Source organism: Planococcus ruber, from assembly GCF_022819085.1.
Classification (GTDB): domain Bacteria; phylum Bacillota; class Bacilli; order Bacillales_A; family Planococcaceae; genus Planococcus; species Planococcus ruber.
On sequence record NZ_JALHAG010000009.1, the window covers coordinates 56,944 to 172,286 of the forward strand.

115 protein-coding genes, 1 tRNA gene, 1 other RNA gene and 1 pseudogene (2 of these 118 only partly in view) are annotated in these 115,343 nt (G+C 46.1%); 26 read left to right on the forward strand and 92 right to left on the reverse strand.

Translation table 11 applies throughout. From position 1 onward, the window contains the following. Positions 1-384, reverse strand: the start of a protein-coding gene (locus MTR82_RS11475; protein WP_246809155.1) for an acetyl-CoA C-acetyltransferase. It extends 789 nt beyond the left edge of the window; the window shows 384 of its 1,173 coding nt (coding positions 1-384); it begins with the start codon at positions 382-384; its stop codon lies beyond the left edge, outside the window. Between the two features lie 27 nt (positions 385-411). Further along, a complete protein-coding gene (locus MTR82_RS11480) occupies positions 412-2,796 on the reverse strand; it encodes a 3-hydroxyacyl-CoA dehydrogenase/enoyl-CoA hydratase family protein (RefSeq protein ID WP_052652192.1) in 2,385 nt (794 codons plus the stop codon). Positions 2,797-3,007: 211 nt separating this feature from the next. Between MTR82_RS11480 and MTR82_RS11485 the strand changes: the two genes are divergently transcribed. From MTR82_RS11485 to MTR82_RS11495, 3 genes are all read left to right on the forward strand, one after another. Beyond that, positions 3,008-3,328 (forward strand): thioredoxin family protein, encoded by a 321-nt coding sequence (locus MTR82_RS11485; RefSeq protein ID WP_052652193.1) that lies wholly within the window; start codon positions 3,008-3,010, stop codon positions 3,326-3,328. 497 nt (positions 3,329-3,825) lie between these two features. Beyond that, a complete protein-coding gene (locus MTR82_RS11490; RefSeq protein ID WP_246809156.1) occupies positions 3,826-4,290 on the forward strand; it encodes an STAS domain-containing protein in 465 nt (154 codons plus the stop codon). A gap of 33 nt (positions 4,291-4,323) precedes the next feature. Beyond that, positions 4,324-4,839: a C39 family peptidase gene (locus MTR82_RS11495; RefSeq protein WP_246809157.1), complete on the forward strand. Its 516-nt coding sequence runs from the start codon at positions 4,324-4,326 to the stop codon at positions 4,837-4,839. Here the strand turns inward: MTR82_RS11495 and MTR82_RS11500 are convergent. The 25 genes and pseudogenes from MTR82_RS11500 to MTR82_RS11620 all read right to left on the reverse strand — a co-directional run bounded on the left by MTR82_RS11500 (position 4,823) and on the right by MTR82_RS11620 (position 26,210). Further along, positions 4,823-5,722 carry a 5'-3' exonuclease gene (locus MTR82_RS11500; protein WP_246809158.1) on the reverse strand — a complete coding sequence of 300 codons (900 nt, stop codon included), beginning with the start codon at positions 5,720-5,722 and terminating at the stop codon, positions 4,823-4,825. The two genes, MTR82_RS11495 and MTR82_RS11500, sit on opposite strands and share 17 nt — an antisense overlap. Positions 5,723-5,798: 76 nt before the next feature. Continuing rightward, positions 5,799-7,295 carry a glycine betaine uptake BCCT transporter gene (locus tag MTR82_RS11505; RefSeq protein ID WP_246809159.1) on the reverse strand — a complete coding sequence of 499 codons (1,497 nt, stop codon included), beginning with the start codon at positions 7,293-7,295 and terminating at the stop codon, positions 5,799-5,801. A gap of 223 nt (positions 7,296-7,518) precedes the next feature. Then, positions 7,519-8,211, reverse strand: a pseudogene (locus MTR82_RS11510) (HAD family hydrolase); the annotation flags it as partial. A gap of 13 nt (positions 8,212-8,224) precedes the next feature. Then, entirely contained in the window at positions 8,225-9,043 is an 819-nt protein-coding gene (locus tag MTR82_RS11515) for an aminoglycoside adenylyltransferase domain-containing protein (RefSeq protein ID WP_246809161.1), read from the reverse strand. Positions 9,044-9,046: 3 nt separating this feature from the next. Beyond that, the gene (locus MTR82_RS11520) at positions 9,047-10,051 is read right to left on the reverse strand and encodes an anti-sigma factor (protein WP_246809163.1); all 1,005 of its coding nucleotides are present in this window, start codon (positions 10,049-10,051) and stop codon (positions 9,047-9,049) included. Continuing rightward, positions 10,035-10,565 (reverse strand): sigma-70 family RNA polymerase sigma factor, encoded by a 531-nt coding sequence (locus tag MTR82_RS11525; protein WP_052652202.1) that lies wholly within the window; start codon positions 10,563-10,565, stop codon positions 10,035-10,037. The genes MTR82_RS11520 and MTR82_RS11525 overlap by 17 nt, the downstream gene beginning before the upstream one ends. Positions 10,566-10,657: 92 nt before the next feature. Then, positions 10,658-11,059, reverse strand: a complete 402-nt coding sequence (locus MTR82_RS11530) for an NUDIX hydrolase (RefSeq protein WP_246809175.1) — start codon at positions 11,057-11,059, stop codon at positions 10,658-10,660. After that, the gene (locus MTR82_RS11535; RefSeq protein ID WP_246809176.1) at positions 11,060-11,473 is read right to left on the reverse strand and encodes an NUDIX hydrolase; all 414 of its coding nucleotides are present in this window, start codon (positions 11,471-11,473) and stop codon (positions 11,060-11,062) included. A 14-nt stretch (positions 11,474-11,487) separates the two neighbouring features. Further along, positions 11,488-12,048, reverse strand: coding sequence for an AAA family ATPase (locus MTR82_RS11540; RefSeq protein WP_246809177.1), 561 nt, complete (start codon positions 12,046-12,048; stop codon positions 11,488-11,490). An 18-nt stretch (positions 12,049-12,066) separates the two neighbouring features. Beyond that, positions 12,067-12,702: a hydrolase gene (locus MTR82_RS11545; RefSeq protein ID WP_246809179.1), complete on the reverse strand. Its 636-nt coding sequence runs from the start codon at positions 12,700-12,702 to the stop codon at positions 12,067-12,069. Between the two features lie 21 nt (positions 12,703-12,723). Then, positions 12,724-13,263, reverse strand: coding sequence for an AAA family ATPase (locus MTR82_RS11550; RefSeq protein ID WP_246809180.1), 540 nt, complete (start codon positions 13,261-13,263; stop codon positions 12,724-12,726). A 37-nt stretch (positions 13,264-13,300) separates the two neighbouring features. Beyond that, positions 13,301-14,368: a hypothetical protein gene (locus MTR82_RS11555; RefSeq protein WP_246809182.1), complete on the reverse strand. Its 1,068-nt coding sequence runs from the start codon at positions 14,366-14,368 to the stop codon at positions 13,301-13,303. Between the two features lie 21 nt (positions 14,369-14,389). Next, the gene (locus MTR82_RS11560) at positions 14,390-15,130 is read right to left on the reverse strand and encodes a hypothetical protein (RefSeq protein WP_246809188.1); all 741 of its coding nucleotides are present in this window, start codon (positions 15,128-15,130) and stop codon (positions 14,390-14,392) included. A 44-nt stretch (positions 15,131-15,174) separates the two neighbouring features. Then, positions 15,175-15,900: a metallophosphoesterase family protein gene (locus tag MTR82_RS11565; RefSeq protein WP_246809189.1), complete on the reverse strand. Its 726-nt coding sequence runs from the start codon at positions 15,898-15,900 to the stop codon at positions 15,175-15,177. Positions 15,901-15,946: 46 nt separating this feature from the next. Then, a complete protein-coding gene (locus MTR82_RS11570; protein ID WP_246809190.1) occupies positions 15,947-16,345 on the reverse strand; it encodes a hypothetical protein in 399 nt (132 codons plus the stop codon). Between the two features lie 23 nt (positions 16,346-16,368). Next, positions 16,369-16,854: a hypothetical protein gene (locus MTR82_RS11575; protein WP_246809191.1), complete on the reverse strand. Its 486-nt coding sequence runs from the start codon at positions 16,852-16,854 to the stop codon at positions 16,369-16,371. Between the two features lie 33 nt (positions 16,855-16,887). After that, positions 16,888-17,208: a hypothetical protein gene (locus tag MTR82_RS11580; protein WP_246809192.1), complete on the reverse strand. Its 321-nt coding sequence runs from the start codon at positions 17,206-17,208 to the stop codon at positions 16,888-16,890. Next, the gene (locus MTR82_RS11585) at positions 17,195-18,151 is read right to left on the reverse strand and encodes a DUF2268 domain-containing putative Zn-dependent protease (RefSeq protein ID WP_246809193.1); all 957 of its coding nucleotides are present in this window, start codon (positions 18,149-18,151) and stop codon (positions 17,195-17,197) included. Before MTR82_RS11585 ends, MTR82_RS11580 begins: the two co-directional genes overlap by 14 nt. 33 nt (positions 18,152-18,184) lie before the next feature. After that, a complete protein-coding gene (locus MTR82_RS11590; RefSeq protein ID WP_246809194.1) occupies positions 18,185-18,511 on the reverse strand; it encodes a hypothetical protein in 327 nt (108 codons plus the stop codon). Between the two features lie 227 nt (positions 18,512-18,738). Beyond that, positions 18,739-20,223, reverse strand: coding sequence for a UDP-N-acetylmuramoyl-L-alanyl-D-glutamate--2,6-diaminopimelate ligase (locus tag MTR82_RS11595; protein ID WP_246809195.1), 1,485 nt, complete (start codon positions 20,221-20,223; stop codon positions 18,739-18,741). Between the two features lie 144 nt (positions 20,224-20,367). After that, positions 20,368-21,438 (reverse strand): aldo/keto reductase, encoded by a 1,071-nt coding sequence (locus MTR82_RS11600; RefSeq protein ID WP_246809196.1) that lies wholly within the window; start codon positions 21,436-21,438, stop codon positions 20,368-20,370. Between the two features lie 153 nt (positions 21,439-21,591). Next, on the reverse strand, positions 21,592-23,268 hold the full coding sequence (locus tag MTR82_RS11605; protein ID WP_246809198.1) for an S-layer homology domain-containing protein: 1,677 nt from the start codon (positions 23,266-23,268) through the stop codon (positions 21,592-21,594). Positions 23,269-23,400: 132 nt separating this feature from the next. Then, positions 23,401-23,847, reverse strand: a complete 447-nt coding sequence (locus MTR82_RS11610; RefSeq protein ID WP_246809199.1) for a hypothetical protein — start codon at positions 23,845-23,847, stop codon at positions 23,401-23,403. A gap of 21 nt (positions 23,848-23,868) precedes the next feature. Continuing rightward, a complete protein-coding gene (locus tag MTR82_RS11615) occupies positions 23,869-24,747 on the reverse strand; it encodes a helix-turn-helix transcriptional regulator (RefSeq protein WP_246809201.1) in 879 nt (292 codons plus the stop codon). Positions 24,748-25,043: 296 nt separating this feature from the next. After that, positions 25,044-26,210 carry an RNA-directed DNA polymerase gene (locus tag MTR82_RS11620; RefSeq protein ID WP_246809203.1) on the reverse strand — a complete coding sequence of 389 codons (1,167 nt, stop codon included), beginning with the start codon at positions 26,208-26,210 and terminating at the stop codon, positions 25,044-25,046. Between the two features lie 274 nt (positions 26,211-26,484). Between MTR82_RS11620 and MTR82_RS11625 the strand changes: the two genes are divergently transcribed. Further along, complete coding sequence (locus tag MTR82_RS11625) at positions 26,485-28,428, forward strand: RNA-directed DNA polymerase (protein ID WP_246809205.1); 1,944 nt, start codon at positions 26,485-26,487, stop codon at positions 28,426-28,428. A 110-nt stretch (positions 28,429-28,538) separates the two neighbouring features. On the opposite strand, the gene ssrA is transcribed toward MTR82_RS11625, so the two are convergent. From ssrA to MTR82_RS11690, 13 genes are all read right to left on the reverse strand, one after another. After that, positions 28,539-28,892: a transfer-messenger RNA gene (ssrA, locus tag MTR82_RS11630) on the reverse strand. Positions 28,893-28,978: 86 nt separating this feature from the next. Beyond that, positions 28,979-29,446, reverse strand: coding sequence for an SsrA-binding protein SmpB (smpB, locus tag MTR82_RS11635; RefSeq protein ID WP_052652223.1), 468 nt, complete (start codon positions 29,444-29,446; stop codon positions 28,979-28,981). Between the two features lie 111 nt (positions 29,447-29,557). Further along, the gene (gene rnr, locus MTR82_RS11640; protein ID WP_246809210.1) at positions 29,558-31,903 is read right to left on the reverse strand and encodes a ribonuclease R; all 2,346 of its coding nucleotides are present in this window, start codon (positions 31,901-31,903) and stop codon (positions 29,558-29,560) included. A 23-nt stretch (positions 31,904-31,926) separates the two neighbouring features. After that, complete coding sequence (locus MTR82_RS11645; protein ID WP_246809211.1) at positions 31,927-32,673, reverse strand: alpha/beta hydrolase; 747 nt, start codon at positions 32,671-32,673, stop codon at positions 31,927-31,929. Positions 32,674-33,010: 337 nt separating this feature from the next. Further along, entirely contained in the window at positions 33,011-33,238 is a 228-nt protein-coding gene (secG, locus tag MTR82_RS11650; protein WP_008429540.1) for a preprotein translocase subunit SecG, read from the reverse strand. A 98-nt stretch (positions 33,239-33,336) separates the two neighbouring features. Next, positions 33,337-34,632, reverse strand: coding sequence for a phosphopyruvate hydratase (eno, locus tag MTR82_RS11655; RefSeq protein WP_246809212.1), 1,296 nt, complete (start codon positions 34,630-34,632; stop codon positions 33,337-33,339). A 20-nt stretch (positions 34,633-34,652) separates the two neighbouring features. Next, positions 34,653-36,185, reverse strand: a complete 1,533-nt coding sequence (gpmI, locus tag MTR82_RS11660; protein WP_052652228.1) for a 2,3-bisphosphoglycerate-independent phosphoglycerate mutase — start codon at positions 36,183-36,185, stop codon at positions 34,653-34,655. Next, positions 36,178-36,939: a triose-phosphate isomerase gene (gene tpiA, locus MTR82_RS11665; RefSeq protein WP_246809213.1), complete on the reverse strand. Its 762-nt coding sequence runs from the start codon at positions 36,937-36,939 to the stop codon at positions 36,178-36,180. Before tpiA ends, gpmI begins: the two co-directional genes overlap by 8 nt. Before the next feature lie 50 nt (positions 36,940-36,989). Then, positions 36,990-38,171: a phosphoglycerate kinase gene (locus MTR82_RS11670; protein WP_199876663.1), complete on the reverse strand. Its 1,182-nt coding sequence runs from the start codon at positions 38,169-38,171 to the stop codon at positions 36,990-36,992. A gap of 113 nt (positions 38,172-38,284) precedes the next feature. Further along, a complete protein-coding gene (gap, locus tag MTR82_RS11675; protein ID WP_052652231.1) occupies positions 38,285-39,289 on the reverse strand; it encodes a type I glyceraldehyde-3-phosphate dehydrogenase in 1,005 nt (334 codons plus the stop codon). After that, the gene (locus tag MTR82_RS11680) at positions 39,290-40,333 is read right to left on the reverse strand and encodes a sugar-binding transcriptional regulator (protein ID WP_052652232.1); all 1,044 of its coding nucleotides are present in this window, start codon (positions 40,331-40,333) and stop codon (positions 39,290-39,292) included. A 108-nt stretch (positions 40,334-40,441) separates the two neighbouring features. After that, positions 40,442-40,672: a glutaredoxin family protein gene (locus MTR82_RS11685; protein WP_052652233.1), complete on the reverse strand. Its 231-nt coding sequence runs from the start codon at positions 40,670-40,672 to the stop codon at positions 40,442-40,444. A 173-nt stretch (positions 40,673-40,845) separates the two neighbouring features. Further along, positions 40,846-40,917: transfer RNA gene (locus MTR82_RS11690), tRNA-Arg, on the reverse strand. A gap of 173 nt (positions 40,918-41,090) precedes the next feature. On the opposite strand from MTR82_RS11690, the gene clpP reads away from it, so the two are divergent. Then, positions 41,091-41,690 carry an ATP-dependent Clp endopeptidase proteolytic subunit ClpP gene (gene clpP, locus MTR82_RS11695; RefSeq protein ID WP_052652234.1) on the forward strand — a complete coding sequence of 200 codons (600 nt, stop codon included), beginning with the start codon at positions 41,091-41,093 and terminating at the stop codon, positions 41,688-41,690. 48 nt (positions 41,691-41,738) lie between these two features. Here the strand turns inward: clpP and MTR82_RS11700 are convergent, their stop codons facing one another. From MTR82_RS11700 to hprK, 20 genes are all read right to left on the reverse strand, one after another. Next, positions 41,739-41,996 carry an HPr family phosphocarrier protein gene (locus MTR82_RS11700; RefSeq protein WP_052652235.1) on the reverse strand — a complete coding sequence of 86 codons (258 nt, stop codon included), beginning with the start codon at positions 41,994-41,996 and terminating at the stop codon, positions 41,739-41,741. A 59-nt stretch (positions 41,997-42,055) separates the two neighbouring features. Continuing rightward, positions 42,056-43,006 carry a DNA-binding protein WhiA gene (gene whiA / locus MTR82_RS11705; RefSeq protein WP_052652236.1) on the reverse strand — a complete coding sequence of 317 codons (951 nt, stop codon included), beginning with the start codon at positions 43,004-43,006 and terminating at the stop codon, positions 42,056-42,058. Positions 43,007-43,030: 24 nt separating this feature from the next. After that, positions 43,031-44,026 (reverse strand): gluconeogenesis factor YvcK family protein, encoded by a 996-nt coding sequence (locus MTR82_RS11710; protein ID WP_246809214.1) that lies wholly within the window; start codon positions 44,024-44,026, stop codon positions 43,031-43,033. A gap of 4 nt (positions 44,027-44,030) precedes the next feature. Beyond that, on the reverse strand, positions 44,031-44,912 hold the full coding sequence (gene rapZ / locus MTR82_RS11715; protein WP_246809215.1) for an RNase adapter RapZ: 882 nt from the start codon (positions 44,910-44,912) through the stop codon (positions 44,031-44,033). Continuing rightward, complete coding sequence (locus MTR82_RS11720) at positions 44,905-45,390, reverse strand: NUDIX hydrolase (RefSeq protein WP_246809336.1); 486 nt, start codon at positions 45,388-45,390, stop codon at positions 44,905-44,907. Before MTR82_RS11720 ends, rapZ begins: the two co-directional genes overlap by 8 nt. Positions 45,391-45,679: 289 nt before the next feature. Continuing rightward, positions 45,680-46,633, reverse strand: coding sequence for a thioredoxin-disulfide reductase (trxB, locus tag MTR82_RS11725; protein ID WP_052652240.1), 954 nt, complete (start codon positions 46,631-46,633; stop codon positions 45,680-45,682). Positions 46,634-46,700: 67 nt separating this feature from the next. After that, entirely contained in the window at positions 46,701-48,227 is a 1,527-nt protein-coding gene (locus MTR82_RS11730) for a tetratricopeptide repeat protein (RefSeq protein ID WP_246809216.1), read from the reverse strand. Between the two features lie 81 nt (positions 48,228-48,308). Continuing rightward, the gene (gene hisIE / locus MTR82_RS11735; protein ID WP_246809218.1) at positions 48,309-48,935 is read right to left on the reverse strand and encodes a bifunctional phosphoribosyl-AMP cyclohydrolase/phosphoribosyl-ATP diphosphatase HisIE; all 627 of its coding nucleotides are present in this window, start codon (positions 48,933-48,935) and stop codon (positions 48,309-48,311) included. After that, positions 48,932-49,684: an imidazole glycerol phosphate synthase subunit HisF gene (gene hisF, locus MTR82_RS11740; protein WP_246809220.1), complete on the reverse strand. Its 753-nt coding sequence runs from the start codon at positions 49,682-49,684 to the stop codon at positions 48,932-48,934. The genes hisIE and hisF overlap by 4 nt, the downstream gene beginning before the upstream one ends. Beyond that, positions 49,678-50,406, reverse strand: coding sequence for a 1-(5-phosphoribosyl)-5-[(5-phosphoribosylamino)methylideneamino]imidazole-4-carboxamide isomerase (hisA, locus tag MTR82_RS11745; RefSeq protein WP_246809221.1), 729 nt, complete (start codon positions 50,404-50,406; stop codon positions 49,678-49,680). The genes hisF and hisA overlap by 7 nt, the downstream gene beginning before the upstream one ends. Further along, positions 50,375-51,028: an imidazole glycerol phosphate synthase subunit HisH gene (hisH, locus tag MTR82_RS11750; RefSeq protein ID WP_246809222.1), complete on the reverse strand. Its 654-nt coding sequence runs from the start codon at positions 51,026-51,028 to the stop codon at positions 50,375-50,377. Before hisH ends, hisA begins: the two co-directional genes overlap by 32 nt. Further along, the gene (gene hisB / locus MTR82_RS11755) at positions 51,025-51,612 is read right to left on the reverse strand and encodes an imidazoleglycerol-phosphate dehydratase HisB (RefSeq protein WP_407674782.1); all 588 of its coding nucleotides are present in this window, start codon (positions 51,610-51,612) and stop codon (positions 51,025-51,027) included. The genes hisH and hisB overlap by 4 nt, the downstream gene beginning before the upstream one ends. 2 nt (positions 51,613-51,614) lie before the next feature. Next, the gene (hisD, locus tag MTR82_RS11760; protein ID WP_246809224.1) at positions 51,615-52,892 is read right to left on the reverse strand and encodes a histidinol dehydrogenase; all 1,278 of its coding nucleotides are present in this window, start codon (positions 52,890-52,892) and stop codon (positions 51,615-51,617) included. Beyond that, positions 52,889-53,515, reverse strand: coding sequence for an ATP phosphoribosyltransferase (gene hisG / locus MTR82_RS11765; protein ID WP_246809337.1), 627 nt, complete (start codon positions 53,513-53,515; stop codon positions 52,889-52,891). The genes hisD and hisG overlap by 4 nt, the downstream gene beginning before the upstream one ends. Then, on the reverse strand, positions 53,508-54,671 hold the full coding sequence (gene hisZ, locus MTR82_RS11770) for an ATP phosphoribosyltransferase regulatory subunit (RefSeq protein ID WP_246809225.1): 1,164 nt from the start codon (positions 54,669-54,671) through the stop codon (positions 53,508-53,510). Before hisZ ends, hisG begins: the two co-directional genes overlap by 8 nt. 135 nt (positions 54,672-54,806) lie before the next feature. Further along, the gene (locus MTR82_RS11775) at positions 54,807-55,349 is read right to left on the reverse strand and encodes an acyltransferase (protein WP_246809226.1); all 543 of its coding nucleotides are present in this window, start codon (positions 55,347-55,349) and stop codon (positions 54,807-54,809) included. Continuing rightward, complete coding sequence (ppaX, locus tag MTR82_RS11780) at positions 55,346-55,999, reverse strand: pyrophosphatase PpaX (RefSeq protein WP_246809227.1); 654 nt, start codon at positions 55,997-55,999, stop codon at positions 55,346-55,348. The genes MTR82_RS11775 and ppaX overlap by 4 nt, the downstream gene beginning before the upstream one ends. Then, positions 55,996-56,931: a nucleoside recognition domain-containing protein gene (locus tag MTR82_RS11785; protein ID WP_246809228.1), complete on the reverse strand. Its 936-nt coding sequence runs from the start codon at positions 56,929-56,931 to the stop codon at positions 55,996-55,998. The genes ppaX and MTR82_RS11785 overlap by 4 nt, the downstream gene beginning before the upstream one ends. Before the next feature lie 19 nt (positions 56,932-56,950). Further along, complete coding sequence (gene lgt, locus MTR82_RS11790; protein WP_246809230.1) at positions 56,951-57,763, reverse strand: prolipoprotein diacylglyceryl transferase; 813 nt, start codon at positions 57,761-57,763, stop codon at positions 56,951-56,953. A 21-nt stretch (positions 57,764-57,784) separates the two neighbouring features. Next, positions 57,785-58,711: an HPr(Ser) kinase/phosphatase gene (gene hprK, locus MTR82_RS11795; RefSeq protein ID WP_052652253.1), complete on the reverse strand. Its 927-nt coding sequence runs from the start codon at positions 58,709-58,711 to the stop codon at positions 57,785-57,787. Positions 58,712-58,875: 164 nt separating this feature from the next. Here hprK and MTR82_RS11800 point away from each other — a divergent pair, with 164 nt between their 5' ends. The 3 genes from MTR82_RS11800 (at position 58,876) to MTR82_RS11810 (ending at position 61,924) form a co-directional block, all read left to right on the forward strand. Further along, positions 58,876-59,442, forward strand: a complete 567-nt coding sequence (locus MTR82_RS11800) for an N-acetylmuramoyl-L-alanine amidase (RefSeq protein ID WP_246809231.1) — start codon at positions 58,876-58,878, stop codon at positions 59,440-59,442. A gap of 77 nt (positions 59,443-59,519) precedes the next feature. Then, positions 59,520-61,472, forward strand: a complete 1,953-nt coding sequence (locus MTR82_RS11805) for a GTP-binding protein (protein WP_246809232.1) — start codon at positions 59,520-59,522, stop codon at positions 61,470-61,472. Between the two features lie 26 nt (positions 61,473-61,498). Next, positions 61,499-61,924, forward strand: a complete 426-nt coding sequence (locus tag MTR82_RS11810) for a DUF1801 domain-containing protein (RefSeq protein WP_246809233.1) — start codon at positions 61,499-61,501, stop codon at positions 61,922-61,924. A gap of 36 nt (positions 61,925-61,960) precedes the next feature. Here MTR82_RS11810 and MTR82_RS11815 read toward each other — a convergent pair whose 3' ends face one another. The 4 genes from MTR82_RS11815 to MTR82_RS11830 form a co-directional block, all read right to left on the reverse strand. Beyond that, positions 61,961-63,139, reverse strand: a complete 1,179-nt coding sequence (locus tag MTR82_RS11815) for a DUF4097 family beta strand repeat-containing protein (protein ID WP_246809234.1) — start codon at positions 63,137-63,139, stop codon at positions 61,961-61,963. Between the two features lie 116 nt (positions 63,140-63,255). Continuing rightward, the gene (gene uvrA / locus MTR82_RS11820) at positions 63,256-66,138 is read right to left on the reverse strand and encodes an excinuclease ABC subunit UvrA (RefSeq protein WP_246809235.1); all 2,883 of its coding nucleotides are present in this window, start codon (positions 66,136-66,138) and stop codon (positions 63,256-63,258) included. 6 nt (positions 66,139-66,144) lie between these two features. Beyond that, the gene (gene uvrB, locus MTR82_RS11825; RefSeq protein ID WP_052652259.1) at positions 66,145-68,127 is read right to left on the reverse strand and encodes an excinuclease ABC subunit UvrB; all 1,983 of its coding nucleotides are present in this window, start codon (positions 68,125-68,127) and stop codon (positions 66,145-66,147) included. 143 nt (positions 68,128-68,270) lie between these two features. Then, on the reverse strand, positions 68,271-68,510 hold the full coding sequence (locus MTR82_RS11830; protein WP_052652260.1) for an IDEAL domain-containing protein: 240 nt from the start codon (positions 68,508-68,510) through the stop codon (positions 68,271-68,273). A gap of 177 nt (positions 68,511-68,687) precedes the next feature. On the opposite strand from MTR82_RS11830, the gene MTR82_RS11835 reads away from it, so the two are divergent. Further along, positions 68,688-69,242 carry a competence protein ComK gene (locus MTR82_RS11835; RefSeq protein ID WP_246809236.1) on the forward strand — a complete coding sequence of 185 codons (555 nt, stop codon included), beginning with the start codon at positions 68,688-68,690 and terminating at the stop codon, positions 69,240-69,242. A gap of 97 nt (positions 69,243-69,339) precedes the next feature. Here MTR82_RS11835 and MTR82_RS11840 read toward each other — a convergent pair whose 3' ends face one another. Continuing rightward, on the reverse strand, positions 69,340-69,705 hold the full coding sequence (locus MTR82_RS11840) for a YhjD family protein (RefSeq protein ID WP_052652262.1): 366 nt from the start codon (positions 69,703-69,705) through the stop codon (positions 69,340-69,342). A gap of 121 nt (positions 69,706-69,826) precedes the next feature. Continuing rightward, positions 69,827-71,443 carry an ABC1 kinase family protein gene (locus MTR82_RS11845; RefSeq protein ID WP_246809238.1) on the reverse strand — a complete coding sequence of 539 codons (1,617 nt, stop codon included), beginning with the start codon at positions 71,441-71,443 and terminating at the stop codon, positions 69,827-69,829. A 103-nt stretch (positions 71,444-71,546) separates the two neighbouring features. Between MTR82_RS11845 and MTR82_RS11850 the strand changes: the two genes are divergently transcribed. Next, complete coding sequence (locus MTR82_RS11850) at positions 71,547-72,323, forward strand: enoyl-CoA hydratase-related protein (protein ID WP_052652264.1); 777 nt, start codon at positions 71,547-71,549, stop codon at positions 72,321-72,323. 211 nt (positions 72,324-72,534) lie between these two features. Here the strand turns inward: MTR82_RS11850 and MTR82_RS11855 are convergent, their stop codons facing one another. The 7 genes from MTR82_RS11855 to lplA all read right to left on the reverse strand — a co-directional run bounded on the left by MTR82_RS11855 (position 72,535) and on the right by lplA (position 81,753). Continuing rightward, a complete protein-coding gene (locus MTR82_RS11855; protein ID WP_246809240.1) occupies positions 72,535-74,511 on the reverse strand; it encodes a S9 family peptidase in 1,977 nt (658 codons plus the stop codon). Between the two features lie 131 nt (positions 74,512-74,642). Then, complete coding sequence (gene menE, locus MTR82_RS11860) at positions 74,643-76,199, reverse strand: o-succinylbenzoate--CoA ligase (RefSeq protein WP_246809242.1); 1,557 nt, start codon at positions 76,197-76,199, stop codon at positions 74,643-74,645. 95 nt (positions 76,200-76,294) lie between these two features. Next, positions 76,295-78,232, reverse strand: a complete 1,938-nt coding sequence (locus tag MTR82_RS11865) for an FtsX-like permease family protein (RefSeq protein ID WP_246809243.1) — start codon at positions 78,230-78,232, stop codon at positions 76,295-76,297. Continuing rightward, the gene (locus MTR82_RS11870) at positions 78,204-78,977 is read right to left on the reverse strand and encodes an ABC transporter ATP-binding protein (RefSeq protein ID WP_246809244.1); all 774 of its coding nucleotides are present in this window, start codon (positions 78,975-78,977) and stop codon (positions 78,204-78,206) included. The genes MTR82_RS11865 and MTR82_RS11870 overlap by 29 nt, the downstream gene beginning before the upstream one ends. Next, positions 78,937-79,983, reverse strand: coding sequence for a sensor histidine kinase (locus MTR82_RS11875; protein ID WP_246809246.1), 1,047 nt, complete (start codon positions 79,981-79,983; stop codon positions 78,937-78,939). The genes MTR82_RS11870 and MTR82_RS11875 overlap by 41 nt, the downstream gene beginning before the upstream one ends. After that, entirely contained in the window at positions 79,983-80,687 is a 705-nt protein-coding gene (locus tag MTR82_RS11880) for a response regulator transcription factor (RefSeq protein ID WP_246809248.1), read from the reverse strand. Before MTR82_RS11880 ends, MTR82_RS11875 begins: the two co-directional genes overlap by 1 nt. A 73-nt stretch (positions 80,688-80,760) precedes the next feature. Then, complete coding sequence (gene lplA, locus MTR82_RS11885) at positions 80,761-81,753, reverse strand: lipoate--protein ligase (protein WP_246809250.1); 993 nt, start codon at positions 81,751-81,753, stop codon at positions 80,761-80,763. Between the two features lie 141 nt (positions 81,754-81,894). Between lplA and yhfH the strand changes: the two genes are divergently transcribed. After that, entirely contained in the window at positions 81,895-82,020 is a 126-nt protein-coding gene (gene yhfH / locus MTR82_RS11890) for a protein YhfH (protein WP_110925633.1), read from the forward strand. Between the two features lie 165 nt (positions 82,021-82,185). Here yhfH and MTR82_RS11895 read toward each other — a convergent pair whose 3' ends face one another. Genes MTR82_RS11895 through hemE form a run of 4 tightly spaced genes read right to left on the reverse strand, consistent with a single transcriptional unit; the run spans position 82,186 to position 86,127 of the window. Further along, entirely contained in the window at positions 82,186-82,659 is a 474-nt protein-coding gene (locus MTR82_RS11895; protein ID WP_246809255.1) for a FixH family protein, read from the reverse strand. A 16-nt stretch (positions 82,660-82,675) separates the two neighbouring features. After that, positions 82,676-84,094, reverse strand: coding sequence for a protoporphyrinogen oxidase (hemY, locus tag MTR82_RS11900; protein WP_246809256.1), 1,419 nt, complete (start codon positions 84,092-84,094; stop codon positions 82,676-82,678). Positions 84,095-84,121: 27 nt separating this feature from the next. After that, complete coding sequence (gene hemH, locus MTR82_RS11905; protein ID WP_052652274.1) at positions 84,122-85,054, reverse strand: ferrochelatase; 933 nt, start codon at positions 85,052-85,054, stop codon at positions 84,122-84,124. A gap of 26 nt (positions 85,055-85,080) precedes the next feature. Continuing rightward, on the reverse strand, positions 85,081-86,127 hold the full coding sequence (gene hemE, locus MTR82_RS11910) for a uroporphyrinogen decarboxylase (protein WP_246809257.1): 1,047 nt from the start codon (positions 86,125-86,127) through the stop codon (positions 85,081-85,083). 209 nt (positions 86,128-86,336) lie between these two features. Here hemE and MTR82_RS11915 point away from each other — a divergent pair, with 209 nt between their 5' ends. The 3 genes from MTR82_RS11915 (at position 86,337) to MTR82_RS11925 (ending at position 89,201) form a co-directional block, all read left to right on the forward strand. Continuing rightward, on the forward strand, positions 86,337-86,846 hold the full coding sequence (locus MTR82_RS11915; RefSeq protein ID WP_052652275.1) for an antibiotic biosynthesis monooxygenase family protein: 510 nt from the start codon (positions 86,337-86,339) through the stop codon (positions 86,844-86,846). 57 nt (positions 86,847-86,903) lie between these two features. Further along, positions 86,904-87,899: a sodium:calcium antiporter gene (locus MTR82_RS11920; protein WP_246809258.1), complete on the forward strand. Its 996-nt coding sequence runs from the start codon at positions 86,904-86,906 to the stop codon at positions 87,897-87,899. 132 nt (positions 87,900-88,031) lie between these two features. Next, positions 88,032-89,201, forward strand: a complete 1,170-nt coding sequence (locus MTR82_RS11925) for a M20 family metallopeptidase (protein ID WP_246809263.1) — start codon at positions 88,032-88,034, stop codon at positions 89,199-89,201. A gap of 42 nt (positions 89,202-89,243) precedes the next feature. Here the strand turns inward: MTR82_RS11925 and MTR82_RS11930 are convergent, their stop codons facing one another. Together MTR82_RS11930 and MTR82_RS11935 are read right to left on the reverse strand one after the other, a co-directional pair. After that, on the reverse strand, positions 89,244-90,443 hold the full coding sequence (locus tag MTR82_RS11930; protein ID WP_246809264.1) for an ABC transporter permease: 1,200 nt from the start codon (positions 90,441-90,443) through the stop codon (positions 89,244-89,246). Beyond that, positions 90,427-91,176, reverse strand: coding sequence for an ABC transporter ATP-binding protein (locus MTR82_RS11935; protein ID WP_246809266.1), 750 nt, complete (start codon positions 91,174-91,176; stop codon positions 90,427-90,429). Before MTR82_RS11935 ends, MTR82_RS11930 begins: the two co-directional genes overlap by 17 nt. Before the next feature lie 104 nt (positions 91,177-91,280). On the opposite strand from MTR82_RS11935, the gene MTR82_RS11940 reads away from it, so the two are divergent. The 7 genes from MTR82_RS11940 to MTR82_RS11970 all read left to right on the forward strand — a co-directional run bounded on the left by MTR82_RS11940 (position 91,281) and on the right by MTR82_RS11970 (position 95,659). Next, the gene (locus MTR82_RS11940) at positions 91,281-91,703 is read left to right on the forward strand and encodes an HIT family protein (RefSeq protein WP_246809268.1); all 423 of its coding nucleotides are present in this window, start codon (positions 91,281-91,283) and stop codon (positions 91,701-91,703) included. A gap of 113 nt (positions 91,704-91,816) precedes the next feature. Beyond that, positions 91,817-92,347: a tryptophan transporter gene (locus MTR82_RS11945; protein ID WP_246809269.1), complete on the forward strand. Its 531-nt coding sequence runs from the start codon at positions 91,817-91,819 to the stop codon at positions 92,345-92,347. A 123-nt stretch (positions 92,348-92,470) separates the two neighbouring features. Continuing rightward, a complete protein-coding gene (locus MTR82_RS11950) occupies positions 92,471-92,869 on the forward strand; it encodes a YtxH domain-containing protein (RefSeq protein WP_246809271.1) in 399 nt (132 codons plus the stop codon). 314 nt (positions 92,870-93,183) lie between these two features. Beyond that, entirely contained in the window at positions 93,184-93,744 is a 561-nt protein-coding gene (locus MTR82_RS11955; protein ID WP_246809273.1) for an HTH-type transcriptional regulator Hpr, read from the forward strand. A gap of 106 nt (positions 93,745-93,850) precedes the next feature. Then, on the forward strand, positions 93,851-94,396 hold the full coding sequence (locus tag MTR82_RS11960; RefSeq protein WP_246809275.1) for a DUF3267 domain-containing protein: 546 nt from the start codon (positions 93,851-93,853) through the stop codon (positions 94,394-94,396). A 60-nt stretch (positions 94,397-94,456) separates the two neighbouring features. Further along, positions 94,457-94,642: a hypothetical protein gene (locus MTR82_RS11965; protein WP_052652286.1), complete on the forward strand. Its 186-nt coding sequence runs from the start codon at positions 94,457-94,459 to the stop codon at positions 94,640-94,642. A gap of 117 nt (positions 94,643-94,759) precedes the next feature. Further along, a complete protein-coding gene (locus tag MTR82_RS11970; protein WP_052652288.1) occupies positions 94,760-95,659 on the forward strand; it encodes a peptidylprolyl isomerase in 900 nt (299 codons plus the stop codon). Between the two features lie 98 nt (positions 95,660-95,757). On the opposite strand, the gene yhaM is transcribed toward MTR82_RS11970, so the two are convergent. From yhaM to MTR82_RS11995, 5 genes are all read right to left on the reverse strand, one after another. Next, positions 95,758-96,699, reverse strand: a complete 942-nt coding sequence (yhaM, locus tag MTR82_RS11975) for a 3'-5' exoribonuclease YhaM (RefSeq protein WP_052652289.1) — start codon at positions 96,697-96,699, stop codon at positions 95,758-95,760. Continuing rightward, positions 96,696-99,527: an ATP-binding protein gene (locus tag MTR82_RS11980; protein ID WP_246809276.1), complete on the reverse strand. Its 2,832-nt coding sequence runs from the start codon at positions 99,525-99,527 to the stop codon at positions 96,696-96,698. Before MTR82_RS11980 ends, yhaM begins: the two co-directional genes overlap by 4 nt. 3 nt (positions 99,528-99,530) lie before the next feature. Beyond that, the gene (locus tag MTR82_RS11985; protein WP_246809277.1) at positions 99,531-100,748 is read right to left on the reverse strand and encodes a metallophosphoesterase family protein; all 1,218 of its coding nucleotides are present in this window, start codon (positions 100,746-100,748) and stop codon (positions 99,531-99,533) included. Between the two features lie 101 nt (positions 100,749-100,849). Further along, a complete protein-coding gene (locus MTR82_RS11990) occupies positions 100,850-102,100 on the reverse strand; it encodes an ABC transporter permease (protein ID WP_246809279.1) in 1,251 nt (416 codons plus the stop codon). Further along, a complete protein-coding gene (locus tag MTR82_RS11995) occupies positions 102,093-102,992 on the reverse strand; it encodes an ABC transporter ATP-binding protein (RefSeq protein WP_246809280.1) in 900 nt (299 codons plus the stop codon). Before MTR82_RS11995 ends, MTR82_RS11990 begins: the two co-directional genes overlap by 8 nt. A gap of 120 nt (positions 102,993-103,112) precedes the next feature. On the opposite strand from MTR82_RS11995, the gene MTR82_RS12000 reads away from it, so the two are divergent. Further along, a complete protein-coding gene (locus MTR82_RS12000) occupies positions 103,113-103,298 on the forward strand; it encodes a YhzD family protein (RefSeq protein WP_246809283.1) in 186 nt (61 codons plus the stop codon). 224 nt (positions 103,299-103,522) lie between these two features. On the opposite strand, the gene MTR82_RS12005 is transcribed toward MTR82_RS12000, so the two are convergent. The 3 genes from MTR82_RS12005 to MTR82_RS12015 form a co-directional block, all read right to left on the reverse strand. Continuing rightward, complete coding sequence (locus tag MTR82_RS12005) at positions 103,523-104,302, reverse strand: enoyl-CoA hydratase (RefSeq protein ID WP_246809285.1); 780 nt, start codon at positions 104,300-104,302, stop codon at positions 103,523-103,525. Between the two features lie 86 nt (positions 104,303-104,388). Next, positions 104,389-104,736 (reverse strand): YlbF family regulator, encoded by a 348-nt coding sequence (locus tag MTR82_RS12010; protein ID WP_052652301.1) that lies wholly within the window; start codon positions 104,734-104,736, stop codon positions 104,389-104,391. Between the two features lie 12 nt (positions 104,737-104,748). After that, positions 104,749-105,906 (reverse strand): DUF445 domain-containing protein, encoded by a 1,158-nt coding sequence (locus tag MTR82_RS12015; RefSeq protein WP_324607158.1) that lies wholly within the window; start codon positions 105,904-105,906, stop codon positions 104,749-104,751. 72 nt (positions 105,907-105,978) lie between these two features. On the opposite strand from MTR82_RS12015, the gene MTR82_RS12020 reads away from it, so the two are divergent. Then, positions 105,979-106,182 (forward strand): YheE family protein, encoded by a 204-nt coding sequence (locus tag MTR82_RS12020; RefSeq protein ID WP_052652303.1) that lies wholly within the window; start codon positions 105,979-105,981, stop codon positions 106,180-106,182. Positions 106,183-106,290: 108 nt separating this feature from the next. Here MTR82_RS12020 and MTR82_RS12025 read toward each other — a convergent pair whose 3' ends face one another. Together MTR82_RS12025 and MTR82_RS12030 are read right to left on the reverse strand one after the other, a co-directional pair. Beyond that, the gene (locus MTR82_RS12025) at positions 106,291-108,045 is read right to left on the reverse strand and encodes an ABC transporter ATP-binding protein (RefSeq protein WP_246809286.1); all 1,755 of its coding nucleotides are present in this window, start codon (positions 108,043-108,045) and stop codon (positions 106,291-106,293) included. Between the two features lie 2 nt (positions 108,046-108,047). Next, positions 108,048-109,784: an ABC transporter ATP-binding protein gene (locus MTR82_RS12030; RefSeq protein ID WP_246809287.1), complete on the reverse strand. Its 1,737-nt coding sequence runs from the start codon at positions 109,782-109,784 to the stop codon at positions 108,048-108,050. A gap of 475 nt (positions 109,785-110,259) precedes the next feature. On the opposite strand from MTR82_RS12030, the gene MTR82_RS12035 reads away from it, so the two are divergent. Then, positions 110,260-110,778 carry a universal stress protein gene (locus tag MTR82_RS12035; protein WP_246809291.1) on the forward strand — a complete coding sequence of 173 codons (519 nt, stop codon included), beginning with the start codon at positions 110,260-110,262 and terminating at the stop codon, positions 110,776-110,778. A gap of 169 nt (positions 110,779-110,947) precedes the next feature. Continuing rightward, positions 110,948-111,382 carry a low molecular weight phosphatase family protein gene (locus tag MTR82_RS12040; RefSeq protein WP_246809292.1) on the forward strand — a complete coding sequence of 145 codons (435 nt, stop codon included), beginning with the start codon at positions 110,948-110,950 and terminating at the stop codon, positions 111,380-111,382. Between the two features lie 54 nt (positions 111,383-111,436). Here the strand turns inward: MTR82_RS12040 and MTR82_RS12045 are convergent, their stop codons facing one another. Genes MTR82_RS12045 through chrA form a run of 3 tightly spaced genes read right to left on the reverse strand, consistent with a single transcriptional unit; the run spans position 111,437 to position 114,493 of the window. After that, positions 111,437-112,060, reverse strand: coding sequence for a cyclase family protein (locus MTR82_RS12045; protein ID WP_341801986.1), 624 nt, complete (start codon positions 112,058-112,060; stop codon positions 111,437-111,439). Further along, a complete protein-coding gene (gene kynU / locus MTR82_RS12050; RefSeq protein WP_246809293.1) occupies positions 112,061-113,308 on the reverse strand; it encodes a kynureninase in 1,248 nt (415 codons plus the stop codon). It abuts the gene before it with no gap. Positions 113,309-113,323: 15 nt separating this feature from the next. Further along, a complete protein-coding gene (gene chrA, locus MTR82_RS12055) occupies positions 113,324-114,493 on the reverse strand; it encodes a chromate efflux transporter (protein ID WP_246809299.1) in 1,170 nt (389 codons plus the stop codon). A 195-nt stretch (positions 114,494-114,688) separates the two neighbouring features. Between chrA and MTR82_RS12060 the strand changes: the two genes are divergently transcribed. Then, positions 114,689-115,343 carry the 5' portion of a hemolysin family protein gene (locus tag MTR82_RS12060; protein WP_246809300.1) on the forward strand. It continues 650 nt past the right edge of the window, so only the first 655 of its 1,305 coding nucleotides appear in the window; the start codon lies at positions 114,689-114,691; its stop codon lies off the right edge, out of view.

The following is a 115,343-nucleotide window of genomic DNA, read 5'->3' on the forward strand; positions in this document are numbered from 1 at the left end:
GACATTGCCCATCATCGGCACCATGCTCATCGATTCGACGCCGCCTGCAATGATCGCTTCAGCAGATCCAACCATAATCCGTTCCGCTGCATAGGCAATTGACTGCAGCCCCGAAGAACAAAAACGGTTGATCGTTACTGCAGGAGTCGTATCCGGCAGTCCGGCAAGTGCTCCGATATTGCGCGCAATGTTCATGCCTTGTTCCGCTTCCGGCATCGCACAGCCCATAATCAAATCATCTATTGGGCCATCATATCCAGCCCGGTTTAATGCTTCTCTGACAACAAGTGCCCCGAAATCATCCGGGCGCACTGTGGCGAGAGAGCCTTTTTTCGCTTTACCGACCGGCGTGCGTGCTCCGGCCACGATTACTGCTTCGCGCATGTTGTTTCCTCCTTTAATATCGAACTCTTAGTTGCGGAGCGGTTTGCCTTTAACGAGCATATGCTGCATCCGCTGCTGGGTTTTCGGTTCTGCGACAAGGCTTAGGAACGCTTCCCGCTCCAAATCCAATAGATACTGTTCGTCCACTTTCGTGCCGTAAGGAAGCTTGCCTCCTGATAGCACATATGCCAGTTTTTTCGCTATTTTCAAATCGTATTCGCTGATATAGCCGGAACTGAGCATGCCTTGCGCTCCCAATAGAAGCGTTGCGTAGCCCGGTTCGCCGGTAACGGGAATCTTTTCGCGAAGCGGCGCTTGGTAGCCGTTTTCATATAAAGCTAACGCTGCTTGCTTCGCATCGTAGATCAAGTGGTCGCTGTTCACTGAAATTCCGTCAACGAAGTTCAGGAAGTTGTTTTCGCGCGCTTCTTCGGCAGAAGTCGATACTTTCGCCATCGCAATCGATTCAAAAACATTGCTCGCGATATTCTGCAGATCCACATTCACGCCGTTCGGCAGGCCTTTCAAATGTTTGATGTAGAGTTCTTTGTTTCCGCCGCCGCCTGGAATCAGTCCGACACCTGCTTCAACAAGGCCCATATACGTTTCCATCGATGCCTGGATGTGGGCTGCCGGCAACGCGACTTCCGCTCCGCCGCCAAGCGACATGCCGAATGGTGCTGCTACGACCGGTTTTGGACTGTATTTAATCTTCATCATGGCGTTTTGGAACGTTTTGATCGTGAAATCGAGTTCAAAGATGTTGTCGTCTTGAGCTTCCATCAAAATCATGCCCAGATTCGCACCGACACAGAAGTTCTTTCCTTGGTTCCCGATGACTAAGCCTTTAAAATTCTTTTCTACTTCATCTACAGCGAAATTAATCATTTGCATGATATCCAGGCCGATTGCATTCGAGCGGGAATGGAATTCCAGCAACGCGATGCCGTCGCCAAGATCGATCAGGCTAGCTCCTGAATTTGATTTGATGACGCCGTGCTTTTTCTTATATCTCTTAAGATCAATGACTTTTTCATTGACCGGCACCGGCTTGTAATCCGTTCCGTCAAAGAAGTATAGATCTCCGTTTTCTTCTTTATAGAAGCTTTCGTTGCCTGAATCGAGTAACTGCTGCACGAAGACGGGCGTCTCATGGCCTTCCTGCTTCATTTTTTCAACGGATTTTTGGACGCCGATTGCATCCCACGTTTCAAATGGACCTTGCTGCCAACCGAAGCCCCATTTCATCGCATTATCGATGGCGACGATATCATCAGCGATTTCACCGTTCAATTCTGCCGAATAGCGTAGCGTCGGCGAAAGAATGCTCCATAGCAATTCACCTGTACGGTCTTCAGCGTAAACAAGCGTTTTCATTTTCGCGGATAAGCCTTTTTGCTGCTTCGCCATTTCTTGTGAAGGCGTTTTCAATTTTCCGGCTGGGCGGTATTCCAGGGTTTCCGGATCCAGTTCATGGATTTCCTTGTCTTTTTTCACGAAGAACCCTTGGCCCGATTTTGCGCCAAGCCAGCCGTTTTCCACCATTTTCTTCATAAATTCAGGGGCTTCAAACACTTTTTGCTCGTCTCCAGAAGTTTGGTCATAGACGTTTTTGGCAACATGCATGAACGTATCAAGTCCGACAACATCCAAGGTCCGGAACGTCGCTGATTTCGGCCGGCCGATCAACGGGCCAGTGACTGAATCCACTTCACCGATAGAGTAGCCGCGGCTCTGCATTTCACGGAGCGTCACCAATAAGCCGTATGTACCGATGCGGTTCGCAATAAAGTTTGGTGTATCTTTTGCGATAACGACGCCTTTCCCAAGGCGGTCTTCACCGAATTTCACCATGAACTCAACCACTTCCGGCGCTGTCGTATTCGCAGGAATCACTTCAAGCAATTTCAAGTAGCGCGGGGGATTGAAGAAATGCGTTCCAAGGAAATGCTTGCCGAAATCTTCTGAGCGCCCTTCTGCCATGGCGTTGATGCTGATGCCTGATGTATTGGACGTAATAATCGTGCCTGGTTTTCTCACCGCGTCGATTTTTTCATATAAAGATTTTTTCACATCCAAGTTTTCAACAATCACTTCAATGATCCAATCAACATCTTTTAGTTTTTCCAAATCGTCTTCTAAGTTTCCTGGAGTAATCAATTGAAGATTTTTCTTTGCAGTCAGTGGAGCCGGTTTTTGTTTCAACAGCTTCTGAATTGAAGTGGAAGCAATTCGATTGCGCACGGCTTTGTCTTCGAGAGACAAACCTTTCCCCTGCTCTGCTTCTGTCAATTCACGCGGTACAATGTCCAGCAATAGTACGGGAATTCCTATGTTTGCAAGGTGTGCTGCAATTCCTGAACCCATAACGCCTGAACCGAGCACCGCCGCTTTTTTGATTTGGTATGCCACGAGCAAACCCTCCTTGAGTTTTTTGAATGAATCCTCATTCATTTTTATCGTAAAAAAAAATAGAACGTTCTCTATGACCTTAGTGTAAATTATTTTTCCTTTTTTCGCAATATTTAATCCTTAAAAATATCCATTCCTTTCAAGTTTGTTTTCTTTTCGAAAAGCGGCAGACAAGGTAAACTGAAGAAGAACCAGTTAAGGAGGAGAAATGATGAAACCAATTACATCAACTGAACAATTCAACACTGTAATAGGAGGAACTGATCCTGTCATTGTTAAATTCCAAGCAGGATGGTGCCCGGATTGCACACGCATGGATATGTTCATCGACCCGATCGTCGAAGAATACAACCAATACACTTGGTATGACGTAAACCGTGATGAGCTGCCTGAACTGGCAGAAAAATATGAAGTAATGGGCATTCCAAGCTTGCTGATTTTCAAAAACGGTGAAAAAACAGCGCACTTGCACAGCGCAAACGCAAAATCGCCTGAATCAGTCACAGACTTTTTAGCTTCTCAGGAGAAATAGACATTCGTCTATTTTCAGGTTGTAGGGGAACTAGTTGTATGGGAACGTCTACTTCTGAAATCCGCACGACGGCGCTATGGACAAGGTTCCCACAATAAGCCGAGAAACCCACTCGTCTTATTGCTCCACCCTGTCCGGAACCGCGCCGGTGCTGGAACACTCTCCAAAGATATGGAGCAAAATAGCGGAGACGATTTTCTTATAAAATCATCGTTTTAAAACACTTGCTCCTGCGCAAGCTCGTCGCAAAGCAATTGACCTCGCAAGCCACGGTCAACCGCTTCGAAGCTGTTTTGAGGAATATCGAGTTTCTAATCGAAACTTTTTCCATTTCTATCTTTTCAACACACTGAGAAATAGACATTCGTCTATTTCTTTTTTTTGCGCTATAATAGATGTCATTGTAAAGATTCTCCATTCCTTGACACTTTCATCGCTTCGCTGCATCGGAAGTTTGGTAAAATGGCTGGGGAAACAAATTAAATTGAGGTGTACTTATGGATTCAACCAATGAAATTCAAGAACTAAAAGAATTGATCAAGCATTACGAAAAAGTGATCCGCAATATGTCAGCGCCCATCATCCCTTCTATCGTGCCGAATACGATTTTAGTGCCGATTGCCGGATATATTTTCAGCGAACGGTTTGAAACCATCCGTACGAAAGTGCTCCAGCATGCAGCCGATAACCGGGAAATCTATTGTGTCGTCTTTGATTTTACCGGTGTCCGCATGGAAGATGTGGAATCATTCGACTACAACGAATTGGCTAACGAGCTTTCGCAATTGAACAGCGCTTTGAAATTGATGGGCCTTCGCCCGATCTACGTAGGATTCAACCCCCGTTTTGTGCGTGAAATCGTTCATGCCGGAATCCAAGTGGAACTTGAAGTCTTCAACACATTTCGTGCCGCTTTGAAGAGTTTGCTGAACGAACGCGACCAATCGCTTTACTCGATCTGATACTAATCCATGAATCTTCAGGAGGTGTCCCTGATGAAAGTGCTCATTCCATTTCAAGGCATGTCCCAATACCATCAGTCGATTGCCGCCGAGCTGCAGGGTTCTGCTTGCGGGCCGACAACCGCCGCTGCGATTTTAAAGCATCATGAAAAGCAGGAATATGATGTCAATGAACTTTACCGGGCACTTGGTACGACGCGCATCGGGCTCTTCACCTGGAGATTCAAAAGAAAACTGAACCGCTTTGGCCAAAAAAGATACCGAGTGATAAAAACCCGCTCCATTGATCAAGTAAAAGAAGAATTGATGCAAGGCCGGCCGATGGCCATGAAGTTCGACCGGTATTTTTCATTCCGCTGGCGCCTCCCTTCTTCCTATAAGTATCACTGGGTTCCGCTGATCGGCTTTGAAGAACGTCCGGATGATTTGATCCTGTTTATCCACGACAACGGAAAAAGAAACCGCCCGAGTAAAGTCCAGGCGGTTTCTTATGAGCAGAACCGAAAAGTTCTGACGTTCTTAAAAATCATTCCTACTCAAACGGATTGACCGGAGCCAAACTTTTCTCCAATTGCCGAGCCAGCAATTTCAATTCCTGGTCATCGAATAATTGGACCATATCGTTTGTGTAATTCGGCACCAAAATTTCATCCAGCGAAACTTGGAGCGGAATGTCGCATTTGATGACCGCAAGTTCTTTAGATAGAAGCAGCATATCTTTATGCTCTTCTATCTTTTTCTTTTGCGCCGGTTTTAACTCGTCGATTGCGGCAAGCACGCCATCTATTGAACCGTAATTTTGGATCAGCTCCAAAGCGGTCTTCGGCCCGATTCCTTTAACTCCCGGATAGCCGTCGCTCGGGTCGCCCATAAACGCTTTCACATCTGCAAACTGCACAGGTGAAATGCCGTATTCTTCTTTAAAGCGGTCTTCATTGTACACATCGTAAATATGGAAGCCTTTTTTCATGAACGCAATTTTTACGGAAGGGTTCAGCAATTGAAGCATGTCTTTATCCCCTGTGATAATCGTGAAATTCGCTTCGCCTTCCCATTGCTTAGTGAAAGAGCCGATAAAATCATCCGCTTCGATTCCAACTTCACCGTAGTTTTTCCAGCCCAATTGCTCCGATACCTTTTTCGCCAGATCGAATTGGTGCAGCATATCTTCCGGCGGTGCAGGCCGGTTTGCTTTATAGCCGTCGAACATTTCCGTGCGGAATGTCGTCGCCCCCATATCCCAACAGACAGCCAAATGCGTCGGTTTCATCATGGTTTTTGCTGCCAGCACGTGGCGCGCAAATCCTTGGACTCCGTTTGTCGCAAGCCCTTCAGTTGTCCGGAAATACTGGCCCACAGCAGAAGTCGCAAAGAACGAACGGAACAGTAGCGCCATTCCGTCTACTAATAAAACATGCGGTTTCTCATTCATCTTTATTCCTCACCTTCGTCAAACACTCTCTCCATTATACCGCTTCTCATGCAAAAAAACCGCCGAAGCGGCGGTTTTATCGTTTGCGTTTAATGGCTTTGTATTCCAGATTGATTGACTTGTAGAAGGATCCCATCATCATCAGCATAATGAAGGAGAATGGGAATGCTGAAATGATCAGCGCCGTTTGAAGCGCATCCAGCCCCCCTGCCGATAACAGGATAACCGCAATCAATGATTGCGCAACTCCCCAAGTCAGTTTAACCGCATTTGCCGGATGCAATGACCCATTTGTCGATTGCATGCCGAGAACGAAAGTTGCTGAATCGGCGGATGTGATAAAGAATGTCGTGACCAAAAGAATGGCGATAATGGATAAAATCACACCTAATGGCACTTCATTGAATACCCCAAACAGCGTTTCAGAAGTCAGCAATCCGGTTAAGTCGACACCGCTGTTTTGAACATCAATTGCTGTTGAACCGAAAGCCGCAAACCAGATGAAACTTAGGAAAGTTGGAATCATCAAGACCCCAAATAGGAATTGGCGGATCGTCCGCCCTTTTGAAACGCGGGCGATAAAGATGCCGACAAATGGCGCCCACGAAATCCACCAAGCCCAATAGAAAATCGTCCAGCCGTCAATCCAAGCCCGGTTCTCTCCGTTTACCGGAGCCGAACGGAAACTCATTTGGATTAAGTTTTGGAAATAACCCCCAACACTTTCTGTGAACATATTGAGGATCAATAAGGTCGGGCCTAGGATAAGGACCAAGACCAATAATGCGATTGCCAATACCATATTGGTATTCGACAAATACTTTATTCCCTTGCTTAATCCGCTCCAAGCTGAAATCATGAATAAGACCGTTACTACTGCAATGATGATCAATTGAACCGTGAAATTGTCTCCCGGAATGCCATCAAACAAAAAAGCCAATCCTTCATTGATTTGAATGGTTCCGAACCCGAGAGTGGTTGCTACACCTACAGCTGTAGCAAATACCGCGACGACATCAACCAAAATCCCCCATGGTCCATTCATCTTCTCGCCAAAAATCGGCTTTAACGTAGCTGAAATCAGACCTGGCTCTCCTTTACGGAATTGGAAATAAGCGAGCGGCAATGCCACTACTGCATAAATGGCCCAGGCATGAATGCCCCAGTGGAAGAACGTGAAGCGCATCGATTCTTTGAACGCTTCCGCTGTTCCTGGCTCAGCGGTGGCCGGGTCGATTGCAAAGTGGGACAGCGGCTCAGCCGCTCCCCAGAATACAAGCCCAATGCCCATCCCAGCTGAGAATAACATCGCAATCCATGTGCCGAAAGAAAATTCCGGCTTGTCATTGTCTTTCCCCAATCGAATTTGCCCCATCGGACTGATGAGGAAAAATAGGCAGAACAGAACCATGACCGATACGATCAATAAATAATACCACCCGAACGAAGTTGTCAGGAATCCTTCTATATTGCCTGTAACTTCTGCAAAATTATCTGGTGCAAAAGCGCCGTATCCGACTGCCAACAACACAAGGACAATCGAAATCCAGAAAACATTGGTTACTTTCTTCATATAGTACCTCCCTGTTTTTTTATCACAATTGTTCATGTTACGGAAGTTCAAAGCCTATGTCAAATGACGTGCTATGTATAATAAAATCCGTCCATGAAGAACTATGTAATCCATACCCTGTTTTAAATTAAAATAAGCTAGCGGAAAATGGAAATAGAAAAACACCGTTTTTCTTGAGAAAGACGGTGTTTTAGCAATTAGTTGTTCCAGGAGAGAACAACTGTTAGACTTTGATATTCATAGCATGATTTCTTCCAATTGCCGGAAGAAGCCCTTTGATTTCCTGAAGGTCTTCAATGATAAAATCCGCTTCTCTCAGTTCCGATTCCTGTGCAAAATCAAAACGGCAGCCGATAGCTGTTAATCCATTTGCTTTTGCGGCTTGGATGTCAGAAAGCCGGTCGCCGATAACTGTACCTTCCAAAAGAGAATATTTTTCAACAATCGATTTTACGAGATCCCTTTTATCCAAGGTCGGGATTTGTTCAATGCTGAAGGTTTCAGTCACCCATTGATCCAATCCATAAAAATCCACGATCGCTTTGAGATATTCGGTCTGCCCGTTGCTCGCAATAAAAATTGGATTGCCCCCATCCTTCAAGTAGCCGAATAATTTCTCGGCATTCGGATAAAGAGCGCCTTTGCCGTTTTGGATATTCCAAATCAAGCGTGCGTGGAAATACGCATTCGTTTCCTCACGGACCATTTGGGTATGTTCCGGCAATAAGGTTTCCCACACTTTCGGCAGCGGCACCCCCATGATGGCCCGGTACTGTCCGATCGGCGTTGCTGCATCCCATAACCCTTTGCTTCTCAAATGCGAAAACGCATCTTCGAGCGCCGCTTCCAAAATTCGGTCCGTTTGAAAAAGAGTTCCGTCCATATCAAAAATACATGCGTGTTTCATCCAATTCTCCTTTAGTCCCCGTTTAATTAGAAAGACGCGCTTTCGCCTCTAAAAGTTCTTCGATCTGCTGTTTTAAGTACCGCTTAAATTCATTTAAATTTTTTTCATTAAATGTCCCATTTGCTTCTGCATTTTCATACACATGAATGGCTTGAGAAATCATAGGCCGGTAAATTTCTGGGAAAAGACGATTCCCCTCAAGTCCCGCTTCTTTCTTTGAAGCAATCTTTTCTTCTTTCAAATACCAATAAACCCGGATCATGTTTAAAATGCAATACACCGGATCTTCCTGGATGCGCTGCAAGCATTCTTCAAAATCGCCTAATAACGAAGCCAGATAATCTTCTTTTGGCACTTCCGGAAACACAAGCTCAATTCTTTTTCCGGACAGGCAAATTCCGCAATGGCGCATAATCATAACGTGTGCGGCTAGATCCGGATCTGTTCTTGCTTCTGAATTTAGATAGAGCTCTGAGTGCTCTGCCAGTTCTTGACCATACCGATCCCGCCAATATTCACTGAAATGAAATTCATACGGCGTTGGAAATTGCCAAGGTTTAAGCTGCTGAGCTGACAAGACACTGATTTCCACTGGATAAGGTTGCTTAGAGATGTCCAGGAAGTATCGTGCCAATTCCTTTTTGGAGCAGGCAGATAGGGATTTTGGGACCACTACAATTAAATCGATATCGCTTCTCTTCGGGTTAAATCCGCCGAGAGCAAGAGATCCATGAACATAGATTCCGGTAATTTCATCTTTTAACATCGACTCTAATCCGGTTTTCACTCGCTTTAAATAGCACTTCATTTCTGGTGATAAACGTCCAGGGTTCCCATTCATAAACTATTCCTCACTCCAGTTCCATAATTCGACTTCGCCTAATTGTTCACCCCGAACCCATTCCTCATCCTGCAGCTTCAATAATTCTTTCACAGGTCCAGTTACAACAGCACCATAGACGGTAAATCCGTTTACTTTTATATAGTCATAGCGAGTTTTAAAATGGCTAAGCCCAAGATAAAACTCAAGATAATTGGTGGATTTGTCCGAAATCAGTTTTTCCATATTATCGAGCATCGCAACTTTACTTTCTTCGATTGATGATGCGTCCAGTTCAAACGCCATCGTACTCGACAAATAATCTTCGGCCATCGTCCGGGCAGGCGGCAGTCCGATACCATCATATACAGTTACTTCTGTCGCACTGCCACCGGAACTTCCCGGACTGAAATCCGTGTATTCTCCGGTATGCAGCTGCATCCAGAGAATGTCCAAATCGTAAGGTTCCAGGCTTTCAATCAATTCTTCTGGCTCCATGAAGCGATCCGTCGAGAATGCCAATTCTCCGACAATCCCTTCATGCAGCATGTCTAAAGTCTTCCATACGTCTGGCTCAGGATTCGCCTCTAGTTTGTCTCCAGTTCTTGGGTCTTCCGGATAAAAGAAAGGGAAAAAGTTAAGCTGATCCTTTCCAGGGGTTTGGTACTCAATATACGAGTTGGTGTCGCTTAAACGCTTGACGGCTTTTGCTTCCCCGATAACCAGGTCTTCTTTCCCCACTTTTTTGACAATCGGGTACGTGACTTCTGTTGTTCCGAAAAAAGAAATTCCATCTGCTTTGTAGTCAAATGTTCCTCTAACATTCGGTGTCTTCCATTCCAAAGCCAGCTTCGTGTTAAAATCATTTTCTTCGGCAAAGTGAAAACGATCCGAAAACACATTCAACAAAATCGTATAAATCCCATACACCAGCATGCACAAGACAAAAATCCGCAAAATCCGGATCGTCAATGTGAAGCGCGATTTTTTCAATATTTTCTTTTCCAATTCTTTATTCCATTCGCTCATCCTGCCACCCTCTCTTTTTTCCGATTGCCTCCAACTTTTTCCGTGCCCGGTACAAATTGACCTTTACTTGGCCTTCCGACAGATCCATCGCTTCCTGGATCTCGGCGTATGTAAATTGTTCAACTTCCCGCAAATACAGAATCGTCCGGTAATGCTCCGGCAAAAAGCTCAACAATTCGTTTAAATCGCCCGCCGATTCTTGTGCTAAAACAGATTCTTCTGGCAATCCGTAAGGGCTGATCATTTCTTCGTTTGAATAAAACAAGTTCAGGAACGGAATCGCTTGTCTGCGTTTCCGTTTCCGCCATTCGTCAATGTAAATATTCCTCGCCACTTTGAACAGCCAGGCGCGTGCTTCTTCCCCCTCATAAGTATGGAGGGAAATTGTCGCGCGAACGAACGTCTCCTGTGTCAGGTCCTCAGCTAAATGAGACGAACCGGACATTTTCCATAAAAAATAATAAAGGGGCTTTGAATAGTTTTCATAAAGAGTTTCCAACTGCTGCTTTTTCATTCGCTCCCCCTTTATCTTTTCTCTATGTAACACGTCTTGCTTTCTATATTGTTACAGTTTTACTAAAAGAAATGTAAAAAAAGAAGAGAAACTTAATTTCCGTTTCTCTTCCTCCCTTTTTGTATGCTGTTAGACATGCTCCTCGGTTTCACGTCTAAGTGAACCAGCTCATTCAGCTCCACCCATACTGGCTCATAGGTTCCTCTTTGTGGATCACTAAACTCTTCGCCGCTGCCTATACCAAATTCCCCTTCCAGAATGATTGCCTGGAAGAAATACTGGGTGCCGTTAAATGCCACTTCGGCCAAGCATTCCTGGATTTCGACTTTTACGCCAAGTTCTTCCCACGCTTCCCGTTTCGCTGCCGCTACCGGAGTTTCTCCGGGTTCGATGCCGCCGCCCGGAAAGACGTAGTAGATTGAATCGGTCCGCGCGCGTTTGATTAATGCGACCCGATTGTTTTGAATGATGACCACTGCACTCCGGTCTCTCATTTAAACTTCTTCCCCTACCGATTTTTGAACAAGCGACACAAGCATCTCCACGTCTTCCGGATAATTATGGACCAATCCGCTGATTTCTTCAGCTGTTTTCCACCCGATTTCTTCCACTTCTGCGTCAGGGTCCTGATACGAAATAAAACCCGCTATCTTTTCACAAAGAAAATAATGGGTCGTGACATCGTAATCTCCAATCTGCGTTCTTTTAACCGGCAACTCCTCATGGATAGCAACTTTATATCCTGTTTCTTCCCAAACTTCACGGATGCAAGCCTGTTCCGGTGTTTCGCCTTCTTCTAAACCGCCTGACGGAATGCTCCACGCATTCGTTTCTTTTGATTTGATCATCAGCAATCGCCCATTTTCCATCACTACTGCAGCGGCGCCCTTCCAGACAGTCAACGGCATGATCGTCCCCTCCCTTATAAAGAAAATTGCCTTTTGATTAAAGCCGCTGTTTCTTGTGCACTCAAAGCGGTATTATTGATCTTCAGATAATTCGCTTCCGTGATTTCCCCTTCGACAGAATTCACCCGGTTATGCTGCATCGTATGGAGCAGATGCTGTTCGGACTGTTCAATATTGCGTTTGGTCGGCTTGTGTGCTAGCCGGTGCGCGGTTTTATTGCGGATGAGGCGCTCCTCGGTATCTGCTTCCAACTCCACAAAATAAATCTCGACGCCTTGCGATTTGAAAAGCGTGCACATCCACTCCACTTCGTCCCAGTCCTCCTGCTTGTCAAAATACCAGAGCTTCGTGAAAATCATTCCATACGCTTCGCTTCCCGCAAAGCTTTCGAAAATCTGCCGGCGAAATAGCGCGTTGAGCCGCCACATTTCCTCTGTGAATCCGTACAAAGGCTCCAACAAATCAATCGTCATATGGTTATGGAATAACCTTAAATTTGTCAGTGCCGCGAGCTCTTGTCCAACTGTCATTTTCCCGACAGCTTGCGGACCGAATATGAAAATAAACTTTTTCATCGTCTCGCCTCCATTTTTCTATAAACGTGCAGACCCTTTTAATAGAAGCGTACATTCCTCTATCGCTTTCTCCGCTGCTTCTTCTATGTATAACAGTATCTCATTCCACGAATACACTTCCAGTTCTCTTACAAGCTCGTCTTTCGGATAGTTAAAGTCGCGAAGCGCCTCTTCTTTGAATTGGCGCAAGTCCCCCATATCGATCTTGTCTATAGGGCTCTCCAAAAGAGTAGCGTCCACTAAATTCTCAAGTAAATCGCTAGCGCCGTATTGTTCAAGCAACCGCCCATTCAACTTCCGGAAATCGCTGTGCCATCTATCCAATAAACTTGGGTCCTGGTCCACCCGTTTCTTCAAGTCGTTCTTGAAATAAATTCGTTTGAGCCAGACATCGTCCGCAATCAGATGAATGAAATAGCCAAGTCCGAATGCCTCTTCCAAAGCTTGCAGGTGTTTTTCTTTGAAAGCGTGATAGTCCACAAATCGCGTGCCGTCATCTAAATCTCCTCCAAAGAAATGCGACGCGTCTTTTCGCGCACGTCCAAAAACGGCGTCTGGTGCAATGCCGCCTAATAAAACTTCTGGAGTATCACTCATTTCTAAACGTTTTGAAACTTTATCTGCAATAATCAAATGCATGATTCTTGAACCCATACGGTTCCGCTCCTTCTTTTATCAGCGAATCTTTAAAATTTCAGAAATGGCTTTATTAAAGTCAAACTCGCTTTGTATGGTAAATAAATAATCAATGTCCTTTTCAGTCTCTGTTATCCCACAATCGTCCTTTTGCTGGGCCAGCACTTCTCTAAAAGATGAAACAGTCCGAAGAATGGCCGTATCTCGCCGGCTGGATTCGATCCGCTCTTTTAAAATTTCATCTGGAATGTCAAAGTTGACAACAACGGTTGTAAAACCATTTTCCCGGTAATACATTAAAAGCGCTGCCCTGCTTTTAGCATTTCGATTCGAATTGCACAAAATGAGATGGCAATCGGTTTGATTTACTGCGTAATCGACGATAGTCCGGGTCAAGGCAAATTTGATTTCATTCGGTCCTATTTCAGGAATCAATGCGGGATAATAATTTAGAAGAATTTCTGCATGATTGTCTTGGTCGACAATAATCGAATTGGCCAACCTTTTTTCAAGATACTTCGCAAATGTCGATTTTCCGCTATGTGTTTTGCCGACAGTGATGATGGCTAATCTATTCATGACATAACTCCTGTCCTTCCGGCAATTTTCGAGTGAGCTATATTTGTTGATTGATTGCTGCCAATCGTTTGAGCTCCTTTAAGAATAGCTGCAACCGGCCAGCTATATCTTCCTTCGTGCCAAAACGGATTTCAGCTTCTTTTCTCAGCTCTCCTTCCAGTAATTGCAGATGGCTAAAGGCCGATTCAAGTACTTGCAGCACTTGTTCACCTCTGACTTCGCGGACGATTTCTGGAATGCCGTCGCTGTAGCCAGCTAAAAAACCTTCAGCGATCGCTTTCATCTTCGCTTCGTGTACGTCAAATCGATGTTTTCTGTATCGTTCGGTAGCAGCAAGCGAAACAAAATAAGTTTCGTATAAGTTCATAAAATTGCCGGCCATTCCCCTTGGATAATAGAGAATTGGATAAGGATCAATCAGGCAGACTTGAGTGCCGTTCATCAATATATTTTCTGGTGAAGCATCCTGGTTGGTGAGAAGCGGGATGGTAAATCTTTGCTGCCTGAGTTCTGCCGCCAAATGGATTGCTTTCTCGACCGCTTCGCTTCGGAATTCCGGGAGCGCCCGGCACAAAGTTTCAAAATCCGCCAATTGCTCTTCGCTTTCTTCTTTCAATCCTTGCTGCGCATCTCCTGCGATACTGCCCCGGAGCCCATCTTCCTTAGACCACGCAAGAAAACCGTAGCCCGATAATCCATGAGGGATTTTCTCCGTCTTTCGGTAGATTTCGCCAATGTTCTGGCCTACTTGAAAAGCAGCTTCATGCTTCAGCTCTGCAAGATCAATGGCGGTTCCAACAAAAGATTCCCGTGTATATGTAAGCTCTTCCGTTACATAAAAGGAATAATGCATAGGCGCTGCCCCCTTTACCGCTTGATTGATAGCTGCGTAGTAAAGCTGGGTTCCACCGTACTCTGCCTTTAAAGCAGCCTCATCAAACGGGACCGGTTGGCCATAAGCTATTTCTTTCGGAATCCGCAGCACCCAGTCGCTTCCATCTTTTCGCACTTTCCAGGCATGATGCCAAGCCCCTTCTCCGAGAAATACCGGTGTTTCCACTTCCGCATGCCTAATGGCTTCTTGTAACTTTAATGGATTGATCATCTTTTAACTTCCTATTCTTTTTTATTCGCCAATTCCGAAGAACGCAGTCAAAGGTATTTTCCGCCCGCCTTCATGCCATTGCCGATATTGTTCAAATACCGCCTGAATGTCATTGTTAAAACGGCCTTCTATGAGTTCTTTCACCGCAAGAAAACTCCGCCAATAATCAAACATGATACTGGACAAGCTCCCCAAATAGGAGGCACTTCCAAAATCATCAAGCGAACGCCCGCCGTAGTCTTCCGTGAATACCTTCACCAATTCGCTTTCAATCGCTGTAATTTCATCAAATTCTGCCGGGTTCAATACGAATTTTCGCGGCAAATATTGGCACATGCCTTCTTCAAACCAAATGCTGTCATCGCGTTCACCCTCAAATTCATCCACAAATAAATCGGAATGATGCGTCAGCTCATGCGCTGCGATGGTGAACAGCTGATTTTCCGAGTAGTCCGCATAGAACCGCTCGATATGCGGCAAGTCTTTGCCGTCCAATTGCTTGAGGAAAAGCTGTCGCCATTCTGCAAGATCCGGTGACATATAAATAATGTCTTTATTCGTAAACGCAGGGATCGGCACTTCTGAAAAAACGGTCGTTGCCAGTTCCGCAGAAGTCCAGACAATGGCTTTTGGCAGCTCGGTCAAGGCAAAGTCTTTTTCCAATAGTTTTTGGTAATCCAATAAGCGCCGATTGAAGCTTTCTGTAATGTCTCGATACTTTTCATAGGCTTTCGCCGTTTCGAAACTATAGATTGTTTTCATGTTCATTCCCTTTCAAGGCGCAAGGAGCGGTAATAGAGTTCTTTTTAAAGCAAATGCTGATTGCCGTGAAAAATGCTCAAAATGAAATCTCTTTCAGGGACTTTCAACTTTTCATAGCCTGCTAGAAATTCTTTATTGTCATAGGCTGCTTCTTTCAATTCCACTTCGATCGTTCCGTTAAATGACACGATGGCATACCGGGCATATGGCCAATTGCTGCAGCCAAGAGAGCCTGGATTCAAATAGGTTCTCGAGTTAGTCGAGAAATAATGGACAGGATGATGATGGCCGAAACACACGAGATCCACAGCGGAACCCTTATAAAGAGCCTCGAATTTTTCCCATGTCGGATCCGCATCGATTGGCAAGTATTTTTCCGCCGGATCCAAATGATAATGGGTCAACAAGAGGGTTTTGCCGCCATGGCGGACCGTCAGCTCTTTTGGAAGAGCCTTGAGTTCCGGAATGAACTTTTTATCCGTCCGGTCGAGCAGCCACTCATGGTGCACTCTTTCGCCGCCCTGGCTTTCGCCTTCTTCACCGTTTAAAAGGGCCAGCATTTCTTCTTCATGATTCCCCAGAATCATCGTCACATCATCCCGTGAACAAAGAGCTTCCAATACTTCGTTTGTTTCATAGCCAATGCCGACCATATCTCCTACGCAATAAATGTGTTTGATATCTGGCTCCTGGTCAATTTCTTTCAGCACAGCCTGAAGCGCTGAGTAATTGCCGTGAATGTCTGCCAGTATTGCAATCTTTTCTGCCATTTTGTCACTTCTTTCTGTAGCGTCTTTTTAATAAGTTCAGAAATAATTAGTCTTGGTTTAAATGCCATAATTTTTTTAATGGAATGTCATCATAAACTATATTGTATTTTTCTTTTAACAATTGCTTTATACTTTCATCCGTATCCCCAGTGAAAAACTTTATAACAATATCGCAGTGGGCCAAAGCCACATGATCTGTTAATTGTTTAGCAAACTCATCCAACTTTTCAATATGCTCTTCCTTTACAGTTTCTTCAGAGTAGATTTTCACATTGATTATATTCTGTCTTAACTCTTCACTTATAGATGAAAATGGAATATCCAGGTCTCTCAAAGTTGGTGCACGTTTTTCGTCCATAATGGCTATTCGATAGATCCGTTCATCCAAGACAATATCCCAAATCTCCAAATCTTTGAATCTTAACTTTCTTTCAAAGTAGTGCATCACTTTTCACTCCCTAAAACCTTTTATTTAAAATTGGTTTGTCCCTTCCTATATTTCACGAACCTAGTTATGCAGCGGTGAGTGATATATTTCCGATGGCTCAATTCTTCAATCCAGGTTTTAGAGTTAAATTGGTAACTTCCACTAGCGTCTCTATAGATAAAACTTCCAGAATTTACTTCAATAAAATTAGAATTCTCTTTCGCTTCTTCAATATATTTTTTGAATGTATGTTGATTTGGGAGATGATATAGTTCAAACACATCTCCTTCTTCCATGTACTTTTCAAGGTACAACAAAAATAATCGATTGCCTGCTCCTTCAACCTCATAAAGATAGGGCATAGAAAATAGATCAAAGATTTGTTTTCTCCAAAATGGATTAACCTCTTCTAAAGAAAAAGTCATGTAGTCTTTTTCAACCTCAAATTTGGTCTGTGCATTATACTCTTCAATTTCTTTTGGCAAAATAAAAGGTCTTGAAGAAGCAAGAAAAGTAATACTTGTCATTTTTCCACCCCTCGCTTTGAACAGAAAGAAGATTTATCGCTGCTCTTCATCTCGTGTCTTTTGAATCACCCTATTAATCTGCTTCACAAGCTCCGCTAATTCATCCTCTTTCATAAAGAAGCTGGTTCCCTCCGGCGTCATTCTGCCTCCATGCTTAAACGTTTCAAACGCTTCCTCTTCGCTCATCTCAATTGCTCTGAACCGGTCGCTATTGAACAGCACTTCAGCATTGACGGCTTTTTTTGAAGTGATTTCATAAACGAAGACGACCCGGTGATCTCCTAGAAAATAAATGAAGGGGTAGTCTACGTTGAACACGATACAAATCGCCGCCTTTTCTTTATTGTTCTGCATCCTGGTATCCGCTATTCTTTAAAAAGGCCTCTGTCTCCAGTGCGGTCCATTCTGGAATGGACATTTCTGGATGCTCGCTCAAATAAGTCTGGACCATGTCGTTTCCAATTTTGTAGTGAGCCCATTGCGGGATTTGCTTTACGGGATTGCCGTTATGGAACTCTATAATTATTTCCGGATCCGCCGATTGGTTAAATGCTTTGAAATTTTCAATTGCATTCGCTTTTTCATATTCCGATGAAAAGCTTGCCCATGGCGGAATCTGATCCGGATAAATTATTTTCGCAAATACATCCGCTTTCCCTTCCATCACTGTTCTTTCAGCCACAGTGAATAAAACGTTGTTTTGCTTTTCTTCGTAAACCATATGATGGTATTCATGGGCTACCGTTTGCTTTAGCGAATCTTCATTAAAACGCGGGTCAAGTAAAAGGACCATGTCGCCTTTTTCCCAGACAAATCCTGCCACATAATCCACTTCTTCCATCGATCTCGCAAACTCAGGCAACGCTGGAAAAACATGTATCGTTTTATTTTCACCTGGCAGAAGATCGGCCGATAACACGAGCGCTTCTTTAATGGCTTCTTCATACTGTTCTTTTTGCTCGGTTAACTCCGTCACACTAGCCTCCAATTTTGCTAAATCAAAAGGCACGGCGAATATCCATTCCTCCAAAATGCTATAGCCCAATCCATGGTCCCGAAGGCTGCCATGGACAATTTTTTTGTAAAGTTCGTCTTTATTGTCCGGATTCTCCTCTGCCGCTTTGATAAACTCCTCCATAGCCGGCAAATAATTCACGACTGTAAACTCCTGCTCTTTCTGTTCGAACGAAAAGCTCGGTTCCACTTCTTGCTTCTCAATTTCCTCGTTCTTTTCCGAACAGCCCGTTAAAGAAATTAAAATCAAAAAGACAAGGGCTGCAACTTTAAAATTAGCCATAGCGGACGCTCCTTTTGCTTTAGAAAGGTGAATTCAATCAATAAAATATGGATAAAACTTCACTATTGTAATTACGAAACTCATCAAGTTAAATAGCAACAATCCGTAGACCAAAGGTGAGATCTTAAAATAGAACGGTATGACTTGCGGCGTTTCCTGCCTGTTATCGATCCTTGAAAATGCGTTGTATTGGTTAGTGGTTTGATTGGAGTAAAGCTGCAGGAGCCAAATAGCTCCAAAGATCAATAAGCCGCCAAGCAACATGATATCGATTAAGTTCCAGTCAAAAAATAAGGATATAGACCAAAGCACCGCTGTTTCAACCGCGGCAGTCGCGATGATGATGAATATGTTTTTCATAATTGCACCTCTACCTTAAAAGTAAATGGGAGAACAGCTCCCAAAGTTTCAAAAAGATGTTAAAAATTTCATTTCTATAATTTTATCAATAATTCTTTTAATTCAACAGCTAAAGTTGGAAAAAATGTGAAATTGCTAAAAAGCTATTTAACCAACCTAAAAAGGCATCGATTCTTTGCTCTTTTCGAGAGCAACATCGATGTCTTTTCGTGTTCTTTTATTTCTGCTTAATTTACTTGTTCTTTATTCATCGTCTGAAAATTAAGCTGCTCTAAAACGATTTCTTTCTCGTTGTAAGGCAGATACCTGTCGCCCACGAGCAAAGTCGTTTCATGCCCTTTATCCGTTAACAGCACAATGTCTTCTTTCTCCGCGATACGAATAGCATGCCGGACTGCTTCCGCTCTTTCTGCCATTAACGTATACCGGCTATGAAGCATGCCTTTTTCAAATGCTTCGAGAATTTCACGGCTCGGCTCTTGCCCGGGGTTATTTGTCGTGATGATGACGTAATCTGCTATCGAAGCTTTTTGTGCCATAATCGGCCGCTTGAGCTGATCGCGGTAATTTCCCCCGGCAATCAGGATAATCAAACGACCTTTTTTAAATGGCAACAGACTGTCGATTGCTTTTTCAATGGCATCCGGTGTATGCGCATAATCGATATAGACCGTCGGCCCGTCTGAAGATGCCAATTTTTCCATACGCCCTTCCACCGGATAGACTTCCGGCAAATGTGCAAGGATCGCTTCGATTTCCAATCCGTATGCATACAAAGCCGCAATGGCTGCGAGCACATTATACACATTGAATTTCCCGATAAAAGCCGTTTTCACAGCAAAGATCCCTTCGGGCGAAAGAAGCTGAAATTCCGTCCCTTGTTCCGTGTACCGAATTCCGCTCGCCTGAAAATCGGCCTCTTCCGATAGCCCGTAGCTGATGGTTTCAAAAGGCGTCATTTGCGAAAATAGCGTAGACCAGGAATCATCCTGATTCAAAACGGCGAATTTGGCTTTCCCAACGTCTTGCCCCAGCTGCGAAAATAAAAGCCCTTTCGCATGTCCGTAGCTTTCCATCGACTTATGGAAATCCAAGTGGTCGTGGCTCAGGTTGGTGAAGACCGCGATATCCATATCAACTCCCCACATCCTTCCGTTCACGAGTCCTTGGGAAGAGGTTTCAAAAATCATCGCAGAACAACCGCTTTCGACCGCTCTTTTCAACATTTTCAAGTTGGTCAGGACATCGCTCGTGGTGTTCCGCGTTGAGCGCCAGTCATCCGCTGAACGAAACCCAAGCGTTCCGGCTACCGCTGATTGTTGCCCGGCTTTCTCCAACAATTCATGGATCAGATGCGAAACCGTCGTTTTGCCATTGGTTCCGGTCACGCCAATGGTGGAAAGTTTGGCTGCAGGGTAGCCGTGTAAATGATGCGCGAAGCGCGCGAGCACTTTAGCCGAATCTTTTACCCGGACCACACAAACATTGTCCGGCACCTGGCTGATTTCATTTTCTACAATGATCAATGAAGCGCCCCGGTTCACCGCATCCAAGGCAAATTCATGGCCATCAACGGTATAGCCGGCAATGCAGACAAATATATCTCCTGGTTGGACAAGCCGGGAATCCATTTGAATTCCTTCTATATTATGAGGCACAACGCCTTCGACCGTTTTCATTTTGATGAGATTCAATAATTCTTCTGTTTTCAATGGCCTCTTCCTCTCCGCCTCATAGGAAACTCCAAAAATCCTACTCCCTGTTTCACCAGTCTACTGCATGAGTAAAATTCTGGCTAATCAAAAGAAAAAACCGCACCCAACACCTGAATACAGGTATTGAATGCGGTACTTCTTTTATTCGTCGATTCCCATCGATTTCCGGTAGCCGTTCAAGTACGGAATTTCAGAAGGGCTGCCCATGTCTGGTGCGCTCATGGCGCGGTGCCAAAGCGGATAAATCGGCACCGGACGTGCCACGGCCTCGATTTTATCCTGCTCTTCTTCCGTCAATTGAATGTCAAACGAAGCGATATTCTCTTTCAATTGTTCTTCGTTTCGCGCAGCAATGACAATCGGCCCGACATTTGGACGGTCGCGGACCCATGCATAGGCGATTTGCGGGACCGAGGCGTTGTGGTTCGCCGCCACTTCCTCCAAGGCATCAATGACCTGATAAAGACGTTCCTGGTCCTGCACCCACGGCTCCGGCCATCCGGCACCTTGCCGGGTGTTTTCTGGCGCTGTTTTGTTGCGCCCGATCTTCCCGTTCAGCAAGCCTTCACCAAGCGGGCTCCAGATCATGGAACTGACCCCAAGCTCTTTCCCAGCCGGCAGCAGTTCATACTCCGCTTCCCGCGCTTCCGGCGTGTAGTAGATTTGCTGGGTAATCGGCGGAATAAACCCGTTTTGCTCCGCAATGGTCACCGTTCGTGCAAGTGCCCAGCCGCTGTAATTCGAAACGCCCCAATGGCGGATCTTGCCGGACTTCACTAATTGCGTCATCGTTTCCACCGTTTCTTCGACCGGCGTCTGCCCGTCCCATAAATGGACGAAATACAGGTCAAGGTAATCTGTTCCGAGCCGCTCCAAGGTCTGATCGATTGAAGATAAGATATTATTGCGTGAAGCTCCGCGCACATTCGGATCGTCGCTCAGCGGAAACCCGGTTTTTGACGTCAGCAATACTTGGTCGCGGCGTCCTTTGATTGCCGCACCCAGCACACGCTCTGCATCGCCTTTTGAATATAAATTTGCGGTATCGAACATATTGATGCCTGCTTCCAGCGACATGTCGACCATGCGCCGAGCCACATCTTCCTTGACGTTTCCAGCCGCTTCAAATCCATTTGTCCCGCTGAACGGGACCGTCCCCAATATGTATTTCGGAACGCGCAAGCCTGATTTTCCTAAATAGATATGTTCCATAAGCTCCTCCTAGTGGGTAAATTTTTGTGATTGAATTCGACAATAGTAGATTACCCTCCCATTTCCCCTTTAAACGAGACGCATTAAATCTTCAAAAAAAGCCGCTTTCTTGAGTGATTAGACTCAAGAAAGCGGCTACCATTTTTCATTCAGTTAAGGCATTTCATCCAGCATCGAACTTGGGAATTCAAAAAGTTTCGCAGCGTCTCCGCCATCATCCCATACATTCGCATTCGTCCACTTCAAACTGTTCGGCGGCTGATGGACAGCATTCGGCCCAGAAGTGATATCAACGCTCTGGCCCGAGCGGAGAATAAAACCATCCGGGAATTTAAAGGTTTCGTTGCCTTTCACACTGACCAAAGTGAATCCGGTCATATCGGCATTCACCCGGTCGTAGTTCGTCAGCGTGACCACTTCCGCTTTCAAATCTTTCTTCACAATGCGAATATCCGGAACGAGCTGGCCATAGCCAAATAAGTAGCGGTTCACATTCATCCGCATGAATTCATCGGTGATCACGTAGATGACATTGCCTTGATTATGCGTATCGTAAATATCCGATCCGCTTGCCCGAAGGTCATTCACGACGCTGTCGTCTGGCTTCCCGGAATAGGACAGGATCGCCATGCGCGCTTTTACTTCATCAATCAGCGGATACGTGTAATAGGTTTCTTTTCCGTGATGCGGCACTTGCAACACGTCCGCTTTCAAGTCGTATTTATCGACCAAGTGCTGCTGGACTTCCGGTGTCGCATCTCCAGCTAAGAGAAAATCCCATAAATCGCTCGTCATTTTCAAGACCATTCCGCCGTCATCCGCAGTTTCCGCTTTTGGGTCTGCGTGGAGGACTTGAATCGCAACTGAAGCATCCAGTGACAGGTTGTCACCGGTTTTTGCCGTTTTTACAGCGATATTATTTTGTTGAATCGCATTTTCGTAATCTTTGAAACCAACCGGATCTATCGGCAATCCGCTTTCATAAACTTTTTGGACGCCATAGTTCTCAATTACCCACGCGGCTCCGCCCATATGTTCAGGATCCGGATGCGTCAAAATCAGCGCATCGATCGGACGCGCACCGATTTCTTTTAAAGCACGGCTAATCTGTTCCGCATTGGGGCCGGCATCAATGAGGACCGCCCGCCCGTCTGCGTACTCTACATATGTCGCATCGCCTTGCCCGACATCGAGAAACGCCACTTCCACTTCATCAGGACCGACACCGAATTCGTTTAAATTCATCGCCCGTGCAGTGAATGCCGCAAACTGTTCCCGCGTCAGCGTTTCAGCCGGGCGGAACATGTTTTGCTCATAGCCAGCTGCAACGCCCCATGCGGATAGCTTCTGAATTGCATGGTAAGCTTTCATCCCTTTTTGGACATCAAAGAAATATTCCGGTTCGCCTTCATAGCCCCAATCAAACGCACGGGAAATGAAAATCGCCATTTCCGCCCGCGTCACCGTTTTAGCCGGTTTGAACGTGCCGTCCGGATAGCCGCTGATGATCCCTTCTTTTACAAGCTTCTCAATATAGCCGCTCGAAACGATAGAAGCGTCTACATCTTTAAATGGTGTATTTTGCTTCTCGGCAGAATAGCCAAGCGCTTTGCCAAGCATGATCGCCGCCTGCCCGCGCGTCACCCCCGCTTTCGGCTGAAATTTTCCATCCGTAAAACCGGTAATGACTCCTTCATCCGAAAGATACTGGATTTCTTTATGGAAGCGATTGGCGTCGCTCACATCGGGAAATCCGGCTGCTGAAGATGGAGATGCGGAAAAACTTGAAACGAATAATGTGGCTGCTAAAGCTAGTCCTAATTTCTTCAATCGAAATCCCCCTTTTATAGCTAAGAATAACATAATATTCCATTATAGTTCTCATTATTTTTTTAGAAAGAAACCCAGCTTCCACTATATAAATACCCCAGTTCCCTTGAACTGGGGTATTCTGTATAAACTTCAATTGGGTAGCGAATCGGCTTCGTCTTTCTTTTCATAGTCAATCGGCAATGCGGCTGATGTAAGGATGAGGATGTAAAATGGATATACGAAAAGTCCCGCTATCATCATAAGACCCGAAGCAGGATTTGGCATATCGCCCCCATCGTTTATGGGGAAAAGCGTCGCAATCCCGTAAATGTACAGAACAAAATAAGGCAGCCACAAAATAACGGTCCAGTAATTTGAATTCTTCCTTCCCAACCACTTCTGAATGAGCGTATAGAATAGTAGCGTACCTAGCGTCACTTCAAGAAGCAAGATGATTCCAGTTAGCCTATTTACCGTCCCGATTTCCATGTTCGCAACCTGGCTGATTCTGTAAACATTCAACATCAATTCAACGGGGATAGCGATCATAAGCGCATATAGCATACTTACTGCATTCAGCTTCCAAAATTGCTTCATCTCCCCCCCCTCATTTCTCCTTCATTCGCTAAAGTCTAAATTAACCGGCTGCGCTGGCAACTGTGCTTCCGAAAGCATATTGGTCGTCGGCACGTTCGGCCCCACTTCTTCAAAACGAAAGCCGTCCGCCCAAACTTTGCCACCGCCAATCAGCAAAACGCCGAAATGGATAGAAGTGCTGTCTTCCGGAACGTCGAGCACGATCGAGTAATGATTCCAATCGGTTGTACCTTGAATCGACCGATTGTCCATATTATCGAACTGGACCGTATCCCCCGAAGCGTTATCGATTCGAAGCCAAGCCCCACATTTATCTGCCTGTTCCGTTTTCAAAAAACAGGAAAGCTTAATCCGTTTGCCAATAAATTCGCGCGCCTGAAACCCTTGCATCATCGTCGCAAATTGCTGCTCATTTACCTCTGCTTTGGCGTACAATAATCCAGATTTCGTTCCCGTATGGTACACCGCTGAATCCGACATCAATTCATACAACTCTGGATTCGATCCGCTCAAAATCCATCCTTTTACTTGTTCACTTGTCGCCATCATTTCTTCCTCCTCCATCATTCTGACAGCTCGCATCAGTTTTCGGTATTTCCCAGGCGACACAGCATACACTTCTTTGAATGCCCGCGTAAAGGCTTCCTGTGACTGAAAATGAAATTGAAAAGCAATCGCGATAATCGATTCATCACTATACAAGAGAAGCATCGAAGCCATCGCTAACCGGCGCATCCGGATGTATTCGCCAATCGTCCTGCCTGTCTCTTCTTTGAACACCCGCAATAAATGGTATTTTGAATACCCGACGGCTCGCGGAAACAAATCGAGCGGAAGTTCTTCCTGCAGCTGGCTTTCAATATACGAAATCGTCCTTTGCGTCACTTCACTGTACTGCATCCTGTTCACCTCAAAATGATCATACCGAAAATGGAGAAGGTTTTTTTGATGGAAATTGCTAAATTGAGAAAATGGTGTCTCTAATTTCCTCTAGAATCTAAGCAATTATTTAAGCAAAGTAAAAAATATATTATTCTTTTCAAAACTTTTCGATTATTTAAATTTCAATATAAAAAAGCAACCTTAGTTCAATTTGATATTGAATAAGTGTTACTTCAAATAAATCTTATATTAGTTTGAACTTAAACGTTCAAATTTATTTTTATTAAAATTTATCGAATCTTATAAAAGTACTTTCATGTTTTCTGATAAAGAATTTTAAATATCTTTCTCGCAAATTCTTTTGAATCAAGTCCTTCTGGATTAAACTGTAGTCTATTTCCAATCTTTTGCTGCTGCGTTTTTGTTAGCTTTAAATAGTCATATCTTTTTTTCATGAAAATTTCTTCCTTATTATCACTAAATAAATTTAATAATAAATGGGTTTTAGCAGAGTTCAAGCCTAGAGACAGGATAATACCTTTATATTTTTTAATAAAATGAAATAAATTATCATAATTATTAATAAATCTATAGTGATAAGCTAAACCAGATTTCATCTTATTATTCATTTTACTAACAGTCGTTATACCATATAACTCATTTAATAATTTATAATATAATCTCCAAAAATCTATATTTCTTCTTTTGCCTTTTCTGAAATCATACAATAATATATTAAGACGTTTCTCATATTTTTTTAACTTTACATCAGATATTTTAATGACTAATTTCTCTTGTAGAGTAGTAAAGTTATAACCTAAATATGTAAAGTTCAAATCTGAATTTTTATTTATTTGCTTCGAGTCATATAAATAGTAACTAGTCTTAGTTTTCAACTTATTGATACTTAATTTTTGGGATTTTAGAATTTCTTTTATACTTCTTTTAATACCGTTTGCATATATCGACCGATCTTCTACTTCTAGAAAATCACAATATTTGATACAAATAATATCATCAACATATCTAAAATACACAATTGGATTTATTTCCATTTGTATTTTATTATCAATATATTCTACATAGAATTCAGCTAAATGATTGGAAAAAGGAAGTCCTAAAGGCACGCCTTTATACTTGTTATTTAATAATATCTGTTTTAATATGACCATGGATTCCTGTGACAATACATTTGAACTGTTAATTTTTCGATATAGTCTATGCTTATCAATAGTTGGATAGAAATTTTTAATATCACTTCTAGTAACTGAAATATTCATTCTAGGCATAGAATAATATTTAAAGTCACCATGTACTAGTGTAGAAATTATTGATTTAATAATTAAATCTCTATTTGGCATCTTTATAGCATACTTATTTCTTATTTCAGTCATAACCTCATTAAAACTTTTTTTAAAAGGCTCATTTACTAGATGAAAAGTCCTTTTGTTAGTTCTTATTGTGTTTAATTTAAACTTCAATATATCATTCCTTTCAATAGCTTACTTCACCTACAAATAAAGCTAGATATTAACTACCTTTATTTGTAGATGCTAAGTAAATACTTTGTACGATATGGAAATCGTCATCTTGTGTGTACCACATTAACATAATGCAATAAGTCTACTTCATATGAGAAGCAGTTAATGGGTTAAAGATCGAATTAACGAAAGTAAGCTATTTCACAGAGGTTTTCTGCTAATATAGATTTTAGTATATAATTACAATTAATTCAACAAGTGGAAAGAGGTAGCTATGAGAGAAAACTTATTTTTCAGAACAGAAACTTTACCTGAGGAAATTCCTATACTATTTAATAATAAAAATTTATATCAAAATTTTAACAGGGGGATTTTAAATTCTATAATTGATAAAGAAAATGATAAGAAGAAAATATTTTCAAGTGTTATTACCGTTCCATATTATTTTTATATTCCTAAAAATAATTCTGATCAAAGAAAAATGTCTTTATTACATCCATTTGCACAGTTACAGATGTTTAAATATATTTTGAGATATGAACAAATGATAGTTTCTTTTTGTAAGCAGTCTAAATATAGTGTTAGGTCCCCTATTATTCGCAATAATCCAGTATTTAATATAACTCAAGCAATTAAAAAAGAAACTACAAAAATCGAAGAAGAATTTAATTTTACAAATGAACAATCAATTACGAGTGAAGAAACAGCGGAATATTTTCATAATTACTTTTCATATAAAAACTTCAAAAAAATCACTGATTTACATAAATCTAATAAATTTAAAAGGGATCTTTACAAGTATAATCATTTTAAGAAACTTGATATACAAAACTTTTTCAGTAGTATATATTCTCATTCTATCGCTTGGGCCATATTTGGTGATAAATCAATTGCAAAAAGATATAAGGGTCCCACCTACGATAATATATTTCCTAATGCATCTGATAAAATTTGTCAGATAATTAATTTCAATGAAACGAACGGTATTGTCGTTGGCCCTGAATTCTCACGAGTTATTTCTGAAGTATTATTATCAAGAGTAGATATTGACTTATACAAAGCCCTTGAAATAGAAAATTTAATTAAAGAAAAAGATTATAAAATATATCGTTTTATGGACGATTACCATATTTTTTTTAATGAAAGTAAAACTATTAAATTAATCGAAGAAAATTTAATTAAAAGTCTAGACTCCTATAACCTTAAGTTAAATTTAAGCAAAAGCTCTTTACAAAACAAACCTTTCCAATTTAATGACGTGGCAATTACAAAGCTTATTTACATTATTGACACTTATAAAATTTCCGAAGACGAAAACCCTTTTAAGTTTCGTTCTAAATTACAAAAAATAAGAGATAATATTGAATTACTTATTTTAGAACATCCAAATTCTACGACAAAGATATTAAATTACTTTCTTAAATATATAAGAAGTGTTATTAAGTTTGAAAACGATAAAATATCATTATCCATAATCTTAGAATTAATAACTAACATTTATTCACTGAAAATTAATTATCATAGTACTCATAATTTAATTGCTACTTATGCAATGTTAAGCCAAAAGATTAAAAGAATTAAATCAGAAGATATTTTAGATGATATTGAAGAAGAAAAATTGGAGAAAATAAAATATTTAGAAGAAAAGTTTTTTCAACATTTATTTATTTTATTAAGAAATAATTTCAATCATATCCCACAAATGTATGACATATTCATATATATGAAAGCATTACCTAAAAAAATTAGCTCAGACTTCCTCTGCAAGACTATTCAAAAATATAGTGGTAATTATTTCGTATTGTGCTCTATAGCATACTATATATTAGACGACGATTTAAAAGCTGTTCAATCAAATTTTAAAACTGTTCTAAAGGTGTTAACGACTTCAATCCATACTTTTATTTCAAATTACAAGAACAAAGGTGCAGATTATATTTTCTTTGAAAGTGATTACTTTTATTTACTGAATGATTTCTCATATTATCCAGGCTTTAATGCTGAGTTCAAATTAAATTTAAGAACAACTCTATTAGAAGGATCCTCTTATAAAAAGATTTTTTCTTCATTATCAGATCGTGAAATCCTATTAAATAATATCATTGAAAAAATTACACAAAGTTCATATTATGATTGGGGGAAAACTTCAGATTACTTCATCAAAGAAATTGCAAAAAAAAGTTCAAACTTATTAAATCGGAGACAAGGATATAATTAAGTCCTTTTTATAAGTTTAATACCCAAATAAAATAATAGCTCCAAATGTAAAAAGATCGGAAGCCTTTAATAATTAAAGGCTTCCGATCTTTTTAAAATTCTTACTCTTATGAATGGAGACGGCGGGAGTCGAACCCGCGTCCAGAAACTCCGCTACTTGAGCGTCTACGCGTGTAGCTTATCCATTTAGGTTTCGCGCAGTACTATGCCGATAAGCAGGCGTCGTATGCGCTAACTTGAAAATCTCTTGCCGACAGCTCAAGTTGCACTGCCGACCGTATCCCACTAAAGTTGAGCTCTACACAGCCACATGGGTGATGGATGCTAAGAGCAGATCCGAGCTTACGCTGCGAATGCTAGGTTTTGGTTTGTTTTGCCAGTTACTATAGTTACGTTGGTGACGGAGCCGATCCTCCGACGCGCGACCCAAGCCCAGATCATCCCTGTCGAATCCGTAACGTCCCCTCATATAAAAGGGAACACGGAAGATGTTAGCTTCGGTGTTATAAATTAATTATAGGGCAATAGGGACTAAATATCAAGAAAAGCGATCAGTAGCGGCCGCGGTCCTTGATGGCCCGGTCGATTTCGCGCTTCGCATCTTTTTTCTTCAGATCCTGGCGCTTATCGTAGTTCTTCTTCCCTTTACCGATGCCGAGGAGCACTTTCGCGTACCCATCTTTTAAATACATCTTCAATGGAATGATCGCAGCTCCTTGCACTTTTGAGACGCCGATCAATTCGTTGATCTGCTTTTTGTGCAAAAGCAGTTTCCGGACGCGGGTCGGATCGTGGTTGAAGATATTGCCTTGCTCGTACGGGGCAATATGCATATTCGAAATCCACGCTTCGCCGTTCCGGATCCGGACGAATGCATCGACCAATTGGACTTTGCCGTTTCGTGCCGATTTGATTTCTGTTCCTTGCAATACGATGCCCGCTTCGATCGTTTCTTCGATGAAATAATCAAAGCCGGCTTTTTTGTTTTGGGCAATGACTTTGCCTTCACCTTTTGCCATGCTGTTCACCTCAACTGGATTCAGAAAAGCGCGAGCGCCCCATCTACTCTGGGACGCCGATGTTTACACCTTGAACGCGCAACTCTATACTGTCTATTCTATTAAACCGGTTTATTTTTTCTTTTTGTTCTTCTTGTTTCTTGCTACGCCTTCATAGAACTTTTTCTTTTTGTTTTTCGGCTTGCGTGTCGGTCCGCCGCCTTCGCCTGATCTTCCGTCGCGGCCTGGCTTGCCTCCGCGCCCCGGTTTCCCAGCGCCTTCTTTTTTCGTCGCACGGATGACTTTTGGTGCGTCTTTCCGCGTGCGGCGCTTCACTTCCGGCATGCCGACAATTTCAAAGTCGATCGCGGATTCTTCCGGCTTCACGCCGATGACTTTGATGCGAATTTCGTCGCCGATGCGGAACTGGCGATTGCTGCGTTCGCCGATCATCATCATCTGGCGGTCGTCGAAGCGGTAATAATCGTCGGTCATATGAGAAACGTGTACAAGCCCTTCAATCGTGTTCGGCAATTCGATAAATAAGCCGAAATTCGTAACGGAACTAATAATGCCGTCAAACTCTTCCCCGATTTTATCTGCCATGTACTGAGATTTCTTCAACGCATCCGTATCGCGTTCCGCTTCTACCGCCCGGCGCTCACGCTCGGACGTATGCTCAGCGATTTCATCCATATTCGCTTCCCAATGCATGATTGTCGCTTTTGACAAGTCTTTATTGATCAAATACGTACGGATCAAGCGGTGCACGATCAAATCCGGATAACGGCGGATCGGCGAGGTGAAATGCGTATAGAATTCTGTCGACAAACCGAAATGCCCAAGGCTCTCCGAAGAGTATTTCGCCTGCTGCATCGAACGAAGCATCATCGTCGAAACGACCGGCTCTTCCGGTGTGCCTTCGATCGACTCAATGATTTCCTGCAAGGCTTTCGGATGGATTTGGTTCCCCGTCCCTTTCACGACAATCCCGAAATTCGTCACGAATTCAAAGAAGCGCTGCAGTTTCTCAGGATTCGGATCTTCGTGGATCCGGTAAATCGCCGGAACTTCCATGCGGTGGAAATGCTCTGCGACCGTTTCGTTCGCAGCTAACATGAATTCTTCGATCAAGCGTTCAGACACCGTACGTTCGCGGACAACGACATCCACCGGATAGCCGTCTTCATCCACCAGCACTTTCGATTCCTTGAAATCGAAATCGATGGCCCCGCGGCGCATGCGGCGATCGCGCAGAATCGCAGCGAGTTCTTTCATGAGCTCGAACATCGGCACAAGTTCAGCGTATTTTTCTTTTAGTTCTTTATTGTCCTGCTCCAGAATTTCGTATACGTCCGTATACGTCATCCGCGCGGAAGTATTGATGACACTTTGGAAAATGTCATGTGACAACACTTCCCCTTTATCGTTGAAAATCATTTCACACGATAGAGTCAGACGATCCACCTGCGGATTCAACGAACAAATCCCATTCGACAAGCGATGCGGAATCATCGGAATCACGCGGTCCGTCAAATAAATGCTCGTAGCGCGATCATATGCTTCCCGGTCGATCGGCGAATCTTCCGTTACGTAATGGCTGACATCGGCAATGTGGACGCCGAGTTTATACGTGCCGTCTTCCAGCTTCACGACTTGAACCGCATCATCCAAGTCTTTTGCATCAGCGCCGTCAATCGTTACGATCTGCTCATTCCGCAAGTCGCGGCGATCGTTCAAATCAGCGGGATCGATTTCTTCCGGTACGCTGTTTGCCATTTCCAGCACATCTGCCGGAAACTCCGTTTCAATGCCATATTTATGGATGATCGATAAAATGTCGACGCCCGGATCGTTTTTATGGCCAAGAATTTGCGTGACCATGCCGGTCGCAGATTTTCTGCCTTCCGGCCAGCCCGTGATTTCCACAACGACCTTATGGCCATCTACAGCGCCTAACGTATCTTCTTTGGCGATAAAGATGTCCATGTTCATTTTCTTATCATCGGATATCACGAAGCCGAAGCCGCGATTGTCCTGGAACGTGCCGACCACTTTCGTCGTTCCGCGTTCAAGGATACGGATAATCGCTCCTTCACGGCGGTCACCGGACGAATTCTCAGAAATTCGGATCAAGACCGTATCTCCGTTAATCGCACCGTTTACTTCCGTCGGCGGAATAAACACATCATCCATGCCCGCTTCTTCAGGCGCCACAAAACCGAAGCCTCGTGGATGGCCGATAAATTTTCCGCGCATCAAGTTCATGCGTTCCGGTACGCCGTAGCGGTTCACGCGTGAACGGACGAGCAGCCCTTTTTCTTCCAGCTTCACTAAAGTTTTCACCAATTCTTTAAATTCATCGGCGTCTTCAAAGCCGAATTGCTCTTCTATTTCTTGTACAGTCAAAGGTTTATACGCATCTTCGCGCATAAACGACAATAACCTTTGGTCCAGAGACGCTTCATTTTTTCCCATCTACATTTCCTCCTTTAGACGCTTCACACACCCCAATCGAGTGTTTCGAGAAACGCTAAAATATCTTCGTGCAATTGTTCTTTTTCTTTATCGAGCGTGATGACGTGCCCGGATTCCTCATACCACTTTATCTTTTTCTCAAATGATTCTGCATTCTCGTAAATGACATTGGCAGAATCCGTATTGATGACATCGTCTAATCTGCCTTGGACGACAAATAGCGGTGCATAGACATGGTCCACATGTTCTTTCACATCCGCGATTAGTGCCTGCAGATCTGCTAAAGATTCCATCGGATGCTTTTTGAACTCTTCCATTTCTTCTTCGATAACTTCGTCGCTTTTTCCTTCATACTTCTTGTATTCCTGTGCATATTTTACAACGCCTTCATACATCAAGTCGGTTGTTTTCATATACATTGGCGCACACATCGTCACCAAACCCTTCACAGGGAATGTATACCCTAATTTCAGTGTGAATACGCCGCCAAGCGACAATCCAGCCACGGCAACTTCGGTATAGCCTTCATCCCGCAATTGGTGATAAGCTGCCTCGACATCTTTCCACCAATCTTCCGGCCCTGTCGGAATCAGCTTTTCCGGCTCTACACCATGCCCTGCGTAATGAGGCGCAATCGATGTATAATTATGCTTTTCCAAGAACCGGCCAAGCATCCGGACATCCGCCGAGTTCCCTGTAAATCCGTGCAACAACAAGACCGCTCTCGGCCCTGATTTAAAGAAAAATGGTTTTGGCTGCGAAATCCGCATAAAAATCCTCCATTCAATTTACGTATAACTTAAAATTTCATATTAAAATTTTTATCTTCACACCTAGATATGAAGCATAACAGCGAAGACTCCAGCGGGAAAGCGAGAAAGCCGAGACCCCGCAGGACGCAGTCCGAGGAGGCTTGGCGCTCGCCCGCAGGAAAGACATTGGCTGTAGCCCGCAAGGCCAAGTCTTTGCGACGAAGCTAGCGAAGCGATGCAGGAGCAAATCTTTTCAGCGCAGCTGTTTTGCGGAATATCGGAAGAAAAAATAAACTATCCTGCCCTAAAAGAAAACGCCTAACCAGTGTCATGGTCAGGCGATTTAATCTCTACATTAAACTTTTGTAACGGCGATAGCCAGAATAAAGAATAAGGCAGCCAGCACGATCGTTACTCGGTGCAAGACTAGGTCCAGCCCACGTGCTTTTTGCTTGCCGAAAAGTTGCTCTGCTCCACCGGAGATGGCTCCCGAAAGACCTGCACTTTTTCCTGATTGCAATAAAACGACAACGATTAATGCGAGCGATACGATGACAAGAAGCGTCATTAACAACGTATGCATAAATTCCACCTCCTGGACAAGAACTTTCACAACAAGACTAAGTTTACCAAAAACTTAGAACTATGACAATAGCATCGTTAAAAAGTCATGATTTGCATTTATTTTTTCAAGTTGTAGAAAGTTTTCACACCAAGGTATTGAGAAGTTTCGTTCAACTGATCTTCGATGCGCAGCAATTGGTTGTATTTCGCAACGCGGTCTGTGCGGGAAGGGGCACCCGTTTTGATTTGCCCAGCGTTTGTCGCTACCGCGATGTCCGCGATCGTAACGTCTTCGGATTCACCAGAACGGTGGCTGATGACTGCTGTGTAGCCTGCACGTTTCGCCATTTCGATAGCATCGAATGTCTCTGTCAACGTACCGATTTGGTTTACTTTGATCAAGATGGAGTTGCCGACGCCTTGCTCAATCCCTTGAGCCAATTTCTTCGTATTGGTTACGAATAAGTCGTCCCCTACTAATTGAACGCGATCGCCAATGCGTTCAGTCAATAATTTATGGCCTTCCCAGTCGTTTTCATCCAAACCGTCTTCGATTGAAACGATTGGGTATTTGTTTGAAAGCTCTTCGTACCAGTCAACCATTTCAGCAGAAGTTTTCACTGTGTTGTCGCCTGGCAAGTTGTAAACGCCTTTTTCTTTATCGTAGATTTCAGAAGACGCAACGTCCATGGCAAGCAAGACATCTTCGCCTGGTTTGTAGCCGGCTTTTTCGATCGCTTCCATAATTGTTTGAAGCGCTTCTTCGTTTGATCCTAAGTTCGGAGCAAATCCGCCTTCGTCCCCAACAGAAGTGTTGTAGCCTTTTTCTTTCAAGACGCTCTTCAAGTTATGGAAGATTTCAGCGCCCATGCGAACTGCGTGGCGGAAAGATTCAGCGCCTACTGGCATAACCATGAATTCCTGGATGTCGACGTTGTTATCTGCGTGCTCGCCGCCGTTCAAGATGTTCATCATTGGAACCGGCAATTGTTTTGCGTTAAAGCCGCCTAAGTATTGATAAAGCGGAAGGTCCAAGTAATCTGCAGCTGCATGAGCCACTGCCATTGAAACGCCAAGAATTGCGTTAGCGCCAAGACGGCCTTTGTTTTCAGTGCCATCTAATTCGATCAACGCTTTATCGATCGAAACTTGGTCAAGAACGGAGAAGTTGCCTTCTAGTTCATTCGCAATTTCGCTGTTTACGTGTTCAACTGCTTTAAGAACGCCTTTTCCAAGGTAGCGGCTCTTGTCACCATCGCGAAGTTCTACAGCTTCATATTCTCCTGTAGATGCTCCAGATGGAACGATTGCGCGGCCGAACGCGCCGCTTTCTGTGAATACTTCAACTTCGACTGTTGGGTTTCCTCGTGAATCCAAAATTTCGCGTGCAATAATGTCAGTAATGATTGGCATGTATAAACAGCTCCCTTAGTTTAGAATAGTGGTCTTCCTGTCATTTCTTTCGGTTGTTCGATGTTCAATAATTTGAGAACAGTTGGTGCTAAATCGGCCAGGATGCCGTCGTTTCGCAGCACTTCCCCTGGTTTAGTGACGATGACCGGCACTTGGTTTGTCGTATGCGCCGTCATCGGCAAGCCGTCGATTGTCACCACTTCGTCCGCGTTTCCGTGGTCCGCTGTGATGATGGCCGAACCGCCTTTTGCATGCAGCGCATCAATGATTTTGCCTAAGCATTCATCAACGGTTTCGATGGCTTTGATCGTTGGTTCAATCATCCCGCTATGGCCGACCATATCCGGATTAGCGAAGTTCAAGATAATCGCGTCGTGTGCATCCGCTTCGATTTGAGCGACCAATTTCTCTGTCACTTCATACGCGCTCATTTCCGGCTGCAGGTCATAAGTCGCCACTTTCGGTGAATCGACCAAAATCCGGTCTTCACCCGGGAAAACATTTTCGCGTCCGCCGCTCATGAAGAACGTAACGTGCGGATATTTCTCAGTTTCCGCAATGCGCAGCTGCGTCAAACCATTTGCCGAAATCACTTCGCCGATTGTATTCTCCAAGTTCACCGTTTCAAAAGCGATGCGCGTTGGCAGAAGGTCACTATAAGAAGTGAAAGATACAAAAGTCAGGTTCTTCGGATGATTGGCGCTTAACGGGAAGCTATTAAAATCTTCCGTAATCAATGCCGAAGTCAACTGGATCGCCCGGTCGGGACGGAAATTAAAGAAGATGATCGAATCATCCGAGTTGATCGTTGCAACCGGTTCGCCTTCCTCGACAATCGCATACGGCACAACGAATTCGTCCATGACGCCCTGGTCATACGATTCAACTAATCCTTCTGTTGCAGAAGATGCAGTCAGACCCACCCCGTCGACGATGACGCGGTAAGCTGTTTCTGCACGGTCCCAACGTTTGTCGCGGTCCATGGCATAATAGCGTCCACTGATGGATGCAAACCGGCCAATGCCAATTTCTGCCATTTTTTCTTCTGTTTTTTCAATATAGCCGAGCGCTGTTTGCGGGCCGACGTCACGGCCATCTAGGAAGCCGTGAACGTAGACTTCCGTCAAACCTTGCTGCTTCGCAAGTTCCAAAAGCGCAAACAAATGCTCATAGTGGCTATGGACACCGCCGTCTGACAATAAGCCCATCAAGTGAAGCGAAGTACCTTTCGCTTTTACATTGGCTACCGCTTCAAGAAACGCCGGGTTTTGGTAGAAGTCGCCATCACGGATTGATTTATGGATGCGGGTCAAGTTCTGATAAACGATGCGGCCTGCACCTATATTCAAATGCCCGACTTCCGAATTGCCCATTTGGCCATCCGGCAGGCCGACAGCCTCGCCAGATGCCGTTAAAAGATTATGTGGATAGGTTTCCCAGAGTTTATCAAAATTAGGTTTTTTCGCTTGCGCAACTGCATTGCCGAATGTTTCCTGGCGGCAGCCGAAGCCATCTAAAATGATAAGTGCCACTGGATTTTCTGTATTACGCATGCAATCCCGCCTCTAGTAATTTGACAAATGAATCTGCCTCTAAACTTGCACCGCCGACCAATGCGCCGTCGATGTGCTCCATGCCGAGCAATTCTTCGATATTCGCCGGTTTTACGCTGCCGCCGTATTGGATGCGGACTTGATCGGCCGCTTCCTGGCTGTAAAGACTCGCGATTTTTTTGCGGATTACGCCGCAAACTTCATTCGCATCTTCAGCAGTGGCTGTTTTTCCAGTTCCAATCGCCCAAATCGGCTCATAGGCAATGACCAATTGGTTGATCTGCTCTTCAGCCAACCCGGCAACGCCTGCTGCTACTTGGTTTTCTACGATCGAAGCGGTTGCGCCGCTTTCACGCTGCTCCAATGTTTCACCTACGCACATGATCGGCGTAATGCCATGCTCATATGCAGCTTTGACTTTTTTATTGACCGAAACGTCGCTTTCATTGAAATACTGGCGACGCTCCGAATGGCCAAGAATGACATAATTGATGCCGATATCTTTCAATTGGACCGGGCTGACTTCCCCAGTATAGGCGCCTTCTTTTGCATCATGCATCGTTTGGGCACCAATTTGAAGCGTGCTGCCTTCCGTAGCCTGCACTAATGGTTGAAGGAATAGGGAAGGTGCGCAGATGATCGAATCGACTTTATCTGCATCCGGTGCCAATCCTTTTACTTCTTCGATGAATTGTTTAGCTTCTGAAAACGTTTTGTACATTTTCCAGTTACCTGCAATAATCGGTTTTCTCAAAGAAATCCACTCCTCTTATCCGTTTTCTTAAACATTGTTAACTTTATTGTTTATTTGTCCGTCAGTGCACTGACTCCTGGAAGATCCTTGCCTTCCATGAATTCAAGAGAGGCACCGCCGCCTGTTGAGATATGGTCCATTTGATCGGCTACGTGGAATTGCTCTACTGCCGCTGCTGAATCGCCGCCGCCAATGATCGTGTAAGCATCCGTTTCAGCCATCGCCTGCGCTACCGATTTCGTGCCATTTTCGAAAGAACTCATTTCAAAAACGCCCATTGGCCCGTTCCAGATGACCAATTTCGAATTCTTGATGACGTCTGCATAAAGTTCCACTGTTTTCGGCCCGATATCCAGCCCCATCCAGTCGCTTGGAATTTCTTTTATGTCAGCCACTTTCGTTTCGCTGTCATTTGAAAATTCTTTTGTCGTGACTACGTCAACCGGAAGATACATTTTCACGCCTTTTTCTTCCGCTTTTTGGATGAAAGACAGTGCCAAATCGATTTTATCTTCTTCTAATAAAGAAGTTCCGATTTCATAGCCTTGCGCTTTCACAAATGTATACGATAAGCCGCCACCAATGATCAAGTTATCGACTTTATCCAACAAGTGGTCAATGACCCCGATTTTGTCTTTTACTTTTGCGCCGCCGATAATCGCTGTGAACGGGCGGTCCGGTTCAGACAAAGCTTTTCCTAGGACATCTAATTCTTTCTCTAAAAGCAAACCGGAAACTGCTGGAAGATGCTCGGCAATACCGGCAGTAGTTGCGTGCGCCCGGTGTGCTGCGCCAAATGCATCGTTTACGAAGACATCAGCCAAATCAGCAAAAGCTTTCGCTAATTCCGGATCATTTTTTTCTTCACCTGGATGGAAGCGGACATTCTCCAACAAGACGATATCGCCTTCTTCCATAGCCGCTATGGCCTGTTCCACGTTTTCCCCGATCGACTCATCGAGGCTCTTTACTTCTTTATGTAATAATTCAGCCAGCCTTGCACCGGCAGGAGCCAGTCTCAAGTCTTCGCTGACTTGGCCTTTTGGTCTGCCTAAATGGCTCGCCAGAATCACTTTTGCACCGTTCTCCACCAAATATTCGATGGTCGGCAATGCCGCACGGATGCGCGTGTCGTCGGTTACGTTTCCTTCAGCCATTGGCACGTTGAAATCTACTCGGCAAAATACACGTTTCCCCTTTAAGTCCACGTCTTTCATGGTCATCTTCTTCAACATGAAATTACCTCCCGTTCGTTTAAATAAAAAGAAGGGGTGGGGTAAATCCCCACCCCTTTTACCCTCTTTCATTATAGAGGTTCATCGGAAATTAAGCTATGATTTTGGGATTACAGCCCTGTTTTGTACATGTGCAACGCGATGTCGATGCATCGTGCAGAATAGCCTGATTCGTTGTCATACCATGCAAGAACTTTTACCATGTTGCCGCCAAGTTCCATTGTAGATAATAGGTCAACAGTAGATGAAGCTGTCACTCCGTTGTAGTCGCGTGAAACAAGCGGAAGTTCGCTGTAGCTCAAGAAAGCATTTTCGTCTTTGTCGATTGCTTCTTTCAACGCGTTGTTTACGTCTTCTACTGTTACGTCTGTGTTCAACTCAGCAACTAAGTCGATCAATGAAACGTTTGGTGTAGGAACGCGGATTGCCATTCCGTCCAGTTTGCCTTCAAGTTCTGGCAATACTTTTGTTACGGCAACTGCAGCGCCTGTAGTTGTCGGAATCATTGATTCTGCTGCAGAACGTGCACGGCGGTAGTCTTTATGCGGTGAATCCAACAGGATTTGGTCGTTTGTGTACGAGTGGATCGTTGTCATCATCGCTTTTTTGATGCCGAATTTATCGTTCAAGATTTTAGAAATTCCAGCAAGGCCGTTTGTTGTACAAGAAGCGTTTGAAATCACGTCGTCTTCTTGTGGGTTGTAGCTTTCATGGTTAACGCCCATTACGAGTGTCTTCATGTTTTTGCCTGGAGCTGAAACGATAACTTTTTTAGCCCCTGCTTGGATGTGTTTTTTCGCATCGTCAGCATTTGTAAAGAATCCAGTAGATTCGATGACGATATCGATGTTGTTTTCTGCCCATGGCAAGTTTGCAGGATCTTTTTCAGAGTAAACGTGGATTTTCTTGCCGTTTACGATCAAGTCATTGCCTTCAGATGAAATTTCCGCATCCAATGTGCCGTGGATTGAATCGTATTTAAGCAAGTGCGCCAACATTTTAGCATCTGTTAAATCGTTTACTGCGACAACTTCCACTTCTTCGTTTGCCAATGCTTGGCGGAATACAATACGTCCAATACGTCCAAATCCGTTAATCGCTAATTTTAAAGTCATTTAAAATTCCTCCTGTTTTGTAGTTAACTCAATTATTTTTCTTGCTGCACCTTCATCCGTAACAAGCACGGTCTGTCTCGGTGCAATGTTGAAATAAGAAAGAATCGCTTTCGCTTTTGATCGTCCTCCCGCTACAGCCAAAATGGCTTTCGCTTTTTGGACCTGTTCCATTTGGATTCCCGCAGTTCGGATGCGATAAACAACATTTCCTTCATTGTCGAAGTAATAGCCGAATGCTTCGCTGACCGCGCCGCCTTTGCGGATCATCTCGACTTCTTCCGGCGATGATTTCCGGTGAAGCGCAATTTCCTCGGCGTTGCCGATTCCATGCACGACGACGTCCGTCTCATCATACAAATCCATCATTTCTTTGATGACCGGTTCACGCATCATCATTTCGTAGGCTTCTGCGCTGAGATGGTCTGGCAAGTAAAGCGTTTTGACCGCTCCGCCTGTCTTCTCTGCAAAAAGTGATGCAATGGTGTTTGCCTGATGGAGCACATCTTCTCCGAGTCCGCCTCGCGCTGCAATAAATTGCAGCGACCGGTCCCGTTTGTCAGAAGAAATCTCTTTTGAGATAGCAGCCATCGTACTGCCGCCAGTCACGGCGATTTTTTTATGAAGTGGGAACTTCATTTCTAATAACCTTGCGGCCTCTTTACCGATTTTCGTTTTAACTGCTGGAATATCGTCGCTGTCCTGAGGCAAGATCAGCACTTGCGAAATCCCTAAAATGGCTTTCAGCTGCTTTTCCATATTGGATAAGCCGGACATTTCACGCATGAATTCTTTCAATGCCTCCAGCACTTCTATTCCTTGCGGCGATATCGCCATCCCGGCAGTTTTCGCTTCAATCAATTGCTGGCCACGCAGAAGATCCGTTTCTTTCCGGATGTCGCGTTCGGTCATTCCAGCAAGTTCACTCAGCGTACGCCTGCCAATCGGCTCTTCCATCTGGATCGTCTGAAGAATTTGATAACGTTTTGTTAGGAGGTCGGTCATTTCCGGCATGAGCTTTTTTTTCGCTTCCGTTAATGGATCCATTGATTCACTCCATTTCAAGTTGGACGGTTTTTGTCCCACTCAATATTTTTCTGTCCCACTAGTTACATTCTACCGAACGGCTTTCCAAAATGCAAATAAAAAGAAGCGTTAAAATTCTAACGCTTCGAGCAGTTCAACGTAGCCGATCCTTCCGTAGATGAGAATTTCTCCTTCTCTTTCAATAACCGGTATCATCAGCATATATTTTTCGTGCAGCTGTTCATCGCTTTCAATATCGACTTCCTGATACTCCAGCGGAAAATCTTCTTTGACCAGCTCCAACATCAATTTCGCTTCTTCGCATAGTTCACAATTTGAACGGGTATATAAAGTAAGCATTGCTTTCCCTCTTTCATTTTTATTTGCTAGTGACGCTATTATACTATTCACCCATAATATAATTAAGCAACTTGTCTGACGCGGAAATCCTTAGATTTGCCCGCTAGCTGTCTCTTCAGCCAAAAGAAAAAGCCGCCCGTTCCACTGAATAAAGTGGAACGAGCGGCTACGGATACCCTCGGAGGGAATCGAACCCCCATTTCAAGAACCGGAATCTTGCGTGTGATCCATTACACTACGAGGGCAAGTAGTCCTTAACGACTTTTCTATTATAACCATAACAAAAAAACATTTCAAGTTGATTTTTGCAATTCGTTAGATTTGACCTTCATTGACCATGATGTGTATGATATTAATACAGCTGAAATGATTTTTTCAGCATGGCTAGAAACTATCTATTATGAGGAGGAACTATCTTATGAACTTAATTCCTACAGTAATTGAACAAACAAGCAGAGGCGAACGTGCATATGACATTTACTCTCGCCTTTTGAAAGACCGCGTCATTATGTTGGGAAGCGGAATCGATGATAACGTGGCAAACTCAATCGTCGCTCAGCTGCTGTTCCTTGAAGCGGAAGATCCAGAAAAAGATATTTCCATCTACATCAACAGCCCGGGCGGAAGCATTACAGCTGGTATGGCGATCTACGATGTTATGCAATTCATCAAACCGGATGTCCAAACGGTTTGCATCGGGATGGCGGCTTCAATGGGCGCTTTCTTGCTTGCAGCTGGAACAAAAGGCAAACGCTATGCATTGCCGAATGCTGAAGTCATGATTCACCAGCCACTTGGCGGTGCTCAAGGCCAAGCAACTGAAATTGAAATCGCTGCAAAACGCATCTTGCACCTTCGCGAAAAATTGAACGAAATTTTAGCGGAGCGTACTGGACAGCCGCTTGAAGTGATTTCAAAAGACACTGACCGCGACAACTTCATGACTGCGGAACGTGCGCTTGAATACGGTCTCGTTGACCAAATCATCACGCGCAACAAAATGTTGGAAGAAAAATAAGTTTGAAACGAAAAAGCTTGCAGCCGAAATGGCTGCAAGCTTTTTTTATTATCCTTCTTGTTCAACAAGTCCGGCCAGTGAATCCACGGCATTTTGCTCATCGTTGCCATCAGCTGAAATTTTTACGGTCGTGCCTTTGCTGATTGCTAAACTCATGATGCCCATGATGCTTTTCGCATTTACTTTTTTATCATCTTTTTCAAGATATACATCTGAACTGTAGCGGTTTGCTTCCTGAACAAACAAAGCCGCTTGCCGTGCCTGCAAACCGGATTTCAATTGAACTTCCACTTGTTTTTCAACCATGCTGATCCTCCTCTAAAACTGACTAGACTCTTTAAAAATATATGAAAGAACGGACGGGGCTACCGGCCGATCATTTCTCCTTTTCTCAGCGATTCAGCAATTTCATCGATTTTGCGCAAACGGTGGTTGACGCCAGACTTGCTGACATTCCCCGTCGACACCATTTCCCCCAGTTCCTTCAAGGTAACATCCTGGTATTCAACGCGCAAGCGCGCAATTTCCCGGAGCCGCTCAGGCAGCTGGTCGATGCCGATCACATTGTCGATAAACCGGATATTTTCCACTTGCCGCAAAGCCGCATCGATGGTTTTATTCAGATTGGCGGTTTCGCAGTTGACCAGGCGATTGACGCTGTTTCGCATATCGCGGATGATCCGGACGTCTTCGAATTTCAGCAACGCTGAATGCGCGCCCGTCAGACTGAGAAAATCTGCAATCTTTTCCGCTTCTTTCAAATAAGTGATGAAGCCTTTTTTCCGTTCAATGGTTTTGCTGTTCAGTTGGAATTCGTTCATGAGTTCCACCAGAGAATCCGCATGGTCTTTATAAGACGAGTAGATTTCCAAATGGTAAGAAGAAGTTTCGGGATTGTTGACCGATCCTCCTGCTAGGAAAGCGCCTCTTAAATACGAACGTTTGCAGCAATTTTTCTCAATCAATTTTTTGTCGATATCGTGATGGAACTGGAAGCCTTCCGAAATGATCGCTAAATCTTCCAGAATCATTTTCGCGCCTTCGCGTAGACGGCAAATATAGACATTGTTCTTTTTCAACCGCATTTTTTTGCGGACGAGCAATTCGACCGAATAGACTTTGTAAAATCTTTTCAGCAATGTATAGATTCGGCGTGCAATCGCCGCGTTTTCCGTCTGGATATCCAGGCTCAATTGCCGATTCGAGAAAGACAATGTGCCATTCATCCGGATCAATGCGGATAATTCCGCCTTTCCACAGCAATCATCGACTTCGATTTGAGTCAGTTCTTTTTTTGTTTCCGATGCAAAAGACAAACCTAGTCCCCCCTCTTCAAAGCATTAGAAGTAAAGATGCTTTGAATCTTCTTTAGCAAGGCCACCGGCATATCCAAATAACCATTCTGCAACTTTCATCGGTTCATGGCGCACGGCCTCTCCAAAGATATTCGTGATTTCTTCTTTGTAGACTTCAAGTCCCATGTTCCGCAGATGTTCTTCGTCATATTCTACTGGCCAAGCCCGTTCTTTCTTATAGCGTTCCACTACCGACGGCGGAAATTGAATTTTTCCGACGAGGATAGCATCTAAAAAGTCTTCTCCTACATGGTCATACAAAGCTTGGACATGGTCGGAAGCTGTATAGTGGTAGGTTTCGCCTGCTTGCGTCATCAAATTGCAAATGTAGATCTTTTTCGCTTGTGATGCCATTAAGGCTTTTTTAATATCTTTTACCAATAAATTCGGCAAAATGCTGGTATAAAGAGAACCCGGCCCGATAACAATCACATCCGCTCGATTGATCGCGGCAATGGTGTCCGGCAAGGTTTTTACGTCATTAGGCTCTAAAAAAACCCGTTTAATGGGCTGCAGATAAGCAGGAATTTTGGATTCGCCGCTCACAATGGTGCCATCTTCGAATTCGGCATGAAGCGTGACCAACTGATTGGCAGCGGGCAATACCGTCCCATTGACATTCAGCACCCGGCTCATTTCCCGCACTGCGTGCGAGAAATCTCCTGTGATTTCAGTTAAAGCTGCGAGCATCAAATTCCCTAATGAATGCCCGTCCAAATCAAGCGATTGTTTAAAACGGTACTGAAACATTTCAGCAACGAGCGGCTCTGCATCCGACAAAGCCGCCATGACATTCCGGATGTCGCCTGGCGGCGGAATGTCCAAATCGTTGCGCAAGCGTCCTGAGCTTCCTCCGTCATCGGCTACCGTGACGATAGCCGTTAAATCAAGCGGAAATTTCTTTAATCCTCTTAACAAAGTGGAAAGCCCCGTGCCCCCACCTATAATGACAACACGCTTACGGCGTAAAGCACCTGTCATGTACTCAGCCCTTTCTTGTTTTGACATCACGATGCGTAATAATGGTTTTATTGCCTTCTGCCAGCAGTTTTCCGTAATATTCGGCAAATGTCACGGAGCGGTGCTGCCCGCCCGTACAGCCAAAAGCGATCACCAGCTGTGCTTTGCCTTCGTTTTTGTACTGGGGAATCATAAATTCAAACAGATCGGTCAGCTTTTCGATCAGGGTCTGCGTTTCAGTCCATTGGAGCACATAATCCGAGACCGGTGCATCCAGACCCGACATCGGTTTTAACTCTTCTATATAATAGGGGTTTGGCAGAAAACGGATATCGAAGACCAAGTCGGCATCAATCGGCATGCCGTGCTTGAATCCAAATGACATCACGTTCACGGTAAAAACATTGCTTGAAGTTGATGCAAAATCGCTGACAATTTTTTCTTTCAATTGCCGTGGGGTCATAGTGGAAGTATTGTAGATGTATTTCGCTCTTCCTTGAAGGTCCATCAGCATGTCGCGCTCTTTTTTGATCCCGCCGAGCACTAAGCCGCCCGGAGATAACGGATGTGAGCGTCTTGACTCTTTGTAGCGGCTGACAAGCGTCTGGTTGTCAGCATCCAAAAACAGCAAGGTCGTTGAAACTTTCGGCTCTTTCGAAATGTTGTCAATTGCATCGACCAGGCTATCGAAAAAGTCGCCTCCCCGAAGATCCATCACGGCCGCGACTCGCTTCATCGATTTTCCGGAATCTCTCATCAACTGGATGAACGTCAGCAATAATGCCGGCGGCAAATTGTCAATGGTGAAAAACCCAAGATCCTCAAAGCTCTGGATAGCGACCGTTTTTCCGGCTCCAGACATGCCGGTAATAATGATTAACTCTGTCTCTTCTACATGTTTATCCATTTTGGGGATTCTCCTCTTCGACCGATGTTTGTAAACTTTCCTTGATCAATTCAAAATCAGCTGTGTAATGGAAAGTCCCGTATTGCATACCTGGCTGGCTTACCGCAAACAGCAAGTTGCTGCGGTCTCCTTCTGCCATTGGTAAAAACGCCAAACTCTCGACCGGATGCCATTCCAGCAATCCTTCTCTCGTCTCTTCAAATAATTGGCCTTCTAAATCTCTCGCGATAAATGTATAAAGCATCCATTCATCGACGACTTGACCGTTTTCATAAATCATCATTGTATAAATGCCTTTTAAATGGGTGCCGATCGGTTTTGCTCCGGTTTCTTCCGTGAATTCCCGGATCCCCGCTTCATAAATCGACTCGCCTGATTCCATTTTCCCGCCCGGAGCGACATACCAATTGCGCCGAGGTTTTCTTAATAACAGTACTTGTCCATCACGGACTACTAATAAATTCGCAATTCTCTGCACATTCGACACTCCGTATCTTTTGTAAACTCTCTCCATTATACAACTATCCTGGCGTGTCATGCAAAGAAAGAAAAGCAGAAGCGCCTGGGTAGCCCCGACAAGCACCGTAAATCCAAAGCGCCCGGTTTATCCACAGCAGATGGATGCCAAACACAAAAAGAGGCCGCCTCCCGGAATTTCCGGAAAACGGCCTGTCAAATCACTTTATAAAAAGGGGGTCAATTTACTATCCTTACTATACCACCGCTTCATGTCAACGGTGTTACAAAAGCGTTAAGAACGCGTTAAATTAAGCTTTAATCCCTGTTTTTTCAAGCAATTCTTCAATGTAATGCTGAGCAGCCTGGGCAGCGATGCTTCCGTCGCCTGTAGCTGTCACCACTTGGCGAAGCATTTTCTCGCGTACGTCCCCTGCAGCGTAAATTCCTGGCACGGAAGTCTCCATTTTTTCGTTCGTTACGACATAGCCTTCGTCATTTAAAATGCCTAATTCAGCGAATGGCTTAGTCAATGGAAGCATACCGATATAGATGAATACGCCGTCTGCTTTAAATTCCTGCTCTTCTCCGTCTTTTGTTGACACCAGCGTCACGCTGCCGACTTTGCCATTTTCATCGTTGATTTCTTTCACCGTATGGCTCCAGATAAAATCAATTTTGTCATTGGCAAATGCGCGGTCCTGGAGGATCTTTTGAGCTCTTAGTTCATCGCGGCGGTGGACAATCGTCACTTTGTCAGCAAAGCGCGTCAAGTAGACGCCTTCTTCTACTGCAGAGTCTCCTCCACCCACTACGACCAGATTTTTCTGTTTAAAGAACGCCCCGTCACAAACCGCACAATAGCTGACTCCGCGTCCACCCAATTCGTTTTCGCCCGGGATGCCCATTTTTTTGTATTCGGCTCCGGTTGTAATGATGATTGCACGCGCTTTGTATTCTTTCGAGCCCGCTTTGATCGTTTTGTATTCTTCGCCGTCGATGATTTCTTTTACATCGCCATACGCATATTCTGCGCCAAATTTTTTCGCATGTTCGAACATTTTGTTGGAAAGATCCGGCCCCAAGATGTGGTCAAAGCCTGGATAGTTTTCAATTTCTTCGGTGTTGGCCATTTGTCCGCCTGGAATACCACGTTCAAGCATCAACGTTGAAAGGTTGGCTCTTGAAGTGTACACAGCAGCGGTCATGCCTGCTGGTCCGGCTCCGATAATAATCACGTCGTAAATGTTTGTTGTTTCAGTCATAATAGGCCCTCCTCGGTCTCAATAAGTAAATCGTATAAGATATTTTCTTTTCCAGCAAGGTTTTTGCCTAGGACTCAAAAATCGGCAGATATTGGATCAATTGATTTACGTATTTTGTTAAAGTCGCCGCGGATACTCCGAAATGCGCGGCAATTCCTTTTTTTGTAATGGCATGGTCTCGCGAGGATTTGACCATATAATCCACGGCCGCCGCAAGCGCCCGGGGGTTTTTAAATTCATACCCGCGATCAAACGCTCTTTCCACTAACATGAACCACATTTGGAATGCATAAGAGCCTTTCTCTGTGACCATGTTTTCTTCAGCGTACAGAATCTCCGTCGCTTCCATCGCCCGCAAAAATGCTTTTTCTTCCTGGATCGAGTCATTAAAGGAATGGCCCAGTGCATATCCGAGCAAATACGTTTCAAGGACCGTCGGCTGTTCTGCCTTCAGCCATTTCGGATGCGAAATGATTTCCTGTTTATGGGATGATTTTCCGAGTAAGAACAGACCGAATAGCCGTTCACTGCGATGCTCGTGGTCAAGCTTGTCGATCAAATAGTCGCGGTTATGCTCCAATGCATCTTCATGGGGCATTTTCTCATGTTCGTACCACGGTTCATAGCCGTCTTTGCCGGGATCCATTTTCGTTAGTTGCTTCCAGGCCTGTCTGGCGACCTCTTCATGGCCCGAATGGTAGGCTGCATGCGACAGCCAGAAATAAAAAGCCGGGTCTCCATCAAAGCCGCGTTTTTGAAGGCTTCTGAGCCAGCGATAAGCTTCTTTGTATTTGCCGACAAGCGCAAATGTAGCCCCTAATTTATAGCGGTGCTCAAAAACATAAGGCTGGATCTTTTTCAAAAGCGCCAAGACATCTTCAAGTTCTTCGTTCTTTTCGTAATAATGAAATACGGCCAGATTGCACAGCGCATGGAGATTGCCCGTATTGCGTCTTAACACATCATGCAATAGCGCTTTTGCCATCTCCGTTTCGCCGATATAGAAATAGGCCAAAGCCAGATTATTGTGGGCTCCCCAGAAATCGGGTTTTTCCTCAATCAGATTTTCAAGGAGGGTGACGGCCTTCGCAAAATCGCCTTGCTCCATGAGGCGCCGCGCTTTTTCCTGTTGATAGAAATCTTCGCTGTCCTGCGCTTCCCCTTCATCATCAAACAGCTGCCAGTCTTCCTGTTCCGCAAAATCGATGATTTCAAGCGCCTCGGCCACGTATTGCCCTTGAGGAACACTTTCCGTATATTTCTTGGCATAATTCCGCGCTTCCAGGAACATGCCCATATGCGCATGGACTTCTGCCAGGAAAAAGAGGGTTTCAGCTTGCAGCGGATCCAGCTCATGCGCTGTCCGCAGCGCTTCCATCGCCTGCTCAAATTCCTGCATCTCCATGAGGACGATGCCGAATTGCGTCCAGATGACCGCTGATTCAGGGCTTAATTCAGTTGCCCGCTGCAAGTATTTATGGGCTTTTGGATACTGCTCTTTCTGCAGCTCTTTTAAGCCTTTTTTGTAATAATATTCGCCTGTTGGAATAAACGACAGGACATTCTGATAGTTTTTCTGTTTTTTATTCTCCAAAATATGCCTCCGCAAAAGTAAAAGGAACGATAGTCATCGCTCCTTCACTTAAATATGCTGTCATTATAGCATATTTCCCTGTTATTTACTTGAAGTTTTTACTGCATGCCGCTCTTGCAGCACAGAAATCACCTGGTCCAAATCCACTTTTTGTTCTTGAAGCAAGACCAGTACGTGGTAGAACAAATCGGCCGTTTCCATAGATAATTCCTGTGGATCCCGGTTTTTAGCGGCAATGATGACTTCCGCTGCCTCTTCTCCGACTTTTTTGCAGATCTTATCGACGCCTTCGGTAAAGAGGTAGGTTGTATAAGCCCCTTCCGGCATTTCCTGCTCACGGTTCCGGATCAATTCGGTCAGTTCCTTGAACATATCCGCTTTCGACGGGTTTGGCGTTCCGGAAAGTGTTTCATTGAAGCAGCTGTTTTCTCCTGTGTGGCAGGCAGGCCCGTTCGGAATCACTTCGTAGATCAGCGCGTCGCCGTCGCAATCCAAGCGTACAGCGGTCACTTGCTGCGTATTGCCGCTCGTCGCCCCTTTGTTCCAAAGTTCCTTGCGGCTTCTCGAATACAGCCATGTTTCGCCAAGTTCGATGGTTTTGTTGACCGCTTCTTCATTGGCGTAAGCCAAGGTCAATACTTCTTTCGTTTCAGCGTTTTGAATAATCACGGGAATCAGCCCGTTTTCATCGTATTGGATTTTGCTCATCGGACATTCACTCCCTTAGTTTTTAAATAATCTTTTACTTCAGCGATGCTCGTTTCTTTGTAATGGAATATCGAAGCGGCGAGCGCCGCATCTGCGTCCACTTCTTCAAAGACTTCGGCAAAATGCTCGCGGTTTCCTGCACCGCCGCTCGCGATGACCGGCACTTCAACCGCTTCCCGGACCGCCTGAATCATGCTCAAATCAAATCCGTCTTTTTGTCCGTCCTTGTCCATGCTCGTAAGAAGCAATTCACCGGCGCCAAGTTCGACGCTTTGCTTCGCCCATTCGACGGCGTCCCATTCGGTTTTATTGCGTCCGCCGTGCGTATAGACGTCCCAGCTGTCGCCGTTTCTTTTCGCATCGATCGCAACTACGATGCACTGCGAACCGAAATAGTCGGCGCCTTCTTTGATCAATTCCGGACGGTCCAGCGCCGCCGTATTCAACGACACTTTATCCGCTCCGGCCCGCAGCATCCGCTTGATGTCTTCAAGCGTCCGGATGCCGCCGCCGACTGTGAACGGAATCGACAATTCGGTCGCGACGGTTTTTACAACTTCAACCATTGTCTCTTTCCCTTCGTGTGATGCGGAAATATCGAGAAACACCAATTCATCGGCGCCTTGCTTATCGTAGAAACGGGCAAGCTCCACGGGATCTCCGGCATCCCGGAGCGACACAAAACTGACGCCTTTGACAACACGTCCTTCTTTGACGTCGAGGCACGGAATAATGCGTTTCGTCAGCATGATAGCGCCTCCTCGAGCGTGAAGCGTTTTTCATACAATGCTTTTCCGATGATGACGCCGGCAATCGAACTGTCGGCCGCCGCCTGTTTAACGCTGCGGATATCTTCAAGCGTCCCGATGCCGCCCGAAACGATCACTTCCGCCTGATCAGCTGACACCAATTGTTTATTAGCCTCGATATTCGGGCCTTGCAGAGTACCGTCTGTAGCGATATCCGTGTAGATGAAATGCTTCGCGCCTTTGGAAGCGAAAAAGTTGGCGACATCCGTTGCCGATTGGCTCGACGTTTCAAGCCATCCTTCAGTCGCCGCCATGCCGTCTTTCGCATCAATGCCGATGACAATTTTCTCGGCTCCAAATTCTTCTATAAAGGAAACCGCAAGTTCCGGGTTGCGGATGGCAAGGCTGCCGATAATGACCCGGCTCACGCCGTTTGATAAATAATGTTCAATGTCTTCACGGGTACGGATGCCGCCGCCGATTTGGACCTTAACCGGCAATTTCGCCGCTTCGATCACGACTTGGTCGTTGATGCGGACTCCGTCTTTGGCGCCGTCCAAATCCACCATATGGATCCATTCCGCTCCTGATGCTGCGAATTGCTTCGCCATGTCCACCGGCGAATCGCCGTATACCGTTTCCTGGTCGTAATCCCCTTGGAAAAGGCGTACGCATTTGCCGCCGCGCAAATCAATGGCGGGGTAGATCTGAAACTTGCTCATCGAGATTCCTCCTGACATTTGCAATCCATTGCTCCAATAAATAATGGCCGAAATCACCTGATTTTTCCGGGTGGAACTGCATGCCGGTGATCAACCCGGAGCCGACCACTCCCGGCACCTGCACTTCCCCGTAGCTCACAGTTCCAAATACTTCCTGTTCGTCGGTATTGACCGCTAAAAACGAATGGACAAAATAGACGTGCGTGTCGACTTGCAGCTCATCAAGCCAATAAGGCATCCGCGAAAACTCCAAACGGTTCCATCCCATATGCGGGATGCGGTGCGTGCCTTTTTCAAAGCGGCGAATCTGGCCTTTCAGTAAGCCAAGGCCATTTGCCGGTTTTACTTCTGAACTGTCTTCATATAATAATTGCATGCCGAGGCAAATCCCGAGAAGCGGAATTTTCCGTTCCGGCAACGATCGGATAAACGAAGACAAGCCTTTTTCATTCAACAATTCCATCGCGTCCGGAAAAGCCCCGACGCCCGGAAGCAAAATCCCTTCCGCTTCCTTCAGAATCTCCGGATCATCCGAGAGAATCACCGTGCAATCCAATTTCTTCAGCGCTTGTTCCACACTGAAGAGATTGCCCATGCCGTAATCGATAATGCCGATGATCATGTCAACAGCCCCTTTGTCGAAGGCACGCCTTTCACCCGCGGGTCGATGCTTGTCGCTTCGTCGAGCGCACGCGCTAATGCTTTGAAAACCGCTTCGATGATGTGGTGTGTGTTTTTGCCGTAATGGATGATGACGTGGACGTTCATGCGGGATTCAAGCGCGAATTTCCACAGAAATTCCTGCACCAATTCGGTATCGAATGTGCCGACTTTGGCATTTGGAATTTCGCCTCTCAGTTCAAGGTGAGGGCGGTTGGAACAATCGATGACCACTTGGGCAAGTGCATCGTCCATCGGCACAAATGCGTTGCCGTAGCGGCGAATCCCTTTTTTATCACCCAGGGCTTCTTTCACTGCCTGGCCGAGCACAATGCCGATATCTTCCGTTGTGTGGTGATCGTCAATATGCGTATCGCCGTCCGCTTTAATCTCGCCGTCAAATAACCCGTGCTTGATGAACAGATCCAGCATATGGTCCATAAACGGGACGCCGGTTTCGATATCGGCCTTTCCTTCGCCATCCAGTGAAAAGGCAACCGCCACTTTCGTTTCATTCGTATCTCGTTTCAATTCCGCTTTTCTCATCATCAGTTCCCCTTTTCCCATGAACGCGATTCCACTGCCCGTGCGTGGCCTTCCAGCCCTTCTAAACGCGCAAGCCTCGCAATCTTCGCTTCGTTGTTTTGCCATGCCTGTTCACTATAATAAACGACGCTCGTCCGTTTGATAAAATCATAGACCGATAATGCGCTTGAGAACCGGGCCGTGCTGTTTGTCGGCAGCACGTGGTTCGTGCCGGCAAAATAATCGCCGACCGGCTCCGATGAATAGCGCCCAATAAAAATGGCGCCGGCATTCTCGATTTTTTCGGCCGCTGCTTCTGCATCGGCTGCAATAATTTCAAGGTGTTCAGGCGCCAGCTCATTGGCTGCCCGGATCAGTTCATCCATCGATTCGCCGATATAAATCATGCCGTGCTCCTGGATCGCTTGCGCCGCAATGGATTGCCGCGGCAAAGTTTCGAGCTGCCGGTCGATTTCTTTTGAAACTGCGTCAGCCAGCTGTTCGCTGGTCGTGAGCAGAATCGCACTCGCCATCGGGTCATGTTCGGCTTGAGACAATAAATCCGCTGCCACTTCATCGGCAAAGGCGGTGTCGTCTGCAATGACCGCGATTTCACTCGGTCCTGCAATCATGTCAATCGCGACATCACCGTACACTTCGCGTTTAGCAAGCGCCACAAACACATTGCCCGGCCCCGTAATTTTATCCACAGCTTGGATCGTTTCCGTGCCATACGCAAGTGCAGCAATCGCTTGTGCCCCGCCGACTTTATAGATTTCCTTAACTCCTAAGATATGGGCGGCTGCTAAAACGCCGTCTGACAATGCCCCATCTTTTCCAGGAGGCGATGTAATGACGATGCGCCGCACGCCTGCCACTTGAGCCGGGATGACGTTCATCAATACAGATGACGGATAGGCGGCTGTGCCGCCCGGAACGTAAAGTCCGGCCGACCCAATCGCCGTCACCCGCTGCGCAACATAAGATCCGTCCGCTTTCTCGTTTTTATAGCCTTCCTGCTTTTGGCTTTCATGGTAGCTTCGGATATTTGCTGCCGCTTCCTTCAAATCTTCCAGCAGTTGCGGGTCAAAACGGGCAACGGCCTCATCGATTTCTGTTTGGTTGACACGAAGGCTGTCGAGTTCAACACCGTCCCATTTCGCTGTATACTCACGCAAGGCCTGGTCTCCGCTTGCACGGACCTGTTGGATGATTTCTTTGACGGCCGCCAATTGGGCGGCGTTTCCTTCCGCTACGGTTCTTCTGAGCGAAATGCCTGCTGCTAATTTCGTTTGTTTCATTTTAGCGCCTGCTTTCTCAGCATTTCAACCATTTCCGAGATGCGCTGCTGTTTTAATCGGTAGCTGACTGGATTCGCGATTAATCGGGACGTGATGTCGACAATTTTTTCATATTCCACTAAGCCGTTTTCTTTCAACGTCTTTCCTGTCGAAACGATGTCGACAATGCGGTCCGCAAGGCCGATCATCGGCGCCAATTCAATCGAACCGTTCAATTCGATAATTTCCACTTGTTCGCCTTTGCTGCGGTAAAAGCGGGAAGCGACTTCCGGATATTTCGTCGCGATGCGCGGCGTCACTTCGTTCATGGTCGTATTCGGCAAACCGGCTGTCGCGATGTAGCAGCTGCTGATGCCAAGGTCCAATAATTCATGGACCGAACGGTCATGTTCGAGCATCACATCTTTGCCGGCAATCCCGACATCGGCAACTCCGTGTTCTACATAAACCGGTACATCCATCGGTTTTGCCAGAATAAATCGGAAACGCTCGTTCGGCGCTTCGACAATCAGCTTGCGGGAATCGTCCAGTTCTTTCGGCAAGTCATAGCCTGCTTTCACCAATAACTCATAAGCCTCTTCAAAAATGCGCCCTTTTGGCATCGCAATCGTCAATTCATCCATTCTTCCCACCGTCCAATCGTCTGACATCGCTGAACAATGCCGTAAATTCATCTAAAGCCTGCACAGCCGGAGCGTACTGAAGCGTCGTCCGCTGCCCTTCCAAACGAAGTTTTTGCGCCAATCCATGCGCTTCCTGCTCCGTTTCTTCTGTGAACAAAACAAGCGTCTGCGATTCTTTTTCGCGGTTTGGCGCCATTGCTTCCAGCAGGCGGTCAACCCGCAAACCAAATCCGGTTGCGCCGACTTGAAGATCGAATTGCTTCATCAGTCCATCGTAGCGTCCGCCATTGCCGAGCGGAAATCCGCTTCCTGCTCCGTAGAACTCGAAAACTAGCCCTGTGTAATACGTCATATGGCTAATAAACGACAGGTCGAATGTAACTGAATCCGTCAGGCCATTGCGTTCCATAATGGTATGCAATTTCAGCATTTCTTCATATAAGCTGTTTTGTTCTGTATTTAAAGGGTCGATCCATTGCTTCCATTCTTCCAGCTCAGAAGTTGTGATCAGCCGGTTAAAGCTTTCTAATGATTCTTCTTTTATTGGCAAGGTTAAAGCCAAATGTTCAAATCCGACACTGTTCTTGGAAACTAACGCTTCCCGGACCAAATCGATCTGTTCCTCCGATAAGCCGAAATCCTTTAAGATCAACTGAAGCAATTGGGTATGGCCGATGACCACCCGAACCGATTCCACTTGCAGCTCTTTCAGGATCGAAGAAGCGAGAATGATCACTTCCGCATCCGCATAAAGAGAATCATCCCCAATCAATTCGACGCCCATCTGTTCAAATTCCGCAGGGCGTCCCCCTTCACGTTTTTGCGCCCGGAAAACATTGGAGTAATAAGCCAAACGTACCGGCATTTTTTCTTTTAATAATTTGGATGCCGCAACGCGTGCAATCGGCGAAGTCATGTCTGGACGCAGCACTAAGGTTTCGCCTTGGCTGTCCAATAATTTAAAGAGGGCATTGTCAGCGATTGCGCTGATTTTCCCGATCGTTTCGTAATATTCAAGCGTCGGCGTCTGCAGCAGATCATAGCCTGCTTTTTCCATAATGGATGTGCCTTTTGAACGCAATTCCGTTTTCTTTTTTGCGATAAAAGGGAAATCATCCCGCATGCCGAGCGGTTTTTCGAACATTTGGATCGTCATTGGATTCACTTCCTAAATTTGGTTATTTTACTTTAGTTAGTTAGAGTGGTGAAGTATTTTTTAATTTTAACTTATCTTTCTATCAACCGTCAAGGAATTAGAAAAAAAGCCCGTGAAGAAAAGGGTTGTTTTTCTTCACAGGCTTTCTTTTGCTGCTTGTTCAGCAGCGCTTTCTAATTGGCGTTCTGCCATCTGTTCAGCTGTATAAATGACCTTCATCGGATTGCCGCCAACAAAAGCGCCGGCTGGAACGTCTTTATGGACCAATGTGGCAGCAGAAACGATGGCGCCGTCTCCAATGGTTATGCCGGGCAAAATGGTGCTGTTTGCACCGATCATGACCCGGTCGCCAATCACCACTTCCCCGAGCCGGTATTCTTCGATTAAATATTCATGGGCAAGAATCGTGGTGTTGTAGCCAATCACCGAATTTTTGCCGACTTTGATTTTCTCCGGAAACATGACATCGAGCATCACCATTAAAGCGAAGGAAGAATGCTCGCCGATTTTCATGCCGAGAAACGTTTTGTAAAGCCAATTTTTCATGGGCAAAAACGGAGTATAGCGTGCCATTTGAATAACCACAAAGTTCTTTGCGACTTTCCAGAACGGAACTGTCTTGTAGACATGCCAAAGTGAGTTAGGGCCAGTGACGAAATGGCGCTCCGTCTTTCTCATTGGACCGCTTCTTTCGTCAATTCCAGCAAATCGCTAATGTGCTGCAGCATATGATCCGGTTCGTAGCTTGCTAAAAAGGCTTCTCCTTTAATCGACCAAGCAACTCCCGCCGTCCGGACGCCGGCATTTTTGCCGCCTTCGATGTCGTGGTAATTGTCGCCGATCATCAACGCTTCTTCTTTTGAAGCGCCCAGCTTCTCCAATGCCAATAAAATGGGCTCCGGATCCGGCTTTGGATTTTTCACTTCATCCAAACTGATGACATGCTCAAACACTTCTTCAATCCCCATCAGCTTCAAGCCGTGCCGAATGTTCGCACTTCTTTTCGTTGACACAATCGCCATCTTCACGCCGCGTGCTTTCAGCAAGCGCAACGTTTCAGCAACTCCATCATATTCAGTCACCAGTTCATCATGCATTTGTTTATTGGTTGCGCGGTATTGTGCGATCAATTCGACAGCCCGCTCCGCATCGATCGATTCGAATGTCTGCTCGAGCGATGGCCCGATAAAATGCAGGATGTCTTCCCTTTCATAGCGCCCTGGGAAATGCTCTCCAAGAACCGCCATAAAGGTTTGGATGATCAATTCGTTAGTATCGAGCAGCGTGCCGTCAAAGTCGAACAGCAGTGCATTGATTTCTTTCGTCATGTCGAATACACTTCCTTCCGGTTAGCTTCCGATTTCCGCCAGACGTACGATACGAAAATCGTCAAAACAAGGGCTGTGGCGAGCCGGATCAAGAACAGCGGCCAAATCGGGATACCAAGCGGAATAAAGATCAGCGTATCTTCGACGATGGCGTGGCAGGCAACGAGGAAGATAAACGCCAACGTTGCATCTTTTTTGCTGACCCCGTCCTCCTGGACGGCTTGGATCATGACGCCTGCTCCCATCGCCAAGCCGAAAATCAAGCCGGATGCCAAAGTTAAAGAAGCATTTTTCTTAATTCCCAGAAGGCGTGTCAATGGCCCCATGCCATCCGAAATGCGCTGCAAATACCCTTTGTCTTTCAATATTTGGATCATGAGCATAAGCGGGATGACAATCATCGCTAATTGCAAAACACCGAATGTCGCTTTTTCAAGGCCTAACAGGAAAACGCCCATCCAGCTTTCAGGATCGGCTGCCGCTTCCGGTGCAAATCCGTACTGGGCAATTTCGCCGCCGCCTTTCCACACCAGGTTGATGATAATTCCTGAAAGCGCAGCTAATCCGAAACGGACCACTAACACGACCCATAGTTTAACGCCAACTTTCAAGGCGACCCCGGTTTCAATAAAAATATTATGCGAAAACGACAGCATGACCGCGAGAATGAAGACTTCCTTCACGGTCAAATCCAAGGAAAGGATTCCGGCAATGCCTGCATAAAGGTTCAAGGCATTCCCGAGAACCAGCGGGATGGCGGCATCTCCGCTGAGCCCAAACAATCCCATGAGCGGAGATACTAAATCAATTATAAAAGGCAAAACAGGCGTGAACTGGAGCATGGTCACGATTAAGGTAATCGGGAAAATCACTTTCCCGAGTGTCCATGTCGTTTTAAGGCCTGCTTTTAATCCGTTTTTCAAAGTAGACATTCCATCGCTTCTTTCTCTATTATTTATCCAAATAACGGGGAGGATTTTTCAAGCTCACTCTCCGGTAAATGATGAACACAGCACTGATCAAAATCGCAACAATCGACACGACTTGCGCCGCACGAAGCTCCCCGATCACATACAGGCTGTCCGTCCGCATTCCTTCTATGAAGAAACGGCCAACTGAATACCAGATTGCATAGAAGAAGAACATTTCGCCGCGGACCAGATTCACCCGGCGCAGCAGCAATAACAGGATGATGCCGACAAGGCTCCACAGCGATTCATAAAGAAACGTTGGATGGTAATACGATCCGTCTATGTACATTTGGTTAATGATCCAGTCGGGCAAAAACAAATTCTCCAGGAAATTTCGTGAAACTTCTCCGCCGTGCGCTTCCTGGTTGATGAAATTCCCCCACCGGCCGACAGCCTGGCCGATGAGGATGCTTGGCGCTAAAATATCCGCCACTTTCAAAAACGGCGTATTGCGGCGTTTCGTGAAAATATAGGCGACAATGACCGACGCAATCAACGCGCCGTGAATTGCAATTCCGCCATTCCAAATGGCGATGATTTCAGCGGGATGGTCTTTGTAATGCTCCCACTGGAATGCAACGTAGTAAATCCGCGCCCCCACAATGGCAAGCGGCACTGCCCAAATGAGGAGATCCGTCAAAAAGTCCGGATGCAGCCCCCGTTTGACCATTTCCCGCTGGCCTACTAAAAACGCAATGATGATGCCCGTAGCAATGATGACGCCGTACCACCGGACATCGATCGGGCCGAGTGAAAACGCGACCGGATCAATTGCAGCTAAAATCGAATACATGACTTGCACCTTCCTGTCCACTTAATTTGCATCTTGGGCAATCACTTCGTCCAGACGTTTTGAAAATTCTTCCGCTGCATTGACGCCCATGCGCTTCAACCGGTAATTCATAGCGGCCACTTCGATGATGACGGATAAGTTCCGCCCGGGCCGGACAGGAATCGTTAATTTCGTCAAATCTGTATCGATGATTCGCATCTTCTCTTCTTCCAATCCTAATCGGTCGTAAGTTTTTTCCTGGTCCCAAATCTCCAAGTCAATGACCAATGAAATCCGTTTGAACATCCGGACGGCGCTTGCACCGAAAAGCGTCATGATGTCGATGATGCCGACGCCGCGGATTTCAAGCAAATGCTCAATCAACTTCGGCGGATGGCCAACCAGCGTATTTTCGCCTTCCTGATGGATTTCTACGCAGTCATCTGCCACTAAGCGATGGCCTTTTTTGACCAATTCGAGCGCAGTTTCACTTTTCCCGACGCCGCTTTTGCCCGTAATCAACACTCCCACGCCATAAATATCGACTAGCACCCCATGAACCGCTGTTGTCGGCGCCAGTTGGCTTTCCAAGTAATTCGTCAACAAACTGGAAAAACGCGTAGTCGGCATTTGCGTGCTGAGCACCGGTACATGCGTTTTGCTTGAGGCATCCACCAATTCCACTGGCACATCCATGCCGTGGGAAACGATGATTGCCGGAGTTTCTTCTGTGCAGAGTTTCATCATGCGGGTACGGCGTTCATCCGCTTCCAATAAAGCGAAAAACGACAATTCTGTTTTGCCGAGCAATTGCATCCGGTTTGCCGGATAATGCGTGAAGTATCCGGCCATCTCCAGGCCTGGACGCGAGATATCGCTGATCGGAATATGGCGGCCCAATCCTTCTTCGCCGCTGATCAATTTTAAATCAAATGTTTCCATTACTTGTTTTGTTGTAACTTGTCCCATCTTTACCCTCATTCCTTTTACACTCAGAACGAAAGACTTTTTCAAAGTTCTTTCTTCTTTCAAGCGGTTTGCTCCTATTTTAACATGGAAACAATGAAATTGAAGTTTTTGATGTCTCCTTTCTGTCCGCTCTCTTCTATATAAGTGGAAAAGGAGGAGAAAATATGAAAATAATCATTGATGCAGGGCATGGCCCGGAAACGCCAGGCAAGCGCTCTCCTGACGGCAGGCTTCGGGAATTTCATTTTAATTCCGCTGTCGCGGAGGCGGTCAAGAAACGGCTGGTGTTAGATGGCCATTCGGTCATCTTCAGCCACCAAAAAGAGGCCGATGTCCCGCTGCACGAAAGGACGCACCTGGCTAACCGGCTAAAAGCGGAATTGTTCATCTCTATCCATGCTAATGCATTCGGTTCTGCTTTTAATTCGAGCTGCGGAATTGAGTGCTTTACGTATACGAAGCCTTCCGCAGCTGCCAAAACATTGGCCGCCTCCCTCCAAAACGCTTTGGTTCTTGCAACCGGGCGCCCGGATCGCGGTGTCAAAAGAGCTGATTTTGCCGTTCTCCGCGACACGTCAATGCCGGCCGTCTTAATTGAATGCGGCTTTATGACAAACCGGATCGAACTGGAGTTATTAAAATCCGAAAACTACCGAAATTCTTGCGCCGGTGCCATTGTTTTCGCCATCAATTGCTATCAGACTGCATTGCATTCCCGAAGGAAAGCCTAATCGCTTCCTTCGGTTTTTTTATTTTCTGCCCTTTCTGCTACACTTGTTTTAAGAAGTTGAACATAAAGAGGTGCATGATGTACAAAACAATTGGAATTTTAGCGCATGTGGATTCAGGAAAAACCACCTTTTCCGAACAGCTGCTTTTTCATACACACAGCATTCGGCAGCGCGGGCGCGTCGATCATCAGGACACGTTTCTCGATAGCCATGAAATCGAAAAAAACCGGGGAATTACTATTTTTGCCGACCAAGCCCGATTTCAGCATGGCGATTCGACTTACTATTTAATCGATACGCCAGGCCATGTCGATTTTTCTCCGGAGATGGAACGGGCCATCCAAGTGATGGATTATGCCATCGTGCTCGTGAATGCGGCTGACGGCATCGAAGGCCATACGGAAACTGTATGGCAGCTGCTGGACAAATACAACGTGCCGGTCTTCTTTTTCCTCAATAAAACCGACCGGGAAGGTGCAGATCCGGAAGCGGTCTTACAAGAAATGAAACATGAGTTGACGCCTGACGTTTTTGATATGACGAAGGAATTTAGCAATGAAGAGCTTTCCGAGGAATTTATTGAATTCATTGCAGAACGGGACGAGGGTCTGTTGGAGCATTATATGGAATGGGGCTACGATGCGCAGTTATGGCGGCAAACTTTAATCTCCATGATCCGTGACCGTCGGATTTTCCTTAGCGGCAGCGGCTCTGCGCTAAAAGACGTCGGTGTCCTAACATTTTTCGAGAAGCTGGATGCCTTGACGGAAACCTCCTATGACGAAGAACAACCATTTTCTGCCAAAGCCTATAAAATTCGACACGAAGCCAATGGCACCCGCGTGACTTTCTTTAAAATCCTGAGCGGAACGCTGCGTGTCCGCGATGAAATCGAATACGGAGAACCTGGTTCGAGAAAAAGAGAAAAAGCGACGCAGCTCCGGGTTTACAGCGGCGCTAAATTCCAACCGGCTGAGCTGGCGCATGCCGGCGAACTGATTGCTGCAACCGGTTTAAGCGAAACAGCGATTGGTGAAGGGTTGGGAACATTGATCCACTCCCCTTCCACTGAAACGATTCCGGCATTGAAATCGAAAGTGCTTTTTGAAGATTCTCTTCCCGTAAAAGAAGTGTTGAAGGCGCTTCAATTGCTCGATGCCGAAGACCCTTCGCTTCAAATTAACTGGGATGAGCATTTTCAGGAACTCCATATCCACGTGATGGGCGTGATCCAGTTGGAAGTGCTCGAGCAAATCGTCAAAGACCGTTTCGGTTTCACGGTCACGTTTGGGAATCCCGAAATTCTCTATAAAGAGACGATCACAGACAGCGTTACCGGTTACGGCCATTTTGAACCTTTGCGCCACTATGCGGAAGTCCATCTGAAAATCGAAGCTGCGGAACGCGGCAGCGGCGTCACCCTTTCAAACCTTTGCCATGCGGATGAGTTATCCACAGGCAATCAGAACCTGGTACTTCACCATTTAAGCGAACGGGATCATCATGGTTTATTGACAGGATCTCCATTGACGGATGTCCATATCACTTTGTTGACTGGCCGCGGACATAAAGAACATACTTCCGGCGGAGATTTCCGTGAAGCCGCTTACCGAGCCCTGCGCCAAGGGCTGGAAAAAGCCCAAAATCGGCTTTTGGAACCGATGTACCGGTTTAAAATAAGTACGAGCATCGATTTTATGGGCAAAGTGCTGTCCGATATCCAGCAAGCTCATGGAAAGTTTGACGCACCGCACACGGCGGATGGCAAAGTTTTGATTGAAGGCACCGTCCCTGTAGCCACTTTCATGAATTACAGTACGGAATTCGCTTCGTTCACCCACGGCAAAGGAAGTTTAAATCTGCTGTTCGGCGGCTATGATTTCTGCCATAATGAAGAAGAAATCATCCAACAGATTCAGTACGATAAAGAAGCCGATCCCGCTTATACTTCTACGTCGATTTTTTGTGCCAAAGGCCACGGCTATAAGGTGCCATGGGATGAAGCGGAAGCTGCCATGCACCTTTTATAAATTCTTTCAGAAATGAGGGGAAGACGATGTACGAACCGAAGACAAAAGAAACGGATGACAGTGTCATCGAATTTATCGAAGCAGTGGAAAATCCGAAAAAACGGCAAGACGCTTATCGATTGCTGGAGATTTTCGAAGAAACAAGCGGGTATCCGGCTAAAATGTGGGGGCCGAGCATTATCGGCTTCGGTTCCTATCACTACGTTTACGCTACAGGGCATGAAGGCGATGCACCGCTCGTCGGTTTTTCGCCGCGCAAAGCAAAAACGGCGCTTTACTTCGCAACGGGCGACGACGAACGCAGCGAATTGCTCGAAAAGTTTGGAAAGCACACAAGCGGAAAATCCTGTGTCTACATCAATAAAATAGAGGATATCGACGTCAATGTTTTAAAAGAACTGATTGTCCAGTCGATTGCCTTTTTGCAAAAGCTTTATCCCCCAACTCCATAGAAAAAGCCGGCATACGCATGCCGGCTTTTTTCATGTTTATTCGATTGTCAGGTAGCGGACAAGAACCGTACCGGTTTTTGTTTCGCCATGGATCAGTAATGGAGCTGCAACAGCTTCCCCGCTGTCTTTCGAGAAGCGGATGGATTTCTGCATAAACTGCCCTTGCTCATGGGTGTTTTCCACATCTGCCAATAAGACATCCATTTTTCCTAAGTTGGAAGAAACTTCGCCTCTGAGCGGCAGATGGGACGGGATGTAGATTTCCAAATTGCCCGCAATGGTCTTCGCTTCCACTTTGCGTGCTTCTTTGCATCTTGACGTTACGACGACATTGCCGTTTAACGACTTCGCTTCAACCGTTTGAATATCGCCGTCTATATAAATGCGGCCATTCAGCGTTTCCGTTTCTAGGAATTTCCCTGTGGCTTCCTGGACTTGGATGGCTCCATTCGCCGTTTCCAGTTCCGCATCATCGAAATTGCTGTTCTTCAAATCGATTTTCCCGTTCGCGGTTTTCACTTTGACCAATGCCGCATCAATGCGCTTCATTGTAAATCCGCCGTTGAACAAACGGGCTGTAATGTGGTCATACGTTTTCGCAGGGACATAAAGAACGACATTTACTTGAGTCGTTTTCATGTCGCTGATGATCCGCAGCTTTTGGTTATCTGCAATAAAAACAAATTTATCCAGGAAATCTTCTCTCGCTTGCATTTCCGATTCTGCACGGAATGCTTTAACGGTACATTCAGCCCGGATGGTCTCATCTTGCGAAGCAAAAATTTCAAGCTGCCCGTTCGCTAAATCCGCAATGATGTTATCAATCGCTAAATTCTCCTCGCGGAACGTATGGCTGAATTGGATCGCTTCACCGAAAGGCGAATCAAAATCCATGGTTTTCAATTTGCTTACCGAACTTTGCATAAATGTCATCATGCGGTCGCCCAATTGATTGAAATCCTTCGAAACGTTCTTCGAAAAATCTTTCGTCACGTTTTTGGAAACATCTTTTGAGAATCTTTTGATCATGTCTTCTGGTCTGAATAATCCACGCTTCCCGCGTTTTTCACGGTATTCATTGCGGCCATAAGAAGAATCACGAGATGATTCCTGGTTTCCGCCGCCGTCAATCGCTCTCAGCAATTCAACCGCTTCTCTCGCCGTAATCGTACCATTTTCGACCATATCCAATATGCGTTCTTTTTCACTTTGCATGTATTGCGGCCTCCTCTTCGCCGAACTCTTGATCAGCCAGCGCTTTGCTTCTGCCGGCTGAACAAAATCCAAGCTGAATGTTCTACTTATTCATACGTTTACTGACTGGAAAAGTTTCATTTTGCTGCTTTTTTCTTGCTTGTCGCTTTTTTGACTTTCGCATCGGTACGGGCACGATCCCGTTCCAAAATCGGGCCAAGGTATTTGCCGGTATAAGATTTCTTTACAGCAGCTATATCTTCTGGGGTACCTGTCGCCAGAATCGTGCCCCCTTTGTCGCCGCCTTCCGGCCCAAGGTCAATAATATGGTCCGCAGTCTTGATGACATCAAGATTATGTTCGATGGTTAAGACCGTATCGCCATTGTCGACTAAGCGTTGGAGCACGAGAAGGAGCCTTGAAATGTCATCCGCATGGAGTCCCGTCGTCGGTTCATCCAAGATATAGAAGGATTTGCCGTTCGAGCGTTTATGCAGCTCGGAAGCCAGTTTGACCCGCTGCGCTTCGCCTCCGGACAGAGTGGTTGCCGGTTGGCCTAAAGTAATATAGCCCAAGCCGACATCGACGATGGTTTTTAGCTTGCGGTGAATTTTTGGATGGTGCTCGAAAAATTGCGACGCTGCTTCCACCGTCATTTCCAATACGTCGGATATGCTCTTGTCTTTGTATTTCACTTCCAGCGTTTCCCGGTTATAGCGTTTTCCATGGCAAATTTCACATGGGACATATACATCCGGAAGGAAGTGCATTTCTATTTTTATAATACCATCTCCGCGGCAGGCTTCACAGCGTCCACCCTTGATGTTGAAACTGAACCGCCCTTTTTTATAGCCGCGCACTTTCGCTTCGTTTGTCGATGCATACACATCGCGAATATCGTCGAACACCCCGGTATAAGTTGCCGGATTCGATCTTGGGGTACGGCCGATTGGCGATTGGTCGATATCGATGACTTTTTCCAACTCATCAATGCCTTCCAATGATTTGTGTTTGCCTGGTTTGATGCGTGCCCGGTTCAAGCGGCTTGCCAATGATTTATAAAGAATTTCATTGACCAAGGTACTTTTCCCAGAACCCGATACACCGGTAACCGCCACAAACAAGCCCAGTGGAATATCAATGTCCACATTCTTCAGGTTATTTTCACTGGCTCCGCGAATTGAAATTTTGCGGCCATCAGATTGCCGGCGCTCTGCTGGAATCGGGATGAACTTGGTTCCTTTCAAATACTGGCCAGTCAACGATTTTTTATTCTTCATGACTTTTTCCGGTGTGCCGGCAGCGATCACTTCTCCGCCGTGTACGCCTGCTCCGGGTCCGATATCAATTAAATAATCGGCTGCAAGCATTGTGTCTTCATCATGCTCGACGACGATGAGCGTATTGCCGAGATCACGCATATCTTTTAACGCTCCAATCAACCGGTCATTGTCCCGCTGATGCAAGCCGATTGACGGTTCATCCAGGATGTACAAGACGCCGGTCAACCGTGAACCGATTTGTGTAGCGAGGCGAATGCGCTGCGCTTCTCCGCCCGATAGCGTGCCCGATGCACGATTCAGCGTCAAATAATCCAAGCCGACATTGATCAGGAAACTGACCCGTTCCCGGATTTCCCGCACAATCGCGTCGGCAATTTGAGCATCTTTTTCCGAAAGGACCAGCTTTGCAAAAAATTTATCCGCTTCGACAATCGAGAATTCAGAAACGGAACCGATGTGCAGATCATTTACTTTAACTGCAAGCGATTCCGGTTTCAAGCGGTACCCTTTGCAAGTCGGACAAGGCTGTTCGCCCATGTATTTTTCCATTTGTTCCCGAGTCCAGTCAGAAGACGTTTCGCGGAAACGGCGGTCGACGTTCGTCAAGACCCCTTCAAAATGGATATGATTGTCCCGGATTTGGCCGTAGTCATTTTCATAACGGAAACGGATTTTGTCGTGTCCTGAGCCGTGAAGCAAAATTTGGATATGTTCTTCCGGCAATTCGTTCATCGGAACCGTCATGTCGATCTTATAATGCTTGCATACCGCTTTCAGCATTTGCGGGTAATATTGCGAACTTGTCGGTTTCCAAGGCGCGATGGCATCCTGTTCGAGCGACAAACTCCAATCAGGAATCACCAAATCAGGGTCCACTTCGAGCTTATGGCCAAGCCCGTCGCATTCCGGACAAGCGCCAAAAGGCGAGTTGAATGAAAACATCCGCGGTTCCAATTCACCGATTGAAAATCCGCAGATCGGGCATGCATGATGCTCGCTGAATAAGAGCTCTTCCTCTTCCATGACATCGACCAGCACGCGGCCTTCGCCTAAGCGCAATGCCGCTTCCAACGAATCGCTGAGGCGCGGGGCAATGCCTTCTTTCATGACGATGCGGTCAATGACCACTTCAATCGAATGTTTTTTATTTTTATCAAGATTGATGTCATCATCCAGATCGGTTAAGACGCCATCGATGCGCACCCGTACATATCCCTGCTTTTTAATGTCTTCCAGCATCTTCACATGCGTCCCTTTGCGCCCGGAAACCACTGGCGCTAAAACCTGCATTTTGGTCCGCTCCGGATATTCGAGCAAGCGGTCGACCATTTGTTCAATCGTCTGGGACGAAATTTCAATGCCATGGTTCGGGCAGATCGGTTTGCCGATCCGCGCATACATTAAACGCATATAATCGTAGATTTCAGTTACAGTCGCTACCGTAGACCTCGGATTCTTGCTGGTCGTTTTCTGGTCGATTGAAATGGCCGGCGATAGCCCTTCAATCAAATCGACATCCGGTTTGTCCATCTGCCCTAAAAATTGGCGGGCATAAGAAGACAGCGATTCGACGTAGCGCCGCTGCCCTTCTGCATAAATCGTATCAAAAGCCAATGAAGATTTTCCTGAACCGGAAAGGCCCGTCATCACCACAAGCTGATCGCGCGGGATGGTGACATCAATGTTTTTTAGATTGTGGGCTCTCGCCCCTTTTATACGTATTTCCTGGTTTTTCAAGTTCCATCACCCTTCCGCTTTCAATTCAAGCACAGTATCGCGAAGTTCGGCTGCCCGTTCGAAATCGAGGGCTTTTGCCGCTTCTTTCATTTCTGTTTCCAATAACGAAATCAGCTTCAGGCGGTCTTCTTTGTTGAGCTTTTTGCCTGCCGCTGCTTTTGTCACGTATTCTTCGGTTCCTTCCGCTGCGGTCGTCGCCCGGATAACATCGCGGATTTTCTTCTGGATGGTAACCGGCGTAATACCGTGTTTTTCATTGTATTCCGCTTGGATGGTTCGGCGTCGAGTCGTTTCCTCAATCGCTTTCGTCATCGAATCGGTCATCTTGTCCGCATACATGATGACGTGGCCGTTCGCGTTCCGGGCTGCCCGGCCCATCGTTTGGATCAATGACCGCTCAGAACGGAGGAAACCTTCCTTGTCTGCATCGAGAATGGTGACAAGCGACACTTCCGGAATATCCAATCCTTCACGAAGCAAGTTGATGCCGACCAGCACATCGTAGACACCCATCCGCAGCTCCCGGATAATTTCAATGCGTTCCAATGTTTTAATCTCGGAATGCAGGTAATTTACTTTCACGCCTGCCTCTTTCAAATAAGCCGTTAAGTCTTCCGACATTTTTTTGGTCAATGTCGTCACGAGTACCCGCTCATCCCGTTCCACACGCTGGCGGATTTCATCCATTAAATCATCGATTTGCCCTTCAATCGGCCGCACTTCGATCGTTGGATCGAGCAAGCCTGTCGGACGGATGATCTGTTCGACCATTTCCGGCGTATGTTCAAGTTCATATGGCCCCGGCGTTGCTGATACGAATACTGCTTGATGGATATGCTCTTCGAATTCATCGAAGGTCAATGGGCGGTTATCCATGGCAGACGGCAAACGGAAACCATGGTCCACAAGCACTTTTTTGCGCGCTTGGTCCCCATTGAACATGCCTCGGACTTGCGGCAATGTAACATGGCTTTCATCAACGACCAAGAGGAAATCTTCCGGGAAATAATCGATGAGTGTATACGGCTGAGCGCCCGGCGGACGTAAAGTCAAATGGCGGGAATAGTTTTCGATGCCTGAACAGAATCCCATCTCACGCATCATTTCAAGGTCGTAGCGCGTCCGCTGCTCTAAGCGCTGCGCCTCCAGCAATTTATCTTCTGCACGCATTTCTTTTAAGCGTTCTTCCAATTCCGCTTCAATATTGGCAATGGCTTTCGTCATCTTTTCTTCACCGGTCACAAAGTGGGATGCCGGATAAATGGCGACGTGTTCGCGCTCGCCGATAATTTCGCCGGTCAACGCATCCACTTCACGGATCCGATCGATTTCGTCGCCAAAAAATTCGACACGCAAACAATGTTCGTCACGGGACGCCGGGAAAATTTCCACGACATCTCCGCGCACACGAAAAGTTCCGCGAATAAAATTGATGTCGTTGCGTTCATACTGGACATCAACCAATTTCCGGAGCAGCTGATTGCGTTCGATTTCCATTCCTTTTCGAAGAGAAACCACGAGTTCGCGGTATTCTTTTGGAGATCCGAGCCCGTAAATGCAGGATACCGAGGCAACGACGATGACATCGTCGCGTTCAAACAAAGAGCTTGTGGCAGAGTGCCGCAATTTATCAATTTCGTCGTTGATGCTGGCATCTTTTTCTATATAAGTATCCGATTGCGGAACGTATGCTTCCGGCTGATAGTAATCGTAGTAGCTGACAAAGTATTCGACCGCATTATCCGGAAAGAATTCTTTGAACTCGCTGTAAAGCTGGCCAGCTAATGTTTTGTTGTGGGCCATGATCAAAGTTGGCTTCTTCACTTGCTGAATGACATTGGACATCGTATACGTCTTCCCTGTCCCTGTCGCTCCAAGCAATGTCTGGCAGCGCTTGCCATTGATGATGCCTTTTGTCAGTTCCGCTATGGCTTGCGGTTGATCTCCGCCCGGTTCATAAGGGGCCTGGAGTTTAAATTCCTGTTTCATAGTCAACGTCCTCCCGTTATATCGCTCTCTCTATTTTATCATATGCCCTAAAAATCCCCTAACAAAAAGCGAACGTATGTTTTTTCTGTTTTTTTCTTTTCCCGCCAATAAAAAAAACCGCTCACAAGGAGCGGTTTTCTCATTTAATCTTCATCACATTGCAGGCTCTGCAACTGTGCGGTATAAGTGGCGAATGATTGACGGTCATTATTGTCCAGGGCTTCATCGATTAATGTCATGAGCTGAGCTTCCTGCTGCGAGCGGTGAACATGCTTTAGGAATAAATCCAGATAAATATCATTTAGGAGTTTTTCCGCTTCTGTAATCTTCTTTGTTTGAGCCATCGCTTTCATGAAATCAGCATAAGAATAATAGTTTTCCATTCTTCTTCACCCCGAATGCTTTTCATTAGTATACATGAAAGCAATAGAAATAATCAATAACTTTTTTGAAAATTCTAATGAAATAGAAAAAATTTTATATTCCAATTAAATGCGTTGCTAAATTTCCATATTTTATTATAATGTTATATGTATAGTAAATTAAAGGGGTGTTTTATCATGGGTAGAAGGAATCAAAATCCCATATCTTATACGGTGTGCAGCAACACTTACGCTCTTATGCCATACATGGACGGCCACCGCGAGGGCACACGGGTAATTGAAGACCGCAGTGAATTCATAGTAGAAGAATCGGTTTATAAAACGGTCACTTCTTCCTGTTCGTTTTACCGGGGATCTTTGGAAAGCGCAACGTTATATTCCCAGAAGGCCATCCGCGTCAAGCACAAACCGCCGGTCATTATCGGCGAATATTACGGCAATCCCTTGCTCTTCTTCCCGACGCATTCCCCGAAGAATAAAGATTCCGTCTGGTTTAACTTTGATGCCGTGGACCTTGTCGATACCGATGAAAGCGGAAAAGGAAGCATTGTGCATTTGAGCAACGGGGTGACGGTACCGCTCGACGTTTCGCCCATCGCGCTCCGCAACCAGCATTCATTCGCCGGTTCGCTTCGCCGTTATTTTAAAAACGCGCAGCAGGTCCATAAACACCAGATGATCTATTTGACCAAGCGCCGCTATACACCGCGCAAAGAACATCCGCTCGACTGATTGACTTCTTTTAAGCAAAGAGGCAGAGATTCATACTTCGACGATTCGTCAGCCTCTTTTCTATCTGATCGACCCTCTTTCAATCGTCTCCTTCACCTCATGTTTCATTGTAGGCCATCGCTAAATATACCCTCAACAATTCCTCTACCCGATTGCGCAGCCTGACATTCAAATAGCGGCGATGGTCTTCAAATCCGCCATGGTAAAAAACGTATTCGGTGAACGTATCATCTCTTTTCCCTCTCATCACTTTCATTTGGCGCTTCCGCATATGGATTTTTGTATCCGTCAGTTCTCTTTGCGCATGTTTGCTCGCGCCTTCTATAAGTTCTAAATAGGGCCGTTTCAGCTTAAAAGAACCTTTTTCGATCAAGGCGCGGTCGCGTTCCAAAATGATCAACACCATCGGCAAATAAATCATGTTTTCAAAATGGGCTACTTCCTCTTGTGAGATCAACGGCATCTGGTCCACCTCCCCAAAAGAGAACATTTGTTCTTATTTTCATTTTACAGCTAAAATGGCAGAAAGCAATAGCCCTTATGTAAAAAAAAACTGCGCTGTAATCAGCGCAGTTTTTTAATAGTTATTTAATGGATCGGTAAGTCCATAAAGATCCGACGAAAAACGCAGAAGATACCCAAATCAATGCTTCGTGGGAAAACCAGACTGCAACGGAAATCCCGCCGAATGACAAGATTGTGAAGATGCCGGCGAACATGCGGCTCTGCAGATCTCTTTGGTGTTCCCGGATGCGGCCATCCCGGTTTTCCAGGTAATGGCGCATGCGCTCCGGCTCATCCAAGTAATTGAGCACTTTCTGCGGGAAAACCCGCAGCGGATTGGATGCCTGAATCACCCAGCGCAAGACATCTTCTTTGCCGAACATCCGCTTCCCTTCTTTTTGGGAAGAAGCCCATTCCAGTATGCGCGGACGGGCCAGCGCCAGCAAATCAATGCCAGGATCCAGGACATGCAGCACGCCGACAAAAATCGAAGCCGCTCTTCCGAAAAACGCAAATTCTGCCGGAAGCTGAACCGGCTGCGTCCGGACGATGCCTTGCAGATCTTTCAGCAAGCGTTCGACCACAAAACTGTCCATTTGCATCAGTTCATTCGATTCATAAGCAGCGACAAGCCGGGCAATCGTATCGGCGAGAAGGGCCCGATCCGCCTGCGGCAAAAGAAAACGCAGCTCTTCCAGTGCATCGAGCACTTCATCGTAGTTTTTGAAAATGATGCCTTCTGCAATTCTCAGAACCGCTTGTGAATCGGCTTTTGAAATCGTTCCGGTCATCCCAAAATCAATCAAGACAATCGTACCGTCAGGCTTCAATAAAATATTGCCGCCGTGCGGGTCCGCATGGAATTGTCCTCCGTAGAGCACTTGTTCAAGAAACAGGATGAACAAACGCTCAGACAGCTCATGCCGGTCAAGATTGTGCTTTTCGATAAAGGCCAGATCCGTAATGCGCGCGCCTTCGATCCATTCCATGACGAGGACGCGGCGCGTCGTATATTCATCGAAATAGACAGGAAAACGGACGCCTTCCATTCCCTCAAAACGCTCAGAAAAAGCGCGTCCACTTTGAAGCTCTTGAAGAAAATTCAGTTCGGCTCCAATCGTTTCCGTCATTTCATCGTATAATTGCTTGAAATCCATCTGTTTGGATAGCGGTGTAAATGTCCGCAGAAACCAAATCACGATTCGGATCGCCTGAAAATCAGCGCGCAAAATCCGATCGGTGCCAGGGCGCTGCACTTTGATGGCCACTTCCGTTCCATCTTTTAAAATGCCTTTGTAAACTTCTCCGATAGAAGCAGAAGCAACCGCCTCATTGGATAGGCTCGCCAAATAGCTGGTATGAGGCGAATTCCACTCCTGCTCCAGCACCGAGACGATCTTTTGGCGAGACACGGCTGGCACCCGGTCTGTCAGCCCTTCCAGTTCCACTAAAAATGAAGGCGGCATGATGTCGGCTCGCGTAGATAGGAATTGGCCCAGTTTAATCATTAATCCGCTTAATTTCAAAGCGAGCACTTTGTACTCTTTTGCTTGTTTCGTTACGAGTTTTTCCCATTTTTCCTGTACAAGCGGATTCCAGTTGCCCCGGTGGCGGCGCTGGAAAAGCATCACTTGCGTGTAGAATTTGATTGCCATGAAGACAATGCGGAAAATGCGGATGAATGCGATGCGCGTCATTTGTGAGCCTCCTTCCCTGGCTTCCATTATAGAGTTTGTTAGCGGAATAGTCCAAAAAGTGGTATGTTTTTAAAGGATGGAAAGTTCTTAAAGGGGGATGGAAATGAACACGATTCATTACGAACAACAAGGGAATCTGGCTTTTATTACGCTGAACCGGCCAGAAGCCATGAATGCGTTCAACTACGAGATGCTGACGGAACTTGGACAAGTCGTCGAAGCGATCCGCATCAATCCGGATATCCGGGTCGTGGTGTTTACAGGGGCTGGCGAGAAGGCATTTAGCGTAGGAGCTGATTTGAAAGAACGTAAAACGTTGACCGACCAGCACGTCAAACGCAATATCTTCAAAATCGGGGAAGTTTTTACAACGATTGAAAATTTGCCGCAGCCAACCATCGCCATGATGAACGGCTTTGCATTCGGCGGCGGCATGGAGCTTGCCCTCGCTTGTGATTTCCGCATCATTGCGGATGATACGCTGCTCGGCTTGACGGAAACGAGCCTTGCGATTATCCCGGGAGCTGGCGGCACCCAGCGTTTGCCGCGGCTGATCGGCGAATCGAAGGCGATGGAATTGATCTTGACGGCGCGCCGCTTGAAATCACCGGAAGCGCTTGAATACGGGTTGGTGACCAAAGTGGTGCCGCGCGAAGAGTTGATTGGAGCGACCGCTCAGTTTGCGGATATGATGCTCGCGAACGGCCCAATTGCGCTGCAGCAAGCGAAATACGCCATCAAGAACGGCATGAACGCAGATTTGCAGACCGGTTTGAATATCGAACGGAAAGCCTACGAGCTGACGATTCCGACCGAAGACCGCATCGAAGCGTTGATGGCATTCGGTGAAAAGCGCAAACCGGTGTTCAAAGGAAAATAGTAAGAAATGAAAAAAAGCCGTGCAGCCTGCACGGCTTTTCTTATTGAAACTTGCCTTCGCGCAAGTAAACGCTTTTATTCCGCAAATAATCTCCCGCATTCCGCAAATAAACCCACGAATCCCGCAAGCAAACTCTCGAATCCCGCAAATAAACCCCGAAACTCCATAAAAAAGCGGCACCTAACAATTAGGCGCCGCTCACTTTAGACTCTTATAGGTATTTTTCCATCCAGCCGGCAATTTGCTCCAGGCGGATGAAACGGAGATTCGGTTTACCGGTGCGCGATAAGTTATGGTCGGCTTCCGGGAAACGGACGAATTCGGTTTCTTTGCCCATGCTTTTCAGCGCGATGTAGAATTGCTCCGATTGTTCAATCGGGCAGCGGTAATCGTTTTCTGAATGGAGAATCAGCAGTGGCGTCTTGACATTGGCTGCGTATTTCAGCGGCGAATGCTTCCATAGTTTCTCGACATCGCCCATATCGGCGCCGATTTGCCAATCGCTGAAATAATATCCGATATCCGACACTCCGAAGAATGAGATCCAGTTGGAGATGGAGCGCTGCGTCACGGCCGCTTTGAACCGATCCGTATGGCCGACAATCCAGTTGGTCATGAATCCGCCGTAGCTTCCGCCTGTGACGCCCAACCGATCTTGATCGATCCAGCTATGTTCAGCAAGCATGTCTTCGAGTGACTTCATGATATCTTCGTAATCCGCCCCGCCGTAATCGCCGCGGACGGCATCCACAAACTCCTGGCTGTAGCCGTGGCTTCCTCTTGGATTGACGTAAAGAACGCCGAAGCCTCTTGCTGCAAGCAACTGCATTTCATGGACAAACGTATTGCCGTACATGGCGTGCGGGCCTCCGTGAATATTCACGACCAACGGATATTTCTCCCCTTCAGTATAGCCCCGCGGTTTCATCAGCCAGCCGTGCACCGCCCAGTCATTGGCACCTTTTGCGATAATCGAGGCGGGCTGAATCAATTCCGTTTCTTCGAGATAGGTTTTATTGAACTCTGTCAGAGCTTTGCGTTCACCTGTCGCAATGGTCAACTTATACAATTCCCCCGGGTTTACGGGATTGCTGATGGCAGCTACTGCAAATACGCCGTCTCGTGAAATATCGTAGCCGTAAATGTGTTCCATTTCCGGAGACGCCGGATAGATGGCGCCGTCAAGCGAAGCGAAGTACAAACGGACATCGCCCATTGTCGACACCTGGAAATACAGGTGGTCGTCTTTTGTCCAGACCACTGCCGGGGCAGCAGCGCCTTGCTGGTGGTCGGCCACTGTATAATCGCCGATCGGGAAATCCATGCTTTCCGTCAGGCAGAAATAGCCGCCTGCAGCCACGTCGTATACGTAAATTTCTGTATGTGTCGCATTTTCGAAGTTACGGGTGCTTCCCGCAAAGGCGATTTTCGAATCATCAAATGAAAAGGCTGCCCCGCCAAAATAACCGCCTTCATCAATGATCAATGTTTCTTTTTTGGTTTCAACTTCGTATAAATACAATGGTTCTTGGAAGAGGTGATCCACATTTTCTTCCCGTACTACGCTGTAAACAAGGCGGCTGCCGTCATGCGATACGGTCTCCAAACCGAAATGGTAATCGCCTTCTGTGATTTGCTCCACTTCTTTTGTTTCAATGTCGACGATTCCAATTTGGCGATGGACATCTTGCGGCACAAGACCCGCACCGTCCATTTTGTATTTCATGGTCGTGACGAAGACCGGCTCCGGCTTTTTCTTTTCATCTTTTTCTTCTTTATCGGTAAATGTTTTTCCGTCTTTTGCCATGGCATTAATCCAAATTTTCTGATTGCAAGGCGACCAGACAAAACTGTTTACGCCTTTTTCATAATCCGTCAAAGCTTTCGCTTCGCCTCCGGATGACGGGATGACGTATAATTGGTTTTTCTCATCGCGCGTCGATAAAAAGGCGATTTTCGTTCCATCTGCGGACCACGACGGCGAAGAAACCCGTTCTTTTCCGTATGTCCACTGCGTCACTTTTCCGCTTGCCAAATCACTATGGTACAAATGGGCAATATATGTATTTTCTTCTTCATCCATATAGGTCCGGACGAACACGGCTTGCGTTCCATCTGGAGAAATATGAGGATCGGTCACCGATATTAATTTGGTCAAGTCTTTGATTTCTACTGCTTTTTTCGCCACGTGAAATCCCCCTAAAATAATTATTTCGAAACTCGCAATACTACTTCTCCTACTATAATGAAAAATGTCAGTCTTTTCAATCAAATGCCAAAAAAAGGCTCAGGCAATCTCACTGCCTGAGCCTTTCTTTTTTAGGATTGTTTCAAGGCTTGATCTTTTAAGGAACGGCGAAGAATTTTCCCTGTCGTATTTTTCGGAAGATCGTCAAGCACTTCAAAATGCTTTGGCACTTTATATTTCGCCAAGTGCTCGGCGCAATACGCGTGAAGCTCTTCTGCCGTAATCGAAGAATCTTTTAATACCACATAGGCATTCACTTCTTCTCCGAAATTCGGATCCGGCAAACCGACAACAGCCGCTTCTGAAATGCCTGGATGTGCAAATAGCACTTCTTCGACTTCACGCGGATAGACGTTATAGCCGCCTACAATAATCATGTCTTTTTTGCGGTCGACGATATAGAAATAGCCTTCTTCGTCTACTCGAGCCAAGTCACCCGTGTAGAGCCAGCCATCCTGGAGTGCAGCATTCGTCTCTTCTGGCATCTTGTAGTAGCCTTTCATGACGTTCGGCCCGCGGACCACCAATTCGCCGACTTCGCCTACTGCCACTTCTTCGCCTAATTCATTCACGACTTTATTTTCTACATTGATAATGGAAGTTCCAATCGAACCGGCTTTCCGCTCACGGTCAACCGGGTTGAAGCATGTAACCGGCGACGCTTCAGACAAGCCATAGCCTTCCGATACACGGACGTTGAACTTCTCCTCAAAATTATGGAGCAATGCGACCGGCAATGCCGATCCTCCGGAAATCGCGAGACGGACGGTTTCAAAATCAGCCGTTTGCGCTTCCGGGAATTGATACATAAAATTGAACATCGTCGGTACTCCGGCAAAAACGGTCGCTTTCTGCGACTTGATCGCATCAAATACATCTTTCGGATTGAAGCGCGGAATCAAGATGATCGTAGCCCCTTGAATCAACGGTGCATTGACGACAACCGTCAAGGCGAATACATGGAAGACCGGCAATGTTGCGATAACACGGTCTTCTTGGCCGATCTGAAGGTAATCCCCTACATCGCGGGCATTTGAATACAAATTGCCGTGTGTCAGCATCGCCCCTTTCGGCTTTCCTGTAGTACCCGATGTATACAAAATGACAGCGTTGTCATCTGTCTGCACATCAGCCGACTGTTCAATCGGATCTGCTTTGTAAAGAATTTCCGAGAAAGCCGCGACTTTCTGTCCGACCTCTTTCGGCAATTGAGCCAATTTGGCAGCCGTCGCTGCATCCGTTTCGCAGATGACAAACTTCTCTACTTTCGGAAGCGCCATGTGCGCTTTTTCAACAAGCGGCAATAATGCATCAAGGGCAATAACCACTTTCGCATCACTGTCTTTTACTATGTAAGCGATTTCATCCGGCGCGTAAATCGGGTTGATCGGCACAGCCGTTGCCCCGAGCCGCATCGTTGCATATAAAGAAATCAAAAAATGCGGAGAGTTGCCGAGCAAAAATGCCACGTGGTCCCCTTGTGCGACTCCCAATGCTTTAAGCGCGCCGGCAAATTTGGATACGGACTGGTCGAATTCCCCGTACGATGTATCTTTCCCCATAAAATGATACGCCGCTTTGCTTGGATCTTGCTGTGAAATTTCATGAACACGTTTGCTTAAATTCATTTTCCATCCCTCTTTCGTGTTGAATGAACAGTCATTCATTATTTACACTATATCATTATAGAATAAATCTTCTGACAATACAACAAGCACCGTTTTTACGATGCTTGCAAATGGGCGATATAACGCCACCGTATTAAATAGAAATAAAGCACTTGGGCAATCGTGAATCCGGCCAGGACCAGAACCATTTCACCAAGTATCGAAAGCTCCGCAAATTCATCCCACACCACTTGGAGCGAAATGAACGCGAAAGTGCTATGCAGCAAGGCAACGATCCACGGCAGGAAAAACTGCGGGATGAGCTGGCGGTTGACGATCTTTCCAAGTTCTTTCTCCGTCATCCCCAGGCGGACCAAGAGCAGGTATTGCTTCCGGTCCCGTTCGAGCCCTGTATACAATTTAAAGTAAATGAAGCTTCCGGCTGCCAACAAGAATACGGCAGCAACCATGACACCGATAAAGAGCAAGATAGCGAAAGAGGATTTGAACCAGCGGTAATCTTCCCCCGGGTTCTCAAAAAAGAAATTCAGCCCGCTGAAATCTTCCTTCTCCACGGCTTTATCAATTTGAGCGGTTAAATCCGCACCAATGGCTACCGTTTCTTCCCACGACGGAATATCGAAGGCGTAATAAGTGAAAGTCGATTCCCCGTCCGCATAGCCTTGGAGCGGTTCGTCGATTGCCGCATAGTCCAGGTCATTTACGACAATGCTATTGAAATTGATCGTATGCACCGGGAAAAGAATATGCGGATAGACTTGGTCGATCGACAGTTCAACTCCGCTTTCCATCAATTCCGTTTGGACTTGGCTTTTACCCAGTTCTTTTAGGGATTCTTTTGAATACGGGATGAACAGTGCTTCCCCCCGGTCGGGATACGCAGGTTCGAAGCCGAGCGATGTCGCCAGACGATTGAATTCGGACATGCGGATGATATCCACATCGTTTCCGGTAAACGTGGATGTCTGCCGCTTCACTATTAATGGAACGAGATCGTATGCCAATTCCTTTTCTTCAAGTTCAGCCGTCAAGGCCTCGACATGCTCCACCTCTTTGCCATTGCCGTCAAATGAAATGTAAACAAGCCCGAGCGGATTTGATTCCCGGTAGTCCCCCGTATACGACATAAAGGAAGCGAGTGTGCCGACCGTTAAAAAAGCGACAGTGGACACGATCGTCACGATGAAAAACATTTGTGCGCTGTCTTTCAGTTTGACTGAAGCTTCTGCCAGAGAAACCAACCGGGTCTTATGCCAATAGATCCCTTTTCTTCGTTTGTAAAGATTCAGCAAAGAATGGACGGAATGCGTGAAGAACAGATAGGTCCCTAATGTAGCCAGCGGCGGAATGATCAGCACCATGGTGTAAACGGTCTGATCCGTCACGATCGAGGCCAGCACGTACGAGATGGCCAGCAGCAAAAAGCCTAAAAAAGACAGCCAGCGCGAGGCGTTCGTAATTTCGTCCACTTTCCAATAGCCCTGCAGCAAATCCAAGATTCCTTTCGTCCGGATAAAAGCGACGCTGATCACCGAAATGATGATGAAAAGGCTCGCAAATGCCCCAATCGTCAGGGCAAAGGGCTGCCACGAAACATACAGCGGAAGCGATTCGAGCTCCATGATTTCACGGCCAATCATAAAGAAAAACTTTGAAAAGGCAAAACCGAAAGCGATGCCCGCCACGGTTGAAACCGAACCGAGGATCATCGTTTCAAAGAAAATTAATTTATTGAGCTGCTTTTTGGTCATCCCCAGATGCATGAGAATCCCGAATTCCTTCGAGCGGGCCTGCAAAAAAGCACTCATCGAATAAAACAGGAAAAACAGCGTAAAAATATACAGGACAACTTCCGCGATGAACATTCCGCGGACAGCGAGCACCTGCAAGCCGTCTTCTTCAAATAATGGATGGAAGATGAACATCGAATAGACGAAGAACACCATTACGGAAACGACGCTTGCGAGGAAAAAAGCGGCATAGCTTCTCCGGTTGCGGAACACATTATGGTAAGCGAGTTGCCGAAAGGTCATTCACATTTCCTCCAAGCAAGGATAATACATTCAAGATCCTTTGATAGAATGTTTGGCGACGTTCATCGCCATAGATTTCATTGAAAAATTCACCGTCTTTGATAAATAGCACCCGATCGCAATAGCTGGCGGCAATCGGATCATGCGTCACCATGACAATCGTCGCGCCTTCATTGGCGCTGACTCTCGATAAAAGATCCAAAACGTCTTTGGACGCTTTGGAATCCAAATTCCCGGTCGGTTCGTCCGCTAAGATGATGGCGGGCTTATGGATCAGCGCGCGCCCGATGGCCGTGCGCTGGGCTTCCCCACCTGAAATTTCATTCGGCCGTTTATGCAGGATCGGCGTCAAATCCAGGCGCTTCGCCAATTCCAGCACCCTTGTGGCCATATCATTGACCGGCACGTAATCGAGTGTCAGCGGCAGCACCAGGTTTTCTTCCACTGTCAGCATCTGCAGCAAATTAAAGTCTTGAAAGATAAAGCCCAATTTTCTTCTGCGAAATAGGGCCAATTCATTTTTATCCAAACGATGTGGATTGATGCCGTCGATCAGAATCTCCCCTGCCGTCAACGAATCAATCGTTGAAATCAAATTCAGCAAGGTGGTCTTCCCGCTTCCGGACGGCCCCATGACCGCCAAGAATTCGCCTTTCTCCACTTCGAAGCTTAATTGATTGAGGGCTCTATGCGTCACTTTTCCTTCATAGACCTTCGTCACTTCGTCGATTTTCAATAACGGCATTGCCTTCTCCTCCTGTTGCTGTATCTTCATTGTCAAATAAGACAGATACCGTCGTGCCTTCTCCTTTTACCGAGGAAATGGAGAATTGGTGGCCAAGTTTCCCACACACTTCTTTCGCCAAGTACAAGCCCATGCCTGTGGACTCTCCCGTTTTCCGCCCATTCTCTCCCGTAAAGAAAGCTTTCGTAATGCGCGGCAGGTCAGATGATGGAATCCCAATGCCTTCATCTCGGATGGTCAGCAAGAGATGCCCTTCCTGGCATTTTGCTTGGATGTAGACTTTTTTGTTCGGTTCAAATGTATATTTGATGGCATTGGTCAAAAACTGGCCGAGGATGAACTTCATCCATTTCCGGTCGGTTGTGACCGTAAAATTATCGTCCACGTCAATTTCCGGATAAACCCGCTTTGAAATGAACAGCCGTTTGTTTTCGGTAACGATTTCGGATACAAGCCCGCGCAAATGGACTTGTTCAATTTGCATATCGTCTTCAAATGTATCGAGGCGGGCATTCATCAAGACCGTATCCAGCCCTGCCTTTAAGCGATCCATTTCTTCCTGCACACTGCTTTTATCCAATTCCTTGTCTTCCTGCAAGAGAAGCTGCATGACGGACAGCGGAGTTTTCATCTGATGCACCCATTGGTTCATAAATTGAAGATGGCGCTTTTCCGCAGCATATAAAGCTTGGGCTTCGTGCTGATACACGCGGTACAGTTCATGCATGTATTTTTCGCTTTGCAGCTGTTCCGGCGATCGGCCTTCACGCTGGATGGCATGCTCCATCTTATCCGGAACAGAGAGAATCTTTTGGTAGAATCGATAGCGTTTCGCAAAACGAGCCGCCAAAAAGGTAATGACCAATAACGTACTGATGACAAACGAATAAATCGCGGTATCGACATTCCGGAAGCCATCCAGCCAGTAGAGCGCCATGATGAAGGCCACCAAAACCGCCTGGAAGACAATGAACGCCGCGTGCTCTTTAAAAAACAGACGGAACATTACAGCTCCTCCTCATTCAACAGCAAGCGATAACCGGATCCCCGAACCGTTTCAATCGAAGATTTCACTTCATAATCCGCCAATTTTTTGCGGACACGGGTCATATTGACGTTCAATGTATTTTCATCTACAAAAGCTTGATCGTCCCAAAGCTCTTCCAGCAATTGTTCCCGTGTGACCACTTTCGGGTACTGGGACAACAGCAATTCCATAATGGTGCACTCTTTTTTCTGAAGCGGAATAATCACCGATTTCACATGCAATTCCATGCGCTCCAAAAACAATTCGATGCGGCCGGTTTTGACGGAACGCTCTTCTTGTTTTGGCGCATATTCACCATACGCCCTGCGCAGGTGGCTTCTTATTTTTGCAAGGACGATTTCATAATGAAAAGGTTTCGTGATGAAGTCGTCTCCACCATTTTCCAAGGCAAATACTTGATCCATTTCTCCAGACCTTGCGGAGATGAAAAGAATGGGGCATGTGGATTTTTGGCGAAGTTGGCGGCACCAGTAATAGCCGTCAAAAGAAGGCAGATTGATATCCAGTAAAACCATATGAGGATCAAATGCTTCGAATTCTTCCAAGATGCGGTCAAAATCTTTTGCGGTTTCCACTTCGTAATGATATTTGCGAAGCGTTTCTGCTAATAATGCCGCGATTTTCAAATCATCTTCTACGATAAAAATTCGTTGGGCTGCCATCCGGATTCCCCCTTTCCGTTTTATTTCCATTTTAACAAAAGAGCCTGCTTAAAAGCAGGCTCTTCATGAATTCTTAATAAATTAATTTCAAAAACTCTTCTTTCGTAATGCCGCCGAGGTATTTCGGAATATCAAATTCACTGATGGCTGCATCCAATGAAGCACGGTCGTATTTAACGCCTGTGATCGCCCGTTCAATTTCCTCGACATCGCCGACGCCGAAAAAGTCGCCGTAAATATTGGCGTCTTTGATGGCTCCGCCTTCAACTTGCAGACGGACATCGATGCCGCCGACCGGGAAGCGATGCGAATGCTTCATATTGAACTTTGGCGACTTTCCGTAGTTCCAGTCCCAATTGCCATAGCGCTCTGCGGACAGCGCATGGATGTTTGCCCAATCTTCATCGGTCAGTTCCCAATACTTCACATTGGCTTCCCCTTCAAAAAGAGAATTTAAAATCGCTGCACGGAACTCAGTGACCGTCATCGGCTCTTCCAGGAATTCCGAAATGTTCGCCACTCGGCTGCGAATTGATTTGATGCCTTTCGATTCGATTTTTTCTTTGCTGACTTTCAAAGCGGAAACAACAGCATCCACTTCCGTATCGAACATCAAGGTGCCGTGGCTGAACATGCGCCCTCTTGTGGAGAACTGGGCATTCCCTGAAATTTTGCGCCCTGCCACCATCAAATCATTGCGCCCTGAAAGTTCTGCATCTACGCCCAGTGACTGAAGCGCTTGCACAACCGGCTCCGTAAACTTGCGGAAGTTTCGGAAACTGTTGCCGTCGTCCACTGTGATGAAACTATAATTCAAGTTGCCAAGATCGTGGTAAACTGCTCCCCCGCCCGACAAGCGGCGCACTACATGGATCCCATTCGAATCGACGTAGTCGGTGTTGATTTCCTCAGCCGTATTTTGGTTCTTCCCAATAATGATGGATGGCTCATTGATATAGAACAGCAGAAACGAATCTTTCTCCACATCCATCGTCTTCAATAAGTATTCCTCGATTGCCAAGTTAATGCGCGGGTCTGTAATGCCTTTATTGTCTACGAAATACATAATCTCTCTCCTTTGCCTTCTCTACTTTGTTTAGTTTAACGGATAATTTGAAAAATTTCATGGTTTAGGGTTGACGGATCCAAACTGTTATAATACAATTCAATAAACCAAATCAGTACTATAACAAAGGAGCTGGGATGAATGATTGAAAACGTAGTCGAATTTTTCAAGAACTTGCCGCCGAAACAATGCGTAACATGTGGAGAAAAGATTGAAGAGCAGCACGAGTGCTACGGAAGCAAATGTGAGTCCTGCAACGAGTTGTAGTACAGAAAAGCGAAAGAGCCCGGGTAGATTCGAAAGGCAAGATATGGGCAAATTCATTTGGCCTTATCTTATCTGCCGGAGCATGAGATCGTAGACGAACTTCTAAAATCAATTTGTAAAACAAAAAAGGCAAGCACCCCCGTCGGGTGCTTGCCTTTTGCTGAATTAATGGCCGGAATGCTCATCCATATCCATTTTGTTCATGCCTTCAGAATCGTCGCTGTCATCCGGAACGATGGAAGCGGGATCCGGGTCGCCAACTGTGATTTCCTGTTTCGGCATCACGTGAAGGCGCCGGGCCGTCGTATGGGCCTGCATATAATACAGGCCTTCTTCTTCAAAAACGGTTTCCGCTTCATAAATTCCGTCTTCTGTATGTTCAGCTTCAATCATTTCACTATTATCGCGGTCACCGGACTGCCAAACTTCGTAAACGACTTCGTCAGCGTCTTCTACCGTTTCGCTTCCTTGCGTCACCGTTACGGATAAAGTAACTTCTTCAGCCACTTCTACTTCCTGCGGCGTCGTAATTTCCACTTCTACAATTTCCGTTGAATCTCCGGCACCAGCTGAATCGTCGTTTGATCCACATGCTGCCAACAGCAGCATCGGCAGGCTGAGCCATGCTAATTTCTTCATGTTCTTACCTCCGCATTCATTTCTTCGATTGGTGCCGTTTGATGGCTTCTTGCGCCGCTGCTTGGCCTTGCTCGACACAAGCCGGCATGCCGCCTCCTTCAAAAGAGCTGCCAATCAGCTGAACCATCGGGAATGCTTTATTCAAGTCTTCTTTTGCCGCTTGGGTGCGGGCTTCATGCCCTACTTGATATTGCGGCATCGAATTATTCCAGCGAGTGACGACGGTAAAGTCAGGCTCTCCAGAAATCGGAATCGCTTTTTGCAAATCTTCCAGCACCATCCGTTCAATTTCCTTGTCCGATAAATCGACGACCGCTTCATCTCCGGTCCGGCCGACAAATGCTTTAAAGAGCATCTTCCCTGCCGGAACATGGGCCGGCCATTTCGTATGCATCGCCAAACACTTCGTAATCGTAAAATCACTGTTTCTGGAAACCACAAATCCCATGCCGTCTGCAGCAGAAGAGTCGATGGCCGCTCGCGAAAAGGCAATGGACACCGTAGCTACGGACGTCGATGGCATTTCTTTCAGATCTTTCAACAAGCCGGCCGGTTCAAATAAAGGCTGAATCTTTTCATGCGGCAAGGCAAAAATCACTTCGTCCACGAGAAGGTCCGAGTCATTGTTCAAACGCAGAAGCGCTTTGTCCTGCTCATGCCGAATCTTATCGACTTTCACACCTTTGAGGATGGTGCAACCGGATAGCGCATTTTCCAGCGCGTCCACTAAGGTTTGCATGCCATTCTCGAATGTTTGAAAGATGCCTTCACTCGTTGTGGTAAAAGCTTTTGCATCCAGCGCTTCATCTTTTTTCACGCCAGCAATCAGGCTGCGGTGTTTTTGCTCAATTTGATAGAAAGCTGGAAAAGTAGAAGCCAAACTCATGCGGTCAATATCTCCGCCGTAAAGGCCGGAAAAAATTGGCTCGATCAAATTCTCCACCAATTCTTTTCCGAAACGGCGGCGCATGAATTTGCCCAGCGGCTGGTCAGCGGATCCGGCAGATTTCGGCATGACCAAGTCAGCCGCTGCACGAAATTTCCCGCTCCAGGAAGACAAGTGCGAGCCGATAAATGGCCCCCATTCCGTAGGGACGCCCATGACGGACCCTTTCGGAATCGGGTGCAATTGATCTTCAACCACTACAAAACTTTCGCCTGCTCCGCTAGCTATCAACTTGTGTTCAATTCCTAACTCTTGGGCTAAGCTATCTATCGTTTTCGTACGGGAAAGAAACGAGTCTGGTCCACGCTCAATTACAAAACCGTCTCTATGAAGCGTCTGGATTTTTCCGCCTAAGCGATGCACCGCTTCAATAATTGTGAGATCCAGCGAAATGCCCTGCTCTTTCGCTTGTTTTTGCAAATAGTATGCAGCAGACAGGCCCGATATTCCTCCGCCCACGACTGCTGCTTTCAGCGTCCGTTCTGTCACGTTTCATATTCACTCCCGATCCAATTATTATTCTGCTAGTTTGTTCAATACCACATCTGCCAGGCCATCAATGAACAAAGGCTGCACATTCGGCATTTCTGGACGGTGGTACGCTGCACCAATTTCATCGCAAACCACTTTGCACTCATAGTCATTGTCAAAAAGAACTTCTAAATGGTCCGCTACAAAGCCGACTGGCGTATAAACGAATGAAGTATAGCCTTTTTGTTCGTATAACTCACGCGTTAAGTCCTGTACATCCGGCCCGATCCATGGCTCTGGCGTTTGGCCGGCACTTTGCCAGCCCACTTCTACGTTTTCGACGCCTGCCGCTTCAGAAATCAAAGCGGCTGTCTCTTTCAATTGGTCCGGGTAAGGATCGCCATTTGCAATGATTTTCTCTGGCAATGAATGCGCAGAAACGATCAAGCAAGATTTAGCGCGTTCTTCTTCCGACATGGCAGCAAAAGTTGCACTCACTTTTTCGCTCCAGTATTGGATGAATTTCGGCTCTGTGTACCAGCTTTCAACAGATACTAACTCGATGCCCGCTTTTTCAGCAGCTTCTGCTGCGCGGCCATTGTAGGATTTTACCGAGAAAGTAGAGAAATGCGGTGCAAGAACAATCGATACGGCTTCTTTAATGCCATCGCGAGCCATTGCAGCGACACCGTCTTCCACAAATGGTTCGATATGCTTCAAGCCAAGGTATACTTTAAAGTCGATTTCATCCTGCACTTCATTTAGGCGAGCACCTAAAGCATCCGCTTGGTCTTGTGTAATTTTCGCAAGCGGCGACAATCCGCCGATCGCTTTATAGCGGCTGCGCAAATCTTCCAGGCTTTCTTCGCTCGGCTTGCGGCCATGGCGAATATGCGTGTAATAACGTTCGATATCCGCTTCCTCGTATGGTGTACCATAAGCCATTACCAATAATCCCATTGTCTTTTTCAATTCCATCACCTCATAAGAAATTTTTGCTTCAATTAATTGTTTGCTTTATAGGCAGCACTGTACTCATGCACAAATGCGGTTAATCGTTTTAAAGTATCCGGCTGTACTTCCGGGAAGACACCGTGCCCTAAATTGAAGATGTGGCCGTCTTGCTGCAGGCCCATATCCAAAATCTTTTTCGCACGCTCTTCAATGACCGGCCAATCTGCCAGCAGGAAGGATGGATCGAAGTTTCCTTGCAAAGTCTTCGTCAATCCCATATTCCGCGCTTCAGAAATCGGCAAGCGCCAATCCAGGCCGACTACATCGACTGGCAAGTCATGCCATTCTTTAGCCAAATGGCTTGCGCCGACACCAAAAATCGTCAAAGGCACGCCTTCAGTCCGAAGCTCTGCAAAAATCCGATCCATGACCGGCTTAATGAAAATGCGGTAATCCTCCACATTCAAAGCTCCAACCCACGAGTCGAAAATTTGGACAGCTTTTGCTCCCGCTTTTACTTGCGCTTTTACATAAGGGATGATGGTATCTGCCAATTTATCCATCAAGGCAAACCACATTTCCGGCTCAGATGCCATCATCGCTTTTGTTTTGTTATAGCTTTTCGATGGCCCGCCTTCAATCATATAACTGGCAAGTGTGAAAGGCGCACCTGAGAACCCGATCAGCGGCACATTCAATTGTTCTTGCGTCAAAATGCGGATGGTTTCAAGAACGAAATCGACGTCCTGCTCCGGGTTGATTTCGCCGAGGCGCTGAATATCTGCCATTGTACGGATCGGGTTATCGATAACCGGACCAACTCCAGCTTTGATTTCAACGTCTACGCCGATTGCCGGCAGCGGCGTCACGATGTCTTTGTAAAGAATCGCTGCGTCCACATTGTACTGTTCGACAGGAAGCTTTGTCACATAAGCGCAAAGCTCCGGCTGGTGCGTAATTTGCTCCAGTGAGTATTTTTCTTTTATTTTGCGGTATTCCGGCTGTGAACGGCCAGCTTGGCGCATATACCATACTGGCGTATGTTCCGTTTTTTCTCCGCGGGCAGCTCTTAAGTACGTGTCGTTAAATGCTGTCATATTTTTTTCATCCCTTCAATCTTATCTTCCACTGCGTTCTATTTCGTTATCCGTAATTTACTATAGACGCTCCGCTTCCTATTGTATAGATTCCTTAAGGAAATGTCATAAATTAGACTCTTCTCGCTTCACAGCTTGTACATAAAGCGTTTTATGTTTTTAGATAAGGGAAGAATAAGATTAGAATATAGAATGAGGAGGTATTTTGGATGAATTTATTTATGACCACTGGAACTTACGAATTTATGAAGAAAATGAGAGAAAAGCACCCGCAGGAAACGATGGTGCTGATGCAAGGGGAAAATACGACCTTGCTGCTCCATGAAACGGAAGGCAAAACGATTTTCCAGACGCCGCGGCGTTATGAAGTTGTCGATGGCACCGGCACGTTTAAGGAAAAAGGCTTTTTTGTCATGAACCATATTCCGGTGACGGATGAAGGCCGGCCGATTTTTGAGCACCGGTTTAAAAACCGGGCAGGAGCCGTTGAAAATGAACCCGGATATGTGGCCTTCCGTGTCCTGCGCCCTGTAGATTCAGATACGTATGTCGTGCTGACCGAATGGGAATCTCCAGCTTTCTATGAAAAATGGAAAGAATCTCAGGCTTTTTCAAAAGCGCATGAAACACAAGCGGATGCACCAGCCGAAAAACGGCAGCATATTTTCTCCGGTTCTTCTTATATCACCATGTACAAAGCAAAGCCGGAAGAAAAATAATAAGCGAGCCTCATCTAATGAGGCTTCTTTAATACATAGACGACTGGAGGAAAATAAATGGTTTTTATTTACTTTATCCTAGCTGCCATCGTAACCGTAATTGCGTCCATCAAATTATCGCAATATGCTGATGTCATCAGCGAGAAAACTGCGATGGGCGGGATGATGGTCGGCACCTTGCTACTTGCTGGAGCAACTTCCCTTCCGGAAGTTTCGACAAGCTTTTCTGCAGCAGCCATCGGCAATGCCGATATTGCAGTCGGCAATATGATCGGCTCCAATTTGTTTAATTTATTTATCCTGGCAACTTTTGACTTCCTGCTGCGCCGCAGACGGATTTTGGAACGTGCCAGCAAAGATCACCTGTACACGGCATTTCTCGGCTTATTGCTGACTGTCCTTGTCATCCTTTCTTTGTGGCTGCGAATCGATATTTCCTTCCTGGGAATTGGGCTGGATGCGTTAATCATCGCGGTCGCCTATATTGCCGGTATGGTATTCATCAATAAGCTCCAATCGCAGGATCCTTCTATAGAAGAATCGGCAGTTTCAGAACAAGAGCCGGATAACCCAAGCGGAGATTTGTCGCCTAAAGCCGCCATCGTCCGATTTATCATTGCGGCTTTGGTCGTTCTTGGAACCGGTACTGCTCTTTCGGTCACAGGAGATGAAATAGCCGTCATTACGGGAATCGGCTCCAGCTTTATCGGCAGTTTCCTGATTGCGGCCACCACATCACTTCCGGAAGCCATTTCTGTATTCGTCGCGTTGCGGTTGAATAACGTCAATATGGCAGTCGGCGCCATTTTGGGCAGCAATATCTTTAATATGATCATCTTGGCCATTTCTGACCCCGTTTATACAGCAGGGCCTATCCTGTCCGCGGTTTCCGGAGCGCATATGATTATCGCAGTCGGTGTTCTCGCCATGTCTCTTTTGACCATTTATGCTTTGATGCAGAAGAAAACATTGTCCAATGCGATTTATGCAGTTCCTTCTATCTTAATGGTGATCATCTACTTTGTGGCCACCTTCTTAAACTTTAATTATTAAAGAGGGCTCTGCGCCCTCTTTTTTATTTTGCAAGTCCGTCTCTTCTTCTTTACATTTCCCTTCTATTCTCTTCGAGCTGATGTGCTATGATTGTAGTGGAACTATTTTGACTATTGAAGGGAGATCCAGAAGATGCTTGAAAAATTATATAACCGACTCGAAGAACGCTATCCAGAAATGGTGAAGATCCGCCGCCGCCTGCATATGAATCCGGAACCTTCCTTCCATGAATCCAAAACAGCGGCTTTTATCCGCAATTATTATGAACAGTTGGGAATTGAAGTAGAGCACGGAATTGGCGGGAATGGCGTAGTAGCAACGATCCGAGGCGCAAAACCCGGAAAAACTGTTGCTTTGCGCGCTGATTTCGATGCACTGCCAATCCAGGACTTAAAAGAAAACGTCCCTTATAAATCGCAAGTGCCAGGCGTGATGCATGCATGCGGACATGATGGGCATACGGCCACTTTATTAGTGCTTGGAAAAACCCTCCATGAAATGCGCGACGAATTGAAAGGCACTTACCGGCTCATTCACCAGCATGCCGAAGAACTTGCTCCCGGAGGTGCAAAGCCGATGATTGAAGCGGGCGTTTTAGAAGGCGTTGACGTTATTTTCGGTACGCATTTATGGTCTACTACTCCATATGGCCGAATCGATTACCGGGTTGGACCGGTGATGGCCGCAGCCGACAGCTTCACGATAAACGTTCAAGGGCGCGGCGGCCATGGGGCCATGCCGCATGAAACAAAAGATGCCGTGGTCATTGGTTCGCAACTTGTCAATAATCTCCAACAATTGGTTGCCCGCCGCGTTGACCCGCTTGAGTCGGCTGTATTGTCTGTCACTTCATTTGTTGCAGAAAACCCGTTTAATATCATTGCGGACCAAGCCGTCCTTTCCGGAACAGTCCGCACCTTTTCAGAAGAAACACGGTTGCTGATGGAAAAGGAAATGCAGCGCGTCGTTGACGGCACGAATATTGCTACGGATAGCCATAGCGATTTCAACTTTATGAGAGGCTATCCGGCGGTCGTCAACCATGAAGCCGAAACAATGTACTTAAAAGAAATTGCTGAAGCCGTTCCCGGAGTCACTGAGGTCTATGAATGCCCTCCTCAAATGGGCGGCGAAGATTTCGCCTATTACCTTCAAGAAATCCCAGGAACGTTCTTCTTCACAGGAGCAATGCCGGACGGCGCGGTCTACCCGCACCATCATCCGAAATTCGATTTCAAAGAAGAAGCGATGCTGCTGGCAGCTAAAACTTTAGGGACAGCTGCAGTAAATTTCCACGAATAAAAAAGGAGTCGGCCCACGTAATTTTGGGGCCAACTCCTTTTTTCATTTTTTCTTCTTCGCAAAAGCTAACGTAATAAAAGAAACAATCAAAACGGCTGCCAGTGCAATCAATGCTATGGCAGGCTCTCCAGCTATCAGCAAAACGATTGCCACAAGCACCGCTTGGATGCTTTGAAGGATCAACACCAGTTTTCCGACTGCTTGCTCTCGGCTGAAAGCTGTCAGCGGAAATAAATTATCCATGCGGAAATGCTGTTTTTGATTCAGGCCCTGCCAAATTTGGATGCTGGAAGCGAATGCCAAGGCAGCGATGAAAATAGCGATGGCCACTGGAAATGGAATCAGCCATGCACCTGCCATCGAAATGGCCGTCAAGCGAATCCATAAATAGAACAATTCGTCCGACCGGATAAAGGTTCTTAAAATTAAATAGAAGTGAGCATTTTGCGGCCCCGTTTTGACCAGGCCGTAAATCCAGTTTAGCCAAGCCCGCTCTTTTACTTTCCCTTTAATGTGCGGAACATCCGTGAAGTAATTCGCGAATTGGTAAAACCGCAGCATCCGGTTTTCTTCGAGCCGGATGAAATGTTCGTAAGCAAAGGCTTTTCCTGCCGCCTGCCCTTTCACCCACCGGCCGTAAACAATCATGGCAAACAAAAAGAGCACGGCTATCAGCAGATTGCCGATGACGTAGAAATAGACGAAGAGCAGCACCAAAACAAAACGGACCAGCCGGTCAAGCCAGGCATCTCTCCCCGCTTTCGCTTGGCGGAACGAAAATTCGGTTTGGATGTTCCACCATTTGATCAATAGCAGCAAGATCGGCAACCCGATCAATAAAGACGATGGCAATCCGTATAAAGCGTTGGCCATCGGCAATGACACGATAAACGCAATCACCGGCAAATACAATTGGGAAAAAAACGACCATTTCAATGCCGGCTTCAGAAATTCATCCAGTTTGCTTTCAAGCGGCAAAAAGTAGACCATGTCCGCTTCCTTTAATAGAGTGGAAGGTGCGCTAAATGCCAGCAGCAAAGCGAAAACAAACGCCATAAGCCATGCGCCGGGAAAATCCGGCGGCACGTTTTGCACCCATTCGCTGTAGGCATAGCCCGCTGCACCGATGGCAAAAAGAAGCACAACTGCAATATGGCCCGTGAATATATATTTTAAATAGTTCTGGACTTCCCGCATATATTTTTGAAGCCGGTTATCCCATACCTCATGCAAGTTCTTCATTGACAGCATCCTCAGTCATCGCAATATATAAATCATCTAATGAAGCGTCCGGCATATCAAATGCTTTCCTCAGATCCTTCATGGTGCCGACTGCCCGAATGCGCCCATTGTGCAAAAGGATGATGCGGTCGCAATAGCGCTCGGCCGTAGACAGGATATGGGTCGACATGAGCACCGAAGCCCCTTTTTTCTTTTGCTTCTCCATTTGGTCGAGCAAGGATTTGATGCCAAGCGGATCGAGCCCGACAAACGGTTCGTCGATGATATACAAAGCCGGATCCACGAGGAATGCACTCATAATCATGACTTTTTGGCGCATCCCTTTAGAGAAATGGGAAGGAAACCATTTCAGCCTTTTTTCCATGCGAAATTCTTTCAATAATTCAGCCGAACGTTTTTCAAAACGGGCCGGTTCAATATTATAGGCCATCGCTGTCAATTCCAAATGTTCGCGGAGCGTCAACTCTTCGTATAGAACCGGTGTTTCCGGAATATAGGAAAAGGACGAGCGGTAAGCATCCATGTCTTCTTCAAATTTTTTGCCGTTCAGCCGGATTTTTCCTGATTTGGGCTCCATCAATCCGATGATGTGCTTGATCGTTGTACTTTTTCCGGCTCCATTCAAGCCGATTAAGCCGACCAATTCCCCTTTGTTAATTGAAAATGTCACATCTTGCAAGACGGGTTTGCGCGTATAGCCCCCGGTCAGCGACTGGACTTCCAAAATTGCCAATCTCAACACCTCTTTCTTTCCTTTATTGTATCAAATCTCCTGTATGATTTCTTTTGGGAGAAACAAAATATGATAAACTGGTAAAAATGGAAAGGATGATGACAATGACCAATTGTATTTTCTGCAAAATTATTGCCGGCGATATCCCAAGCGTGAAAGTTTATGAAGACGAGCATGTTTATGCGTTCATGGACATCATGCCGCTATCCAAAGGGCACACGCTCCTTATTCCAAAAACGCATCGCGAGTTTGTCTATGACATGACGCCGGAAGAAGCTTCCCATCTTTTCAGTGTTGCACCGAAAATTGCTTCCGCCATCAAAGAGACATTCGAACCGGAAGGCATGAACTTATTGAACAATAACGGCGCTAAGGCAGGCCAAAGCGTTTTCCATTTCCACCTTCATTTCATCCCGCGCTACGGTGAAACGGATGGATTCGGGGCAAAATGGATGACGAAAGAAAAAGAATTCACAACCGAACGAATTCAGGAACTGGCTGGACAGGTAAAGGAAAAACTGGCTTAAATGCTTGCTTTCGTTCGCAATAAAGGATAGAATCAGGATAAGTTTTTTCGCCGGCGGCCACGAGGGCACGTCCGGGAAAGAGCAAAAAGAGTCGAGCTGAGGAGAGATGAGAAATGAATACGAAGAATTTAGTTTTGATGGCCTTATTGGTCAGTGTGGGAGCTGCACTTTATGTGATTATCCCAGGATTTAGCGGAGGCATGAAGCCGGACTTTATGTTGACCATGATGTTTATCGGCATCCTGTTATTCCCGAATGTGAAATCGGTATTTTTGCTTGCAGTGACTACAGGTGTTATATCCGGACTGTTTTCAACATTCCCGGGAGGATTTGTCCCAAATATCCTTGATAAATTCATTACCGCATTTGTTTTTTTGGCATTTGTGCTAATCTTAAATAAAATCGTACAAAAATTACCGGTAGCCATTGCGCTTTGCGTGGGAGGCACGGTACTGTCAGGAACCGTATTCCTGTCATCGGCCATCTTCGTCATCGGTGCGGATATTCCGTTTGGGATCCTCTTCACTACTGTCGTGCTGCCTGCTATGCTGCTGAACGGCGTCGCTTTCGCATTTATTTACCCGATTGTCGTTACTTTGGTAAGACGTTCGAAATTCGAAACGGCCGCTACTCAATCAGCGTAACCGAAAGCTTTTCAAGGACAATGTCCTTGAAAAGCTTTTTTTCATTGAATCCCCATTCACCTTTATGTTTTAATTAAGTAAAATAGAGGAAAAGAACGGTATAGATGAAAGGGGCGTTTGCCGATGAAAGCATCGACATTTTTTTTAGGTCTTGCAACAGGGTTAGCAGCTGGAGCTGCAGCCACATTATTCTCAACACCACAATCCGGTAAAGAACTTCGCACTTCTGTAAAAACGACTTCTTCCGATTGGAAAGAGAAGCTTGCAGATGTCAAAGAGAAAGTAAACGGACTGAAGGAATCCATCGCCACCTTATCGGCGGAAGCAAAAACGCAATTTCCAGCAGCTGCAGAAGGCTTGAAGGCTTCTATGGAAAATTGGCAAGAAGGAACAGCACCGGCCAAAGAACATTTGCAGCTTGAAATTTTAGCGATTCAAAATTCGATCGAAGAATTGCAGAATGCGATTACGAAAGATAAAAAGGAAAAAAATGACGATTCAGATCATACGGATGACAAGTAAAACTGCCCTCGGGCAGTTTTTTTTGATGGCCTAAAATGTTAGGCTGTTTTCAAAAGGCTTCTCCCCTTCTCTATTGTCCAGTTCTGGTACTTTCACTTTTCATTGTCCAGTTCAAGCGCCCAGCTCTTCGGGTCATAAGCCACCCTGCCTGTGCGGCAAAAAACGCCGCTTCGGCTGTCTGTCTTATGCCTTTCAGAGCTTAGCGGGCGCTCTCACTTTTCTATTTGGAAATTTTTTTATTATTCACACTTTAATAAGGTTTGCTTTATTGCTATAATAAAGAAAAATCTTTCTGGGGGAAAGTTGGTGCTGAAATGAATGAACGCGAATACACGATGAAGGAAGCGATGTTATTTAGCCAGCGCATCGGGCAATTGTCGAAAGCGTTATGGAAAGCAGTCGAAAAAGATTGGCAATTGTGGATAAAACCTTATGATTTGAATATTAATGAACATCATATTTTATGGATTTCTTACCATTTAAAAGGGGCTTCTATTTCGGACGTTGCTAAATTCGGAGTTATGCATGTGTCCACTGCTTTCAACTTTTCAAAAAAATTGGAAGAACGGGAACTTCTCGCTTTTTCAAAACGGGATACTGACAAACGCAATACATATGTTGAATTGACGCCAAAAGGCGAAGCACTGATGCAAGAAATGATTGAACGCTACCATGACACACCCCACTCCGTTATCGATGGGTCTCAGCCGATGCGAAACCTTTACGGAAAGTTTCCGGAGTTTTTGGATATTATGGCCTTGATCCGCAATATTTACGGAGATGATTTTATGGAAATTTTTGAAGCTTCCTTTAAAAACATCGAAAACAAATTCAACGAAGAAAATCATATAATCGAAGCCATCGAAAAACAGTGAAAACGCTGTCTAAAATTTAATATGAATCTGTCTTGATTTTATCGCAGAATCATTGTATTGTATGTATCGACTCAAAAGAGCAATCTACTTTTAGGAGATGCAACCAATGCATTGCTGGAAAACCATCAATTTAAAAAAACAATACGGACTCGATCGTGTTTATATGCTTTCTGCACTTATGGGGCTCGGTGTTTTCATGAGCTTTTATATTGTGTTGAACATCTTGTATTCTGATCCTTTGTCCGACCAGAATTTCTTCTTTTTCATCTTGGCGATTTTAGCCGTTTATCCGCTTCATAAGGCATTTCACTTTTTGCCTTTGGTCGGCTGCCGTAAATGCATCAAATTGGTTGTGAAAAAAAGCTTTAAGGTTTTCCCGATGTTTTCCTTGCATATTAAAGAACCTGTTTCCAAGAAACGTTTTTTATTCACTTTGCTGAGCCCGTTCTTATTGATCAACGCGATCATTATTATTCTTAGTATCTCAATGCCTGTATACAGCCATTATTTTGCCATGCTGCTCGCTTATCATTGCGGCTTGTGCTTAACGGACTTGATCTATCTCCGGAATCTGGCTCATTCACCAAAAGACGCTTTGATCGAGGAAACGGAAACCGGATATGAAATTCTGGTTCCGGAAGCAATGGTCTAATCCTGTTTTTTCCTCTCGTCTTTGTTATACTAGTAACTAAGTATAGAGGGGAGGAAACCCATGATAATCGCAGTTGTTGTAATGTTTTCCGTGTTTTACTTGTTCCAGATCAACCGAATGACCTTAGCGCTTGTTACATCTAGGGAAATTCCGGAGGAAAACCATCAGAAAATTTTCCGTACAATCAATATATTAATTACCATCTTATTGGTATCCTTATATGTAGGCGTAGAATTTACCCCATAAGTTCATTTGCCCCAGGCATTTGGGCTTTTTCTTTTGAAAAAGAAACTTTTTGATTTTTAAAACGTTTATGTTATAGTAACTAACGGCATCTAGAAAGAAAGTTGGGAGCGAATAATTATGAAGAAATCCATATTGACATTGTCTTTAGCCGCATCCGTTTTAGTACTAGGCGCATGCAGCGATAACGGTTCTGAGGGAGAAGTGGTCGTCTCTTCTAAAGTCGGCGACATCACTGAAAATGATTTGTACAATGAAATGAAAACCTCTGTCGGCGATCAAGCCGTCCAAGTCCTAATGATCGAAAAAGTGCTTGCGGACAAGTACGAAGTGACGGACAAAGAAGTCGATGCAGAATACAAAAAATCTGAAGAACAGCTTGGCGAAAGCTTTGAACAGTTTCTTCAGCAAAACAATCAAACCGAAGACAGCTACCGCAAAGTCATCCGTTTAAACCTCTTGCAGGAAAAAGCGTTGACTGACGGCGTTGAAGTGACGGATGAAGAAATCCAAGCACAATATGAGCGCCAAGGCACTGAACTGAACGCGCGCCATATTCTTGTAGAAGATGAAGAAACAGCAAACAAAGTGAAAAAAGAATTGGATGAAGGCGGCGATTTCGCGAAATTAGCGGAAGAGTATTCAACGGATCCTGGCTCTGCAGCAAACGGCGGCAACCTGGACTGGTTTGGAACTGGCGCTATGGTACCTGAATTTGAAGATGCGGCTTACGCATTAGAAGTGGATGAAATCAGTGCACCTGTTCAATCACAGCACGGCTTCCACATTATTCAAGTGATGGAAAAACGCCAAGTGGAAGATCAGCCGGCTCTTGAAGACCAAAAAGACGAAATCAAAAAAGAATTGGCTGTTGGAAAAGCAGACCAAGAAGCGTTGATCCCTAAAATCGCGAAAATGATGGAAGATGCTGACATCGATATTAAAGACGAAGACCTTAAAGGTGCTTTCGACGATATCATGAACGCTGAAGCTCCAGCGGAAGAAACACCAGCAGAATAAGAAAAGCGAAAGCGCCCGTCTAGCCTTTACGGGTTTAACTAAATTTTTATTCCATATGAAGAAAAGCCCTTTGCCGAATTGGCAAAGGGCTTTTCTTATTAATCAATGGTCGGTTTGTAGAACGAACGGTTATCCAGCGGGAAGAGGCGTTCTGTGAATTCACCTGGTTTCGTTTTGCCAAGCGCCCGGTCGAGCATCATCATTTTCGCATCGATATTGTCGATATAATGAAGCATCTCCGCTTCTTTGATCATCGGCTTTTTCGGGCTCCCCCACTCTTCTTTGCCGTGATGGGAAAGAATCATATGCTGAAGCAACAGCACTTCTTCACTGTGGATATCCAATTCGTCAGCTGTTTTGGAAATCTCTGTGACCATGATCGAAATATGGCCAAGCAAATTGCCTTCCAGTGTATAAGTTGTCGCAATCGGGCCGGACAATTCGAATACTTTGCCGACATCATGCAGAATGATGCCCGCATATAAAAGGTCCTTGTTCAGGGACGGATAAATTTCGCAAAGCGCTTTCCCCAATTTCAGCATGGAAACCACATGGTCCGCTAAACCGGATGCATAATCGTGGTGATTTCGCGTAGCTGCTGGGAATGTCAGAAACGGCTGCTGGTATTTCTTCAAAATGTGGCGGGTGATCCGCTGGATTTGCGGGTTTTCCATTTCGAATAAATACTGCATTACTTCTTCGAACAATTCGTCTGTGCTCTTTTCCGAAGACGGCATCAAATCCGCGATGGACTGATTTTCTTCCGGTTTTGCCGGACGGATGCTTTTAATGCGCAGTTGATTTTTGCCCCGGTAATTGTGGATTTCTCCTCCTACCCGGACAATTGTCTCTGCTGCAAACAATTTTTCATGTTCATCTTTTGTATCCCATAATTTTGCTTCAATATCTCCGCTTTTATCCTGCAGCACGAGAGACATGAAAGGATTTCCGGTGGTCGTTACGCCTTTAACCGATTGCTTGATCAGCAAAAATTCATCGATGGTTTCGCCAACCGCTCGCTGTGTGATTCCTTTGCTCATGAATATACACTCCTTTCGATAGTAGCCACGTCTATTACATAAACATCTGGCCAAACCTGCTGCATCATTTCATGACACGTAAAATAGACGAACTGGTGGTCTTCTTGCAGCTCTGTTATTAAGTTTATCATTTGCTGGAGCCGCCGGCGATCAAAATGAACAAACGGATCATCCATGATGATCGGGAACGGATGGCTTTCGGCCATCGATACAGCCAGCGCCAGCCGCAATGACAAATAAGCCTGTTCTTTTGTCGCTTGGCTCAGTTCGGCAATATGGAATCGCATGCCGTCTTTCCGCACCGCTTCGAAGGAGCCTTCTTGCGTCATTTCCATTCCCCTATAGGAACCGGCAGTCAATTTCTCGAAATAAGCTTGTGCATTTTGAATCACAGCGGGCAGACTTTTTTCTTTCAATTCTTCCATCGTCTGTTTGATCGCTTCCGTGATCGCTTTTCTGGCAGACCATTGTTTGGCCATGTCCGCCAATTCTTCTTTCTTCTCATTGAAAAGCTGCAATTGGACCTCGTAGGCTTCATCGGTCAACAGCTGATTCGTGAACTGCTGTTTTTCAGCTTGCTCGCTCAACAGGGTCCGCCGCTCTTCTTTTAGCTGCTGGAGCTTCGCTTCAAGCTGCGGAAGGTCCGATTCTTTCCACTGTTCTCCAGCCGCCTCGGAAACATTTCCGAGAACCTGCAATTGGGACCGGATGGGTGCCAACTCCCTGTCAATTTGCACCTTCTTTTGCCACTCATCCCCCAATAAATAAAACTCATCTACGGTCTGGGCATTGGCTTCTGCCATTAAGTCCTGTTGTTCTTCATGAATTTGCGCCATAAGGGCATGGAGTTGTTCGAGCTCCTGGCGAATAGCCGCTGCCTGTTCTTTCCGCTTTTCCAAGGCCGCCAGCTGCTGCTGCCGCCTATTCATTTCTCCGCGTAGCACCGCATACAATTCATCGGCTGGTGTGGGCCCATCGAGCACATTTTCAGCGTGGGCGAGCCACTCTGCCTGCTCCTGTTCAAGCTCTGCGATTTCTGTTATCATCCGCTGTTCTTTTAAAGCAACCGCATGAATTTCCCGCAATTTCTCAAAGAGCCCGAGGACCGTCGACCGGCTTGCATCCGGCGAGAGACCGAGACGCTGCAAGAAATTCTGATAAGCAAAACGCGCTTGCTCGCTGCGTCCTTCTTTGGAAAGCTTGCCGATGGAACGCTTTGCTGCTTCGATTTGTTCAATATAGCCGTCCAATTTGCGGTCATAGCTGTCCAGTCTGTCAATCAATGCCGCATATTCGGTTTCTTTGCCGCCATAGCGGCTTAGCAGAGCTTCCTGTTCGGCTCCAAGCCCCTCAGGCTTCCCGTTTTTCAGCAGGAGCCAAAGTCCGCCAATTGCCCCTAAAAAACCGATAAACGCCAAAAGGTAGTTTGACTGCCATAAACTGATGGCGAGTGTAAGCAAGCCGATTCCCGTTATGGCATAGCTTACGTTCTGGCTATTTGCCGCTTTTTGTGCACGCTTTGCTGCTCGGGCTTCAGCCACTTTAGAAGCAAGCCCTTGCCACTCTTCAGCCATTCTTCGTTCACTTTCACTCGGCTCATTCGACAAGAATAGTTTCAGCTCTTTTTCGGCTTCCGCAAGCTTCGCTTTTTCTTCTGCCAACTTCCGGTCCGCGTAGCGATTTTCTTCTTCTTCCGTTTCGGCTTGCTGAACGAGAGAAATCAGTTCTTCCTCCCGGCCTAATGAAACGTCTGCTTGAAGCGCTGCCGGCTCTTCCATGCCGATTAACGAAAGCAATCGTCTCCGGTCGTCTTCCAAACGAATGGCTTCTTCCTGCTTCCGGCGAAGTACGGAACGCATTTGATGCCATTCCGATTCACGTGCAAGAAGAGCATTCAACGGCCCCATATCGTCACTGCCGGCCTCGTTGCTTATGGTGCTTTCAGCTTCTTTTTCAAGAAATGCCGCTCTCGCCTTTGCTTCAGACAAACGGTCCATAAGCCGGTCCATCCGCCGCTGCCCATCCGAAGGAAACGCCCTCACAGCCAACGATTCCAGTTCGTTTTGAAGCCCTTTTTCTTTTTCGATCAATGGTGCCGCCTGCTGCTGCTTTTCGATTTTCTTTATTTCTTCGCTTGCTCGATCTTCTTCTTCATCGATCAAGCGGAGGCGCTGCTCGATTTCCTGAAGACGGCCGATATAAGGGCGGTACAGCTCAGCACGGCTTCGAAGCCCTTTCAGCTCCGCTTCCATCGCCCGGAGCTCTTCAACCAGCTGATTGATTTCAGGATTGCGCCCCGACTTTTTAAAAATGCCAGCCATTTCTTTTTCTAAGCGGTCTTCAAGTTTGGTAATGGCATCGATGCCGGTCGTCCCGGAGGCCAGTAAAGTCCGGCTCAACTCCTCTTCCGTCATTTTTTCCAAGCCCTGCAGTTCATGGATGGAAAATGAAAACACTGATTCAAAAGCCGCCCGGTCGTAATCCCGCAAAAGCATTTTCAATTCGGCATCCGATCCGCGTGTGCCGTCTTCAAAATAGACAGTGACTTCCCCGGCCGCTTTGCCTTTCACTCTTTCCACTATGACTTTGCCGTAAACCGGATCGGTAAGATGCAATTGCCCGCCATACTTTCCTCCCGCTTTCGGCTCATACCGCTGCAAGTTCTGTGTGCGCAGCGGGTAGCCGAATAAAGTCTGGACAATAAATTGCTGGATGGTGGTTTTTCCGGCTTCATTGGCCCCGTACAACAAAGTCATCCGGCCATTCAAATCAATGCTTAAATCCTGGTGTTTGCCAAATCCGTAAATGATGGCTTTTTCTATTTTCATCTTCTACTCCCCCATCCGGACATTTCGGCGGATTTTCTGGACAGCGGCTGCTTGAATATCAGCGGTTTCCCGGTCGCTTAACGGTTCAAGAAAACGGCTGCCTTTTGGGTGCCGATACAAATCCTTTAATGCATTTTTCCAATCAGCCAATTGCCAGGAATCCATTGCCGCTATAATTTTCTCGGCCAATGGTGAGATTTCAAAAACTTCTTGCCCCAATTCAATTTCGATGGAAGAAAGCCAGACAAACGTCTCCAGTTCTTCCAACGCTTCCTGGAGCGTCTCCCTTAATTCTTTTTCCGTCACTTCTTCAAAAAGTTCTTTGGCTCCTTCATCTACATCAGCCAAGTTCAACTGGAGGATGGAAGGGCCGTGCTCTATCAAATGATGCTCTACACTGTTTCTGCAGGCATCTATCAGTTCGTTCATGTGCATGATGCCCCCGCATGCGATGGAAAGGCCATCAAATTGAACCGCTGAAACCGGCACAAACTGAAGGCTTGTGCCTGATTTGGAAAGCGAAACATCGTAGAACCCTTTTGCCCCTGATTCGTTTTTATGGCGTCCTTGAATATTACCCGGGTAGACAATGGATGGGTTGTGATGCAGTTCTTCCCGCTTATGGATGTGGCCAAGCGCCCAATAATCGTAGTTTTTTTCAAGCAATTGCTGCTTCGTAAACGGGGCATAAACCGCATGAGCCGTTTCCCCGTCCATGCTGCCGTGAAGCATCCCGATATAAAAAGCTCCTGATTCTTCAGCAGGCAAAAAATCCTGGATCATCGCTCGTTTTACATGGCGTTCCCCATAGCTGAACCCGGAAACGATGGCTTCTCCGTTTGGCGTCGCCAATCTTATCTGCGAAACGTCAGGACCAAATACATGGACATTTTCCGGCAATTCGAAGCGCACCCATTGGCCGCTCAAATGATCGTGGTTGCCGTATCCAAGCACGACCGGAATTCTGGCATCCGCTAAACGTTCCATCCCTTGCTGGAATCGGTGCTGCGCTCGGATGCTCCGGTCTTCGCCATCGTAAATGTCGCCTGCAATCAATACAAAATCAGGTGTTTCTTTTATTGCGTAGTCGATTAAACGGTCAAACGCGGCATACGTGCTGTTTTTCACGAATTGCCATTGTTCTTTTTTCAAGCCTTTCATCCCGCTGAAAGGGCTCCCTAAGTGCAAATCAGCCGTATGGATAAATCGAATATCGCCCATAATTCTACTCCTTCGGAAACCGAATATTTGTTCCTATTTTACCATGACCCAGAACGAAAAAAAACTGTTTACCGGAAACTTCCGGCAAACAGCTGGGCCTCTTATTTTTGATTGCCTAAACGAATCGCTTTTTTAATGTCTTTCAACGATTGGGAAGAGCCGTACATCAATACGCCGCCGCGGTAAACGCGGGCGCCGAACCAGCCGAGCAAACCGATGGTCACGAGCATGATGCCGATCGACAGGAGCGGTTCCCATAACGGAATGTCCAGCATCCCTACCCGCAAAAACATGACGAGCGGAGCAAAAAACGGGATGAAGGAAGTGACCGTAACAAAAGAGGCTTCCGGAACGGAAATCCCTGAAAAGGCAATCAATGAAGCGACGACGATCAGCATCATCATCGGCAGCATCAATTGCTGGACGTCTTCGGTGCGGCTGACAAGTGAACCGAGCAAAGCGGCGAGCACCGCATATAGGAAATAACCCAATAAAAAGAACAGGACGGCAAAAAGGAACGTGCTGATTTTGACATTGGAAAAGCCGAATACGCTAAAGGCGCCTTCCGTCAATTCCGTGCCGGCTGTTTTCATCGCCAAATAGCCGGAAAGCCCAAAAATCAGCATCTGCAAAATCCCCAGTGTGCCGATGCCTGCGATCTTTGCAAACATATGCTTGACGGGTGAAACACTGGAAATTAAAATTTCCATGACACGGGAAGATTTTTCGTTCGCCACTTCCATGGCGATCATATTCGGATAGTATATAACCGCGATATAAATGAGCAAAATTAAAATGTAGACCAGCCCGCGCGCCTGGCTCAACTCTTCCTGGGATTTGGAGGATTCCGACAGCGCTTCCCGTTCAAATGCAACCGGTGCAAAAAGCTGTCCGACTTCGCTTTCGCTCAATCCTAGGCTTTCTGCCGCCACGGCTGTCTGAAGTGATTGGACAGCTTGTTCCACTTCATTGCCGCTTCCAAGTTCATTGGCGGATTCCGACACATAGCGTGCTTTCAGCGAACCTTCCTGTTCGAGCACAAGGTAAGCCTCAACTGTCCCTTCTGAGATGCTTTCCCTTAGCTCGGCTTCTGCCAAATCCGTCGGCATCGCCTGGACATCGCTGCCCAGCTGATCCAATCGGGCTTGCAGAATCGGCGTGAGTTCCCCGCTTTCATCAACCACATGAAGCACATTCCCATCTTCATCCGACCCTTGAAAAACTTCAATGATATTTGATAAATTTGCCAGCAGGAAAAAAGCAGCGACGACAATCAATGTGGTGATGATAAACGATTTGGTCTTGGCCTTCGTTAAAAAGGACTGCTTAAAGATAATCCAGAAACTATGCATAGGCTTTCCCTACTTTCGAAATGAAGATTTCTTCCAAAGACGGTTCTTCAATCGCAAAGTGGCGAAGTTTTCCGAGCTTCATCGACTCGTTCAGCAAACGATCGGCTGTCTCTTCATCGGTAATCTGAAATAAGGCGCCGTCGTGGGTTTTTGTAAACTGGACGACTCCGGCGGTATCTTTTAAGGAAGTAAGATCCTCATCCATTTTAATTCGGACATTCTGCTTGCCGAATGACCGTTTGACTTCCCGGATCGAACCACCAAGCACCACTTTTCCTTGGTCCATAATTGTCATATTGTCGCAAAGTTCTTCCACATGGTCCATGCGGTGGCTGGAAAATACGATTGTGGCTCCTTGCTTCTGAAAATCCAAGATCGCGCTTTTCAGCATTTCCACATTCACCGGATCCAATCCTGAGAAAGGCTCATCCAATATGAGCAGCGACGGATTATGCAGCAGCGACGCAATCAATTGGATTTTCTGCTGATTCCCTTTTGACAATTCCTCCACTTTCTTTGCTGCATAATGCGGTACTTGAAAACGTTCAAGCCAGACAAGCGCTTCCTGTTTCGCTTTTGAAGCCGGCATCTTCCGGAGCTGCGCCAGATACACCAATTGATCCAAGACTTTCATTTTCGGATAAAGTCCGCGTTCTTCGGGCAAATAGCCGATTTCCGGGCTTGCCGCATACGTAATAGGCTTTCCTTTCCACGTAATCACACCCGTATTCGGATTCAACAACCCAAGAATCATACGGAAAGATGTCGTTTTTCCAGCCCCATTTGCTCCCAAAAATCCATGCATCTGCCCTTGATCCACTGTCAACGACAAATCATCTACTGCTGTAAAATCACCGAATTTTTTTGTGGCATGCTGGATGGATAGTGTCATTCTCATTCCTCCTCTTCCTTTAATACGCCGCAAGTTTTGAAATGTTTCAAAAGCGGAGGACTTTTTCCACAAAACCCGATATACTTAAAATGAATAACCATTCAGAAGGAGTTGTCTAGCATGAGAACCTACAAACTGACGGCCTATGAGCAAATCGGCAAATTAATCGTGGAAGAAACGTTTACTGCAGAAAATGACGAGCAGGCAAAAGATAAAGGGCGGGCATTGCTTGAAGAAAAAGAATTGACCAACCAAACTCATCGTTTGGCTTCGCCAGCTGGCAAGTTGCTGCTGTTCCATTCATAAAATTTTGAACGCCATCCGTTAAGCAGCGGGTGGCGTTTTATCGTTTTTTCTTTTTTGATTTGGCTGAACGCGCGCATTTTCTCTTGAACGCGCGTATTTTTATTTGAACGCACGCATTTTCTCCTGAGCGAGCGTATTCCTCTTTGAACGCGCGCATTTCCTGCCGAACGCGCGCAACCATCCCATAAAGAAAAAAGCATGGCAAGATTGCCATGCTTTCCATGCTACAGCCCTTTAAATTCCGGTTTGCGCTTCTCGACAAAAGCTTGAATCCCTTCCAGGTGGTCTCCACTTTTGCGCATCGCCGACTGGGCTTTCGCTTCCATTTCCAAAACGGCTTCAAGCTCGCGGACTTTCAATTGGTGAAGGATTTCTTTGGACGCAAGCCTTGCCTGGACAGGAGAATTCAATACTTCCGCAGCATACGCTTCTGCATGCTCCATTGCCCGCCCCTCTGCCGTCACTTCTTCGATCAGCCCTTTCGCCAGCGCATCATGTGCTTTCAGCGTCTGTCCAGCCCATATCAATTGCTTCGCTTTCGGGACGCCGACGCGTTCTTTCATGAAGAAATGCCCGCCGCCATCCGGTACGAGGCCGATGCCGATGAAATTCATGGCGAGTTTGCTGTTTTCTTCTGCGATCACGTGGTCGCAAGCGAGTGCCATACTAAAGCCGAGACCCGCTGATGCGCCATGGATTGCCGCAATCGTAATTTGCGGCAAGGTATAAAGCGCTTTCGCAAGCTTCGTCACTTCTTTCATGACCAGGTCGATGTCCATCGGATTTTCAGGATCCATCATTTCTTTAATGTCTCCGCCTGCAGAAAAGGCTCTTCCTTCTCCGTGGATAATCAACACTTGCAAGCTTTTTTCATTCAACAGCGACTCGAAACAATCAGCCAACTCTTTCATCATCGTGCCGTTCATCGCGTTCATCGATTTTGGCCGGTTTAATTTTAAGTAAGCTGTGCGCCCTTGCTTGGTTAATTCGATTGTTTCATACATACAAAAAGACACCCTTCCGTAAAATGAATTATCATTCATCTTACGTATTCGGTGTCTCTAAAGGAAATCCCTTTAATTTTGTGAGATTACATTGATTCGTATAAAGATTGAACAGGTTTGATCAAGACGCGGTTCACTTCATCAATGATTTGGCTAAGTCCCATTTCGGCTTCAAGCATAGCCAAGATTTTCGGGTTGCCTTGAGCTGCTTGAGCTGTTGCTTGCGCGCTCATCATTTCTTCTTCTGTGATTTCTTCGCCTTGTGCTTGTTTTTGCTGAAGCGTCATTTGAAGATCGCGGAAGCCTTTGAATAAATCGTTGGCTTCTGCATCTGCTGTCACAGCTTCCACTGCCGCTTGCAATTTTGTGAATTCCTCCGTGTTGCGGAATGTACTTTCCAATTTGTTGATGTCGTCATAAATGTTTACTGCCATTATGATTCTCCTCTACATTGTATTCAGCGCGATGCTTAAGAATCCTTGGACGATCCCGATGATTCCCCCAAGCAAAAACCCAAGCGCTGTAATCATTTTCAATTCCCTTTGCGAAATCCCAAGAACGAGTTCTTCGAGGCGGCTTAACGGCAGAGAATCGACTTGCTCTTTTACCATGCCTTCCATGTTGATCTTCTGCAAGGCTTCTTCCAATTTCTCTTCCCCTTGCTGGAAACCGAAGTCCACAACAAGCGGGATGATGTTTGCACTTGTCCATTCTAACCCGTTCGGCCAAGTCTCTGCAAGTGTCGCATCCAGGCGGCCTTTAATGTCCGCTGTTTCTTTCACATATTCTTTAACTGCGCCGATTGCCGGTTCAAAGTCAAACTCCTTCAAGAAGTCATCCGCTTTGCGGTTTTGCAGCTTTTCCCACTCCCCGTAAGCAAGCGTGATGACCAGCTCAAACGTGCGCGGCGAATTCAAGAATTTGATGATTTCCGGCTGGATGCGGTCGACAATGCTCTTCGACTCGCCAAGCAAGGAATGAAGCATATTGCCGAATCTTCCGCGGGAAGATAAAAATTCGTCGATGAATGTCTTGATTGTCTGGCGCCCTTCCAATGAAGCAAAATAATCCGATCCTTGGTCGATGGCATATTTAACGCCTTGGATCATCTTTTGTTCCGTTTCATCGCGCCAATTCTCAGGCATCAATTCTTTAATGGTTTTGCCTTCCACATAATTGCGGATCGACACCGTCTGGCGGTCTACCAATTCATCAAGCTTCGCTTCAATTTTTAAATCCAAGCCCCCTTGGCCCGCGCCTTCCAACCAGTCATTTAAGGTTTTTGGCGAATGAAAAACGTGCATTTCCAATTGCTTCCGAATCCATCTTTCAGCTTTATTGCGCATCTCTTCATTGAAAAAACGTTTTTTAAATGTTTCCGGCGTCAGCAAATGCTGGACGATGGTGCGGCCCAGCTGCGTCGATAATTCGTCTCGCCGCTTCGGAATCAGCCCCGGTGTAAAGGGCAATCGCCAGTTTCCGATATAGACCGCTTTATACGGCCGGAAAAGCATCTTTATCGCGATAAAGTTGGTAATCCCACCGATCAACGCACCCAAAATCGCCATCAACGCAACCGTCACTAAAATATTCAAGACCTTCACTCATTTCTTTTTGTCTTTGTGAATCGCTTCTCATCCCCTATAATGTAGAGAAGAACTTAAAGGAGGATTTACATGCTTCAGCACTTTAAATTTAAACCCATGTTTGAAAACCGCCAGCTGCCTGGCTGGATTGTTTCTTTCTTCTATAAGAACGAACGCATTACTGGAGAATACCATCCGGATGGATCGATTGTCTGGGTCTCCAAAGAACCTCAAGATGCGGAACAGGTCAAAACTATGATCCACGAATTGATGCTCTTTCATGTATACGATTAATGCGCTGGAAAGTTCCGGCGCTTTTTTATTATATGTAACCGAAAGAAAATTTAACAGCAATAGCTATTAGGCTTAAATTCCTGAACAATAAAAAAAGGGAAAGCCCCCTTACCCAACAATTTGGGTAGGAGACATCCCTGATTGAATTTGATACATCTGATAATATTGGCCGCCGAGTTTCATCAGTTCATCATGTGAACCTGCTTCGGCAATCCGGCCGTGGTCCAGTACCAAAATGCGGTCCGCATTTTTAATCGTTGACAGACGGTGGGCAATAATAAAGGTGGTCCGCCCTTTTTTCAGCACTTCCATCGCATGCTGGATGATTTCTTCCGTTTCTGTATCGATATTCGAAGTGGCTTCATCCAAAATGAGGATCGCCGGATCGAATGCGAGCGCCCGCGCAAATGATACCAATTGGCGCTGGCCGGAAGACAAGGTGCTTCCTTTTTCGACAACCGGTTCGTCAATGCCTTTCGGCAAATGCTTCAATACCCGCTCGCCGCCGACCGCAGCCAACGCTTCTTCCACCCGTTCCCGCGAAATCCGCGAATCGCCGAGTGTGATATTGGATTCAATCGTTCCGGTGAACAAATAAGGGTCTTGCAAAACAATGCCCATATGTTCCCGGACCGCTTGGCGTGTCATATCGTTGATGTTCATGCCATCAATTTTAATGGCGCCTTCTGTGACATCATAAAAGCGGAACAATAAGTTCATAATGGAACTTTTTCCGGATCCCGTATGCCCCACCAATGCCACAGTTTCTCCTTGCTTCGCTTCAAATGAAATATCCTTCAGCACGTATTCATCTTCCTCATAAGCAAACCATACGTTTTCAAACCGTACATTTCCGCGGTAGCGGGCAATTTTCTCATCGCTGACCGGTTCGCCTGTGCGGTCAAGCAAACGGAAAACCCGTTCTGCCGCAACCAACGCCTGCTCCAATTTCGCAAACTGGTTGACGATTCCGCTGATTGGGTTAAACAAGCGGATAATGTAATCGACAAACGCGTATAAAACGCCGACCGTGACAGCCGAATTGACGCTCATCGAAGCCGTGCCGAAATACCAGATGAAGAGAATAAAGATGAGCGAACGCAAAACGCCGACCATGTTATGGGAAGCCGTTGCTTCCAAAATCAAGAGTTTTTGCTGGAATTTATAATGCTTATCATTCAATTCCTCGAATTCATTTTTCATCAGTTTTTCGCGGCGGAAAGCCTGGATGATGGTCATGCCTTGAATCGATTCGTTAATGATCGCGTTCATATCGCTCAATTTTTCGCGGACGACATGATTGTATTTCGCTGCGAACTTCCGGTAGACCAGCATCCAGCCATACAGTAACGGAATCAATACGAGCATCATCGAAGCCAGCTGCCAGTCCAAATAGAACAAGGCGGCGTAAATTCCGGCCATATACATGAAGCTCGTGGCAAATTGAGACAACACCGTCACAAACAGTTCCCGGATTGCTTCTGTATCATTCGTGATCCGGGAAACGACTTTTCCTGCAGGAAGGCTATCAAAATAGCGGATCGGCAAGGTCTGGACATGCTCGAAGACATCATTCCGCATCTTTTTGATAATGCTGTTCGCCCCTTTTTGCAAGAAAATATATTCCAAATACCGGAAGATTGACGCGACTACCCCAAGCCCTAAGAAAATGGCCAATAGGTAAGCAATCGGTTCAAAATTCACGGTTCCGTTTGCCGGGGCAATGTGGTTATCGATGATTTCCTTTGCAATGAGCGGCGCTGCCAAGTCGGCTGCCACTGCTACCGCTAAGAGCATCAAGCCCCCAAGCAAAACCTTTTTAAATTGCATAGCGTATTTAACTAAACGTTTTCCTGTCCCCATTTTTACACCTCCTCGATCTGCTGTCGGAGGTATTGCTCATTGTACCAACCTTTAGCTTTCAGCAAATCTTCATGGGTTCCTTCTTCGATGACTTTTCCGTCATCCAGTACGACGATCCAATCTGCATGGTGTACAGCAGATAGACGATGCGTCGTAATAATGGTCGTTTTCCCGGCTCGTTCCGCCTGGATATTCTCGATGATTTTCGCTTCCGTCTTAGCATCGACAGCAGAAAGCGAATCATCCAAAATAAGGATTTCCGGATTTTTAATGAGTGCCCGGGCAATCGAAATGCGCTGCTTCTGTCCACCCGATAAAGCGACACCTTTTTCTCCGACCAAGGTGTCCAAACCATTCGGCAGCATCGCCAAATCTTTCTCAAAGTGAGACAAGCGAATGGCCTGATCAATATCTTCCGCTGTCGCATCCGATTTGCCGAAAAGGATATTGGCGCGGATGGTGCGGGAGAACAGCACATGGTCTTGCGGCACATAGCCGATCCAGCCGCGAAGCTGGTCTTTCGATAGATCGCTCAAATCGATGCCGTTCATCGAGATCGAGCCGTCGCCGAGTGGATACTCCCGCATCAATTGTTTGACGAAAGTCGTTTTTCCGCTTCCCGTCTTCCCGACGATCCCGAGCGTCTGCCCGCTGTTCATCGACAAATTGATGCCTTGCAGGTTGATCGAACTGGATTGCGGATACGTGAAATTAAAATCCCGGAAACCGATATGCTCGGGTTTTTCCGTAAAGACCGGCTGCTCCGGATCAACTACATCTTCCTTGTAATCCAAGGTTTCGTTGACCCGGTCGAGTGACGCATTGCCTCGCTGCAAGGTGTTGATCAATTCTCCAATGGCGAACATCGGCCAAACGATCATTCCTAAGTAGACGTTGAATGCGACCAGATCGCCGAGCGTCATGCTGCCTTCGGCGACTAAGAAAGCCCCGTAGCCAAGCCCGATCATATAGCTGATTGTCGTCAGCACTTTTGTTACCGGCGCAAATAAAGCATCAATCCGTTCAACGGCCATATTTTTTTCATAGACATCTTCGGTCATCGCGGCGAAATCTTTTTCGGAAGACCGTTCCTGCACATAAGCCCGGACCACCCGGACGCCGCCTACCGATTCCAATACGCTGTCATTCATGTCACCGAATGCATCCTGGGCCGCCATATAGCGCACATGAATTTTCTTGCCCAATATTTGCACGATGATTGCCAGGACCGGCAGCGGAATCAACGCAAAGAAAGTCAATTCCCATGACACCAGGTAGCCCATGGCTACGATGATCGTTGCCATATAAAGCGTCGAATCGACAAGCGTCAAAATACCGAATCCCGCTGTTTCCGAAATCGCCCGCAAGTCATTGGTGGCACGCGCCATCAAATCCCCGGTCCGGTTCTTTTCAAAGAACGTCGGGGTCATCTTCAAGAAATGCCCCATCAAGCTCGACCGGAGCTGCCGCTCGATGACATAAGCGCCGCCGAACAACTGGTATTGCCAGACAAAATTGATGAGATACGCGAGGAGCATCGAAATGGCCAACACGCCGACATATTGCCAAAGCAAAAGAACCGTTAACTGCTCTTGGGCAATGGAATCGATAGCGACTCCGATCAGCCAAGGCGGGATAATTTCAAGGATATTCGCAATAAATAGAAGTCCAACTGCAATGGTGTAGCGCAGCCAATTTTCTTTAAAAAACCATCTTAATTTCCATAAAACACTAAACATTTCTTATTCCTTCTCTCTTCTTCGATTTTAACTAATCGCCTTCTAGCGATTCCTTGATCATGATTTTCCGTTGTTGAAGTGTTTTCATCTTCATTCTCTCCTTCGATCTTTTATTTATTTAAACAGCAATCGCCGATTAAACCCAAAAAAGCGCACACCTATTTTTAGGCGCACGCGCATGAAAAAAAGGCAGGTTTGCAGACCTGCCCCTGGATATCCAATTACCGAATTAATTCAATGGGAAAATTTGGGCCGATCTGACAATGCTATTATGTTTGATGAATGTACCAATGCCACTTTTTTCATTGCCATAACCTCCCTTTTCTCCGATTTAGTACTTTAAGATTACCACCAACAATTTTGAATTGTCAACATTTTTCGAATATATTTTTTCAAACTTACTGACAGCGGATGTTTTTCTCAATTGATTGGAGGGTAGTTTATGAGTAAAGAAGCAGGATAGGAGGAACTCCATATGTATCAGAATCTTGCAGTTGCCTATGACGGATCTGATGGCAGTAAAATTGCGTTGGAAAAAGCGCTTGATATTAAAAAATCCTTTCCTGAAAGCAAATTGAACGTAATTTATGTCAACGAAGAAGTCAGAGAAAGCATCGGATTCATGGAAGCCGGCGGCGCTTCTGCCCCGGTGGTGTCTGCGAATGTAGACAGCAATTATGCCCAGTTCATGCCCCCGGAAATCGGCGAGGAGGGATACCGCGTTCCAAAGGATTATGCAGACGAGTCCATTGAGTTTTCAAAGCATATGCATAATTCGATCCAGCAGCAGCTTGATGCCCATCAAATAGAAGGCAATGTACTGGCGCTCGAGGGCAATGCGGCTAAAATGATTCCAGCATTCATCGAAGAACAGCAAATCGATTTGCTAATTATCGGCAACAGCGGAAAATCAGGCCTCCAAAAGTTCTTCGTCGGATCTGTCAGCAAGAAACTATTGAAAGAAGCACCTTGTTCCGTGCTAGTGGTCAAGTAAAGGGGAAGCCTGGTCCACGAGCTTAGAAATAAGCTTTGGCGGCCAGGCTTCCTTATTGCTCCCAAACTTTCAATAAAACCACATAAAAATATTAGTTTACAAATATTACAGATGGGTAAACATTACTAATAGAAAAAAGAAAATTGAATAAAGGAAGAAGGGCACAGCTATGACTAAACATACGGTCTATTTCCTGTCTCCGCAGCAGCACCGCGGACTCATGGCTGAAATTTGGGCCAACCGCCTCAATCTCCCCGATTGGGATATTCGGAGCGCTGCGTGGAGCCAGCCATTACAATCAGAGACCCCATATGAAATCATGAAAGAAATTGTTCTGGACGTACCTGACGTAGAACCGCGCTTTTACGATTCAAAAGAAGTAAGCGAAGCGGACTTGATCGTCGCCTTGCATGACGGTGATTTTGAATCTGCTGACATTCCATCCGACTTGCCTGTACAAAAGTTGGTCCGCTGGAATATCCGCAATCCCGAACTGCGCGCATCGGACGAGTCGGAACAATGGGCGATTTACCAGGAAGTCTGCGATGAAATTGCCATGAATATAAAAGGCTTGGAACCTTATTTCCGGTCTAACTATATGTAAAACCCTCCACTTGATGGCCAAGTGGAGGGTTTTATTGTGATGCTTGAAACTTATTTAACGGTACAGAACCGCACGTACCGGGCTGCCTTCCGCTCCTTTGATCTTTAACGGAAGCGCAATCAGTTCGTAGACACCCGCTTCCACATCGTCTAAGACAATGCCTTCGAGAATAAAGCGCCCATTTTGGTTCATGGCCATATGCATCGGCAATTCCTTGCTCGTTTCAGCATCGACCGATGGAACATCGACGCCAAGCAGCCGGATTCCCTTTTCTGCCATCCACTCCGCTATACGCGGATCGAACAGCGGCCAAAAATCCGGAAATTGCGTCCGGTCTTTCCATGTATCCGATTTTAATAGGAGAGTGGTGACACCTTCTTCGAGCACCGGCAAATCTTCCGGTGTGATTTTTTCCAATCCCCGGACATCTGCCACTTGAGCAGTTGATCGGTAAACATCCAAAGGCAGTTCATCTATTTTAATGCCGCGGTCATCGTAATGGAAAGGCGCATCCACATGCGTGCCGATGTGGGTGCTTGTTGTGAATTGCCCGACATTCACCGAACCGCTTTCTTCTTTCGTAGTGGAAAGTTTATAATCGAATGCTACATCTCCCGGCCACTCGGGTGTCTGGCTGCTCAAGCTCATTGTGATATCCAATATTTCCATCTTTTTCATTTACGCCACCACATTTCTTTCGTTGGAATAGTTTTTATAAAGTTCCTGTTTCATGATCTTCTCCAGCCGGGCCACCATTTCTTCGACGTCTTCGAAAGAAATATACAAGGCGACAGGCGCTAAACGGATTATGTCCGGTGCCCGAAAATCCGGAACGACCCCTTCTTCTTTCAACGCTTTGCAGATTCTTGCTGCTTCCGGATGGGCAAGCGCAATATGCCCGCCTCGTTCTTCGTCCGCTGCTGGAGTAACATTTTGAAATTCCGGCAGTTTTTCTGCAATCAATTCACGCAAGCGGCTCGTCAACTGCAGCGACCGCTTCCGAATGTTATCTATGCCCAGTTCTTCGAAAATTTCTACGCTTCCAAGCAAAGGCGCCATGCTGAAAATATTCGGCGTGCCAATCTGATAAGCTCCGGCCCCTTCCGCCTTTGAGAATTGATGGTCCATATCGAATTGTTTCGCTTTGTCTGATCCGAACCAGCCGGCATTGCCCGGAAGCAAATGATGGTGCCGTTCATGGATGTAAAGTCCGCCTGTGCCGCCAGGTCCTGAGTTCATGTACTTGTAATGGCACCAAACGGCGAAATCCGCCCCGATGCTGTGCAAGTCGTGCGGAAGAGCGCCAATGGAATGGGCCAAATCAAATCCGGCGAGTATCCCTTTTTCGTGTGCCGCTTTCGCAATATCCTGCATCGGCAATAATTGCCCGCTCCGGTACAGAACCGACGGCAACAACAGAACAGCCACATCTTCGGTCAATTGCTCTTCAATGTCTTCCATTTGCAGTGTATAGCCGTCCCGGCTTTTTACTTTCCTCATCGCCGTAGCCGGATCTAAGCCGCGAAGGCGCAGATGGCTTTCCACTGCATAAATATCAGACGGAAAATTCAATTCATCGACGACAATCGCAAACCGTTCTTCCGTCGGCTGAAAAACGGTCGACAGCATTTGGTGGATATTCGCTGTGATCGAACCGGTAACCATCACTTCATGCGGAAGAGCGCCGGCAAGCGGCGCAATTCTCGCGCTCAAGTTTTCCGCCAACGTGAACCAAGGGTGATTTCCTTCCGTCCAGCCTTCGATGCCGTAAACTTTCCAGCTATCCGCCAGCTCAATCAACTTCCGTTCGGAACGCTTCGACATTAATCCGAGTGAATTTCCGTCCATATATAGTTGGTTTTTGCTTTGATAAAATTCCTCTTTATAAAGAGCGAATAAATCCATTTGATCTTTCTGCACAGACATCTTGCTTCCTCCTCGTTATGAAACTGCATAGGCTCCTGCACCCAGCAACGCCGTAATCAAAACGACAATCCACGGTGCCAGTTTAAAATAGACTAACATTGCAAAGGCGAATACGGCAATGGCGAAGTCTGCCGGAACCCGGATTGCTGAAGTGAAGACCGGATCATATAAAGCGGCAAGCAAGATCCCGACCACGGCTGCATTGACCCCTTTTAAAGCGGCTTGGACAGATGATTTGGTGCGGATGATGCTCCAGAACGGCAAAGTTCCGACCACCAGCAAAAACGAAGGCAAGAACATGGCAATGACGGCAAGCGCTGCTCCAAGTCCCCCTTCCATCAATTGCCCTAAATAACCGGCTAATGTAAATAGCGGGCCCGGTACAGCTTGGGCTGCTCCGTAACCTGAAATGAACAGGTCGGCTGTCATCCAATTCGGGACGACTTCCCGCTCAAGCATGGGAAGCACGACATGCCCCCCGCCAAAGACGATCGATCCGACGCGGTAGAAAATATCAAAAATCGCATAATAACTCGATTCAATAATGGGACGAAACAGCGGCAAACCGACGAGCAAACCGGCAAAAATTGTCCAAGCTGCGATCCCTGTCTTTTTGCCGAACGCCAGGACAAGTTTCACTGCTTCAGGTGCCTCTTCCTTCCGGTACACGAGATAACCGATCACGCCGGCAAGCAAAATAACGCCAATTTGTGCCCAGGCTGTCGGCATCAACAGAATGGCTGCTGCAGCTGCCACCGCCAAAGCAATTCTCGGTTTATCCGGAGCCAGCGATTTCCCCATGCCAAGCAACGCATGTGCGACTACAGCAACCGCGACAATCTTCAATCCATGGATCCAGCCGCTGTCAAAAGAGCCGTTTGTCACGAGCATGGCAAAAAGGATGAGAAGAATAACCGAGGGCATCGTAAAGCCGAACCAAGATAAAAACCCTCCGAATATCCCTCCCCGCAGCATTCCGATTGAAATCCCTACTTGGGAACTTGCAGGACCAGGAAGGAATTGGCACAAAGCCACTAAATCTGCATAAGCTTTGTCATCCAGCCATTTTCTTTTCACTACATATTCTTCCCGAAAATACCCTAGATGAGCTGTCGGACCGCCAAAAGAAGTGAGCCCGAGTTTTGTGGATGCTTTTAAAATTTCTCCATAAGTCGATTTTTTCATAAGCCTCTCCTTATCTAAGCTGTTTCTAAAAGCATAACGGATTACTTATATGAAAGCATATTACAACTTTGTAAAGATATTTTTCAGAATAGTTTGTTTTTTATTCCGAACTATTTTATCATTAAAATAAAGCCAAGCTTTTTAAATCAGGAGGTGAAAACTCTGCTTCTTTTTCAGTTGGAGCAGAGGTGCTATTTGGACATCCCCATACAATTGGCAGCATCTGCTGTCTTAATCGCGGCCTTGGCATTTTTTTCTGCCAGTGAGTTTGCGATCGTGAAAGTCCGGATCTCCCGAATCGATCAGCTGCTTGCCGATCAGCAGCTGAAAAACAAAGCCGTCAAAAGCATCATCGCCCATGCCGATAATTACCTGTTCGCCTGCCAACTTGGAATCGTCATGTGCACGCTTGGAATCGGATGGTTGAGCTATTCGATTGCCGCCCACTTTTTCCCTGCGATGATGGCGGTTTCGACGATAGCCGATGCCGGCCCGAATACGATTGTCTTTTTCATTCTCTTTGCACTCCTAGTTTTCACGCTTGTCATTGTCAGTGAACTGATTCCGAAAACATTTGCGGCGAAAAAAGCCGAAAGCATCCTACTGGCAAATGCCGGTCTTCTCATCTGGACATACCGCATCCTTTTTATTCCCATTGCCCTTTTCAAAGCTGCAGCGCGCCTGTTGTCGTCCCTATTCGGTTTCGCTCCGGCGAGCCAAAAGGAATGGTCCCATACAGAAGAAGACATCAAAACCATTTTAAGCGACAGTCTGAAAAACGGCGAAATCAATGTTTCGGAATTTGAATATGTCCACAAGATTTTTGAATTTGATGAACGCATCGCGAGAG

Excerpts from the sequence above, each read along its gene's own strand:
- MTR82_RS11485 (WP_052652193.1), top strand. The coding sequence starts at position 3,008 with ATGAAACCAATTACATCAACTGAACAATTCAACACTGTAATAGGAGGA.
- MTR82_RS11490 (WP_246809156.1), top strand. The coding sequence starts at position 3,826 with ATGGATTCAACCAATGAAATTCAAGAACTAAAAGAATTGATCAAGCAT.
- MTR82_RS11495 (WP_246809157.1), top strand. The coding sequence starts at position 4,324 with ATGAAAGTGCTCATTCCATTTCAAGGCATGTCCCAATACCATCAGTCG.
- MTR82_RS11500 (WP_246809158.1), bottom strand. The coding sequence starts at position 5,722 with ATGAATGAGAAACCGCATGTTTTATTAGTAGACGGAATGGCGCTACTG.
- MTR82_RS11505 (WP_246809159.1), bottom strand. The coding sequence starts at position 7,295 with ATGAAGAAAGTAACCAATGTTTTCTGGATTTCGATTGTCCTTGTGTTG.
- MTR82_RS11515 (WP_246809161.1), bottom strand. The coding sequence starts at position 9,043 with ATGAATGGGAACCCTGGACGTTTATCACCAGAAATGAAGTGCTATTTA.
- MTR82_RS11520 (WP_246809163.1), bottom strand. The coding sequence starts at position 10,051 with ATGAGCGAATGGAATAAAGAATTGGAAAAGAAAATATTGAAAAAATCG.
- MTR82_RS11525 (WP_052652202.1), bottom strand. The coding sequence starts at position 10,565 with ATGAAAAAGCAGCAGTTGGAAACTCTTTATGAAAACTATTCAAAGCCC.
- MTR82_RS11530 (WP_246809175.1), bottom strand. The coding sequence starts at position 11,059 with ATGAGAGACCGGAGTGCAGTGGTCATCATTCAAAACAATCGGGTCGCA.
- MTR82_RS11535 (WP_246809176.1), bottom strand. The coding sequence starts at position 11,473 with ATGCCGTTGACTGTCTGGAAGGGCGCCGCTGCAGTAGTGATGGAAAAT.
- MTR82_RS11540 (WP_246809177.1), bottom strand. The coding sequence starts at position 12,048 with ATGAAAAAGTTTATTTTCATATTCGGTCCGCAAGCTGTCGGGAAAATG.
- MTR82_RS11545 (WP_246809179.1), bottom strand. The coding sequence starts at position 12,702 with ATGGGTTCAAGAATCATGCATTTGATTATTGCAGATAAAGTTTCAAAA.
- MTR82_RS11550 (WP_246809180.1), bottom strand. The coding sequence starts at position 13,263 with ATGAATAGATTAGCCATCATCACTGTCGGCAAAACACATAGCGGAAAA.
- MTR82_RS11555 (WP_246809182.1), bottom strand. The coding sequence starts at position 14,368 with ATGATCAATCCATTAAAGTTACAAGAAGCCATTAGGCATGCGGAAGTG.
- MTR82_RS11560 (WP_246809188.1), bottom strand. The coding sequence starts at position 15,130 with ATGAAAACAATCTATAGTTTCGAAACGGCGAAAGCCTATGAAAAGTAT.
- MTR82_RS11565 (WP_246809189.1), bottom strand. The coding sequence starts at position 15,900 with ATGGCAGAAAAGATTGCAATACTGGCAGACATTCACGGCAATTACTCA.
- MTR82_RS11570 (WP_246809190.1), bottom strand. The coding sequence starts at position 16,345 with ATGCACTACTTTGAAAGAAAGTTAAGATTCAAAGATTTGGAGATTTGG.
- MTR82_RS11575 (WP_246809191.1), bottom strand. The coding sequence starts at position 16,854 with ATGACAAGTATTACTTTTCTTGCTTCTTCAAGACCTTTTATTTTGCCA.
- MTR82_RS11580 (WP_246809192.1), bottom strand. The coding sequence starts at position 17,208 with ATGCAGAACAATAAAGAAAAGGCGGCGATTTGTATCGTGTTCAACGTA.
- MTR82_RS11585 (WP_246809193.1), bottom strand. The coding sequence starts at position 18,151 with ATGGCTAATTTTAAAGTTGCAGCCCTTGTCTTTTTGATTTTAATTTCT.
- MTR82_RS11590 (WP_246809194.1), bottom strand. The coding sequence starts at position 18,511 with ATGAAAAACATATTCATCATCATCGCGACTGCCGCGGTTGAAACAGCG.
- MTR82_RS11600 (WP_246809196.1), bottom strand. The coding sequence starts at position 21,438 with ATGGAACATATCTATTTAGGAAAATCAGGCTTGCGCGTTCCGAAATAC.
- MTR82_RS11610 (WP_246809199.1), bottom strand. The coding sequence starts at position 23,847 with ATGAAGCAATTTTGGAAGCTGAATGCAGTAAGTATGCTATATGCGCTT.
- MTR82_RS11615 (WP_246809201.1), bottom strand. The coding sequence starts at position 24,747 with ATGCAGTACAGTGAAGTGACGCAAAGGACGATTTCGTATATTGAAAGC.
- MTR82_RS11625 (WP_246809205.1), top strand. The coding sequence starts at position 26,485 with ATGAGAGAAAACTTATTTTTCAGAACAGAAACTTTACCTGAGGAAATT.
- smpB (WP_052652223.1), bottom strand. The coding sequence starts at position 29,446 with ATGGCAAAAGGTGAAGGCAAAGTCATTGCCCAAAACAAAAAAGCCGGC.
- rnr (WP_246809210.1), bottom strand. The coding sequence starts at position 31,903 with ATGGGAAAAAATGAAGCGTCTCTGGACCAAAGGTTATTGTCGTTTATG.
- MTR82_RS11645 (WP_246809211.1), bottom strand. The coding sequence starts at position 32,673 with ATGCGGATTTCGCAGCCAAAACCATTTTTCTTTAAATCAGGGCCGAGA.
- secG (WP_008429540.1), bottom strand. The coding sequence starts at position 33,238 with ATGCATACGTTGTTAATGACGCTTCTTGTCATCGTATCGCTCGCATTA.
- eno (WP_246809212.1), bottom strand. The coding sequence starts at position 34,632 with ATGCCAATCATTACTGACATTATTGCACGCGAAATTTTGGATTCACGA.
- gpmI (WP_052652228.1), bottom strand. The coding sequence starts at position 36,185 with ATGCGTAATACAGAAAATCCAGTGGCACTTATCATTTTAGATGGCTTC.
- gap (WP_052652231.1), bottom strand. The coding sequence starts at position 39,289 with ATGACTTTAAAATTAGCGATTAACGGATTTGGACGTATTGGACGTATT.
- MTR82_RS11680 (WP_052652232.1), bottom strand. The coding sequence starts at position 40,333 with ATGGATCCATTAACGGAAGCGAAAAAAAAGCTCATGCCGGAAATGACC.
- MTR82_RS11685 (WP_052652233.1), bottom strand. The coding sequence starts at position 40,672 with ATGCTTACTTTATATACCCGTTCAAATTGTGAACTATGCGAAGAAGCG.
- clpP (WP_052652234.1), top strand. The coding sequence starts at position 41,091 with ATGAACTTAATTCCTACAGTAATTGAACAAACAAGCAGAGGCGAACGT.
- MTR82_RS11700 (WP_052652235.1), bottom strand. The coding sequence starts at position 41,996 with ATGGTTGAAAAACAAGTGGAAGTTCAATTGAAATCCGGTTTGCAGGCA.
- MTR82_RS11710 (WP_246809214.1), bottom strand. The coding sequence starts at position 44,026 with ATGACAGGTGCTTTACGCCGTAAGCGTGTTGTCATTATAGGTGGGGGC.
- rapZ (WP_246809215.1), bottom strand. The coding sequence starts at position 44,912 with ATGGATAAACATGTAGAAGAGACAGAGTTAATCATTATTACCGGCATG.
- trxB (WP_052652240.1), bottom strand. The coding sequence starts at position 46,633 with ATGACTGAAACAACAAACATTTACGACGTGATTATTATCGGAGCCGGA.
- hisIE (WP_246809218.1), bottom strand. The coding sequence starts at position 48,935 with ATGAGCAAAATCCAATACGATGAAAACGGGCTGATTCCCGTGATTATT.
- hisF (WP_246809220.1), bottom strand. The coding sequence starts at position 49,684 with ATGCTGACGAAACGCATTATTCCGTGCCTCGACGTCAAAGAAGGACGT.
- hisA (WP_246809221.1), bottom strand. The coding sequence starts at position 50,406 with ATGAGCAAGTTTCAGATCTACCCCGCCATTGATTTGCGCGGCGGCAAA.
- hisH (WP_246809222.1), bottom strand. The coding sequence starts at position 51,028 with ATGATCATCGGCATTATCGATTACGGCATGGGCAATCTCTTCAGTGTG.
- hisB (WP_407674782.1), bottom strand. The coding sequence starts at position 51,612 with ATGAGAAAAGCGGAATTGAAACGAGATACGAATGAAACGAAAGTGGCG.
- hisD (WP_246809224.1), bottom strand. The coding sequence starts at position 52,892 with ATGAAACAAACGAAATTAGCAGCAGGCATTTCGCTCAGAAGAACCGTA.
- hisG (WP_246809337.1), bottom strand. The coding sequence starts at position 53,515 with ATGGATGAATTGACGATTGCGATGCCAAAAGGGCGCATTTTTGAAGAG.
- hisZ (WP_246809225.1), bottom strand. The coding sequence starts at position 54,671 with ATGACGATCCAAATGTTCGAAAAACCGCTCGGCATGCGGGATGATTTC.
- MTR82_RS11775 (WP_246809226.1), bottom strand. The coding sequence starts at position 55,349 with ATGAGAAAGACGGAGCGCCATTTCGTCACTGGCCCTAACTCACTTTGG.
- ppaX (WP_246809227.1), bottom strand. The coding sequence starts at position 55,999 with ATGACGAAAGAAATCAATGCACTGCTGTTCGACTTTGACGGCACGCTG.
- MTR82_RS11785 (WP_246809228.1), bottom strand. The coding sequence starts at position 56,931 with ATGTCTACTTTGAAAAACGGATTAAAAGCAGGCCTTAAAACGACATGG.
- lgt (WP_246809230.1), bottom strand. The coding sequence starts at position 57,763 with ATGTATTCGATTTTAGCTGCAATTGATCCGGTCGCGTTTTCACTCGGC.
- hprK (WP_052652253.1), bottom strand. The coding sequence starts at position 58,711 with ATGGGACAAGTTACAACAAAACAAGTAATGGAAACATTTGATTTAAAA.
- MTR82_RS11800 (WP_246809231.1), top strand. The coding sequence starts at position 58,876 with ATGAAAATAATCATTGATGCAGGGCATGGCCCGGAAACGCCAGGCAAG.
- MTR82_RS11805 (WP_246809232.1), top strand. The coding sequence starts at position 59,520 with ATGTACAAAACAATTGGAATTTTAGCGCATGTGGATTCAGGAAAAACC.
- MTR82_RS11810 (WP_246809233.1), top strand. The coding sequence starts at position 61,499 with ATGTACGAACCGAAGACAAAAGAAACGGATGACAGTGTCATCGAATTT.
- MTR82_RS11815 (WP_246809234.1), bottom strand. The coding sequence starts at position 63,139 with ATGCAAAGTGAAAAAGAACGCATATTGGATATGGTCGAAAATGGTACG.
- uvrB (WP_052652259.1), bottom strand. The coding sequence starts at position 68,127 with ATGAAACAGGAATTTAAACTCCAGGCCCCTTATGAACCGGGCGGAGAT.
- MTR82_RS11830 (WP_052652260.1), bottom strand. The coding sequence starts at position 68,510 with ATGGAAAACTATTATTCTTATGCTGATTTCATGAAAGCGATGGCTCAA.
- MTR82_RS11835 (WP_246809236.1), top strand. The coding sequence starts at position 68,688 with ATGGGTAGAAGGAATCAAAATCCCATATCTTATACGGTGTGCAGCAAC.
- MTR82_RS11840 (WP_052652262.1), bottom strand. The coding sequence starts at position 69,705 with ATGCCGTTGATCTCACAAGAGGAAGTAGCCCATTTTGAAAACATGATT.
- MTR82_RS11845 (WP_246809238.1), bottom strand. The coding sequence starts at position 71,443 with ATGACGCGCATCGCATTCATCCGCATTTTCCGCATTGTCTTCATGGCA.
- MTR82_RS11850 (WP_052652264.1), top strand. The coding sequence starts at position 71,547 with ATGAACACGATTCATTACGAACAACAAGGGAATCTGGCTTTTATTACG.
- menE (WP_246809242.1), bottom strand. The coding sequence starts at position 76,199 with ATGAATTTAAGCAAACGTGTTCATGAAATTTCACAGCAAGATCCAAGC.
- MTR82_RS11865 (WP_246809243.1), bottom strand. The coding sequence starts at position 78,232 with ATGACCTTTCGGCAACTCGCTTACCATAATGTGTTCCGCAACCGGAGA.
- MTR82_RS11870 (WP_246809244.1), bottom strand. The coding sequence starts at position 78,977 with ATGCCGTTATTGAAAATCGACGAAGTGACGAAGGTCTATGAAGGAAAA.
- MTR82_RS11875 (WP_246809246.1), bottom strand. The coding sequence starts at position 79,983 with ATGTTCCGTCTGTTTTTTAAAGAGCACGCGGCGTTCATTGTCTTCCAG.
- MTR82_RS11880 (WP_246809248.1), bottom strand. The coding sequence starts at position 80,687 with ATGGCAGCCCAACGAATTTTTATCGTAGAAGATGATTTGAAAATCGCG.
- lplA (WP_246809250.1), bottom strand. The coding sequence starts at position 81,753 with ATGTATTTCGTAGACAATAAAGGCATTACAGACCCGCGCATTAACTTG.
- yhfH (WP_110925633.1), top strand. The coding sequence starts at position 81,895 with ATGATTGAAAACGTAGTCGAATTTTTCAAGAACTTGCCGCCGAAACAA.
- MTR82_RS11895 (WP_246809255.1), bottom strand. The coding sequence starts at position 82,659 with ATGAAGAAATTAGCATGGCTCAGCCTGCCGATGCTGCTGTTGGCAGCA.
- hemH (WP_052652274.1), bottom strand. The coding sequence starts at position 85,054 with ATGGAATTGAAAAAGACAATGGGATTATTGGTAATGGCTTATGGTACA.
- hemE (WP_246809257.1), bottom strand. The coding sequence starts at position 86,127 with ATGACAGCATTTAACGACACGTACTTAAGAGCTGCCCGCGGAGAAAAA.
- MTR82_RS11915 (WP_052652275.1), top strand. The coding sequence starts at position 86,337 with ATGAATTTATTTATGACCACTGGAACTTACGAATTTATGAAGAAAATG.
- MTR82_RS11920 (WP_246809258.1), top strand. The coding sequence starts at position 86,904 with ATGGTTTTTATTTACTTTATCCTAGCTGCCATCGTAACCGTAATTGCG.
- MTR82_RS11925 (WP_246809263.1), top strand. The coding sequence starts at position 88,032 with ATGCTTGAAAAATTATATAACCGACTCGAAGAACGCTATCCAGAAATG.
- MTR82_RS11930 (WP_246809264.1), bottom strand. The coding sequence starts at position 90,443 with ATGAAGAACTTGCATGAGGTATGGGATAACCGGCTTCAAAAATATATG.
- MTR82_RS11940 (WP_246809268.1), top strand. The coding sequence starts at position 91,281 with ATGACCAATTGTATTTTCTGCAAAATTATTGCCGGCGATATCCCAAGC.
- MTR82_RS11945 (WP_246809269.1), top strand. The coding sequence starts at position 91,817 with ATGAATACGAAGAATTTAGTTTTGATGGCCTTATTGGTCAGTGTGGGA.
- MTR82_RS11950 (WP_246809271.1), top strand. The coding sequence starts at position 92,471 with ATGAAAGCATCGACATTTTTTTTAGGTCTTGCAACAGGGTTAGCAGCT.
- MTR82_RS11955 (WP_246809273.1), top strand. The coding sequence starts at position 93,184 with ATGAATGAACGCGAATACACGATGAAGGAAGCGATGTTATTTAGCCAG.
- MTR82_RS11960 (WP_246809275.1), top strand. The coding sequence starts at position 93,851 with ATGCATTGCTGGAAAACCATCAATTTAAAAAAACAATACGGACTCGAT.
- MTR82_RS11965 (WP_052652286.1), top strand. The coding sequence starts at position 94,457 with ATGATAATCGCAGTTGTTGTAATGTTTTCCGTGTTTTACTTGTTCCAG.
- MTR82_RS11970 (WP_052652288.1), top strand. The coding sequence starts at position 94,760 with ATGAAGAAATCCATATTGACATTGTCTTTAGCCGCATCCGTTTTAGTA.
- yhaM (WP_052652289.1), bottom strand. The coding sequence starts at position 96,699 with ATGAGCAAAGGAATCACACAGCGAGCGGTTGGCGAAACCATCGATGAA.
- MTR82_RS11980 (WP_246809276.1), bottom strand. The coding sequence starts at position 99,527 with ATGAAAATAGAAAAAGCCATCATTTACGGATTTGGCAAACACCAGGAT.
- MTR82_RS11985 (WP_246809277.1), bottom strand. The coding sequence starts at position 100,748 with ATGGGCGATATTCGATTTATCCATACGGCTGATTTGCACTTAGGGAGC.
- MTR82_RS11990 (WP_246809279.1), bottom strand. The coding sequence starts at position 102,100 with ATGCATAGTTTCTGGATTATCTTTAAGCAGTCCTTTTTAACGAAGGCC.
- MTR82_RS11995 (WP_246809280.1), bottom strand. The coding sequence starts at position 102,992 with ATGACACTATCCATCCAGCATGCCACAAAAAAATTCGGTGATTTTACA.
- MTR82_RS12000 (WP_246809283.1), top strand. The coding sequence starts at position 103,113 with ATGAGAACCTACAAACTGACGGCCTATGAGCAAATCGGCAAATTAATC.
- MTR82_RS12005 (WP_246809285.1), bottom strand. The coding sequence starts at position 104,302 with ATGTATGAAACAATCGAATTAACCAAGCAAGGGCGCACAGCTTACTTA.
- MTR82_RS12010 (WP_052652301.1), bottom strand. The coding sequence starts at position 104,736 with ATGGCAGTAAACATTTATGACGACATCAACAAATTGGAAAGTACATTC.
- MTR82_RS12020 (WP_052652303.1), top strand. The coding sequence starts at position 105,979 with ATGCTTCAGCACTTTAAATTTAAACCCATGTTTGAAAACCGCCAGCTG.
- MTR82_RS12025 (WP_246809286.1), bottom strand. The coding sequence starts at position 108,045 with ATGGGGACAGGAAAACGTTTAGTTAAATACGCTATGCAATTTAAAAAG.
- MTR82_RS12030 (WP_246809287.1), bottom strand. The coding sequence starts at position 109,784 with ATGTTTAGTGTTTTATGGAAATTAAGATGGTTTTTTAAAGAAAATTGG.
- MTR82_RS12035 (WP_246809291.1), top strand. The coding sequence starts at position 110,260 with ATGTATCAGAATCTTGCAGTTGCCTATGACGGATCTGATGGCAGTAAA.
- MTR82_RS12040 (WP_246809292.1), top strand. The coding sequence starts at position 110,948 with ATGACTAAACATACGGTCTATTTCCTGTCTCCGCAGCAGCACCGCGGA.
- MTR82_RS12045 (WP_341801986.1), bottom strand. The coding sequence starts at position 112,060 with ATGAAAAAGATGGAAATATTGGATATCACAATGAGCTTGAGCAGCCAG.
- kynU (WP_246809293.1), bottom strand. The coding sequence starts at position 113,308 with ATGTCTGTGCAGAAAGATCAAATGGATTTATTCGCTCTTTATAAAGAG.
- chrA (WP_246809299.1), bottom strand. The coding sequence starts at position 114,493 with ATGAAAAAATCGACTTATGGAGAAATTTTAAAAGCATCCACAAAACTC.